A 111384-nucleotide genomic window follows, 5' to 3' on the forward strand; every position below is an offset into this window, starting at 1 on the left:
TGGGGAGCAGCGCCAACTATCGGCGGTCCATCGCTCCCGCGAATAACTGAGGTAGGAGCCAAGACCCCCCCCCCGCCGAAAGCTGAAAATTGCTCTTTCGTCGACCCTCCCCACAAGGGGGAGGGTAGAAAGTCACGGCCTAATAAACACCTTCCCGTTCGGCTTGGCCAGCTCCGCCGGGGCCTTCGCCATCGCCTCATCCAGCGGTAGCACCGCCGTCACGTCGGTTGACCAGCGCCCATCCGAAAAGCGCTTCTGTGCTTCCATGATCGCCGGGCCGCGCTTGTCGCGGAACTGGCGCATCCATTCGACCAGCCAGAAGCCTTCAATGTGCTTGTGTTGGAAGATCATCTGGCCGGGCTCACGGATGACAGTGGTGTCCGGATCGAGCCGTCCATAGATGATCCAGCGCGAGCGCTTCGGCATGGCGTCGAAGATCGCCGAGGCCAGCGGCCCGGTCACGGCATCGAGGAAGATGCGCGGCTGCTCGGCCTTGACCACATCGCGTAGTGCTGCCTTGAAATCCGGCGCCTTCTCGTTGAGCACATGGGCAGCCCCGATCTCCTTCAACAGCGGAATCTGCTCGTCGCGGCGTACGGTGACGATCGGCCGGAACCCAGCCTCCTTGGCGAGACCCGCGATCAGCTTGCAAAGCTGGCTGGCGCCGGCGGTCATGATGAAGGCTTTTTCGCCCGTCTCCTTGACGATGTCGAACATGGCGAGCGCCGTGAGCGGGTTGACGATCATCGCCGCGCCATCCTCGTCGCGGACCGTGTCGAGCAGCGGAATGCAGCCGGCAGCTTCGGCAACTGCATAGTCCGCCCACGCGCCCCAATTGGTGACGCCGGTGGTGAAGGCGATGCGCTTGCCGATCAGGCTTTTCGCATAGGGCTCGTCGCCGCTGGCAACGACCGTGCCGACACCCTCGAAGCCGGCCGGCTGGCCCTTGGCGCGCGGCTGACCGTACTGGCCCTTGATGAACATGACGTCGGACGGGTTGATCGAGGCGAGGCTGACCTTGATTAGAACCTGGCTCGGTCCGGGCGTCGGCACGCCGATGCTGCCAAGCTTGAGATACGGCTCCATCGCCTCCAGCGCACTGCCGGAGGGCGTCCTGGTGTAGCCGTCGCCGGTCAGCAGCAGTGCTTTCATGTCTGAGGGGATCGCCATGGCGGGGCTCCTTACAGTTTGAGGATGAGCTTGCCGGATGCGCCACGGCCAAGCACGCGCGTCACCACGGCGGCGGCATCGGCCAGCGGATAAGTGCCTTCGATGGCCGGCCGAACCTTGCCGGCGAGATGCCAGCCGACCAGCGCCTTCAGATTGTCGGCATGGACGAGCTGGTCGAGCGGCGCGAAATCGCGGGCGATAATGGCCTTCATCCGCTCAGACCTTTTCCTGCGTGTATTTCCTGAGTTCCGTACGCGCCACCTGCCGGCGGTGCACCGCGTCCGGCCCGTCGGCAAGGCGCAGGGTTCGCAGATGCGTCCATGAGCGTGCCAGCGGCGTGTCCTGGCTGATGCCTTGCGCCCCGAACATCTGCACGGCCTCGTCGGTGACCTTGAGCGCGACGCGCGGTGCGATGACCTTGATCTGGCTGATCCAGGGCGCGGCTGCGCGCGCATCGCCCTGGTCGATCATCCACGCCGCCTTGAGGCAGAGCAGCCGCGCCATCTCGATCTCCATGCGGCACTCGGCGATGATATCGAAATTGGCGCCGAGCTTGGCCAATGGCTGGCCGAAGGCCTCGCGGCGCACCGAGCGCTGGCACAGCAGCTCCAGCGCCATTTCGGCTTGGCCGATGGCGCGCATGCAATGGTGAATGCGGCCGGGGCCGAGCCGCCCCTGCGCGATCTCGAACCCCCTGCCCTCGCCGAGGATCAGGTTTCCGGCCGATACCCTGACATTGTCGAAGCGGAGGTGCATGTGGCCGTGCGGCGCGTCGTCATCGCCATAGACCTGCATCGGTCGAAGCTTGATCACGCCCTTGGTGTCGGACGGCACCAGGATCATCGAATGGCGGCGGTGCTGCGGCTCGGCTTCGCCGCCGGTGCGGACCATGACAATGTAGATGGCGCAGCGCGGGTCCCCGGCCCCCGACGCCCACCATTTCTCACCGTTGAGTGCATAGTCGTCGCCTCGCCGTTCGCAGCGCATGGCGATGTTGGTGGCGTCGGAGGAAGCGACGTCCGGCTCGGTCATCAGATAGGCCGAGCGGATCTTGCCCTCGAGCAGCGGCTCAAGCCATGCCTGCTTGTGGTCGTCCGAGCCGTAGCGCTCCAGCACCTCCATATTGCCGGTGTCGGGCGCCGAGCAGTTGAAGGTCTCGGCGCCGAGATGCGCCTTGCCCATCTCCTCGGCGAGGTAGGCGTATTCGACCGTCGAGAGACCATAGCCGCGCTCGGACCCGGTCAGCCAGAAATTCCACAGGCCGCGCTCCTTGGCCGTCTTCTTCAATCCCTCGAGGATCTCGGTCTGCCGCGCGGTGTAGACCCAGCGGTCGCCGCCCTTGCCGACCTCACTCAAAAAATCATGATCGAGCGGCATGATCTCATCGCGCACCATGGCGGCGACACGGGCGTGGATCGGCTTCAGCCGCTCGGTCATGCCGAGATTCATGTCCGCCATCGGTCTCCAACCCTTTCACGCATCTGGGCACTTTACCCGTGGCAAGGATGACCGTACTTCGGGTAGCCTTGTCAACGCGAGCCCCTTTCGCCCCGGACCGTGAGCAGAAAAGCGCGGAGGAATTCCGATGAGCTATCTGGAAGAACTGTTCTCAGTCGCCGGCAAGACAGCGCTGGTGACGGGAGCCGCGACCGGCATCGGCCGCATGGTGGCGACCGCTTTGGTCCAAGCCGGCGCCACCGTGATGATCGCTTCACGCAAGGGCGAGGATTGCATCAAGGTCGCCGCTGAGTTGAACGGGCTCGGCGGCTCCGGCAGTGCCGAAGGCTTTGCCGGTGACGTCTCGAGCGAAGCAGGCATTGCCGCGCTGGTCGGCGAGGTCAAGGCGCGCACCGAGAAGCTGCATATTCTGGTCAACAATGCCGGCATATCCTGGGGTGCCTCCCTGGAGGATTTTCCCTATAGCGGCTGGGCCAAGGTGTTCGCCGTCAACGTCACCGCCGTCTTCCATCTGACGCGCGAATTGCTGCCGCTGCTGGAAGCCGCCGCGAGCGATGCCGATCCGGCCCGCGTCATCAACCTGGGCTCGGTGATGGGCACGCAGCCGCTGGCCGACGACGCCTATTCCTACACCGCGTCCAAGGGCGCCGTTCACCACCTGACGCGCACGCTGGCGATCGAACTCGCGGCGCGGCGCATCACCGTCAACGCCTTCGCCCCCGGCCCCTTCCAGAGCCGGATGACCGCCTTTGCCACCGGCACCGAAGAAAAGGCCAGACATGTCGGCAGCCATGTCCCCATCGGCCGTATCGGCGTGGCGGATGACATCGGCGGCGCAACGCTCTATTTGTGCAGCCGTGCCGGTTCCTATGTCACCGGCGCCATCCTGCCGATCGACGGCGGGCAGTCGGTGCAGCATGGGCTGACATTGTTCAAGGAATGAGCCGCGGTCGGCGGCAAGGGGAGGACACCGCAGTGGAACCGATCAGTCTCGATGTGCTTCTGGCCAGCGTCGGCAAGGAAGTCGGCGTCTCGCCATGGCGCGAGGTCACACAGACCATGATCGACCAGTTCGCCGACGCCACCGACGACCACCAGTTCATCCATTGCGACCCCGAGCGGGCCAAAAACGAGACGCCGTTCGGCGGCACCATCGCGCATGGCTTCCTGTCGTTGTCGCTGCTCTCGGCGATGACCTTCGAGACCATGCCGCCGCTGGAAAAGGGCAAGATGGGCGTCAACCACGGTTTCGATTCGCTGCGCTTCCTGGCGCCGGTGAAGACCGGCGCGCGCATCCGCACCCGCTTCGTGCTGGCCGACGTCAAGGTCAGGCCGTCGGGCTGGGTGCAGACGGCGCATGACGTGACCATCGAGATCGAAGGCTCGAAGAAGCCGGCGCTGACGGCGCGCTGGCTGACGCTGACGCTGATCGAGCGTGAGCCGGAGACCGCATGAGCGGCGACGCCAACGCGCTGGACCGGACGGCACTAGCGCCCTATCTCGAGGCGCACATCCCGGGTTTTGCCAGGCTTCATTCCATCGAAAAATTCAAATCCGGCCAGTCGAACCCGACCTATCTGCTGACCGCGGCCAGCGGCCGCTATGTCCTGCGCGCCAAGCCGCCGGGCCAGTTGCTGAAATCGGCGCATCAGGTCGACCGCGAATTCACGGTCATGAAGGCGCTGGCCGGCACCGCCGTGCCGGTGCCGGCGATGCTGCATCTGTCGGCGGAGGCGACGCCGATCGGCCGCATGTTCTACGTCATGGATTTTCTCGACGGCCGCATCTTCTGGGATCCGGCAGTGCCGGAGGCCACTGGCAACGATGAGCGCGCCGCCCTCTACGATGCTATGAACGCCACGCTGGCGGCCCTGCACGATGTCGATGTCGAGGCGGTCGGGCTCGGCGATTTCGGCAAACCCGGCAATTACTTCGAACGCCAGCTGGCACGCTGGACCAGCCAGTACCGCGCCTCGGAGACCGGCACGGTCGCCGACATGGACCGGCTGATCGCCTGGCTGGAGACGCATACGCCGGCCGATGACGGCCGGATATCCCTCGTGCATGGCGACTACCGGCTGGACAACATGATCTTCGCAGCCAGTGAGCCGAAAGTGCTGGCGGTGCTCGACTGGGAACTGTCGACACTCGGCGATCCCTTCGCCGACATCGCCTATCAATGCATGCAATGGCGCCTGCCGCACGCCTCGGGCTTTCGCGGTCTTGGCGGCGTCGACCGCGCAGCCCTCGGCCTTCCTTCCGAGGACGCGTACGTCGCCGCCTATTGCCGGCGGCGCGGGCTGGGCGGCATCGACAATTGGAGCTTCTTCCTCGCCTTCTCCTTCTTCCGTTTGGCGGCCATCTGCCAGGGTGTCTACAAGCGGGCGCTCGACGGCAACGCCTCCAACCCCGAAAAGGCCAAGACCTATGGTCAAGCGGTGAAGCTGCTGTCGCACCTTGCCGCCAAGCTGATCGACCGAACCTGACTCGACAATGAGATATTGTGGTCGGCGCGATTTAATGACAGATCGGATCAGTTCCGTCCTCGACCGGGGAGCAAGCCCATACGGAGGTGGTGGCAACCGGCCTGGAAACAGGACGCAAACCGATCACCGTCTGTAGACAGAGCATGATGCCGAAAAGTGTGAAGCGGTTTTCGGACGACATCATGCTCTATCTGTTTGATTTAGAGCCGGATTCAGATTTCAGGTCAATTCGACCTGAAATCATCCGGCTCTAGCGCGCATCGCTGGAAATGAACTTCATGTGCCGGCTGACTTGCAGGGCGATGTAGACGACCAGCGAGCATCCGATCGGAAACACGATCTCAATGAGGCCGGTGGCGACAGCCTGCGGCAATGCCAGCGCAATGTCCTTGGCTGCGGCGGTCTCGATCGTCAGCGCCGTGATCCCGCCGCCGAACACCGCGCCGGCCAAGGCACCCGCCAGCATGAAATGCAGCGAGCGAGGTTCCTCCTTGGATGCCAGCGAAGCCAGCATCCAGCCCAGCAAGCCATACTCGATCGCCCGCAACATACCGAGCGTGGTGAGCGACAGGATCACGGGCTTTGCCGATACATCAAGCGCGCTCACCATCACCTTTTGCGTACCTTTGGCGATGCCCATGGCCAGCGGCCCCGAGATCATGGCGATAAGGCCGCCAAGCGAGGCTCGCACCTTGGTGATCGCCGTGCCGAGGCTGACGCCGGCGCAGACGAAGAATGACCAGGTCACGCCTTGCGCCAAGTCTATCAGAACCTGGGTTGGCGCCGGGTGCGAACCTGCCGCAAATCCGGCAGTCAAGATAAGCGCTTCCATGGCGAAGCCGATTGCGATCGCCAGCCATGCGACTATCACGACCCGCCTGAGCGCTAGCCTTGCGCCATGAGAAAGTGGATGTGCGCCCGGCAGCCCGGACGAAAGCTCTATCGCAGCCATAGAGGCCCCCCAAAACCGAAATTTCTTGCAGAGCCGCCAAATAGGCTTTGTTTGTAACAGTCCGATGTTGCCTGCGTGCGCCCAGGTTACACATGCTGTGACATAGATGCTGGCGACATGGACCAGAACGGGCACAACTATTCGAGAGAAAGCTTGAGGTCGCTTTTTGATGTCCCTGACAGCGCCCTTGCCCGTTTCCGTACAGCGTATATATTTAGTCATGCACAACCAACCAAAGGCACCGGATCTTGCCACTGAGCGTCCAGAAACGCCGCGAGAAACAAAAGGCCGAACTGCGTTCCGAACTGCTCGACGCAGCCCACAAGCTCGTCAAGGAAGAGGGCTATGAAGGCCTGACCATTCGCAAGTTGGCCAAGCGGGTCGGCTATGCTCCGATGTCGGTCTATTCCTACTTCGCCGACAAGCAAGACATCCTGTTTGCGCTGGCCGAGGATGCCTTCGAAACACTTGCCCGCCGCATCGAGGAGCATCCTTCCGACGATCCGATCGAGGCCTTGCGTGCGGTGATGACCGAATATGCTGCCTTCGGGCTCGGCAATCCCAACGAATACCGCACCGTGTTCATGACCGAAAAGACCAAGCTGCCGGAAGGCAGAAGCTATGAGGACATGGAAGAGGCCAACCCGGCGATGAAAGCGCTGATATCCAGGGTCGAGGCCTGCGTTGCTGCAGGCAAGCTGCAGGGCGATCCGCGCGCCATCGCCACCATGCTTTGGGCAGTCGGCCACGGCACCATCTCGCTTTTGATCACGTTCCCGTTCTACCCCTTCGGCGATCCGCAGGCTTTCGTGACGCGGATGTGCGATTTCACACTCGCCACGCTCAGCACTCAGAATGTGCCGCCGCTGACCGAGACCCCGGTCGACTGCTGAGCATCCCCGCCCCTCCAATTCAACGTCCGGCCTGACAGCTTCGGCTGTGTCAGTGCGCCGCAATTTTCGGCGTTCCAAAAGATTTTTCGTACGCGTACGTTTTCCGACTTGAAAACCCATCTCGGTGGGCGTATGTGTACGTTGTATCGTACATGTACGAAAAGAATTTAACCGATGGAGACAGACATGAACAAGACCCTTCTCGCTCTCGCCACCGTGCTGGCTCTCTCCGGCTCGGCTTTCGCCGCCAACAACACACACTCGACCAAGCAGGCCCCCGCCGCCACCTGCGTCGACACCACGACCAATGCCAAGCTCGATTGCGCCGTGACCGGCTCGGTCGAAAAGTCCGACGTCAAGGCCAAGAGCCCGCGTCTCGGCATCGAGATCAACCCATGGATCGTGCCGAGCACGTTCTAAGTTGATCGGGCTCGACCACAGCACAACGATTAATTTAAGGGCGGCAGGATAATCCCGGCCGCCCGTTTTTCCTCAGCGCCCCCATTTCCTCAGCGCAAGCCGGCTTTTCCTGAGTTCAAACCTGGCGTAGCCGAACGGGTTATTTCTTGCGCGGTTTGCGACCCGGCACCGTCTTGGCCTTGCCGGGTCTTGCCGGCGCGCCTGGGATGGCGGTCGAGGTGATCGACACCGGATCGCTGGCCGGAAACGTGTCCTCGAGGCCTTCCTCGAGTTCCTCTTCTTCGGCAGTCACCTCGTGATGCTGCTCATGTTCGAGTGAGCGCACGGCGGACGTCTTGCCAGCTGACTTCGGCGGCGCTTTCGACGGCATCGTATGTTCTCCCTGATGGGGGAAGCAGAACGGCTTGACCCGTCAAACGTTCCTACGCCGCCGCGCCGCTGGCTGCTTCCGACAGGAAAGTAAAGACATAGTCCGAGAAGGAACGCCAGCACTCGACCCGGAAAGCGTCGGCTGCCGTGCGCAACAGCAGGATTTCGCACTTGCCGAGAATGGTGCGCGACGCCGCGCCCACCGGAAAAGCCTCGAGCGACAAATCCTGCGGGCAGCCTGCATTGATCGCGGCGGCAGCCGCCGGGCCGGTGACGGCGAAGGCGACGTTGCGGTGCGAGATGCCGACCGCCGAATGCAATGCGGCAACCCCAGCACGATCGGCCAGCGGATCCTTGCCAGCCTCATCGATAACCAGCCACTCGTCAGGGCCAAGCCACAGCGCCGTGCGCCCTGTCTTCGACGCCGAAGTTTTCGGCTGCTTCGGCAAGGTCAGGCCGAGCGCCTTCGACAGCGCCGCGACGGAAGCCTCCGGCGCGCGCAGCGACATGCGCTCCGCCGGCGGCAGCACCTCGACCTTGACATCCGTTGCGGAAACGACGCGTTCAGCCAGGGCCGGGCGGCGCTCGACCGACGGCGCTGCAGCTGGGGCCGTCTTCTTTGCAGCAGCCTTAGCCATTGAGGCGCCCTCCCGTCTCGTCGAAGAACACCATGCCGGTAACCTCCACTTCGATCATCCCGTTCGGCATCGGCACATAGAGCGTGTCGCCCATCCGGTCGCGCCCGCCGGCAACCAGCGCCAGCGCGATCGAGCGACCGCAATTTTCCGACCAGTAGCTGGATGTGACGTGACCGATCATCTTCATCGGGATCGCCTGCTTCGGGTCGGCGACGATCTGCGCGCCTTCCTCAAGCACCACTTTCGGGTCCTTGGTCTTCAAGCCGACCAGCTGCTTGCGGCCCTTGGCGACCAGATCGGGCCGCGTCAGGCCGCGAATGCCGACGAAATCGGTCTTCTTCTTGCCGACCGCCCAGTCGAGCCCGGCATCGTTCGGCGTCACCGTACCGTCCGTGTCCTGCCCGACGATGATGTAGCCCTTTTCGGCGCGCAGCACGTGCATCGCCTCGGTGCCGTAGGCAGTCGCGCCATGCTTTTGGCCCTCGGCCCACAGCGCTTCCCAGACGGCCTGGCCGTGATCGGCCGGCACGTTGACTTCAAAACCGCGCTCGCCGGTGAACGACATGCGAAACAGCCTGGTCGGCACGCCGCAGATCTTGCCTTCGCGCACCGACATATGCGGCAGCGCCTCGTCCGACATGTCGACGCCTTCGACCAGCGGTGCAATGATGTCGCGCGACTTCGGCCCCTGCACGGCGATGACCGCCCATTGTTCGGTGATCGACGTCAGCCAGACATTGAGATGCGGGAACTCGGTCTGGAGATAGTCCTCCATGTGGTTCATGACGCGCGGCGCGCCGCCGGTTGTCGTCGTCACATGGAAACGATCCGGCGCCAGTCGGCCGACGACGCCGTCATCATAGATGAAGCCGTCCTCGCGCAGCATGATGCCATAGCGGCAGCGGCCGCGTTCCAGCTTCTCCCATGGATTGGTGTAGAGCAGTTCCATGAACCTGGCCGCATCCGGTCCGACCACTTCGATCTTGCCCAGCGTCGAGGCATCGAACAGGCCGGCATTGCTGCGCACAGCGACGCATTCGCGGTCGACCGCCTTGTGCATGTCCTCGCCGGGTTTGGGGAAATACCAGGCGCGCTTCCACTGGCCGACATCCTCGAACACCGCGCCTTGAGCTTCCGCCCAGGGATGGATCGCGGTCTTGCGTGTCGGGTCGAACAGCGGACCGCGCGAATGGCTGACGATCGCGCCGAAAGTGACAGGCGTATAGGGTGCGCGGAACGTGGTCAGCCCGACCTCGGGGATCGGCTTGCCCAGCGTCTCGGCGGCAATCGCCAGGCCGTGCATGTTGGAGGTCTTGCCCTGGTCGGTCGCCATGCCGTTGGTGGTGAAGCGCTTGACGTGCTCGATCGAGCGCATGCCTTCATGCACCGCCTGGCGGATGTCCTTGGCGGTGACGTCGTTCTGGAAATCGACGAAGGCCTTGACCGTCTTGTCCGGCCCGGCGCCGGGCGCCGCGCCCAGCATGCCGCGCGACCAGCTTTCCGACGCGTCGACCTTCGGCTTAACGCCCTTGGCCACTTTGCCGCCCGCATCCTTCGCCGCCTTGGCGCCGGCCGCATAGGCTTCGTCGATCGACGCCGAGAGCCCATCCGTACCGTTGCAGGCGCCGACCGAAACGCAGTCCTGCGCATAGATGCCCGGCACGAAGCGCTTGGTCTCGTCATTGAAGGCGACCTTGCCGCGCGACTGTGAGAACAAATGCACCGACGGCGTCCAGCCGGCCGACATCAGGATGGCGTCGACCGGAATGGTGCGCTCGCCGCCCCCATTCTTCGGCTGCACCGTCATCGAGGTCACGCGCAACTTGCCGCCGGCGCGGATCACCGCGCGGCCGAAATTGACCTCGATCCCGAGCGCCCTCGCCTCGTCGATCACAGGTCCGGTCGGATGGTCGCGCAGGTCAACGATCGCCGCCACGTTGACGCCGGCCTTCTTCAGGTCGATCGCGGCGGAGTAGGCCGAGTCATTGGCGGTGTAGACGCCGACATTTTTGCCGACCGCGACACCGTACTGGTTGAGATAAGTCCGCGCCGCCGAGGCCAGCATGATGCCGGGCCGGTCATTGTCGGTAAACACCATATGGCGTTCGATGGCGCCGGTCGCCAGCACCACGCGCTTGGCGCGTACCTGCCATAGGCGCTCGCGCGGCAAATCGTGGCCGGGGTTTTGCAGATGGTCGCTGACCCGCTCGACCAGGCCGACGAAATTCTGCGCGTAATAGCCGAACGCCGTCGTGCGCGAGAGCACACGGACATTGTCCATGGCGGCAAGCTTGGCTACCGCTGCTTGCGCCCAGCCAAAGCCGTCATGGCCGTCTATCCTGGCGCCGCTCTCGAAACGCAGGCTGCCGCCGAAGCCGGCCTGCTCGTCGACGAGGATGACACGCGCGCCGGTTTCGGCAGCGGCAAGCGCTGCCGCGATGCCGGCCGCACCGCCGCCCAGCACCAGCACGTCGCAATGCGCATAGCGCGAGGAATAATGGTCGGGATCTGGCTTGTCGGGCGAAACGCCGAGACCCGCCGCGGCGCGGATCTTCGGCTCGTAGAGACTCTTCCAGGCCGCCTTCGGCCACATGAAGGTCTTGTAGTAGAAACCGGCCGAAAACAGCGGCGATGCCAGATCGTTGACCGCGCCGACGTCGAAGGCGAGCGACGGCCAGCGGTTTTGCGAGTTGGCGACGAGCCCGTCATAGAGCTCCTGCACCGTGGCGCGGATGTTGGGCGCCTTGCGTGCCGCGTCGCGCTTGACCTCGACCAGCGCATTTGGCTCTTCCGCTCCGGCCGACAGGAAGCCGCGCGGACGGTGATACTTGAACGAACGTCCCACCAGATGCACGCCATTGGCAAGCAGCGCCGAGGCCAGCGTGTCGCCTTCGATGCCGGTGTAAGACTGGCCGTCGAAAGAGAACCGCGCGGTCTTGGCCTGGCTGAGACGGCCGGCGCTCGGAATGCGGAACGCGCCGCTCATTTGGAAGCCATTTCGTTGGAGTTTTTGGGCAGCTTGGACGGTTTCGGCTCGCCGGCTTTGTAAGTCATGACGAACTTGTCGGTGACGGTGTCGCGCACCGCGTTGAAGAAACGCGCGCAGCCATGGATGTGGCGCCAGCGCTCATAGATGATGCCCTTGGGGTTCGAGCGGATGAAGAAGAACTTTTCGAAGTCGTCGTCGCTCTCGCCCGCCATGTTGGCCGAACGCGCAATATGCGCCTCGCCGGCGTTACGGAACTCGAGCTCCGGGCGCTCTTCCTCGCAATAGGGGCAGCGGATGAGAAGCATTATCGTTCGTTCCTACAATTCGCCGTGGCCGACATGCGCGCCGGCCGGTTGGTTGCAAAGCCTCTGGCCCATCGCCGCAAAAGGCGCGACGAGCCGAATGCGCTCCTCTACACTTGCGGCGGGGCGAAACAGCTCGCGATACGCCATGTTGCCGATCGTGAGCTGAAACGGATCGGTCGTTACGATGACGCTGCGCGCATCGAATGTGTCGTCCTCGCCGAGATCGGAGGGCCTGTTCTCCATGAAGATGACCACCTTCTGGCCACCGCTCCACACGCATGCCAGAATGCCGGCGTCGATCGAAAACGGCCAATTGGCTTCGTTGCCGGCGCGGCTGATCGGCTGCGTCCGCACCTCGTCCGGTGACGGAAAATGGAACAGGTCCTGCTCCCCCGCCAGCACCAGCGGCACCGCTACAGCCAGTTCCACCATCATCAGTGCGCCACCGCCGCCGCTGCTGCCTCGTCGATGAGGCGCCCGGTGCGGAAGCGCTCGATGGTGAAGGGCGCGTTGATCGGATGCGGATCGTCCTTGGCAATCGTGTGGGCAAAGACATGGCCTGAGCCGGGCGTTGCCTTGAAGCCGCCCGTGCCCCAGCCGCAATTGACATAGAGGCCTGATACCGGCGTCTTGGCCAGGATCGGCGAACGGTCGGGCGTCACGTCGACGATGCCGCCCCACGAGCGCAGCATCTTCATGCGGGTGAAGATCGGGAACATCTCGCAGATGGCGTCCAGCGTATGCTGCAAAATGTGCAGGCCGCCGGTCTGCGAATAGGAGACATACTGGTCGGTACCGGCGCCGATCACCAGTTCGCCCTTGTCGGACTGCGAGATGTAGGCGTGCACCGTGTTCGACATCACCACGCAAGGCACCACCGGCTTAACCGGCTCCGACACCAGCGCCTGCAGCGGATAGCTTTCCAGCGGCATGCGCACGCCGGCCATGTTCATGATCACCGAGGAATGGCCTGCAGCCACCACACCGACCTTCTTGGCGCCGATGAAGCCGCGCGTCGTGTCGACGCCCATGACCGCGCCATTGGCCGCCCGCTTGACGCCGGTGACCTCGCAATTCTGGATGATGTGCACGCCGCGCGCCGAAGCGCCGCGCGCATAGCCCCAGGCCACCGCATCGTGACGCGCCGTGCCGCCTCGCCGCTGCAAGGCGGCGCCGACAACGGGATAGCGCGCCTGCCTGGAAATGTTGAGCGGCGGGCAGAATTCCTTCGCCTGCTCAGGCGTCAGCCATTCATTGTCGATGCCGTTGAGACGGTTGGCATGGACATGGCGCTTCAGCACCTGGATGTCGTGCACATTGTGCGCCAGCATCATGACGCCGCGCGCCGAATACATGACGTTGTAGTTGAGTTCCTGGGAGAGCCCATCCCACAGCTTCAGCGCATGGTCGTAAATGCCGGCGCTCTCGTCATAGAGATAGTTGGAGCGGATGATGGTGGTGTTGCGCCCGGTGTTGCCGCCGCCTAGCCAGCCCTTTTCCAGCACCGCGACATTGGTGATGCCGTGCACGGTGGCGAGATAGTAGGCGGTGGCCAGGCCATGACCGCCGGCGCCGACGATGATGACGTCATATTCCTTCTTCGGTTCCGGCGAGGACCATTGTTCCTCCCAGCCCTTGTGGCCGCGCATGGCCTCGCGGGCGATGGCGAATACCGAATATTTTTTCAACGTTCCAGCCTCGCAAATGGCGGTGGGGTATTTTACGCAGCCCCGGCGCGCGAGGTGTATCACTAGCGAAACGGCGCTTCCACCCTTGCGCTGTTTGCGACGGCGCTTGCCGTTTTGCGCCGCGGTGGAAAAGACCTGCCCGGGCTGGCAGGCATGGCTGCGTTCGGACACACTGGCGATCGCGAGACTCTGGAGGACGGATATGGGCAACGCCTGGTGGAATCTGACGTTGCGTTTCCTGCTGGAACTTGCCGCCTTGCTTGGCCTCGGCTTTGCCGGCTGGAGCCTCTCCGGCGGATGGTGGCGCTGGGTCCTCGCCTTGGCCTTGCCGTTCATTGCAGCTGCGCTGTGGGGAACCTTCGCGGTGCGCGGCGACCCGAGCCGGTCCGGACGCGCGCCGGTTCCTGTACCAGGCGCAGTCAGGCTGGTGCTTGAACTGGCCATCCTGTTTGGCGGTGCAGCCGGATTCTATGCCGCCGGTCACACAACCACGGGCGTTGTCATCACGCTGCTCATCGCCATCAGCTACGCATTTTCGCTCGATCGCCTCGGCTGGCTGCTGAAGCAATAGTCCGGCGCGCGGCGCTTGTGCCGCTGCGAAGCCATTCAGCAAGTCGAGCACGTATCGGGTGGCTAGCACCGTCCCGAACTGCGATCAACATCCCGGTTGCCGGCACAGCCGGCGCGATGAAAGGATGTAAAAAATGTTCGCACTCACCAATAAAATAGCGATCGTCACCGGCGCCAGTTCCGGCATCGGCCGCGCCACCGCAAAACTCTTCGCCGAAGAAGGCGCCAGGGTCGTCATCGCCGCCCGCCGCCAGGCCGAACTCGATGCGCTGGTCGTCGAAATCGAGGACGCCGACGGCACGGCAGTCGCGCTTGCCGGCGATGTCCGCGACGAAGCCTATGCAAAAGCCCTCGTCGATCTCGCCGTCGAAAAATTCGGCGGGCTCGATATCGCCTTCAACAATGTCGGCTCCGTCGGAACGATGGGTCCGATTTCGGAACTGTCGCTGGACGGATGGCGCGAGACGCTCGACGCCAATCTGACCAGCGCCTTTCTCGGCGCGAAATACCAGGTGCCGGCGATGGTCGAACGCGGCGGCGGATCGCTGATCTTCACCTCGACCTTCGTCGGTCACACAGTCGGCATGCCGGGCATGACCAGCTATGCCGCGAGCAAGGCCGGACTGATCGGCCTGACGCAGGTACTGGCCGCCGAATACGGCCCCAGGGGCGTGCGGGTCAACGCGCTGATGCCGGGTGGCACCGACACCCCGTCGGCAACATTCAAGACGCCGGAATCACGCGCTTTAGTGGAAAACCTGCATGCCTTGAAACGTGTCGCTGTGCCTGAAGAGATCGCCCGCGCTGCGCTCTTCCTGGCATCGGATGCGTCGAGCTTCACCACAGGATCGGCGCTGTTTGCCGATGGCGGCGTCTCGATCACCCGGACGTGAAGCATTTCGCGGGCCATCGCCCGCGCCGATCAGCCATAGAACCCGAAACCGGACTTGCTTTTTCCACGCGATTTGGCGATTCGGTTTCGGGTGAGGAGGACGGACATGCTGCTGATCAGGACCTATGTCGCCCAGAGCGCAATCGAAGGCGTCGGCGTGTTCGCCGCCGAGCCGATCAGGAAGGGCGCCTCGATATGGCGGCTCGATCCGGATTTCGACCGGCTGATCCCGATGGACAAATACGAGGCGGCGCCGCCGCACCTCAAGGAATTGCTCGACCGCTATGCCTATCCGAGCCCCGACCGTCCCGGCTTCATGGTCTATGAAGTCGATAATGGCCGCTTCATGAACCACGCCGAGCGGCCGAACACGGATTTTTCGCAATATGGCGGCGCCACCGCCACTCGAGATATATCAGCCGGCGAGGAAATTACCTGCGATTACGGCGAATTCTTCGAGGATTTCGCACGGCTCCATCTGGCCAACGCCTAGTTGGCGCCCTATCTCGGGGCTGCCGTGGCAAATAGGCGGTTGTCCTTCATTTCCAGTGTGGACAGCGCGGCCTGATTCTGCTATCAGCCGCCACAATTCGTGGTGTAAAGCGCCGCGGAGGCATGTGGCTATGGTCACTTGCCTGTTGATATCAAACCCGAAAGACAGGATTGCCCGTGCAGGTACTCGTCCGCGACAATAACGTTGATCAGGCGCTTCGCGCTCTCAAGAAGAAGATGCAGCGCGAAGGCATTTTCCGCGAAATGAAGATGCGCGGCCATTACGAGAAGCCTTCCGAGAAGCGCGCCCGTGAAAAGGCCGAAGCCGTTCGCCGCGCCCGCAAGCTGGCCCGCAAGCGCGCCCAGCGCGAAGGCCTGCTGCCGATGACGCCGCGCCCGGTTGCTGCCGGCGCCGCCGGTGGTCCTGGTGGTGCTCCGCGTCCGCCGCGGTTCTGACGCCAATTTTTCGTCCTTTTCGAAGGATACTCTGAGGTGGCGCGATGCGGAATCGCCGCCACCTTTTTGTTTGGAGCGCCGCCATTCTGTTGGAGGCCGTTCCCTTGAACGCGCAAACGGCGTTCTAGATTTTGTTACGACAATCTGTGACCCGGCCCGGAGGGGGACCTGGACGGCGCGGCTGAAGTGAGGACAGGGCAGACATGAACGCAATCGGCGTAGAGCGCAAAACCACAATGCGCGGTTTGGCCCTGGCGGCAGCCCTGATGTCCGGCCTGGTGCTGGCCGGTTGCCAGAGCGTTCCGACCGGCGAATTCAACAACATCGACAAGGCGCAAGGCTCGAGCGAGAACATCTCCTCGCTGTCGGCGGTGATCCAGCGCAATCCGCAGGATCCGGAAGGCTACAATGTGCGCGGCTCGGCCTATGGCCGTGGCGGCCAGTACCAGGCGGCGCTGAAGGATTTCGACACCGCCATCCAGCTCAACCCGAATTTCTACCAGGCCTATTCGAACCGGGCGCTGATCCAGCGCTTCCTCGGCAACCAGGCGGCCGCCCTTGCCGACTACAACCGCTCGATCCAGATCAATGCAAATTATGACGCCGCCTATATCGGCCGCGGCAACCTCTATCGCAAGGCCGGCCAGACCCAGCAGGCCTTCAACGATTTCCAGAAGGCGATCCAGCTCGACACCACGGATGCCCGCGCCTACCACAATCGCGGCCTGATCTATCAGAGCCAGGGCCAGCACAAGTTTGCCATCGAGGATTTCTCGACCGCCATCTCGCTGGCGCCGGACGCCGCCGAACCCTATAATGGCCGCGGCCTCTCCTATCTCGCCATGAATGACGAGGACAACGCCTTCTCCGACTTCAACATGGCCATCAAGCTCGACGGCAAGAACGCCGAAGCCTGGTCCAACCAGGCGCTGATCTACGAGCGCCGCGGCGACAAGGTCAAGGCCTCGAAGGCCTACCGCGAAGCCGTCCATCTCGACCCGACCTACCAGCCGGCCAAGGACGGCCTGTCGCGCACATCGGGCGCCACCGCTGGCTGAGATGCGGCCGCGCGCCGCCATCGGCGGCCTTTTATAACAACGTTCCATTCCTGATGCAGTGCGCCGCGTGAGCGGTTTCTCCCCGGGAAAGCGCAGAGCCCGTCCCCTAGGGATTGCGTATCCAGAAAACCCCACTATCACCCAATCTTAACCACCGGGGGCAAAGCGTTAACCCTTGCCTTGATCGCGCCAAGTTTTCAGCGGAACGCTCCGGGCCATTCAACCGTTGTTGAAGGCATTTTTCGAAAGGACTGACCCATGATCAAGAAAATCATCTGTGCCGCGGCACTTGCCACGACGCTGCTTGCCGTTCCCGCCAGCGCCGGCAAGCTTCAGCTCGGCACGCTCGATTGCACCATCGACGGCGGCGTCGGTTACGTCATCACGTCGAACAAGGGCGTCGACTGCACGTTCCGTCCTTATCACCATGGGCCGTCCGAGAAATACACGGGGATGATCTCCAAGCTCGGCGTCGATCTCGGCCAGACGCATCAGGGCCAGCTGGTGTGGGCGGTTCTGGCCGCCACCCGCGGCCATGACGAGGGCGACCTTGCCGGCCATTATTACGGCGTCAACGCCGAGGCGAGCGTGGTGACCGGCGGCGGCGCCAATCTGCTGGTCGGCGGGCTGGACGGCGCCTTTGTGCTGGAGCCGCTCAGCGTCCAGGCGCAGACCGGCGTCAATGTAGCGGTCGCCGTGACCTCCCTGGAGCTGATCCACTCGTTCAAATAAGCATCGGCAAATAAGGATCGACTGATCCCTCTACGCGCGGCGCGGAACAGGTTACTGTTTCGCGCCGCATGCTTTTTGGGGGATCCGCCGTGCTGAAACCAGCCATCGCCGCCGCTATCACCATCATCTGTACCGCCCAGGCCCAAGCGCAAGGCCAGGGTATCGAACTCGGTGTGCTCGATTGCGCCATCGGCGGCGGCACCGGCTTCATCTTCGGCTCCAGCAAGGATCTGAGCTGCACCTTCACGCCGGCCGACAAGAGCTTTTCGCCGGAAGCCTATTTCGGCGCCGTCAACAAATACGGGCTCGACATCGGCACCACCAAGCAGACCGTCATGCAATGGCTGGTGCTGACGCCGCTGAGGAACATCTATGCGCCCGGCGCGTTGGCCGGCGACTATATCGGCGCCAGCGCCGAAGTGACCGCGGCGGTCGGCGCCGGCGCCAATCTCCTGGTCGGCGGCTCCTCGCAGGCCTTCACTCTGCAGCCGCTCAGCCTGCAGACGCAGACCGGTATCAACATTGCCATCGGCGTCAGCCAGTTTCAGCTGCGCAGCATTGAGAACTGACCGGCGCATCAAGCGGAGAGGTTTCCGGCCAATCTCGACCGTCTGCACTTCGATAAAAAGCCACTTGAGCTCAACTGCGCTTGAGGTTTTACAACTCGCCTGACTGAAACAGCGCGCATGGCCCCGCCGGAAAGCCCCCATTGGCTTCTGGCGCCATGCGCCGGCATCGAGATATGCAAAGGCAGGGTAAAAGAATGACTGAAATCACCAGCAACAAGGTCGACTGGCGGGCATTGTGGGCAAGCGGCGACCTCGCGCGCTTCTGCTTCATCAGCCTCGGCATCCTGCTGCACGCCACCAACGAGACGATGGTGGCGACGGTCATGCCGGCCATGGTCGGGGACCTCGCCGGTGTGCAGTTCGTCGGCTGGTCGCTGGCCGTCTACGAGCTCGGCGCCATTGTCGCCGGCGCAGCGGCCGGGCGGCTGGTCAGCTATGTCGCTCTACGCTCCAACGTCACGGTCGCCGCCCTGCTCTATGCCGTGGGCGCACTGATCTGCGCCACCGCGCCGTCCATGCCGGTGTTTCTTGGCGGCCGTCTGGTCGAGGGTCTCGGCGGCGGTGCGCTGGTGTCGCTGGCCTTCGTCTCGGTCGAGCGGCTGTTTAACCGCAGCATCTGGCCACAGCTGTTCGGCATCATGTCGGCGATCTGGGGCGTCGCCGCCTTCAGCGGCCCGATGCTCGGCGCGATCATGGTCGAGCTCCTGTCCTGGCGCTGGGCCTTCGGCGTCTTCGTGCTGGGTGGCATCGCCATGGCATCGGCAAGCTTCATCGTCCTGAACACGCCGGAAGCGACGAAGCCGCAAGCCGCCGCCGGCACCTCGCCGCCCTTCCCCTTTGCAGCACTTGGCTGCCTCGCCATCGCCGTCGTGCTGATCGCCACCGCAGGCGTCGACGTCGCCTTGCTTCGATCGTCGCTGCTGCTGGTCCTCGGCCTCGCCGGCCTGGCGCTGTTCGTTTTCGTCGACGCCATGAAGCCGCAATCGCGACTGTTCCCGTCGGGCCTGTTCTCATGGCGCTCGCCGGTCGGCAGCGGCATGAGCATGGTTGCCGCCTTCTCGGTGGCGACAGTCTCTTTTTCCATCTACGGGCCGCTTCTGCTTACCACGCTGCACGGCATCCCGATCCTGACCACAGGCTACATCATCGCCGCCGAATCGATCGCCTGGTCAATCCTGTCGATCGCCGTCGCCAATGCGCCGCTGCAGCGCGAACGGCAGATCCTCGTCATCGGCGCGCTGATGATTGCAGCCGGCCTCGCCGGTTTCGCCTATGCCATCCCCGCCGGCTCGATCCCGGTGATCCTGCTCTGCGCTTTGTTGCAAGGCGGTGGCTTCGGCGTGTCATGGCCCTTCCTGACCCGCATCATCGTTGCCTCGGCCCGCGACGGCGAGCAGACGATCGCCTCGGCCGCCGTGCCGACCATGCAGCGCATCGGCTACGCCGTGGGCGCCGCCATGGCCGGCATCATCGCCAATGCCAGCGGCTTTTCGGACGGGCTGAACCGCGAGGCAGCAGCGCACGTCGCCGGCTGGCTGTACCTGGCCTTCGTGCCACTTGGCATTGTCGGTTGCCTGGCGGCGTTGAAGATGGCTTTGGCGGCACGCCGGCCGCAATTGGCGACAGGCTGAGGGCACGGCGGATCGAGAATTTGGCGACAGCATTCCGCCGGCGCTGTCGGCGTCAAATGCCCTCGGCCACAAGGCTGCCTGCAAGACCATGGCCTGCCCGATTGCGGAACCGGCGGCCGCTCAGGCTTGCAAACGCTCGGCGATGAGCGCGGCGAGCCGCGCCGCCACCTCGTCCTTGCCCATCTCAGGCCATTCCTCGACGCCGTCCTTCGAGACGATGCGCACCTTGTTGCGGTCGCCGCCCATGACGCCGGTGGGGCCGACGCCGCTTTCATGCGAGACATCGTTGGCGACAATGAAATCGGCGCCCTTCTTCTTCAGCTTGGCCTCGGCATTGGCAATCAGGTCCTGCGTCTCGGCGGCGAAGCCGACAACCAGCCCCGGGCGTTGCCCGTGATGACCGACGCTGGCGAGAATGTCGGGGTTTTCGACCATTTGCAGCGCCGGTGGGCCTTGGCCCGCCACCTTCTTGATCTTCTCGCCGGCCGTGCCAGCGGTGCGCCAGTCGGCGACGGCAGCTACGAAGACCGCGGCGTCCGCCGGCAACAACTGTTCGACGGCCGCTTTCATCTCGGCCGCGGTCTCCACATGCGTCGTCACAACGCCGGCCGGATCGGCAATGCCAACCGGACCGGAGACCAGGCGTACATCCGCGCCCAGTCTTGCCAGCGCTGCCGCAATCGCATGGCCCTGCTTGCCCGAAGAGCGGTTGGCGATGTAGCGCACCGGGTCGATTGGCTCATGCGTCGGCCCCGAGGTGACGATGATCCTGCGGCCGGCCAGCGGCTTCGGCCTGCTGTCGAGCAGTGCCTCGATCACTGCCACGATCTCCAGCGGCTCGGCCATGCGGCCCTCGCCCGCCTCGTTGCTTTCCGCCATCTCGCCCTTGGCCGGGCCGACGAAGGCGATGCCATCCTTGGCGAGCGTCGCCCGGTTGCGGCTCGTCGCGGCATGCGACCACATTTTCGGGTTCATCGCCGGCGCCATCAGCACCTTCTTGTCGGTGGCGAGCAGCACCGTCGAGGCCAGATCGTTGGCATGGCCGTTGGCGAGCTTGGCCATCAGATCGGCAGTGGCCGGCGCCACTACCAGAAGGTCGGCCTCGCGCGACAGGCGGATATGGCCGACATCGTGCTCGTCATTGCGGTCGAACAATTCGCTGAAGACATGGTCGGCCGAAAGCGCGCCGACCGAAAGCGTGGTGACGAACTCCTGCGCCGCCGATGTCATCACGACGCGCACCGCCGCACCGCGCTCGCGCAGCCGGCGGATCAGGTCCAGCGCCTTGTAGGCGGCGATGCCGCCGCCGATGATCAGCAGGATGCGCTTGCCGTCGAGGGTTTTGTGCGTTTTTGTGGATTGACCTCGCTCGGGCAGATCGATGTCAAAACCTCCATGAGGCTCAACCAAGCGGCGGATTGTTGCATAGAGGGTTTCGCTCTCGGGCATGCCGGCTTCCGCCGACAGCACGCTTTTGGCAAGCGCATCACGCGCCTCTTCCTCCATCGACACCCCGCGCGCCGCAGCGCGCTCACGCAATTTCTGCTTCACGTCGTCAGCTAGATTGCGGACAGTAATGGTGCCCATGACTTGCTCCGCGACATCAATAGCGCGACTGCAACGCTAGCACCACCGTTGCTAGCGTTGCAAGCGATCAAAGCAGCTTCCACGCGATGTAAACCAGCGTCAGCGCGATCACCCACAGCGCCAGCCGGCCCGAGCGGGTGTAACGGGCTTCGGCCTTGCCGATGGCGCGCGATGTCGCCTCGTCGAAGCGGAGGCCGTGCTCCGCCATAAAATCGATCTCGCGCGACAGCCGCTCGGTGCGGGCGGCAAGATCGGGCGCCTGGCGGGCCAGCGCCAGCAGCGCCTTGGCGCCGTCGCGCGCGTCCATCAGCAGGCCGCTCGGCCCGAGATTGCCGGCGATCCACTGGCCGACCACCGGCTCGGCCGTCTTCCACATGTTGAAGGCCGGGTCGAGCGTACGCGCGACGCCCTCCACCACCACCATGGTCTTCTGCAACAGGATCAGTTCCGACCGCGTGGCCATATCGAACAATTCGGTGACCTCGAACAGCAGCGTCAAAAGCTTGGCCATCGAAATGGTCTCGGCCGGCTGGCCGTGGATCGGCTCGCCGATGGCGCGGATCGCCTGCGCGAAAGCCGCGACATTGTGCTGGCGCGGCACGTAGCCGGCCTCGAAATGCACCTCGGCGACGCGCAGATAGTCGCGCGTGATGAAGCCGTAGAGGATTTCGGCGAGGAACCGGCGCTCCTTCTTGCCGAGCCGTCCGGCAATGCCGAGATCGACGGCGACAATATTGCCATTGGCCTCGACGAACAGATTGCCTGGATGCATGTCGGCATGGAAGAAGCCGTCCCGCAGCGTGTGACGCAGGAACGACTGGATCAGGTTGGTGGCGATCGCCTTCAGATCGTGCCCCGCCGCCGCGAGGCCGGCGATGTCGTTCATCTTGACGCCGTCGACCCATTCCATGGTCAGCACATCGCGCCCGGTGCGCTCCCAGTCGACCGACGGCACGCGAAAGCCCGGATCGTCCTTGGTGTTTTCGCCAAGTTCCGAAAGCGCTGCCGCCTCGAGCCTCAGATCCATCTCGATCTTGGTGGTTTGCGCCAGCGTCTCGGTCACCTCGACCGGCCGCAGTCGGCGCGACGACGGGATGTATTTCTCCTGCAGCCGGGCGGCGAGGAAATAGCTTTCGAGATCCTGAAAGAAGCGGCGGCGCACGCCAGGCCGGATCACCTTCACCGCCACCTTGGTATCGACACCGTCATGCATGGCCTGCGCGGGATGGACCTGGGCGATGGAGGCCGCCGCGACCGGCCCGCCGAACTGCGTATAGAGTTCGCCGATCTTGCGCCCGAGCGAGCCCTCGATCGCCGCCACCGCTTCCGCCTGCGAAAAAGTGTGCATCTTGTCCTGCAGCATGGCGAGGTCGAGCGCCATGTCGTTGCCGACGACATCGGGCCGCGTCGCCAGGAACTGGCCGAGCTTGACGTAGGAGGGTCCGAGCCGGACCACCGCCTTGGCCAGCCGGTCGCTGCGCTCATAAGCGAGCGCGCGGCGGCGGGTGAACAGCCGGGCCATGCGCCAGCCGAATTTCGGCAGGCCGCTGAGTTCGTCCCCCGGCAGTGCTGCGATCACGCCCTCGCGGACCAGCACCCAGCCGGCCCGCGCGAGCCGAAAGGCGGCGCCGACGCTGCTCATCGTCTACCCTGCTGCTGCAAACTGTCCGGCCTCAAAGCTTCCAGCCCGAATGAAGCGCTGCGATGCCGCCGGAATAGTTGCGGAACGACACGCGCTCGAAGCCGGCGCGGGTGATCATGGCAGCAAAGTTCTGCTGATTGGGAAATTTGCGGATCGATTCGACCAGGTAGGAATATGGCTCGCCCTCGCCCGTCACCATCTTGCCGATCTGCGGAATGGCGTTGAACGACCAGGCTTCGTAGACTTTGTCCAGCAGCGGCATCTCGACCTCGGAAAACTCCAGGCACAGGAACCGTCCGCCAGGCTTCAGCACGCGAAAGGCTTCCGTCAGCGCGACATCGATGCGCGGCACGTTGCGGATGCCGAATGCGATGGTGTAGGCGTCAAAGGTGCTATCGGTGAAAGGCAGTTCCTCGGCATTGGCCTCGACGAAATCGGTGTTGCCGGACAGGCCCTTTTTCTCCGCGCGGTCACGGCCGACACTGAGCATCGAGCCGTTGATGTCGAGCACCGTGGCATGCGCGTTGCCATGGCTGGCGTCGACGATGCGGAAGGCGATGTCGCCGGTGCCGCCCGCCACGTCGAGCACTTTCCAGCCCGGACGTTTCGGCGGATTGAGCCATGTCACCATGGCATCCTTCCACAGCCGGTGCAGCCCGGCCGACATCAGGTCGTTCATCAGGTCGTAGCGGTTCGCCACCTTGTGGAAAACCTCATTGACCAGAGGCTGCTTGTCGCCTGGCCCTACCTTCTTGAAACCATAGGAGGTTTCCATGCCGCCCGCGGCCGTGGTTCTCTCAACTGACATTATTTTGATCCGTCATAAAACCGGCGGGACCATAGCCGATCGATGGTGCGGGCGCTATTGTTTAAGGCGCGGTGTTCGGCCGCGCTTCCAGGTGGTGGGCTTTACGGCCTGGACTGATGAGACGGGATAACTGCATGCCTTTGAAAGCAGAACTGCACTGCCACATCGAGGGGGCAGCGGCGCCCGAACTCGTCATCCGTCAGGCGCAGAAATACGGCAAGGACACCTCGCTTTATATCCAGAACGGCTCCTTCGTCTGGCATGATTTCACCTCGTTCCTGGCGGCTTATGATTTTTCCGCCGACCTGTTCCGCACCGAGGAGGATTATGCCCGCCTCGCCGACCATTATCTGACCAGCCTTGCCCGCGACGGCGCCATCTATTCCGAAGTCTTCACCTCGCCCGACCATGCCGTCAGGGCCGGCCTGTCGCCCAAGGCCTATACCGATGCGCTCGGCGAAGGCATGCTGCGCGCCAAAGCCAAGACCGGCATCGAGGGCCGCATGATCGTCACCGGCGTACGCCATGTCGGCGTCGAGTCGATCGAGCAGGCGGCGCGCTTTGCGGCGCGCTGCGGAAATCCGCTGGTCACCGGCTTCGGCGTCGCCGGCGACGAGCGCATGGGCGAGATGGAGGATTATGTCAGGGCCTTCGAGATCGCCCGCGAAGCCGGCCTCGGCATCACCATCCATGCCGGCGAGCTGACCGGATGGGAGACGGTGCAGGCCGCACTCGACCACATCCGCCCCTCGCGCATCGGCCATGGCGTGCGCGCCATCGAAAATCCCGACCTGGTGCGCCGCATCGCCGATGAGGGCATCGTGCTCGAATGCTGCCCCGGCTCCAACATCGCGCTCAAAGTCTACGACAGTTTCGCCGATCACCCTTTGCCTGCCCTGCAGGCGGCCGGCTGCAAGGTGACGCTGAACTCCGACGACCCACCCTATTTCTGGACCTCGCTGAAGCGCGAATACGACATCGCCGCCGAGCATTTCTCCATGAATGAAAAAGCTTTGACCGCCGTCACCAGGACGGCGATCGAAGCGGCTTTCGTCGACAGGAAGACGAAAAGCGCGCTGCTTGCCCGGCTCGATGCGAAGAGGTGACTGGTGACTGGTGACTGGTGATTGGTTTGCCGGCGGTTCGGCCTGTCAACCGCAATGATCGATCCATCGGGACTCGCAAACCTGCTCACTATTCACTATTCACTATTCACCATTCACTGGAGCAACCCATGCAGGGCGTCACCGTCGTCGACCACCCGCTTGTCCAGCACAAGCTCACCATCATGCGCAAGAAGGAGACGTCGACCGCCGGTTTCCGGCGGCTGCTGCGCGAGATCTCGCTCCTGCTCGGCTACGAGGTCACCCGCAACCTCGAACTGACGACGACGACCATCGAAACGCCGATGGAAACCATGGAAGCGCCGACGCTGGAGGGCAAGAAGCTGGTCTTCGCCTCGGTGCTGCGCGCCGGCAATGGCCTGCTCGAAGGCCTGCTCGACCTGGTCCCGGCGGCCCGCGTCGCGCATGTCGGCCTCTACCGCGATCACGAAACGCTGGAGGCGGTGGAATATTTCTTCAAGGCGCCGAGCGATCTCGCCGACCGGCTGGTGATCGTCGTCGATCCGATGCTGGCGACCGCGAACTCGGCCATCGCGGCCATCGACAAGCTGAAGGAGCGCGGCGCCACCAACATCCGTTTCCTTTGCCTGCTGGCGGCGCCAGAAGGCATCGAGCGCTTCACCAAGGCGCATCCGGATGTTCCCGTGTTCACCGCTTCCATCGACCGCCAGCTCAACGAGAAGGGCTACATCATGCCCGGCCTCGGCGATGCCGGCGACCGCATGTACGGAACCAAATGACGGCGGCTGGCAAGGCCAGCTGACATCCAGTCGTTTACCGCCCGTTTACGCAAAGCCGCGGTTTCGGGTTGGCGTTAAAGCGGCACACACCATACGTGGGCAAGAATGGGCCTTCACGAAGGTCCATTCATGCTGCGCAAGCTTGTCATTCTGGGCGTGTTCGCCGGAACGTCGGCATCGATCCCGATCGTCTATCAGTCGAATCCGCAGATTCTCGACAACCTGTTGAAGTCGACCGTCGCCGGCAAGCCGTCCGCGCAGCCTCAGCCCGAACTGAACATGGCCTCGGTTCCCGGCAAGCCGGCCGCACCGCTGCCCACTGGGCGCAAAGTATTGGTGGCGGCTGACGAGCGCGGCCATTTCACCTCCGCCTTCAAGCTCAACGGCCGCCAGGTCGACGGCATGATCGACACCGGCGCCACTTTGGTCGCCATCAACACCTCGACGGCGCGCCGCATCGGCATCTCGCTCAACCCGTCGGATTTCAGCCATCAGGTCAACACCGCCAATGGCGCGATCAGGGCCGCTGTGGTCAACATCGACCGCCTGCAGATCGGCAAGATCAGCGTCGACAACATCCAGGCCGTGGTCCTCGACGACAAGGCGCTGCGCACCAACCTGATCGGCATGAGCTTTTTGCAGCGGCTGGCAAAATACCAGGTCGAAAACGGCACACTGTTGCTGGTGCAGTAGCGCCTTCCGCTACCCGCGCGGCAGCACGCGCCGGATGACAGTCTTGTCGGCGGCTGGTTTCGACGCCCCGATCGTATAGGCCGAAAGCACGGCGGCTGCGGCCGCTTCGGCCTCCGCTTGCGTGCGGGCGTGGACGAGCGCCAGCGGCTCGCCGGTCCGCACCTCGGCGCCGAGCGGCAGCAGCCTGGTGATGCCGACCGCATGGTCGATCCTGTCGTCCGGCCGCGTACGCCCGCCACCGAGCCCGACCACGGCAAGGCCGATATCGCGGGTGGCAATGCCGGTGGCAAAGCCGTTGCCTGCCGCCTTGACCGCAAACTCCACCGCCGCTTTCGGCAGGTATTTTTCCGGCTTCTCGACGAAATCGGCGGGACCGCCAAGGGCTGCGACCATACGTGCGAAGGCGGCCGCGGCGCGGCCCCCGGCCAGCGTCTCGGCCGCGCGCCTGAGACCGTCCTGATTGGACGACGCCAGCCCTGCCGATTGCAGCATCTCGGCGGCCAGCGCCAGCGTCACATCCTCCAGTCGCTTGTCGCGGAGCCTCCCGGTGAGGAAATCGACGGCGTTGCGCACCTCGACCGCGTTGCCGGCCGCCGACGCCAGCGGCTCGTTCATGCCGGTGACCAGCGCCGAGGCCTTCAGGCCGGCGCCGTTGGCGATCTCGACCAGGCTGTTGGCAAGTGCTGTCGCGTCGCGCGACTTCTCCATGAAGGCGCCATTGCCGACCTTGACGTCGAGCACCAGCGACTGCAGGCCGGCCGCCAGTTTCTTCGACAGGATAGAGGCAGTGATCAGCGGCACCGATTCCACCGTTCCGGTCACATCGCGGATCGCATAGAGGCGACGGTCGGCGGGCGCGAGATCGGCGGTCTGGCCGATGATGGCACAGCCGGTCTCGAGCACGGTCTTGCGGAAGCGCGCGATATCCGGCTGGCTGATATAGCCTGGGATGGCATCCATTTTGTCCAGCGTGCCGCCGGTATGCCCAAGGCCCCTGCCGGAGATCATCGGCACATAGGCGCCGCAAGCGGCGACGATCGGCGCCAGCATCAGCGAGACATTGTCGCCGACGCCGCCGGTCGAATGTTTGTCGGTGACCGGACCCGGCAGGTCCGACCAGTCGAGCACATCGCCGGAATCGCGCATGGCGAGCGTCAGCGCCACCGCCTCGTCGCGGTTCATGCCGTTGAAGAACACGGCCATGGCGAAGGCGCCGACCTGGCCGTCCGAGACGCTGCCCGAAGTCACGCCCGCGACGAAGGCCGAAATCTCCTGCGGGGACAGTTTCTGGCCGTCGCGCTTGCGGCGGATGATTTCCTGCGGAAGCATCAGGCAGCGCCCTTCGGCTCCGGCAACCCATCCTGGAACACATGCGCAAGGATCGTCGCCAGCCGTGCGCCGCCGATCGGCGCCATGTCCTTGGTCTCCTGGTGCGACAGTTCCGCCCCGGTCATCCCGGCGGCGAGATTGGTGATCACCGAACAGGCGGCTACGCGAAGCCCAAGGAAGCGGGCGAGAATGACCTCCGGCACGGTCGACATCCCTACCGCATTGGCGCCCATGACGCGGGCCATGCGGATTTCAGCAGGGGTTTCGAAACACGGACCGGAAAACCACATATAGACGCCCTTGTGCAGCGCCGTCCCTGTCGCCTTCGCCGACCGTTCGATCGCCGCGCGCAAGCCGGCATCATAGGCTTCGGTCAGGCCGACGAAGCGGCGGTCGCTCGGCTCGCCGATCAGCGGGTTGGAGCCGGAGAAATTGATGTGATCGGTGATCAGCATCACCGATCCTGGCAGCATGTCGGGATCGACCGAGCCGGCGGCATTGGTAAGGATCAGCTTGGTGATGCCGATGCCGGCAAGCACCTCCAGCGCCGGCCGCATTGCAGCAGCAACGCCGTGCTCGTAATAATGGGCGCGGCCGGACAGCATCAGCACCGGCGTGCCGGCGAAAAGCCCCGCGACCACCTCGCCGGCATGGCCAGTCACCCCGCTGCGGGGGAAACCCGGCAGGTCGGCATAAGAGATGCGCACGGCATTTTCGACCTGGTCGACAAGCCCGCCAAGGCCCGACCCCAGCACCATCGCCGTTGTCGGCGCCAACCCGTCCAGCCTTTCAACGAGGTGGTCCAGAGCTTCCTTCATATCAGCCAACTCTCACTTCAAAATGTCGCCACGAAACCCGTAGGGCAGCATGTCGCCCATGGTCACGGTCTCGACCACGCCGGTGTTGTCGCAAAGATAGAGCTTTGTGTCCGGCCGGCAGAATTCCGCCAGCCTTTGCCGGCAGCCGCCACAGGGCGAGCATTTGGCCATGCGCGAGGCAATGACGGCGACCTCGACGATCTTGCCGCCGCCGCCCATGATGTAATGGCCGAGCGCCGTGGTCTCGGCGCACCAGCCTTCCGGATAGGACGCGACCTCGATGTTGGCGCCGGTGAAGACACGGCCGTCTTCGGTGCGCAACGCCGCACCCACCGGAAACTTCGAATAGGGCGCGTAGGCCTTGGCCATGGCCTCCTGCGCGGCTTCGAACAGATCATGCGACATCTAGACGTTCTCTCCGACGATCGTGGTCAAAACCCGGCGCTTTGCGTTTTCCTGGCGCCTTTCGAGCACCAGCCGCATGTTCGACACAGTGCTCCTGGGCGCGCCCGGATCAACGTTCCTTGACATAAGGCACGCCGCCGGCGCGCGGCGGGATCGCCTTGCCGATGAAGCCGGCAAGCAGGATCACGGTCAGCACATAGGGCAGCGCCTGCATGAACTGCACCGGCACCTTGCCGATCAACGGCAATGGCGAACCCTGCAGGCGGATCGCCGCCGCGTCGAGGAAGCCGAACAGAAGACAGGCGAACATGGCGTTCACCGGTCGCCATTTGGCAAAGATCAGCGCCGCCAGCGCAATGTAGCCCTTGCCGGCGGTCATGTCCTTCACGAAGCCGCCATTCTGCACCATCGAGAGGTAGGCGCCGGCAATGCCGGTCAGCACGCCGGTGCAGATCAGCGCCCGGTAGCGCAGCCAGGCGACCGAGATGCCGGCGGTGTCGACGGCGGCCGGGTTCTCGCCGACGGCGCGCAGGCGCAGGCCGAAGCGGGTGCGAAACAACACCCACCAGGTGAACGGCACCATGGCGAAAGCGAGATAGACCAGGATCGAATGGCCAGAGAGCAGCTCGGAGTAGATTGGCCCGATGATCGGCACGTCGTGGATCGCGGCAGCACCAGGCAGAGTGATGGCCTCGAAACGCTCGCCCGGCTGCAGCGCCGGCGTGCGCCCGCCCTGCTGGAACCAGGCCTGGCCCAGAATGATTGTCGAGCCGGCGGCGACGAAGTTGATGGCCACACCGGAGACGATCTGGTTGCCGCGATGGGTGATCGAGGCGAAGCCGTGCACCAAGGCAAAGGCGACCGACATCACGATCGCCATGCCGAGACCGAGGAAGGCCGAATGGAAGACCGAAGCGGCGGCCGCACCTGCAAAGGCGCCGACCAGCATCTTGCCTTCCAGCCCGATGTCGAAAACGCCTGCGCGTTCCGAATAGAGGCCGGCAAGGCAAGCGAGCAGCAACGGCACCGACAGGCGTATGGTCGAGTCCAGGATCTGCACGATGGCGATGAAGACGTCCATCTCAGGCGCCCTTCCCTTTGACCGCTTCGATGCCGACCGACCTTGGACTGAACGAGGCGAACAGCGCCTGGACGTAGGGCCGGAACATGTGCTCCAGCGCACCGGCAAACAGGATGACCAGGCCTTGGATGATGACGATCATGTCGCGGGAAATCGCCGGCATTTCGAAGGCGAGTTCGGCGCCACCCTGGTAGAGCATGCCGAACAGGATCGCCGCCAGCACGATGCCGACCGGATGCAGACGGCCCATCAGCGCCACGGCAATGCCGACGAAGCCGGCGCCGGAGACGAAATCGATCGCCACATTGTGCTGGTCGCCCATCACCGGGTTGAGTGTCATCATGCCGGCCAGCGCGCCCGAAATCATCATCGCGATGATGATGATGCGGGTCTCCGAAATGCCGGCATAGCGCGCCGCTTTCGGGCTGTGGCCATAGGTGCGCATCTCGTAGCCGAGCTTGGTGCGCCAGATCAGCAGCCAGACCAGGAATGCCATGAGCAGCGCCAGCAGGAAGCAGATGTTGAACGGCGCCGAGCGGATCTTGGCGCCGAACAGTTCGATGATCCAGTTGAGTTTGGGCAGTTCGGCGCCGGCGAGGAAGTTGCGCGTCTGCGGCGCCTGCGACGCCGCCGGCTTCAACGGCCCGACCAGGAGGTAGACCATGATCGAGGCCGCGATGAAGTTGAACATGATGGTGGTGATGACGATGTGCGACCCGCGCTTGGCCTGCAGATAGGCCGGGATCAGCGCCCACAGCGCACCGACGGCGGCTCCGGCGACGATCGCCAGCGGAAAGGTCAGCCACCACGGCAGCACAGTGTCGAAGGCGAGGCAGACCACGCCCACGCCAAGGCCGGCAATATAGGCCTGGCCCTCGGTCCCGATGTTGAACAGGCCGCAATGCGCGGCCACCGCCACCGACAGGCCGGTGAAGATGAAGGTGGTGGCATAGAACAGCGTGAAGGCAATGCCGGTTCCCTTGCCGAAAGCGCCCTCGACCAGGATGACGGCGGCACGAAACGGGTTTTCGCCGACCAGCATGACGACGAAACCGGCAACGATGAAAGCCACTGACAGATTGATCAGCGGGATCAGCCCATAATCGGCCCAGGCCGGCAGTTTGGCGTAAGGCGTGCTCACTCTGCCGCCTCCTGGCGGTCGACGCCTGCCATCAGCAGGCCAAGCTCGCCTTCGGTCGCCTCGGGGCCACGTTCGCCGACGATGCGCCCGGCAAACATTACCAGGATGCGGTCCGACAGCGAACGGATCTCGTCGAGCTCGACCGACACCACCAGCACCGCCTTGCCCTGGTCGCGCATGGCAATCAGCCGCTTGTGGATGAATTCTATGGCGCCGACATCGACGCCGCGCGTCGGCTGGCCGACGATCAGAACACCGGGATCCTGCTCCATTTCTCGCGCCAGCACGATCTTCTGCTGGTTGCCGCCGGAGAAATTCGCCGTCTTCAGACGCGGATTGCCGGGACGGATGTCGTATTTCTCGATCTTGTCCTTGGCATCGGTCATGATGGCGTCGATGTTGAGGAACGGCCCTTTGAGGTAGCGCGGGTCGTCATGGTAGCCGAGGATCGAATTCTCGTTCTCCTCGAAGGCCAGCACCAGGCCGACATGATGGCGGTCCTCCGGCACATGGGCGAGCCCACGGTCGCGCAACTCGCCGGGATCGGCGGCCCCGGTCAGGTCGATCGGCTTGCCATCGAGCATCACCGAGCCGGAAACCGCGCGCCTGATGCCGGAAATCGCCTCGAGCAGTTCGGACTGGCCGTTGCCGGCGACACCGGCAATGCCGACGATCTCGCCGGCGCGGATATCGAAGGAGATGTCGTCGACCATGGTGACGCCGCGCTGGTCTTTAACCGTCAGGTTCTTGACCGCGAGCTTGACCGCGCCGGCCTCCGTCTCGCCCTTTTCGACCCGCAGCAGCACGCGCCGCCCGACCATCAGTTCGGCCAGTTCGCCGACTGTCGTCTTGCTGGTCTCGCGCGTCGCCACCATCGTGCCCTGGCGCATGACCGAGACATTGTCGGTGATGGCCATGATCTCGCGCAGCTTGTGGGTGATCAGCACCACCGTTTTCCCCTGGTCCTTTAATTGCCTGAGGATGCGGAACAGATGGTCGGCCTCGGCCGGCGTCAACACGCCCGTCGGCTCGTCGAGAATCAGGATTTCGGCGCCGCGATAAAGCGCCTTCAGGATTTCGACACGCTGCTGCAGGCCGACCGGCAATTCCTCGATGATGGCATCGGGATCGACTTCCAGCCCGTATTCGCGCTCGAGCCGCTCCAGTTCGGAGCGCGCCTTGGCGATGCTCTTTTTCAACAGCGCATCGCTTTCGGCGCCGAGGATGATGTTTTCCAGCACGGTGAAATTGTCGACCAGCATGAAGTGCTGGTGCACCATGCCGATGCCGAGCGCGATGGCGTCGTTGGAAGTCTTGATAGACGCCGGCTTGCCGCCGACGCGGATCTCGCCGCTGTCGGCCTGGTAGAAGCCGTAGAGGATCGACATCAGCGTCGACTTGCCGGCGCCGTTCTCGCCGACGATGCCGTGGATGGTGCCGCGTGCGATCTCCAGATTGATGTCGCGATTGGCGCGAACGGCGCCAAAACTCTTGTTGATGCCGATCAGTTCGATTGCGGCTTGCGCCATGCAGCCTGTCCCACTCTTATTTTTTTATCGCTTGGTCAAAACGCCTAGCATGATGCCCCACCCGTGCCAATTGGCGGCGCAGTGGCCACTCTCGACAAATCCCGGTGCGCTTGTCAATTTCGAACGTGGCCGCAGACCTTCACATTCACTAATATGCAAGGGTCAACAGTCGCATCATCATGCTGCAACTGCGTGCACCAAGACCTAGGGAGTTTCGAATGATCATGCCTGTCGACCGGCTGACGACGCTGGAAATCCGCGCCGCCGAGCAGGAAAAGACCATCGAGGAACTGTCGGGCCAGATCGCCGAACAGTGGACGGCGATCGAACGCATGCAGCGCAAGCTCGATGCGCTGACCGGGCGCTTCATGGCGCTGGAGGAACAGTCGGCCCCCGACGTGCCGATAACCAAACCGCCGCACTGGTAACAAGGAGAAGCCGATGGCCGGTGAAAGCGATCGCGTTGCGCGGGCGGGCGACTATGTGCTTGGCCTGATGAACGATCGCGACCGCGAACGTGCCGAGCGCGACCTGGAGATCGATCCCGCCTTCCGCGACACGGTGATGCGGCTGGCCGAGTGCATGCATGTCTTCGACCGCACGGGGCGGCCCTCGGGCGACGGCGATCGCTGGCGGCTGATTTCGCAACGCATCGCCGAACTGCCGCAGATGCGTGTGGTCGGCCACGACGAAGCGAAGCCGGTGATCGGCAGACTGGAGCGGAAGCCCTATGGCGTCGGCGTGCATTCGCTCGGTGGCCGACGCGGCGCCGTCATCGCCATCGCGCTGATCATGGTATTCGCGCTGGGTTATCTCGTCGGACAGCTATAGGCCGAGTTCGCGCGACATCAGCAGCATCGGGGAGCCGTCCTGCTCAAACGACTCGACCACTGCCCAACCGAGCCCGGCATAGAAGTCTCGCGCCACCCACGTATAGAGGTAGGTCCTCTCCACACCGATCGCGGTTGCATGCGCTTCGATGGCTGCAACCAGCGCGCGGCCGATCCCTTTGCCGCGGTGGTCGCTATCGACGACCAATCCCGCCAGCCAAGGCGTCAGCTCATGCGCGGGTTCAATTTCGTGGCGAACCAGCAGGCAGGTCCCGACCGGGACCTCCCCTATCCGCGCCACAAGCGCCGCCTCGAAGCCATCTCCATTGAGCAACTCGCGAAGCCCGGCGACGTCCTCATTCAGCGTTCTTGCGCTGCCCTCGAAAAAGGCGGCGATGCGCAGTCGCGCCACTGCATCAACATCGCGTTCGGTCATCGGTCCGATGGTCGGCTTCACTCTCGCCTCTCAAGTTGCGGCCCCCGTCAAAACCCAAAAACAAAACCGCCGGACTCTCGCCCGGCGGTTTCAACTCTAATGGATACAGATCAATACGGGCAGGCGTTGTCGGCGGTATAGTCGTGCACCTGGATCGTGCCGGCGATGATGTCGGCCTTGGCCTTTTCGACGGCAGCCTTCATCTCGTCGGTGACCAGCGCCTTGTTGTTGTCGTCCATGGCGTAGTCGACACCGCCTTCCTTGAGGCCGAGATTTTGCAGGCCGCCTTTGAAGGTGCCGTTCTTGCCGTCCATGAAGGCGGTGTAGACGGCCACGTCGACGCGCTTCAGCATCGAGGTCAGCACCTTGCCGGGCTGCAGGCCGTTCTGGTTGGAATCGACGCCGATGCCGAGCTTGCCGGCATCCGCCGCCGCCTGCAGCACGCCGACACCGGTGCCGCCGGCCGCGGCATAGACCACGTCGGAGCCCTGGTCGATCTGCGTCTTGGCGATCTCGCCGCCCTTGGCCGGATCGTTCCACGCCGCGGGCGTGTCGCCGGTCATGTTCTGGATGACGTCGGTCGCACCGGCTGCCTTGGCGCCGCCGACATAGCCGCATTCGAACTTGCGGATCAGCGGAATGTCCATGCCGCCGATGAAGGAGACCTTCTTGGACTTCGAGGCCATCGCCGCCAGGATGCCGACAAGATAGGAGCCTTCGTTTTCCTTGAACACAAGCGAGCGGACATTGGGCATATCGACGGCATCGTCGATGATGGCGAAGTTGAGATCGGGATATTCCTTCGCGACCACCTTCAGCGCATCCTCCCAGGCAAAGCCGGCCATGACGATCGGGTTGCGGCCGTCCTCGGCGAAGCGGCGCAGCGCCTGCTCGCGTTGCGAGGCGTTCGACACTTCGAACTCGACATAGGCGGTGCCGGTCTCGGTCTTGAACTTTTCGGCGCCGTGATAGGCAGCCTCGTTGAAGGATTTGTCGAATTTGCCGCCGAGATCGTAGAGGATGGCCGGCTGGACATCCGCGGCGAAAGCCGGAAGAACCATTGCGGTTGCGGCCAGGAGGCCGAGAACGATACGTTTCATGTGATCCACACCCTGTCGGTTATTTTTTTCCGTTACGCGCCGTCCGCCTGCCCGGTTCTCCGGCAGGCATGCGGCATCAGCCAGGAGTGTACTCCCCCCCGCTCAAGGCAATCTGGCACGGCCCGAAACAAAATTCACGCGGAATTTTGACCTTTTGGAAAAGCATGCCCCCCGTTGGAAAAACATGCCCAAGACGGTGACAGCTGTGGGCGATTGCCACATTGTCGTCGCAAGTCCGCTGGGACAACCCATCAGCCCGGCGCGAATTCTCCGCCGCGCCGCCGGCGCCGGTAGCCGATCGCATAGAGGATGAAGGCAAGCACCGCGAACACGGCAAACCCGGGCTGGGCAAGCACCCAGGCGATGCCGCCATCCCATATCATCGGATTGACCTTGGCGCGCACGAAGGTCTCGAAGGCCGCGCGGGTGTCGGGCGAAACCGCCAGCCAGCTCGAATTCAGCGGCGTCATGACCAATGCGGAAGCCGCCACCGAGCGCGTCGCGTCGAGCACGGCCATGATGACGGCGACCGAGAGTGCGACCATGGCCGCGAGGCGAAACAAAAAACGCAGCATCGAAATCTTCCCCGGTCCTCAAGTTCCTCCCGAGGACCTTCCGGTCAAAGGCGAGGAATAGAATGCGCACGCCCGGCGTGCAATCGCCATACGCGAATTTGAAGCCTATCGCCCGCCTATATGGCCACCTTTCGGCTCCGCCGATGGACGAGCCAGACGCCGAGGACGCCGCCGCCAATGGCCCCGACCACCAGCCCGGCAAGGCCGATGAACACCGCGAAGTAGCCGCAGCCGCCTTCGAAACAGCTGATGTCGGTGGCTTCGGCGATCCCCGCGCCGAGCGCGAAGCCGGCGACGGCGCCGACGACGGCGCCGAGGGTGATGCCGGCCAGCGCGGCGACGATCGAACTAAAGGCTGACGGTGCCTGCGCTTCCGGCCTTGCATAAAAGGCCTTGGCCTCGTCGCGGCGGCGCAGCAAGTAAATGCAAAAAAGGCCGATGACGATTTCGGTGGCGGCGATCGCAAGCTCCCTGGCGGAGACGGTGAAATCGGGCACGGTCAGCGCATAGACCTGCTCGGCCAGCCGCCAGGCGATGGTGGTGATCTGCCAGATGGTGAAATGACGCGGAAAGCGCGCGGAACGGCTGAAGGCGAGGCCGAGCAGATAAAGCCCCCACACGATGGTGACGATGTCGAAGGCCAGTCCGCCAAGCACGAAATAGAAGATCCTGTCCGGCACGCTGGAACTCTCCAACAGCCACCGCGCCGAGACCAGCCAGTAGACCGACCATGCCATGACGAAGAGGAGCCAGACCACGGGCACGAAGGACAGCCCGCTGTCCGGAGGCCCTGCGGGCGTCAGCCCGCCTGGAATGCCTCCGGCCGGCGTTCCGCTGGCCGGCTGTTCATTGCTCGAGGTCATGTCTGGACGTTGCCCCCGCAAAGCCTCCGCCGCACTCGACAGGTGGCGAGGGGCGAAGTCAAGCGCGGCCGGCCCTGCCGCCTTGCCCGTGCACACCATTCAGAACCGAAGCGCCTTAGAAGCGGAGCCGTTCAACGCCCCGCGAAACGATGCGTGGCCGGCAAAGCGAATAGACTGCCGTTATGGCTTGGCATTCGGCGCCGGATCGACTAGATGAGCCCCGCGTCTGTTTGAATGACGGGCGCCGGGAAGGGCATCCGCTGGTTGGCGGTGTCCATCAAGCGGGTCTTCCCGCAAATCCCAAAGGGATGCATCTCCCCAACCCGCGTGGCAAAACCGGCCGGCGCGAATGCAAGGACGGAGAGGTGGCCGAGTGGTTGAAGGCGCACGCCTGGAAAGTGTGTTTACGGGAGACCGTAACGCGGGTTCGAATCCCGCTCTCTCCGCCATTTATCGAGGAAAATCCAACAAAATCAACAAGTTATAAGGGTCGCTGCCACGATCCCACATTCCTACCCACATAGGAATATTTTCCTATTTATACACCTGACGTACCGGGAATAATTCCTATTGAATGAGTCGCGACAGGCCGGCACGGATTATGGTTCAGGTGAAGATGCCCACTATCGCCTGAACATGGCGCGTGAAATCGCTTAGCACGGTCGAGACTGGGCGTCCGCGAATGAACTCTGGTTCGGACAAGCTAAGATCGATCCCTACGGACAAATCGATGTAGGAACCCTTTCCGACTCTCGCGAAGGGTTGTCGTTTCTCGGTGATGGTGCTCGCACCCAGAAGCGCGAGGGATGTAATTCGCGCCTCTCCGAGGGCGAATCGTTTGATTCCGCTGGACGAGGCGATCAGCCTTTGATGCTTTCGAACGAGGTCGCAGGCGTGGAGGGAGAAGAGCAGTTGATTGCCACCGTCATAGGGTTTGAACGTGGCAATGGTCTCTCTGTCTGCATCCGAAAGATTGCGGAGTTTGCGTTTGATCCCGTCGTCCTCGAAGATGGCGAGCGATCGGGATATGGGAAAGTAAGTGTTTTGAGCACTCTTGCCGTTCCTAATCGCCAGAACACACGCTAGATTGTCTAGCGTGGCGCGTAATTCATGCACGATACTGCCGGCCTCTATGCGAAAGTCTGAAGGTATTTTCTTCACTAGCTGGACGTAAAAGGTGCCGTCTCCGCTATCCGCGTCCACTTCGTGCGATATGTGATAGGCGCCGGAACTTATGAACTGATCGATCTGCGCGCTAAGCGTCAAGCTGCGATTGCCGCACCACGTTATGCGATCTTGGGTTTCATCTAGGTCTGAAGCCATGCCAGAAACCCCCAAGGACAAAGACCTGGAAAAGGGCGACGAGGTTTTGCGTCGCCTGTTGAAGACGCCACCGAAGCCGCACGGCGATAAAGCTGCGAAGGAAAAAGCCGGAAGCAAGACGGGCTAAACGTTCTCAGAACGCGAAGGCAAAGTAGCCATTAACTGGCCATCCAACCGCCGCCGCCGCGATTGCCCCGTTGGGGCGTAATGAAGGTTCCTGTCTTCTCATCAAAACCGCAGGAATGACACCTCCAATGAGTGAGGCCATTAGCTTGACCGCGATTATGCAGCAGCGATTTGATGCCTTTGTTATAGCAATTGGCACATATCTTATGAGGCGGTTCGCCGTTCTCCATACCAGCCTTCAGACGGTACATAAGAATGCCGGGTGGCAGCTCCTCAAGCTGGTAGCGCTGTTTCTCAGCCTCCCATGTTTCGAAGCGTCTCACCTGTGCTTCAAGCTCGCCTACGCTGCCGGCCAACGTCGCATAAGCTGCTTGAGCCGTCATGATCCTTTCTTGCAAATCCATGACGGCGTTATTCCGAATGTTCGCGGCGTCCATCTCCTTAAGAGCCTTCGCCAAATCGAACATGGTCTTAAATGCGCTTATTCCCGCGAAGACTTCACCAACCATCGCCATTCTCCAAGAATCGAGAGATGACGACTTTACTTCTTTTTTCGCAAATGTAGGAGTCGGCGCGCTTTCTGCTTAGGCGTGACTGGCTTCACCAATTCGCCGATAGGCAAGGCGCTTGCCTTCATCGTTGCAAGCAACCGGTCATGGCGCTCGGGGTAGACACCAACTATGCCGCGCTTGAACCAGATAACATCCCCCAACCGCGTTTGAGGCATAGCCTCGCCACCTTCGGAGCGAACGCCGGGCTAGCGGCGTATTGGAGAGCAAGCTGTACAGGTCTGGTATGGCTTTAGTGCGCGGCACAAAGCCCATACATCCGACTCCCCGCGCAAGTGCCCCAGGTGGGACTCCGCCTGCAATCTCTACTCACTAGGAGTCGCGGAGGAAAGCAGAAATCCAAGAACCCAAATAAAAATGTAGTTCAAAGTATGGCTCCACGTTGTGCGACGTTGTGTCGCAGGGAAAATCTAGGGGACAAAAAAGGACAAACCGCCATTTCCGGGATTTTCCACGCGGAATTGTCTGGTATTATTGCGTTGTGTAATTGGCAATACTGCCGACTAGGAGAAAGCCCAATGAGTAACGAAAGTAATACTTTCATCCGCCGCCCAGATGTCGAAAGACTCACTGGGCTAAAGACCAGCTCTCTTTACGAACAGATGAAGGAGGGGAATTTTCCCAAGCCGATCAAGATCGGGGCGAAGGCAGTCGCGTGGCGGCTCGCGGACGTGACCGAATGGCAAGAACGCAAGATCGCCCAGCGCGATGCCGCAGCGGCATAAGGAGGAACGCACATGGCCGACGAAACATCTTTCAGCGCCCTCAAGAAGGGCATCGCCCCGGACCCGAAAGGTCCCGCACCCTCGGCGCCGCGTCGTGGACAATATTACGAGTCCTTTGTCGACTTCATGGCCGACAAGGAATTTTACAAGGGTGCCCACAAGAACGAGGTGCCTTATGGCGCAGAGCCTTGGCGCGGCGAGATGCAGGAAGGCAATAGGCGCGATCTGGGACTCCAGCGCGAAACACAGGCCAAGCAACAGCGGATTAAAGCCGCCGGCGCACCGCACGTCATCGTGGCGATAGCGGGCGAAGACACTGAAACGAGGGATTGGCTTATCGGGCTGATCAAGGGGAACGGCCATGCCGAAGGCTAGGCGGAAAAGCACACAGGTCGAGGCTCGGCGTATTCTCGCCGGGCTTCGTCTCGCCGATGGCGACTTGGCGAGCCAAGTGATGGCTGCGTCCGACAATGTGCCGGCTGTGATGATGGCGCTGATGTGGCTGGCGGCTGCCTGGGTCGAAGTGGAAGGGGCGTTCCGGCGGCTCTTTGTTGAGCACCATAAAGAGTGGCTGGCCGAGATCGAGCCCGCGAAGCTCGACCCAATGGCGGCGTTGCTGGAAGCTTGTCGTGCGATCGACGCGACGATGCGGATCATGGGCGTCGAGCCCAGCGCTGAACAGCAGGCCCTCGAAGCGCGCGCGAGGGCGTTGGCGGAGGCGGAACTTAGGCGGCGCGGCTTCTTTGACGAAAGCGTCCCGCTTGAGCCGGTCTAATTGGGTGAGGCCGAGAGATCTTCCTGCGCTCGCGACCTGAAGGAGTCGAGGAAATGGGAACGGTAATCAACCTCAATGAAGTGCGGGCGGCGCGGCAGCCGCCGCCAGACCCGCCGATTGATGAGGCGTTTGTGGCAGCGTGGCAGCCCATCTTCGAGGCGCTGGAACTCGTGGAAACCATTCAGTTGCCACGGACGGCGCGAGCGCGGGAACTGCTCCTGCGCGGATTGGCCGTGATGCTTGAAAGGGAACAGAGGAGATTGGGCCAATGCGCGAAGCGATGAAAACGGAGGATTTCGATTGGGAAGTGGTGGGGCCGCTCACGGAGGAGGATCTGGCGGCGCTGACGGCGGAGACCGAGGCGGAATGGAGGGCGTTTGAACGCGGGCAAGAACAGCCGACGGGGCGCGGCAACGGACCTCTGGTAAAGATGTTCGCGGAGCAACTGACCCGAAAGCAGCAGGCGTCCGCAGTCTCTGCCCCAGCCAAGACGGCGGATGCCACATCGGGACTTAGTCGCGTCCGAAATCCCAGCGGCATTGTGGCTTCACTGGACAATGCGGTGATGGCCATTCGGAAACTTGGAGTAATTTTTCGGTTCGATGAGTTCCGACAGAAGGTCATATGCGAGGGCCTGGAAGGGCGGCTCGGGGTGACGATGGATGACATCGTGCTGCACGTGCGTCGCGCGGTGATAGAGACGCTTGGTTTCGATCCTGAGTCCTCGCACACGCGGGACGCGATCCGCCTTCTGGCGCAAGAGAATTCCTTCAATCCGGTGCTCGATAGGATCGAGGCGCTTCCGTGGGACGGGGTGTCGAGGATCGATACTTGGTTGAGCGCGTATTTGGGCGCAGATGATAACGAACTTAATCGGGCCTTCGCGCGAGCGGTCTTGATTGCTGCCGTTCGAAGGGCGCGCCGCCCCGGTTGCAAATTTGACTGCGTGCTGGTGCTGGAAGGCCCGCAGGGGCGCGGTAAGTCGAGTGTTCTGAAGATCATGGCCGGGGGCGAAGATTTCTTCTCCGACGAAATCGCTATTGGTGTGAGTTACAAGGAGCAACAGGAGCTCCTGCAGGGTAAATGGATTGTCGAACTCCCCGAACTGGCGGGTCTGCGGAATGCCGACATCAGGGGAGTGAAACAGTTCGTTTCGAAGACTCATGATCGGGGGCGGCCAGCGTTCGGGCGCTCTGTGGAGGAGATGCCCCGCCGGTGCATTTTCATCGGCACGACCAATGACTCTCAGTATCTCCACGACGCGACCGGAAACCGGAGGTTCTGGCCAGTGGCAGTAGGCAAGATTGATCTGCAAGGCCTGGCTGAAGATATGCCCCAGCTTTGGGCCGAGGCTGCGGTGGCGGAACGGGAGGCCCCCGACCCGATTTCCATCCCAGAAAGGCTTTGGGCAGCGGCGGCGGAACGGCAGGCTGAAAGGGTGTCGGGCGACCCGTGGGAGGACGTGCTGCTGAGCGCCCTTCCCTCCCATGCGAAGATTGCGGAGGGCGAACTGCGGATTTCAACCCAGGCGGTCTTCGAGAAAGTCATGGGCATCGAGATGCGCCACGCGCGGATGGCCGACTACCGGCGCCTCGGCGATTGCATGCGGAAGCTTGGCTGGAGTGGCCCAAAGGTCCTCCGGCTCGATGGCGCTAATGTGAAGGGCTACTGGAGAGCGCCCCTGACGTTGAGCGAATGATATGGCGCTACCGGTGTTACCGGTCGCTACCGGTAGCACCATGGAGCCTTTCCCCGGATCACCATTCCAATTCACAACGGAATTAGACCGGTAGAACCGGTAGAAGCGGTAGAAGCCATTCAAAAACAAACATTTACGCCGCTACCGCCCCGCTACCGCATCTACCGCTTTGCCTGACTACCCAAACGAGGACGAAATGAAAGACGACGCCGAAATCAGCCCAGCATTGCGAAAGTTGCTCGACATAATGACTTCACCAGAAGTGCTGATCCCGCGCTCCATCGACGCGGCCAAGGCGATCATTGAGTATGAGGCCCCGCCCGAGGTTTTCGACCTGACCTACCAATTCTTGATGGGCGTGGCCCACGACTCAAAGCAAGACGTTGGCTTGCAGTTGAAAGCGCTCGAGCTGCTCCGCAAGGTGGAGGCGCGGCGGGTGTCCCCCGGAACGACAAAGGGCGCGGACCCTATGGAGGGGCTCGGCCTGCGGCTGGAGGCGGCGCGGTTGCGGGTGGAGGCGAAGCGGAAGGCGGTGAATTAGACAGCACCGCGCTAAGCGCGGATTGCATTTTAGACGAGACCAAGAAATGGAGCCGCGACTTGGCTCGAAATGGAATTAGATGTGCGTAAGGTGTATTGAGCGGTCCGTCGTTCGCTGAACTCCTTTAAGAGTGCGAAATGGACCTGAGCCCGTGGCACTATTTTCTGTCGCTTGAGCGCGATTTCGAGCGATCGATAAACTATGTCGAGCTCACAACTGTGAACGGCCAGACGTTCTCGAACGAATTTGCCAAGTTGCTCTTGCTAATTGGCAGTGAGGTAGACGTAGTAGCGAAGGCACTTTGCCGATCGCTAGATCCTAGCTCCAGCGCGTACAACATCATCCACTATAGAACGGAGATAACCGGCGCTTTAATAGGAATGCATGAAATCGAAATCGACATCCCTCGCTACCAAATGTCTTTTCGACCTTGGGGCGCTTGGGGGCAGGCTGAACCAACTTCCCCGGACTGGTGGAAGGCCTACAACGCGGTGAAGCATGATAGGGTCGACAATTTCCATCAAGCTAACTTGAACAATACGGTTCAAGCACTTGCAGGGCTTTTGGCTCTTCATCTGTATGTTCATCGCGATAACACGCATCTGCAGCCCTATCCAGAGCTACTCGCCTTCAATTTTCCGGAATTTCTTGTTACTTCAGGAAACGACAAAAAATTGCCAGGCTTACATAACGTTTTACCTATTCATTCCGGCAAATAATTCGTTTGACGAACCTGATCTCGACCAGCCGCTCGAGAGCGGTGAAGAAATGGGCGACATCAGAGATAAGGACGGAAATCGGGTCGGATTTTTTGACAGGAGGAGCGACTAACTCGAAAGCGGCACCCGCATGACATCAAGGCCACTTGGGGCGGGTCTCGTCCCATCGATCAAGTGAGGCATCGACCTCGCCACTGCTTTTAGCTTCGATCATTTCCCGCAGAACGCGAACGTATCGGTCAACGTGGGCCTCGTTGAAATATCGAAATAAGAACCTGCTTCCTTTCTTGAGCGTTATACCGAAATTGTCCTCGATTGCCTCTGATTTGCCGGTCAGGGCCAACAGGGACTGCCGCATAGGCTTGCCAGTTAGCTGTCGGTCTACATGCTTCGCCCATTCCCAAGCGACCAAATCGGCGGAATGAAAAAGGCCCTCCATATCCGCCTTGGTTGAAGTTTTTAGCTCCGCAAGCGAGTATCTATCGATAAGAATCCGACCGGCGATAGACTCGCCCTGAACGAACTTTGCGTAGCGGACCAATCCCTTCTGACCCTCATCACCGCTTTCGAGGACGTATGAGATGAACGGCTTCCGACTGATCATGGCAGCGCGCTCACCAAGTGCCCACATACACAGGTGGCACATCGCACCGTAGGGGGAGCGAAATGCATTGCGCATCTCTTCACTTTCCCTGCCGCCATTGGAATTGGTTGGGAACTGCTCAGAGATGAGACTCGAGTTGCAGGAGACCGAAACGATGTAGGACGCGTGCTGCCTAACTATGGCCACAGCGCCCTTCATTATCTCAGCCACTTCTTCTTTAGATATCCCCTTGAAATCGCCCTCTCTGGCGTTCAGGTCGGTCATATGAAAGGCCCTACCCTTCATAAGCCGATCCCACTTTCTGGAGGCTTTGAACGCATTGCTGGAGTGGTAGGCGACGCCGGCAATTGCAAACACGCCGGAAGTGGCTCGACTAGCATCTATGCAGGCGTGCAACACGACTTACCGACGGCCTAGAATTTTGACTTGCGTCGAGGTTCTACGATGGGGGAGCGACGTACGCTCGTAGCGGTGAAGACTTCAGCCGGGTTAGACCGCTGAGCAATCGCTGCGAGTTCTTCTGAAACGGACTGGACAGTTGGAGTTGCAGCGCCAAAGCTGAAATGGGCATCGTCAACCTTGAGGGCCTTCACTAACATCGCTCGCAGATCGTTCTGCGCCCGTGCTTGCTGCGATTGGGCAACCATTATCTGTGCCAAAGCCGCCTGTATGTTGTCCTTGTCCTCGGAACGCGGTCGATCGGCCTTCGAGTCCGTCTGCTGATCAACAGGAATTCTCCGATATTCTGCGTCCAGATCGGGCCACCATTTGTCGAACGCCCCACTCAACCGCGCGTCATCGATAGGCACTGGCGATGCAACGTTAATGTCTTTAACCAATTTCAGGATGCCGCTTCGGTCGAATTTGTTGTGCTGAAATTGATTCAATGGGCTCTGGACAAGGGCTAGCTCAGGCATATCACAGAGTAAAGGTGCAACTCTTCCCGGCAGTGTGTTCGAAAGCGCACCAGCCTCGAACAAGACCCAGGGGGCCTTAAAGTTCGTCTCGGTCAAAACTACGATGCCAAATCCGCGCTCGCTGAGATTGGACTGTAGCGCGTTAAGGCCCCGATCGCCCGAGGCAATGTCGTGTGACGACATGAAAACATCTGCGGCTTGCAGAACGTTGGGCAGCCACGCCTTAAGCGCTTGCGCTACCAGCCGACTTTGGTTGCCGGACCAACTGGCAAATATCTTCATTCTTCACCCCTCCGGCTTGTTTTGTAGCGCACTAGCAGCGCGGGTGAAATAGCCTGCCTGTTATGGCGAGGGTTTACCCCCGTCTTGGTGCTTGATCCGCTGTACAGTGCCAACGCTCACGCGATGCTTAGCCGCGAGGGCGCGAACGCTTCCTTCATCATGGGCGATTGCCTCCTCCGTCGCCTTAGCCACGCGAGGACGGCCAAGCCTCTTGCCCTTCGCCCGAGCCGTATTCAGCCCTGATTTGACGCGCTCGCTTATCATCGCGCGCTCGAACTCAGCGAACACGCCCATCATCTGAAACATGGCCTTGCCCGCCGGGGTTGTCGTGTCGATGCCCTGTTGGTGGAGGAAGAGATCAACGCGGAGGGCGTGGAGGTCGGAGAGGAAAGCTACGAGGCCCTGAAGTGAGCGGCCCAACCGGTCAACGCTCCACGCCATCACGATGTCGAAGCGGCGGCGGGCAGCGTCCTTGCACAGCGCTTCGAAGGCGGGGCGCTTGGCGCTTGCTCCACTAACGCCGTGGTCGCGGTAGACTTGGACAATTTCCCATCCGGTGCGGCCCGCAACTTCGCGCAATTCGCGCTCTTGTCGGTCGGTGGTCTGCTGGTCGGTCGATACGCGAAGATAGAGTGCGGCGCGCATGGCGTTCGCCCTTTCCATGATGTGGCATAGCGTTCAACCGGACGGCCAGCTTTCACGAGCCGCCCAGCTGAACATTCGCGATGCGCCGGTTAGATGGTTAGCTCGAACTCGGTCGCAGCCTTGGCGGCAAGCGATGCCTGATGGGCAGTCCTAGCCTGAGCGTCGAGGCGGTCGCGTTTAGCGTTGGGAAGCCCCGTGAAAAGCCCCATGAGGAACTTGTTCCGGTCCTTCGCGTCGGTCTGCTCATACCGAGCCTTGCTCTCGGGGCTGAGCGCGTTGCGAACCATCTGGCGGATGAACCGAACGTGCGGCTCTTCCGCAGGACCAGCCGTCCTGCCGATCGCGCCCTCGATCAGCCGCTTGCGCTTGGCATCGAAAGCGGCGCTGGCCGCCTCCTGACTCTTCGCGCCCGCGTATGCGTCCTGCAGAGATTGGAGCGCGAAGCCCATCAGGTATTCAACCGAGGCGTCAGGAAGGGCTTGGCCGTCCAACGTCCATTTGCCCTTTTCGACGGCCAAAGTGGCCTCGCCTAAATGGCCGAACTCGCGATGTGAAAACGTGCGCACTACTTGCATAGGTGTATCTCCTTCAATGGTGCGGCTGCGCCGCGTTAAGTGGCTGAATTTACTCGAAAAATATCCCTCTACTATGCGCGGCAGTCAAGCGCAATGTGCGAAAAACAAATGGTTTTTGAACGCAAAAATGACGGGCTCAAAAGCCCGGATTTCCGCCCTTTTGGCGCGGGCATTTCGGAGGGGTTTTTTGAACACGCATGGCGCGGGATCGGGAGGCCTGGGATATGGCTCAACGTGGCGTGTTGTGATCACGGCGGATGGCGGGTCGGGTGGCCATGCCGGCGTGGCCGGGGGCGGGCCGTGGACGCGCGTTCAACGCATTGGCGCACCGATTGACCGGGCCAACGTCGCCGCGCGTTGTGGACCATGTGCGGGGCGTACATCGATATGGCCTTTTGAGCACCCCACCCCCCTCATTTTCATTTGTCGCAGAGGGGCTTTCGCTGATGCCACCCCTGCCCATCCCCCCACCAGGTCCTTCGCAAATTTTGTGCAGTTTACGCAGTCGAAGCAGTTTGCTGATCTTGCGACTCGTCCACTAGGGTTCTGACGTAGTCGACCAACTCTATGAGATCACCCGCTACCGTTTGGGACGCCATTCTAAATTTTAGCAATTCCAAAGAGTGGAGCTTTTTTGAAAACTCAAAGCGCTGTTCGCTTACGTCCAAGCAAACGCGCTTGATGAGTTTTGCTGCATCAACCTGAGTTAGCCACTTCGGGTCATACAAATCCTGTGCGAAAGATTTTTCAGCTTTGAACGCTGGATCGCCGCCTAGCGATAATAGGGAGTCCTCAATCCCTTTGCTTAGGTGGCTGCCAGGCAGGTCAGGTACGTGCATTAACAATAATGCGGCGATGGCGTCCGGATCGATCAAGTAGCACTCGAAGTGCCGACGTGGAAGCAGACGTACATTTGCGCCGGCGCGTCGAAGCAAATCTGCCTTTTGGCGCGGAGAGAGGTCCTCGGAATCAAAACTAAATGTGACCGATGTGACTAGGCGCTGCGCAGCACCGCTTAGACGATTGTAAATGTCCAGTACCAGATCGCGTCGAGTGCCAGTCTTGCTAAAATCACCTGTTGCGATCAAGGGCACAAACATCGTTGAACGGGGCATTGGGCCTACGGCGGTGGTGTAAACATAAGGGAAGCAAAGTTCCTCGGTCGGCCCTTCCACCCATATGATCCGATCGACTGCAAAAACATCTGTCATCGAAACGCCAAGTTGGCCGGTAACCATCCGGAGATCTTCTAATCTCGCAAGGTCCACAGGAGAAATCGCTGATTCAAAACCAGACTTGCGAACAAAGTGAACTGTTGACGGAGTACTGGCGCTAAGCACTTCGCCAGAATGGGTGGATATGATGTACTGGTGTTGAGGATAGTTGGTTTGCAGAATACGCAGCAGCGTTTTCGCGGCAGCAGGATGCAAAAAGCTGCTAATTTCGTCGATGATAATCACGGCTTCTTTGAGAGTCATCGCCACCGCCAATATCGCGATTGCTTGTGCAACGCCGGTGCCTGACTCGTTCAATCCTACGCTCAATTCAGGATAAATCTGCTCGCCGATGGGCCAAACAAGTACTTCAAACTCATTTTGACGGGTCGGCCTGACACTAAGATTCCCGACGGTCGAAAAAATCTCGCGGATATGAGAGACCAACTTGAAAAATATCGCTGTGTTTTCTCCTTGTATTTTGCTCAAGAAACCCGGCAAATTTTCAGCTTTGCTACTCATTCGCTCATGATAGCCAAACGCTGATCGACCCAATCCAAACCGCTGAGCGTCGAACATGAATAAATAGTCACTCCATGCGGCGTTAATTAGACTGCTAGTACTATCTGGACCACTGTTTCCTGCAACATAAACAATATTTCCATTTTCCTTTTTAAACAAAACGCTCGTCTCTGATGATGCGGGCTTATATCTAAAAGGGCGATTCATCGGAGAAATTTTGTTGGACACTTTATGTACTAATAGCCTGATCTCTTTAGCTTCTAAAAATTCATCCATAGTGGCCTGCGCAGACGACACCTCAGAGGAAGGTAAGCTCCAATAGATGGCATCAGCGTGCCTCAGCCACGAACTTTTAATTTCGTCGCCGCTCAGCGAAATATCCAGAACGATGCTCGAAGAGCCCAGACGCTCAGGCCGGAATTCGGTCGGGCTGCGATGCGGCAAATTTTCGATTCCATAGAGGGACCGTAGTATTGCGCTTTTGCCAGCGTTGTTCTCTCCCACAACGATATTGATACCGGGTCCTAGAGCAACCAAACCTGTTTTCGAAAAGCTGCTGTAATTTGCAAGCTGGAAACCGTTGATCTTCATGCGGCGCTTCCCCCAATCAGCAGCACCCAACCATTTTAGAACTAGCGACACAAGCCGCATCGACCTCAGCTTAGACTTTACGTCTTGCGGCGCTCAAAGGAGGACTCTCGAACTATCGCAAACTCATGCGCTGACTTGAGCCTTTGTTGATGCCGTGCTGCAGTATCCTGCCCACGCCGTCATCAGCCTCCGGCGCTTCTCCAGCATGTCGCCGCGCTGGTATGCCGCCTCCGTCTTGTCTGAGAGAACGTGCGCCAACGCCGCCTCCGCGAGTTCGCGCGGGAAGTTCGAACGCTCGGCTGCCCAGTCGCGGAACGTCGAGCGGAAGCCGTGGACAGTTAGGCCCTCCATTCCTTCCATGCCCCGGAGGAGTTCCAGCATCGCCATATTGCTGAGCGGCTTTCCGGTTCGGGCGCCGGGGAAAAGGTAGGGGCTATCCGCCTCGCGTGGAACGTTCTTCAATATCTCGATCGCGCGATCCGAGAGCGGGACGCGGTGCGGGCGGTCGGCCTTCATGCGTGCGGCCGGGATCGTCCAGAGCTTGTTGGAGAAATCGACCTCCCCCACCTTCACCCCGATAGCCTCGCCCGTGCGCACAGCTGTCAAGACAGTAAACTCAAGGGCACGGGCCGAGATGCTTCCCATTGACCGGAGCTGAGACATGAATGCGGGAAGCTCTGAGTACGGCATCGCCGCGTGGTGCTCGACCTTGGCGACTTTCGACCGCGCCGGAAGCAGCTTATCGAGGTGGCCGCGCCACCGGGCTGGGTTGTCGCCGCTGCGGAAGTGCCGGGCCTTCGCCCAATCCAGCACCAATTCGACGCGACCTCTGACGCGGGTGGCGGTCTCGGTTTTTGTGGTCCAAATCGGCTCTAGGATTTGCATGACGTGCGCGGTGTCTACCTTCGCCACCGGCAAGTCACCGATCACCGGCCACGCATACGTTGCGAGCGTATTCCGCCACTGCTCCGCATGTTTCGCATTCTTCCAACCCGCCTTCTGCGCGGCAATGTAGCGCTCGGAAGCCTGCTTGAACGTGATCCGCTTGGCGTCGTCGGCACGTAGAGTGGCGGTACGCTCGCGGCGCTCCTCGATGGGGTCTTTGCCGTCTGACACGAGTTGCCTTGCCGCTCGCGCCCTCTCCCGCGCTTCCTTAAGGTTGAAAGTTTGAACGTCGCCAAGCCCCATGTACCGGGCCTTGCCGGCAAGCATGAAGCGGAAGAGCCAGGACTTAGTGACGTCGCCCTCCTGTGCATCCTTCGCGGTACTCTTCGCCACTTGCAGATAAAGGCCGCCGCCGTCACCGTAGGTGCCGGGCTTGGATTTCTTCGCCACCTCGACGGCGCTTAATTTGTTGATCGACCTGGCCATACGCCCGCCCAACACTATTGTTTTGTGATGGGCAAAACATACCTACAATCCAACCCACAAACAAGCATTGGATTTGGCCGGAATTAGGCAGAACTCTTCGGGTCGATTTTGGCTATTTTTCCGTTGTATTTGTTGCGTTTTCGGAACTCGGCGGAACCTGTCGTGAGTGCGGCGGACGGACGCTCTCTCCGCCATCGCCATTGATCGGAACCTTGCCCAGCCGGATATCTTGAGTCTCGTGGCGGCGGAGCATTTGTTTATCCCTCACAGCGATGTCGGGTCTCGTAACCCTAATTCGCCGTCACGCCTCACACAAAGAAAAACCCCGCCGAAGCGGGGTTCTCATTTCGGTTAAAAATCTCAGTAGGGAGAATTGCACTCCCGACGAGGGCCGTAGTTCGGCTGGTAGGTGTTGTCCGAGGCGCGGTAGCTGCGGTAGTGATCGTAGCACCACTGCACATGCGAATCGCCACCCCGGTAGACGCGATGGTTGTTGTTGAGCGCGCCGGTAATCAGGGCGCCGGCAATGAATGCTCCGGCGGGGAACCAGAAATCGCCGTGGCGGCGATAGCCGTGTCGGTAATGGCGCGAGCCGCGATGGCCGTTCCAGTAGGGGCCGTCATTGTTGTAGCGCGAGAAATTGCGATCGCCGCGATGCTTCATCCACGGCTTGTAGTCCACCGCCTGCACATCGGACGACGCCGAAGGCGCCTGCGGCGTGAACATTTGCGCTGCACCTGCAGGCACAGCGGCGGTGGCCGCGAACGAAACTGACAGCGTGGCCGCCAGCATACCCGATACAATCTTATTCATGATCTTCTATCTTTCCGTTGCCGTCCCTTATGGGCTTTAAACGGTTTAAGAGCGTTCCGGTTCCGCCCGCCTGCCACAACAAAACCCCACACTTGGCGGGGTTCTGTCGTTTGCGATGCGGAGCGGTTAGGCGGAGAGCTTCGCAACCATCTCCGGAGTCAGAATGCAATGCGCCCATGCCTCGTCATCAATCGGCTTTAGGCTGTCCGCCAAGATCTATCCCGATTGGGATCCACGTTCATGAAGGATCGCACGCCGCAAATCCCGCGGACCTTGCTGGTCCTAACCCCTCCCATAACCATAGACGGCAAGATTTGGTCTTTGTGGGTTATCATTGCGCCGAGTTCGAATTTCCACGCTCGCTTAGTGGAGAGCTACGTAGCGCCGAAGCGGAAGACGCGACTTGTCGACAAGGCGTAGATCCCATGGTTGGCGGGGAGCGTTGGGCGTGTCCTTGTGCCGGCGCAGGGATGATGATTTGCTGCGATTCAACAAAGCGGGGGAACGCCATGGCGGACACGGTTATGAAGGCTCCGGTTCTGGATGTAGTTTTAGCATCTGGGATCGACGCCGCCTTAGGCACGGTGTCGGTCACATTTGGATCAATCGACACAAAGAGATTCCAACTCGATTTCTCCGCACAATGTGTTCCTTTGGCAATTGCTGCCCTCTCGGTCGAGATGGGAAAGCTCGTCGCCACTCTTCCTGCCGAAATGACACCAAAACTGCAGGGCATTTCTATAACGAGCACTCAACTGGCCATGAAAGAGGACGGCACTGTAGCCATCTTTCTCCGATTGGAGAGTGGAGCGGAACTGCCGCTTGATTTTCGGTTGGACGACCTCACCCGCCTGCGCCAACAAATAGACGAAGCGCTTACGCTGGCGGATCGAAAGACCCACCACTGATATAAGCTTCGTCCCGCTCTACATCCGCGCCTTGTCATCTCGCTGGTTGCTGCCGGCGTCTGGCGATTCCGGCAGCGCGATATAGTGGGCATGGCTTCCTGCCCCTGCTGGCCGGGCTCGGCACAACCGGGCTTAATGAAACAAACTGCGACATAGCGCGTTGAGGCTCATTCGCGGAGGGAGCTTCAAAAATGGATCCGGTAACGGCTGCTGTGCTAGTTTTGCTTTCTTGCAGCCCCGGCCAGGGAGTCTGCGAACCACTCGGTACATCACCGGCCGTTTTCGGATCCCTTGACACATGCCAGTTGACGCTAGCGAGGAGGCTCGCGGACGCGCCCAACGGAGAGATTGTCGGTCGATGCCGTTTAATCGATCCGATGGCTACAGGTTCCGTTCCCGCGGGATACAGGACCATTGTCGTCACGCGGGGCACAGGGGCGGATTCGGTGAGCCGTCGCTATATCGTCCCGCACAAGGACTGAAGCCCGCGACATCGCCCGCACCTCTTGCGTAGGGGAAAGAGGCGCGGGGCCGACCGGCTGTTTTGCCTTGCGCAAACGCTTTCGGCTGGCAAGTTCATCAACCGGCTACCCGCAGCAGCAGTTCGGGCCGGGGTTAATCTCTACGACGGCCGCGTCTATGGGCCTGGCGGCGAAGGCTTCATCCGCCTGAATGTCGGCTGCCCGCGTCCCCTGTTGCGCCAAGGGCTGGAGCGCATGTCCAGCGCGCTGGCATCCCTGTGATCGAGCGCCAGGGTGCTTCGGATGCGAGCCTGGTACTTGATGCCGGCAGCCGGTAAGGAAACGTCCGAGAGCGACGAGCCGGGTGGCCCGCAAGTCCGGATTCCATAGCCGTGCCGGACACGACGCTCAAGCCAAGGTCGACATGTCCATCTCGGTCGCGGCTACCATTTCACAGCGAACCCGAGCTTGGCGCCCAGGGCGTGGCTATCGCCAAAATCCTTGAGGCTTGTCCGCGCTGTCCCTTCTCCGAAGACGGCGTAGCGGCCGTCCGCCCAGCTCAGCGAGCCACCAAGGCCGACACCGCCCCATAGCGCCTGATTTTCGCTGACCAGCTTCGTGCCAGAGACATCGACATCATTTCCGTCGAGGAAGTCGTAGTAAAGGTTGCCGAGCCCGTAAATGTGGGTGCGGCTTACTTGCCCGGCATCGTCCACCCACTGGTCTTCATAGTCCGCGGAGAGGCCGAGGCGGCCAACGAGGCTGTTGCTGCTGCCGGGCGACACGACGGCGCCAAACGGGTCCGTGAACGTGTCGAAGTCGACCGACGAATAGGCAAGCTGGGCTTGGGGCGTCAGCGACCAGTTGCCGTTGAGGGCGATCTTCTGTCCGGTCTCGATGCTCAGCCCGTAGCCGAAACCGTTGTTGCCGTCCGCAAGCGTGGTGCCCAGCGTGGCCGAGCGGATGTCACTGTCATACCATGTCGCCTCGGCCTGCGCGTCGACGTAGAAGCCACCGCTGCCGAACCAGGTGAGCGTGCTGCCGACGCCGTAGCCGGTGGCAGCGATCGACCCTGCCCCGAAGATCGAGGACACGTCCGACGACGCGGTTCCGTAGTGGGCCGTAATCCCTCCGATCAGGGTACCGGCGTCGCTTTCGTGCAGCAGGCCATCGACGCCGGCCTGCAGCTTCCAGGTGGTCACGTCATAGTTCGTGCCGGAGGTCGACGTCTCCGGCTTGATCTCGGCATGGGCAGCTTCGATGCGCGCCCATATCGCCTTGCCGTCGACCGAGCCCTGGCCTGGCAGGTCCGCACCTTGCGGCGTAGCACCCTCGCCCCACGACCGATTGCCAATGCGTTGCTGCATGGTGCCCAGTTCATTGAACGCCTGCAGCACCCCTTCATAGGCCTCGTACAGCGGCACGCCGGGCGAATAGAGCGGCTGCGGATCGGGATCGCCGTTGACCAGGGCCGAGCGCAGATACCAATCGCCATCGGCCGGTGTGCTGACGCCGTTCTTGTAGAGCCTGTATGCGTAGGCGCCGCCGACGACCGCTGCATCGCCTTCGAAGGTATAATTGCCGTCGAGCGAGAAGCTGCCGTTCGAGACGCCGCCGACGTCGACGACCTTGATGCCTCCGACCGTTTGGGCGCCCGACCCGCCGAAATTGACGACCTGAAGGGTACCCGTCCCTGACGTGTTGCCGGCGATCACCAGCATGTCTGTCGGCGAACCGTCACCACCGAGCGCAGCGTTGAGAACGACGGCGCCGCTATTGCCGACATAGTCGCCGCTTACGGTAAGTGTGTCGCCTGGGACGCCACCCGCGATGCGCACCGTTCCGGCGTTGCTCAGCCCCGCAATCGTCTGGGACGTGCCGGCAAGATCGAGCGTGGCGCCCGAGGCGACGGAAAACTGCGAGGAGGAACTGAACGCGTTCGCAGCGCCCGCGGCAAGCGTGCCGCCGCTGACCGTAGTGGCGCCGGTAAAGCCTGAGTTGTCCAACGCAAGCAGCAGCGTGCCTTGGCCGTCCTTGATGAACGTACCGGCGCCCGAGAGCACGCCGGCATAGCTGGCGGAGGCGACTTGGTCGAATGTGAAGGAGGCGCCGGCGCCGATCGCGACATCGCCACCGAAGCGCTCGGCTGCCGAGACGAGGCCGCCTTGATTGACGGTCCAGTCCAGCAGCGACGTGCCTGACAGCGTCAGCACGCCGGCGCCATCCTTCATCATTGCGCCGGTGCCGGAGATATCGCCGGCGAAGCTGGCGTCCGCCGCCTGGTCGAACACGACAGTGCCGGAATTGCCGATGTCGCCACGAATCGAGGTTGCATCGCCGACCAGCGTGCCAGCGCTGACCAACGTGTTGCCGCCATAGCTGTTCGTTCCCGTAAGCGTCAGCGTGCCGGCGCCGGTCTTGGCAAGGCTGCCAGCGCCAGAGATCGCACCGGACAAGGTCAGGTCGGCCACAGTGTCGAAGGTGCCGCCGGCCGACGAAAGCGTGACGTCGCGCGCCGAGCTGAACGCCGCTGTGTTGCGCAGCGTCCCGCCGGAGAGCGTCAGGCCGCCAGCGGCAACGCCGAGATTGTTGTCGGCTGAAACAGATAGCACGCCGCCCAGGACGGTGGTGCCGCCCGTGTAGGTGTTGGCGCCGGACAGCACCAGCGTGCCCGCATCGGTCTTGGTCAGGCTGCTGGTCCCGGTTAGCACGGAGGCGATGGTGGCGGTGTAACCTGCTCCGGCCACCGTGCCGTCGCCGACCCGAATGATGCTCTCGCCGCCAGCGCCATCAAGCGTGATGGCTTCGCCTTCGATGCGGTAGCCATCGGCGGCGAATTGCATGCCCGTAATCGCAAGCGCGCCGGCGCTGCCGTCGGCGATGACGGTGCCGCCGAGCGTCTGGAAGATGGCGAAGCCGGGCTGCGGCTTCATCGCGCCAGTTACCAGGCCGGTGCTCGTCGTCCAGTTCAGGCTTGTCGCCGTCCACGTGCCGTTGCCGCCGTCGACCAGATCGTTGTTGGCATTCCCGGCCGCGTCACCGTCCCAGAACAACAGGTCGTTACCGACACTGCTGATAAGATTGACCTGGTTGGCGACAGAAGTCTGCACCGTCAAATCGGCCGCCGTGACGCCGGCCGGCAGATTGCCGAGTTCGAGACCATTGTCGGTGAGGGCGCCGCCATAATTGATGAGCCGGTAGACGCCAGGGCCAAAGCCGCCTACATCGGTGATGTTGAGGCTGCCGTCCAGCGTCAGCGCTCCGGTCACCTCGATCAGGTCGTTGACACCGCCGCCGACAATTCCTGCCTGGCCGAGCTCGTAGTCGAGCATAGAACCGGAGCTCAGGCTGAGCGATCCGACCGTAAGCGTACCCGGACTGGAGCCGGGGGCCAGCACGCCGCCATCGGCGACGATCACCGCGCCGCCTATCGAGCCGGAGCCGCCCAGCGTGCCGCCGCTGTTGACCGTCGTTTCGGTATTCCCAAGCGAACCTTCGACGACGAGCTTGCCCCCGTCGACCGTGGTGCGGCCGGAATAGGTGCTGTCGCCGTTGAGCACCAGGGTGCCGGCGCCCTCCTTGTAGACGCCGCCCACGCCGCTCAGCTCGCCATTAGCGGTCAGCGTCGTACCCGCCGCCGCGCGGAAGTAGCCATAGGCGGAAGTGAGCTTGACATCGCGGCTCATGGCGAAGCTTGCTGTCGTGCCGAGTTCGCCGCCGTCGAGTGTCAGCAGGCCCGTAGCGGCACCCAGATTCTGGTCCGACGCGACCGAGATGCTTTTGCCGGTCCCGACCTTGGTGCCGCCGCTGTGGGTGTTGGCACCGGTCAGCGTCAGCGTGCCGAAGCCTTCGATGTCGACGCTGCCCGAGCCGGAGATATTTCCGCCGAAGGTGTGGGGGCCGAGGTCGAGAAACGAGACAGCGCCGTTGTCCAGGATGTCGCCACGGATCGCCACGGTGTTGCCGGCAAGCGTTCCTGCATTGACGATGTTGCCACCCGTATAGCTGTTGGACAAATTGCTGACGTTGAGCGTGCCGGCGCCGCTCTTGACCAGTGTGCCGGTGCCGGTCACCTGGCCTGACACGTCCAACTGCGTGCCTGCCACCGTGTCGAACCCGCCGGTCGAATTGATCAGGACATTGCGATTGGTGGCGAAGCTGGTGGTCGTGCGCAACGTGCCGCCGTCGAAGGTCAAGCCGCCCGAGAGGGCGCCCAGATTGTTGTCACTCGAAATTTGCAGGGTCCCGCCGGACAAGGTCCAAGGCGTGACGGCAGTTGTCGTCCCCGTTAGGGTCCAGGTGCTGTTTCCGGTTTTCTCGTAGAACCCAAACCCGTCATATTTGGCGCCAGCGCCGATCTGCGACACACCGAAACTGGCGCTGATATCGCCACCCAGCTTGAATGTATCCGCGGCGCTGAAAGCGACCACATTGCCTGTGATGGTGGAGCCGGCCTGAATCTCCAGCGAATTGACGCCGCCGGTGAACTGGATGGCTTTGCCGGCCGCCGGCGTTCCGCCACCGGTGCCGACGGCACCGCCGCTGATCGTACCCGCATTGATGACCGCGATGTTGGCGCCCTTGATCCCTGCGGCGCCATCGCCGCCTGCCAAGGAGCCCTGACCGCCACTGCCGCCAACGATCGTCGCACCTAGCTTGTTGATGACGGTTCCACCTGAAAGCAGCAGAACAGCGGCGCCACCGTCCCCACCGCCGCCGAGAACTGTTCTTCCACCGGCACCCCCGAGCAGATTCCCGCTGTTCTGGATTGTCCCGCCGCCCATCAGGACGATGGCAGCTGCGCCGCCGCCACCACCTGCTTGGACCCCAATTGTGGAAAGACTCGTGCCGCCGGTAACGCTGCCGCCCGCCTCTACAAACACGTTTGCGGACGAGAATATGCCGACGCCGCCACCACCGCTGCCGCTGTTGCCATTGGTCCCACCTCGGCCGCCAGTGCCACCACTCACCGATCCTGTGCCAGTGACTGTAACGTCGGCCGTGGCACTGACGCCCACACCGCCACCGCCACCGCCGCCGCTCCTGACGACGCCATTCGTGCCAGGGGAGCCCAAAGCGCCGGCCCCGCCGCTGATGCTGGTTGCAATGGTCCCGTCTGTCGAGATGACCAGACCCGTAGCACCAGTGGCACCGGCAACGCCATTTGGGTTGTTGGCTGTCCCACTTACCGCTCCCGATCCTCCTGGCGCCCCGTCACCCGTCGTGAGGTCAATGCCGCCACCACCGCCACCAGCGGTCGCGCCATTGGCGGCATTCTGACCCGTGGCACTCGCGAGCGCGCCGTCAACGCCACCTTGTCCAGCGCCTGCGCTGCTACCATTGCCGCCATCGGCCCGAGCCGGCGCGGCGCTCAGCGCAAGGGCAACAGTTAGGATCGTCAAGGCGGAAGTGCCGGAGCGAAGCGACACGACTTGCGGCAAGCGCGCGAGATGCAAAACCCAAAACCCATCACGCGCAATCCGCTCCGCCATGCCTAAGCTCCCTGATTCCTGAGTGCGCGAAGGCAGCATGAAAGCTATTCGCCCGCAAGAAGTTTATAGTCGTGAGAGCTACCAAGAAGCTAACGGTGATCAGTAAAATGAAGTCTGCGACTTTTGAGCGACAGAAAATAGTCAATATTAGATATAGCTTATTAAACAGAGACCTTACGGAATCGCGAGAACAATCTCGCTGCATGAATTTATGCGGAAACGTTCGGACCTCCTGGGCCCAGCCGATCCCATCGGGCGGAGGTGAGTTTCGCCTCTACGGGGCGATGAGGCGCTAGGCTGCCCCTTGGGCGACCCTCACTATCCTGCAAGAAGTGATTCTGTAATCGACTCCCACTCTGCGTCTAGCTTGCCAGTTGCCACAGGCTGCCCGGCGCGGCGGTACCAGTAGGCTGCATTAGAAAGGTCGCCTTCTTTGCGGTGCAGATAGGCATGAACCCATACAGAGGCCGGATCAGATTCGTTGGCCTGCACACACTCATGCGCCCGCTCCCAATCGCCCTGTCTATCCCACCATAGAGCGTGGAGCGCCATCCCAAGATTCGCCGGGGGCTCTACACCCTGAAGGGTCGCACGGAACTCGTCGATGTCCATAGTTACCTCGCCTCTGGCTACGCCGGTCCTGTCCCGTTCCGTGCAACGAAATGCGCCCTCTGCCGGTGATTTGCTCTGCCGACTTTAGCAATGGCTCTGGCGATCTTTAGCGGAAACGGGGTTTTCGCTCGGCAAAGGCCGCATCAAGGGCTTCCAATTGACGAATGCTCGTTGCAGGGCTGCTTCCTGCTTCTAAGCTTCATGGTCGGCAGAAGCTGCCACGGAAACCAAAGGCGCTTCCAGGCTCCATGTTATGCCATGCGGACCGTGTTCGAGAATTCCTTGCCCACTGACCGCTGCGGGCGCAACCCGCTTCAGCACAACGGTTCCAAAGCCACCTTGTCCGACAGTCTGAACCTGCGGACCATCGGATTCGGCCCAGGTGAGGTGAAAGAGCCTCGAAGCACCGGAACCGGTGATGCCCCATGTGACCGAAATCCGGCCCTTGTCCCCTGAGAGCACGCCGTATTTGGCCGAGTTGGTCGCCAGTTCGTGGAAGGCAATCCCGAGATACTGAACTGCGTTGGGACTGAGCACCAATGATGGGCCCGACATTTCGATCACATCCCCCCGCGGGAAAGGCTCGACCTGGGCCGCCAAGAGGTCGCTGATCGTGGCACCCTTCCAATCCGCCGAAACAAGCAGGTCGTGAGATCGCGACAACGCCATGATGCGCTCGCGCACCTGGGTTTCAAAGTGTTTTGGCGTCTCCGATCGCTTGTTGGTCTCCCGGATCATCGACAGGATGACCGAATACTGGTTTTTCACCCGGTGGTTGACCTCGCGCATCAGCATGCGGATGCGGTATTCATTCTCCTTCGCCGACGTGATGTCTCGCGCTATCTTCGATGCGCCGGTGATCTGCCCAGTTGCGTTACGCACGGGCGATATCGTCAGCGAAACCGGAACCAGGCTGCCATCCTTGCGCAGGCGGGTCGTTTCGAATGGTTCGACGCGCTCGCCGCGGCGAATGCGTTGGAGGATGCGGGGTTCCTCGTCCTGATGGTCTTCGGGGATCAGCATGGTCACCGACCGGCCAATCGCTTCGTCGGCGGTATAGCCGAAAAGCCGTTCGGCGCCGTGGTTCCAGCTTTTTATGATGGTGTTGAGATCCTTGCTGACGATAGCGTCAAATGAGGATTCCACGATCGCTGACAGGTGCTGCCTGGTTTCTTCGGCACGCTGGCGGTCCGTCAGGTCCAGCAGCATGTTGACGGCGCCAATCAGAGCGCCGTGCTCGTCCCGCAGCGGTGTCGGGTAGGGCAGGAACGGAAAAAACGATCCATCGGGACGCTGCGCAACAGCTTGCTGATTGCGGACCGGCCTGTTCTCCTTGAGCGCGATGGCCATCGGGCATTCATCGTGCGGCAATTCCTTGCCGTCGGCACTGAACAGCTTGAACGTCACACACCATTTATCCTTGCCGACCTCAGGCTCCCTGCCTGCCAGATCGGCCGCGGCGCGGTTGTAGTAGGTGATCGTCCCATCCTGATCGGTCGTGTAGATGGCGACGGGTAGGCCGTCGAGTATCTGGTGATAGGTACTGTCATGCTGCCTGAGCTCCGAGCGGGTGTGCACCAAGTCGGTTACATCGACCGTGAAGCACCGGGTGTTGATCAGCTTGCCGTCCCGGAAATGTCCGCTTGAGGTGACTTCGACGTGCTTGATCGATCCATCGCTGGCCCTCAATCGCGCCGGATATCTTACGATCTTCTCGCCATTGGCAAGGCGACCCAAAATGTCCTCTATGACGTCCCGGTCGGGATAGAACTCGGCGATGTGGCAACCGAGGTAGTCCTCTGCGGGATAGCCGAGAAGGTCGAGCTCAGCCTGGTTGGCATGCACGATTACGCCGTCTGCGTTCACCAGATGGAGGGCAACGGCGCCGTTTTCGAAGAAATCCTTGTAATCGAAATCCAGACCGTCATTGCTGGACACCCCCGGGTTTTCGAAGGCGACAACATTCGCCTGTGTTGCTTCATGCATCCCAAACACCTTGTCCAGTCCAACCAAATATAATGCGGCTTGGATCAGTTGGTTCCCATTGCTCGCGGTCTCGACCCGCTGCGTACGGGAACCGGACCCTAAAAGGGTCGTAGCCTCGACTCGTCTTCCATCTACAAACGTGCGATCATCCGCGCATGGGCAAACCCTTGGTCCTTGTCGTCGACGACGAAGCCTTGATAGCACTGGATATGGAGTCCACTCTTTCGGAGGCGGGCTTTGCCGTGGCATTGGCGGCGACATGTTCCCAGGCGAAACGTTTTCTTGCGGACCATACCCCCGCCGCAGCGATCCTGGACGTCAGGCTGTCGGACGGCGAGGCTGTTGACGCGGCAAAAACCTTGGCAGGGCGGGCGGTTCCTTTCATCGTCTATTCCGGCCTGGGGCTCGAGGAAACCCCCGAAGCGTTCTCGTCCGGCGTAAGAGTGATGAAACCCGCCGGACCTGCAGAGGTGGTCCGGGCTCTCAAAGCGATGACCGCCGGGCAGCAGAAGGCGACGGGATAGCCGTGCTCTGAGCACCTTCGGTCTAAACTAGCCAGGCGCTGCCGGAGCAGCTGCCGTGCCTCACGGAGCAGCGAATTGCGGCCGGTGCCGATCAGGCGAACAAGGTCGCGCGCTTGATCCTCGGTGATGCCGGTCTCTTTGGCAGTTGACAGCACCAGTGCTTCATTCCCTTCCACTTTCTTAGGGTTGTGCTCGTCCTTGCCCGTGCTGATCATGCCTTCTCCATCGGCTCAACGCCAGGATCTGAGACTCATTCTTCGACGCACGGTCAACCTCGCTGTGCCGCGTTTGAGCGACAGAGATAGCGGCTCAATTATTGCGTTGCCAGAAACGATCCTGGCAACAGCCAAGTGGCCGGGTCCGTTCGTACGATAAAGCGCCCCGCGCAGGGACGGCGCCAGCATGGGCCAGATCGACCAGACAGATTGACCGGTCCTATGCCTCTCCGAAATCGGTTTCGTTTCTTGACGTCGGTTGCCGCTCGTAGTCAACGGGCGGCGGCAGGAGCATGATTTCGGTCTCCTTGCGGCCGAACTCTCGGCCGATCTGGAACGCCGCGTAGATCGCGCCGAGGCGGATAAGGAATCTAAGCATGGGGGTTCTCCTTCGATGTTAGGAACCGCAAGGCCGCGAGATTGTTCCATGGTTTGCGAGTGGGGACGATCTTGCCGTCGCACCAGGCATTCCAGCGCCGGCGCGGCAATCTGAGACATGGCGGTGCGGCTAGGCTGTTGCGGCCGTTGCCTGGGCCGGGATCCGTTTTCGAGGGGCCGGACGGCGTCGATCGCGGCGTTTCGAAACGACTTTGAGGGGAACGGCCGGCGCTGGAGAAAGTGCGCCAAGCACAGCGTTGACCATGCCGTGCGCTACGAAATCGGCGCTGATGTCGGCGGCCAAAGCTTGCCTTTCTTGCCCGACATCGCCCTGCTCCGCGTCTGACCAGAACACAATCCCAATTCTCAAACCTGCCTTGGCGCGCTTCAGTCTCCGGACCAGAAAGCGGGCATGCTTGAGCGAATCCCGGTTCAGGAAACCGACCACGACGGTGTCGATCGCCTCTAGTTCGAGACGACGAATACCTGCCGGCTCCATATCGACAAAACTGGCCTTCGCCACCGTAGCACCTTGCACCTCCAGCACCTGAGCGAGCATGGCGGCAGCGGCATCGTCGAGTTCGCCGCGACCGCCGGCACAAAGCACCGACATGTCCTTGCCGTCGGGCAACTCGATCTCTTCCTCTTCGACGCCATCTGTTTCCCTGCTCGCGCTCCCTTCCGCGGTGGTTGCCGGCGCATCTTCCTCGCTTGCCTCTTCCTGTGCATCGTCGGCAAGATTTGCCACAAGAATTTGGGCGCTCGCCGCCACCTGCCTTCGCTGTTGATCGCCCATCACGCCACGCATGCGGTCCTGCTCGCCCAACAGGAGAGCAGGAATGGCGACAGTGTCGTAGAAATCGATCAGGTACTTCTCCTCGAGGATCTCCTCGGCATGGTCAGTGGCCTCGTCGGGATCGCCGGCCAGGAGCCGTTGATAGAGCCGGGCGTGAGATTCAAGGACGGGCTCGTTGCCAAACAGGACGTCGAGAAATTCGAACTGCGGAACATGTCGCCCGAGGACGACGAGGCAAACTGTCAGCGGCGTCGAAAGGACCAGGCCGAGCGGCCCCCACAACCATGTCCAGAAAATTGCCGCAACGATGATTGCCAAAGGAGAAAGTCCCGTGCGCGAGCCATAGAGCCACGGTTCGATGACGTTGCCGGTTACCAATTCCATGACGACAAACAGTGCGGCGGTCCACAGCACCAGCGACCAGCCGGGCGCAACCGCCAAGGCCAGAAACAAGGGCAGCAGCATGCCGATAACAGGGCCGATATAGGGAACGAAGCGCAGCGCCAGTGCCAGCAACCCCCACAGCAGCGCGTTGGGAATGCCGAGCACCCAAAGGCCAATTGCGATTGGTATCGCGTAGACGATATTGACCACCAATTGCATGATCAGATAGCGGCCAACCCGTTTGCCGGCATCCTGCAATGCCTGCGTTGTGCGATGGAGGTCGCCATAGCCGACAAGGCGGATAAACCGGTCGCGCAGATCCTCGCGCTCAAGCAACATGAAGATGACGACGATGATGATCAGGCCAGCTGATGCCAGCGGGCTGATCAACGGTCCGATGATGTTCTGCAATACCTCCAGAGGTCTCTCGCGGGCGACGATCTCGACGGGAACAGGCTCGCGCCGGGGCTTGTCGGCCGCAGGCGGCGCCACATCCTGCTTGTCGATCTCCTGACCGACACGCTCGATCACCCCGCTCAGCCTGGCAATTATGCCGCCACCAACGCCCGTCTCCTTGAGGGAACGTACCTTGGTCAGAATGTTTGTCTGGTAGACGGAAATGTTCTGAGCAAGCTCGCTTACCTGGGTCGCAACAATGAAGCTGAACAGGCCCAGGGCCGCGAATGCGCCAATCACGCTCAGAAGCACTGCGGGCAGCCGAGGCAAGCCGACACGCTTCAGTGCGGAGACCATCGGCACCAGCGCAAAGGTCAAAAGCAGCGCGATGGCAATGGGAAGGAACACCTCACGACCGAAATACAGCGCAGCTACTGTCGTGACGATGGTTGCCACGGTAGGCAGAGCTGTGCGCGGATGGGCATTGCCTGCCGCAAGAATCCGTCCTAGCCCCCGCTCGGACGATGAGATGTCGTTTCGACGATTGGCAGCCACGTGATTCCCCCCGTTTCCTAGCGATAGTTAGACCCATTCGCCTGCCGGGCAATGTTTAGCAGGGCCGAATACATACGTTTTGCGGTTTTGCGCCCTGGGCGCTGTGCTCCGACGGTTCAGTCGATATCGTCGGAGCCGCAAATCTGTGGTAAAGCCGCCGCCCAACCAACCAAAGGACGACATCTGTGAGCGAACCGACTGTGGCCGAAGCGACCGAAAGTATCTATGCCTCGCTGCGGGCGGACAATGCCGACATCGACGCCCATATCGCGACGCTCAAGGCAGCGCTGACACGAGAGGGCGCAAAACAGGCGGTGTTCGATCCGGCAAAATTGGCGCAGAACAACCGCTCGGGCCGTAAGTTGATGCAGGCTTATTTTCGCCAGCGCGGCGTGAGCGTGAGATTTTCGGACCAGTAGCGCGCGGCAGCTTGGGGGAACCGCGCCTCGACGGACGGTCCGTATCTCGCTCGCTCCGCCCTGCGGCGGACTTTCGTCAATCGTAGGCGAATGGCCGCATCGCCCTGCCCAGGTCGGTGTCGCCCCCTACCCCAGCAGCTCTTGACGGAAACCGGTGCCTCCTGTTTGAGGGTGACCAGGACGTTTGCTGCATGGGGAGATGGGCAAGGGTGGGCAAACAGTGAAGCGCGTTCTTCGGATGCTTGCCGCGGTCGTCATGGCGTCCGGGGCGACCGGCTGCACGAGCATTTCCTACTACGCGCAGTCGTTGCAGGGTCACGCGCAGATCATGGCCGCCCGCAAAAATATTGCAAAACTCATCCGTGATCCTTCGACGCCTGAAGCATTGCGCGCCAAATTGACGTCGGCCAGCGCCATAAGACGGTTTGCGACAGATGAGCTGGCACTGCCCGAAAACAACAGCTACCGCAGCTATGTCGACATCCATGGCGACGCCGTGACCTGGGCCGTTTTTGCCGCGCCGCAATTCTCGCTCGCGCCACGAACATGGTGCTTTCCGGTCTTCGGCTGCGTTCCATACCGGGGTTACTTCTCCCTGAAATCCGCCACTGAGAACGCTGTCGAACTTCAAAGACAGGGGCTGGACGTCTATGTCTCGGGCGTCACCGCCTATTCCACGCTTGGCTGGTCCAGTGATCCGCTGCTGAGCACCATGCTGCGTCAGGACGACACCTATCTCGCCAGCCTTGTTTTTCATGAGCTGGCGCATCAGCGCCTCTATGTGGATGGCGATTCCGCATTCAACGAGGCGTTCGCCGTTGCCGTCGAAACCAGCGGCGTCAGGAAATGGCTCCGCGCCGCCGGCGACCGGGCCGGATTGCGCCGCTACGAAGCCGATCGCAAGCGCAGCGCCGATTTTCTTGGACTGGTGGCGAAGACGCGCGACGAGTTAAGGCAGGTCTATGGTAGTCCCCGCACCCCGGAAAAGATGGCGGCCGCCAAGGCAGCAACCATCGACCGGTTGCGGATGCGCTATCGGCGGATGCGCGACAGGCACTGGGCGGGATACCGGGGATACGACGCCTGGTTCGCTGCCCCGATCAACAACGCCAAGCTCGCCGCAACTTCTGTCTACGGTGAACAGGTTCCGGCCTTTCTTCGCTTGTTCGACCTGTGTTCGGGCGACTATCCAAGGTTTTACGCTTCTGTCCGGCGGATCGCGGATTTGCCCAAATCGTCCCGCGCCGAAGCGCTCAAGGCTGCCGACACGTGCAATTGACTTGAACAAGCACAGGCAGGTCCTGATGATCACCCCAGCGACAGTTCCTTCGTCTGGTGTCTCAAAACGAGGCCGACCGCGCCCAGCAAGGCATCGTTCTCGGTGTGCCTGCCAACGATGATGCGCGTGCGCAGCGCGGGAGCGACATCCCGGGACTTGATCAGCGTGTGGCGTTCATAGGACGCGATCAGCGGCGTCAACAGAATGTCCCCTGCCAAAGCCATGTGGCCGCCGATGATGATAAGCGGCGGATTGAGCACCGAGCCGATCAGGCCGAGACCCCGGCCGGCGATCTCGGCGGTATCCTCGATCATCCGCAACGCCCTGACGTCGCCCTGCTCGGCCATGGCGATGACATCGTCCATGGTGACTTGCCGCCCAACGACACGCGAAATCTGTTCCAGCGGCCGGGTAAAACTCGCGTAGAGCTCCAGGCATCCGCGATTGCCGCAGCGGCAAAGGTCGCCGCCGGGATCGATGCTGATGTGCCCGAATTCGCCGGCGCCGCCTGCGACGCCCGTCACCAGCCGGCCATGCTGGACAATGGCGCCGCCGACACCCAGATCGATCTTGAACAGCACGAAATCGTCCTGGCCGACGGCCGCACCCCACATCAGCTCGGCAATGGCCGCGCAGTTGCTCTCGTTGTCGGCGAAGATCGGCTGTTCCAGGACGGGTCCGAACACATCTCGTATGTTGACGCTGGCCCATGTTGGAACCATGCTGGCGCGCAGCACCACTCCATCGCGGCTGACAGGGCCGGAGACGGAGACACCAACCCCCAGGAGCCCCGCTACCGGCAGACCGTTTTCCCTGTAGGATTGGGCAATCGCCGATTTGACCGCCTGGGCCGCCTGTTGCGGCTGGTAGTCCAGCGCCATTGGAATATTTTGTTCGGCAATGACGGAATGCGAGACATCGGCGACGATGAGCCGTATCTGCTGAAGAGCCAGGTGAATGCCGACGCAGGTGCCCGCTGTCGGATTGAGCGTCACCGCCGCGGCTGGCCTGCCGATGCCTCTGATGCCGTCGCGGCTGGTCGGGGCTTCGATCACCATTCCAGACTTTTTCAAGCCGTTAAGCGCGGTTGACACCGTCGAGCGCGCCAGACCGGTGGCGCGTGCGATCTGCAACGCGGAGAGTGCGCCGCGCTCGCTCAGGCAGCGCACGATCATGCTCTCCGGCGACGCGGAGGGTCTGTCGATCAGCCAGGTTCTAAGCGAAGGTTTTGTCATGGCTCAACATAAACATCGTTGACTGATAGCTCCAATATGTCATCTTGGAAAGAACTCGAGATTGACGCATCTCGCCGGCGGCGGCTTCAAACCGCGGCCATAAGCGGTCGAGACGAACCGTGCAACACGATATGGGAGTGAAACGATGAAGTCCGTCATGACCGCGCTTGCGGCCGCTGCTGCGTGCACATTTTTCGCCGGAACAGCCTTCGCCGAGCCCAAGACCAACCTTTTGCACCAATGGGCGACCGGATCGGACGCCCAGGCGATCGCCAAGCTCGGCGAGATGTTCACGGCCAAGGGCGGCAAATGGGAACAGACCTCGATTGCCGGCCACACCGCCAATACGCTGGCCAAGCTGCGCGCCGACGTGATCGCCGGCAATGCCCCGCCTGCCGTGCAGCTCAAGGGCCCTGAGATCGCCGAATGGAACGAGACCGGCATGACCGCCGATCTCGACGAGTTGGCGGCCTCGGAAGGGTGGGAGAAAGTGGTGGCGCCGGAATTGCTTCCGGTGATGAAGCCGACCGGCAAATGGGTCGCCGCGCCCATGAACATCCACCGCATCAACTGGCTCTGGGCCTCGCCCAAGGTCATGCAGGCGGCCGGCGTGGCGGAAATGCCGAAGACCTGGGCCGAGTTCAATGCCGCCTGCGACAAGATCGTCGCCACAGGCAAGATCTGCATCTCGCATTCGACCGCCGACTGGACGGATTCGACGGTGTTCGAGGTCGTGCTCTACGGCCAGGACATCGATCTCTACCGCAAGGCCTTCGTCGAAGGCGATGTCGAGTCCATGCGCAGCCCGGGGATGGTCAAGGCCTTCACGCAGATGCGCCTGATGACGAGCAGGTACATGGATCCGGGCATGGTCGGCCGCGACTGGGATTCGATGTCGGCGCTCGTCGGCAAGGGCGACGCGGCGTTCCACATCATGGGCGACTGGACGATCGGCCTTTTGACCGCCGCCGGCTTCAAGGAAGGCACCGACTATGTCTGCGCCCAGGCGCCGACCGATTGGGGCAAACCCGGCTTCATCCTCAACTCGGACTCGGTCGTGTTCTTCAAGCAGAAGGACCAGGATTACATCGACGGCCAGAAGCTGCTGGCCAGCCTGATCCTGTCGCCCGACTTCCAGACGGTCTTCAACCAGGCCAAGGGCTCGATCCCCGCACGCCTGGATATCGATCTGTCGAAGGGCTTCAATCCGTGCCAGCAGCTCTCGCAGAAGGATCTCCAGGCTTCGATCAAGGACGGCACACTGGTCCGCTCGATGGCCCACAACATGACCATCCCGCAGAAGATGCGCGGCGCGATCATGGACTCCATTACCGAGTTCGTGGCGACGCCGGACATGTCGCCGGAGGATGGCGCCAACGCGATGGCCGACGCGGCGGAAGCACAGAAATAGATGGCAATGGCCGGGCGCCATCCGCACCCGGGCATCCGCCATCCCGGTCCCGCGCTCCGCCAGTCCTGTGCTCTGCCAATCTCCGTGCTCTGAATGTCAAATCACGACCTGATCCTGTCGGTACCGGCGCCCGCCCGCCCCTGGCGCGAGCGGCTGGGCTCCGCGATGCCCTTGCTGGTGCTCGGCCCCTCTCTCGTGGCGAGCTTCGTCTACATCTTCGTGTTCACCGGCTGGACGCTCTATATCTCGCTGTCCAACTCCTCGCTGCTGCCGACCTACGGCTTCGTCGGCCTGGACAACTACGCGTCGCTGTGGGCGAACCGGCGCTGGAACATCGCCTACAACAACCTGTTTTTCTTCAGCGCTTTCTACATCGTCGGCTCGATGGCGGTGGGACTGCTGCTGGCGATCCTGATCGACCAGCGCGTGCGCGGCGAAGCGGCCTGGCGCACGATCTTCCTCTATCCGCTGGCCGTCTCCTTCATCGTCACCGGCACGGTCTGGAGCTGGCTCTACAATCCGACCGACGGCATCCAGGCCATGGTGCGCGGTTTCGGCTGGGCGAGCTTCAGTTTCGCACTCGCCAGCGACCGGCACTATGCGATCTACGCGGTGATCATCACCGGTGTCTGGCAGGCCTCGGGCTTTGCCATGGCGCTGTTCCTGGCCGGCCTGCGCTCGGTGGATCAGGACCTCGTCAAGGCCGCGCAGATCGACGGCGCATCGACGTTCCGCCTCTATCGCAAGGTGCTTCTGCCAACCATTGCGCCGATCTTCCTGGCGGTCGCCGTCATCCAGATCCAGTTCGCCATCAAGACCTTCGACCTCGTGGCGGCCCTGACCAAAGGCGGCCCGGGGATCTCGACCACCTTCCCCGCCATCTACGTCTATGACCTGATGTTCCAACGCGGCCAGATCGGCGAAGGTGCGGCCGCCGCCATCATGATGCTTGCCGCTGTTGCCGTGGTGCTGGTGCCCTATTCATTCTGGGTGGTCTGGCGCCGGCGCAAGGAAGCCGGCCATGGCTGACGTCTCCCTGGACCAGTCGCTCGACCGTCGCGCTGCCGCAGTCGCGTCGCGCCGGCATTTTCTCACCCGCTTCGCCATCTATGGGCTGCTGGTCGTCTTCGCGGCGATCTACCTGGTCCCGTTGCTGGTGGTGGTGCTGAATTCATTCCGCGACCAGCAGGAGATCGCGCGCAACGGGTTGATCTCGCTGCCGCGCAGCTTCCGCCTCGATGCCTGGGGCCAGGCCTGGAGCACCTATTGCATCGGCGGCACCTGCGAGGGCATGCAGCGCAACTTCTACAACTCCCTGAAGATGACGATCCCGGCCACGATCATCTCGACGGCGGTCGGCGCGATGAACGGTTACATCCTGTCGAAATGGCGCTTCAGAGGTTCGGAAGCTTTGTTCACCTGCATGCTGCTCGGCGTCTTCATTCCGGGCCAGATTTCGTTGATGCCGTGGGCGTTCATCCTCGGCAATCTCGGCCTCAGCAATTCGGTCTACGGGCTCGTCCTCATCCACGTCATCCAGGGCATTTCGTTCACCACTTTGTTTTGCCGCAACTACTACGTCAGCATCCCCGACGACCTGATCAAGGCGGCGCGCATCGACGGCGCCGGCTTCTGGCGCATCTTCCGCAAGATCATTCTGCCGCTCTCCTCACCGATCCTGATCGTCACGGTGATCTGGCAGTTCACCGGCATCTGGAACGAATATCTGTTCGGCGTCGTCTTCACCTCCGGGCAGCAACAGCCGATCACGGCAGCGCTCGTCGCGCTGACGGCAAGCGGCACCAATGTGCGCGCCTACGATGTCATGAGCGCCGCCGTGCTGATCGGCGCGCTGCCGCCGCTGCTGATCTATCTCTTCGGCGGCAAGTATTTTGTGCGCGGCCTGACGCAAGGTGCCATCAAATGAGGCGCGATCAAGTGAAGGGCATCGCATGTCGACATTGACCATCCGATCGCTGCGCAAGAACTACGGTGCGGTCGAGGTGCTGAAGGGCGTCGATCTCGAGGCGCAGGACGGCGAGTTCATCGCGCTGGTCGGACCCTCCGGCTGCGGCAAGTCCACTCTGCTGGCGATGATCGCCGGGCTCGAATCTGTTACCTCCGGCGAGATCCGCATCGACGGAAGGCTGGTCAATTCGGTGCCGCCGAAGGACCGCGACATCGCCATGGTGTTCCAGTCCTACGCGCTCTACCCGACGATGACGGTGCGCGAGAACATCACCTTCGGCATGGAAAGCCGCCGCGTCCCGAAGCCGCAGCAGGACGAGGCCGTCAGTCGAGTTGCTGCCTTCCTGCAGATCGAACCGCTGCTTGGCCGCAAGCCCGGACAGCTCTCGGGCGGCCAGCGCCAGCGCGTCGCCATGGGCCGGGCGCTCGTGCGTGATCCCAAACTGTTCCTGTTCGACGAGCCGCTTTCCAATCTCGATGCCAAGCTGCGGGTCGACATGCGCACCGAAATCAAGAAGCTGCATCACCGCGTCGGCAAGACCACGGTTTACGTCACCCACGACCAGGTCGAGGCGATGACGCTGGCGTCGCGCATCGCCGTGATGCATCAGGGCGAGGTCCAGCAATTCGACGATCCGGCCACGATCTACAACCGTCCGGCCAACATGTTCGTCGCCGGCTTCATGGGCTCGCCGGCGATGAATTTTTTGGCCGCGGAACTGAGCCAGGAAGGCGGTCGCGCCACTGTTGTGTTGCAGGCCGCCGATGGCAAGACGGCCAGCCTGCCGATCGTCCAGGCGCTCCCATCCGATACGCCGCGACAAATCATTCTCGGCATCCGGCCGGAGCACATCTACCGCTTCGATCCGGATCTTGCGCGCCGCAAGCCGGGCATCGCGCAGATCGATGCAGTGGTCGAACTGGTCGAGCCGACAGGCGCGGAGACCATGGCCGTCCTGCGCCTGGGCGGCAAGGAGATCACCGGCCGTTTCGACCCCGACGGCACGCCGCTTATGGGCGAGACGGTGACGCTCGGCATCGACATGGCGCGGGCGTGCCTGTTCGACCCGACGACCCAACGCCTGATCTGACCCGATCTGACCGAAGCTTGATCTGAAAAGAGTTCCGCCTTGTCCTTCGCCACCTATCCGAGCCTGTCCGAGCGTGTCGTGCTGATCACCGGCGGTGCGTCGGGCATCGGCGCCGACACGGTCCGCGCCTTCGCCGCCAATGGCGCGCGCGTCGCGTTTCTCGATCTGCAGCAGGAGGCCGGCGAGCAGCTTGCCCGCGACCTCGCCGCCGCGGCAGCGCACGCGCCCCTGTTCCTGCGCTGCGACGTGACCGATATCCCCGCCCTCCAAGCCGCGATCGGCACGGTGCGCGACCGCGTCGGGCCTGTCGCGGTGCTGGTCAACAACGCTGCCGACGACAATCGCCTCTCGGTCGCCGACGTGACGCAGGAATACTGGGACCACGCCCAGGATGTGAACCTCAGGCACCACTTCTTTGCCGCCCAGGCCGTGCATCCGCACATGCAGGAATTGGGCTTTGGTTCGATCGTCAATTTTTCCTCGATCGCCTGGCGTTTCGGCGCATCAGAGATGGCCCCCTATGCGGCGGCCAAGGCTGCGGTGGTCGGGCTGACCTTCGCGCTGGCGCGGGCGTTTGGCCCCGACAACATCCGCGTCAACGCCATCGAGCCGGGCGCCGTCATCACCGACCGGCAGCGGGAGCTTTGGTACAAGACCCAAGGTTCGGTCGACCAGGTCGTGCAGCGCCAGGTGATCCGCAAGGTTCTGCTCGGCGAGGAGATCGCGCGCACGGTGCTGTTCCTCGCCGCCGACGACAGCCGCATGATCACCAAGCAGTCGATCACCGTGGATGCCGGCCTGCGATGACCACACCTGACTCAAAGGATCGCTTCATGCTCGAGGTCGGCCTGAACCCCTACGGCCTGACCTATCATCTCGGCCTCCAGGGCCGCGGCACGCCACGCGCCAATCCGCAGCCTGCGGGGCTCGAAGGTTTCATCGCACTGGCGACCGAACTCGGCGCGCGCGTGCTGGAGATCTGGGTGCCATGGCTGAGCGAGCTTTCCGACGACGCGGTGATCGCGCTGCGCGAACGGCTCGCCGGCCTTGGCATCACGCCGGTCGTCAGCGGCGGCCTGCTGGTGGGCGAACCGCTCGACGATGCGTTTCGGGCCGCGCGCCTGCTCAAGGCCAAAATCATCCGGACGGCGCTGACGCCGGTTCTCTGCGGCGACCGCAACGCCGCCGGCGCAAAATGGAGCGAGTACGCCGGCATCATTCGGGGGCGATTGGTGGAATGGGGTCCCCGCGCGAATACCGAAGGGTATGTCCTTGCGATCGAAAACCACCAGGACTTTACCAGCCGGGAACTCGTCGATTTCTGCGCCCTCGGTGGTGACAGTGTGGGCGTCACCTTCGACACCGGCAACACGTTCCCGGTCGGCGAAGCGCCGCTCGATTTTACGAAGGTGATCGCCCCCTATGTCCGCCATGTCCACCTCAAGGATTACCGCGTGCAGTTCACGACCGAAGGTTACCGGCTGATCCGCTGCGCCATCGGCGACGGTGCGGTGCCGTTTGCCAAGCTGTTCGCCATTCTTGGCCAGCACCACGATCGCATGACCGCCGTTCTCGAACCGGGCGCCTTAGAGGCCCGGCATGTCCGCTATCTCAGCGACGACTGGTGGCGCGGCTATCCGCAGAAGACGGCACGCGAATTTGCCGCCTGCCTGGCGGCCGCGCAGCGCAACCGGCTGCCCGACGATGCCGACTACCGCACGCCTTGGGAGCGCGAAGCCGACGTCTCACTGGTTTCCTATGAGCTCGACATGATCCGGCGCAGCGCCGCCAACATGCGCAAACTGATGGAGAATATCCGATGACGGCACGTGAACTCGATGGATTGACCGCCTTCGTAACCGGCTCCGGCCGTGGCCTCGGCCGCGTGATGGCCGAGCGCCTGGCCGAACTCGGCGCCAATGTCGCGATCCACGACATGGACGAGGAAGCGCCGGCGAAGTACGGCGAGTTCGCCAATCTCGGCGAAGTGGTCGAGCGCCTGAAGCGGCACGGCACGAAGGTCACGTCGGTGACCGGCAACATTGGCGACCAGAAGGCGGTGGCCGAGATGAAGCGCAGGATCGAGGCCGATCTCGGCGACGTCCATGTGCTGGTCAATTGCGCTGGCGGCGACATCGGCGCCAAGGGCGGCAAGCCGAACCCGAACAACGCCCTCGACATCGAACTGGACGACATCCGCGTGCTCACCGAGAACAATCTGGTCGGCACGATGCTGGTCTGCCAGGCCTTCGTGCCGCCGATGAAGCAGCGCGGCGGCGGCTCCGTCATCAACATCGCCTCCGCGGCGGCACATCTCGGCTGCTCGCCCGAGGTCGTTTACTCCACCTTGAAGGCCGCGGTCGTGCATTACACGCGCTGTCTCGCCAAGGAACTGATCGACGACGGCGTGCGCATCAACGCGGTCAGCCCAGGCGCCACGAAGACGGCACGCTTCCAGGCGACCCGCACGGTCGATCCGGAGCGCATGGATTCGAGCAAGAAGTCGCTGAACCGCTATGCCGAGCCGGAGGAGATTGCCGAGGCGGTGGCCTTTCTAGCCGGCCCCCGCGCACGATTTATCAATGGGCAGGTGCTCCGCGTCGATGGCGGGTTTACGATCTTTCCGGGGTGATGGCGGGGTGCCTCGGATTTCAATTTCGGGGCCGAAAGCGGAAGGTCCGTTTTCGGGATTCCTGGGTTAAATTGCCCCCTCACGCCTCGAGCTTTTCGCAGCGTCAAAACGGCTGTGGAGGGATTGGCAGGCTATACCGCTGACGAAGCGCACATGTGACGCACCAGAGGTCCACTAAGCAATGGTGAACGTCATTTCTGAAGTCGCAAGCAACTCGGCCGCCCTACTCCATTGAGGTCAGCCATGCCTTCGCGGAGCCGACGCAATCTCTGCTGGAGCCTGCATGCTTCTTCAGGCGCGAGCGCTGTGTCTCAGTGCGGCATGAATCCTTTTCTCAGCCAAGCCAATATCTTGCTCCCATTGAGGACCCTGCGGACACGCCCGGCGGCCCAGCCAGCCTGCATGGTGGCGCCGGTGTGGCAACTGCAGACGATCTCATGCAACTGCCAATCGGAGAGTTCGAAGAAGCGTCTGGCTTCCCCGTAGGTATCCGATTGCATGCCCGATGCACGCAGCAGTGGATCGTCAAAGGCGACACTGATTGCCGATCCGACCGCGCGCGCTTCTCCGCGGACAGAGGGATGCAGATGCTCAGTCCCGGTGAGAGCCACAAGGGAGCGCGTCGGATTTCGATAGAGCAGTTCCGCCCACCGCTCTATCCGTAGCGTCCTTGTAGCCAGCAGAGCCGGCGATAGTGGACTGATGTCCGCGACTGACTGGAGTTGATCGAGTGTCTGGTGCTTCATGACTGCCTCCTGTTGGTCGTTCCAATCCCAAGGCCTTTGCTGCAGGATTGGCTCACACGCTAAGCCGCCTCGTAAAGGAGCGGCGGCCGATCAGGTGTTGCCACCAATCGCCCACAGGCACCACGCGGCGGCATCTGCAGCGACCCCAACTGCATTCCTTCGCCAATGTTCCAGCGGGATGAAAAAACTGTGCGGCCGGCCGACCCGACGGACCCGGCTGGCGCACGCAGGATCCTGAACTGCTGGACGATGATGACGCAGGCCTGGAAAGGCGGCTAGGTTGGACCTTGCTTTTCAGGCTTGACCATGATGTTTCACTACCCGCTCGGTCATCGCGGGAAGGCCAGGAGCAGAGCCGCTGGCAACGGTGAGTTGCGGACGAGGGCGGGCGGTGGAGGACGACGCCCTTGGGCCGCCAGGTCACTGAAGGACCAACCGAAGCGGCGCTTCGGGCGTAAAAGCGATGTCCTTGTAGGTCTGCAATGTCTGCTTATGGAGTAACGGCGGCAAGGCCTCTTTGACCGGCATGGGGCGCATTGCTGACCGGCAGATTTTCGGCCGACAGCAGACCCTCTGCTGCTTGGGTACCCAGCACGCAAGCTGACATGTGAGACCTCGGTGCGAAGGCCGGGACCAGGCCCACTGCGAACGTACGTGTTGGTTCGCATGTTGGCGCTGAAGCGCCTTATCGTTCAGCCTCGCGGCACATAGATCATATGAACCGTATCGTCATCGATCAATGTGCTCGACACCAGTTGCAGCGCAGGCCTTGCCTCGTGGAAGAAAGGCTTGCCCTTGCCGAGCACGAACGGCCTCACGTGCAGGTGATATTCCTCGATCAGGCCCAGCCCGGTCATAAGACCGGCCAGTTCCGGACCGGAAACGCTCAGGATACCCTCCGTGCGGGCCGCGATCTCGCGAATCTGCGTTTCAATATCGCCGGAGATGAGGGTGGCGTTGGGGCCGACCCGTGAAAGTGTGCGCGAAACGACCCATTTGGGCAGCTTGCGCCAGAGTGTCGCGAACTGGCGAAGCGAAGCATCCCATTCCGCGCGATCATCGTCCCAATAGCGCATGACCTCGTACATCCGGCGGCCATACACAGCGCCGGCATGGTTGCGAATCGTCTCGATCCAGTACTCGAAGTGCTTCTGGCTTGGTGCGCCCATGACCAGATTTCCGGCAAGGTCATCGACATAGCCATCGATGGAAACGTTCATTCCCAAGATAAGTTTGGCCATAAGCAGCGCCTTCACATAGTCGGTTCACGGATTAACCGCTTGTAATTTGCAAGCAGTGAGACGCTATAGCAACTGATTGCAAATCGCAAGCAGCATGGAAAGAAGCGTTCGTGCCGCAAACGCGCCCTGCCTTGTCCCATCAACCCTGGACTTGAACAGCAGGGTGATCCGTCCGGCTACCGCCATCTACGCCTGCCTTCCCGAATCAAGCTGCACCCCAAGTCGCTCGTTCCGTCTCCACCGCACCACGGCGCGATAGCTGGTATGATCGACTGGCACGTGAAGCACGAAACGGTCGGGGATTGCGATATCGGCCTTGACCCGTAGCTCCGCGCCGTGGGCGTGCTGGTTGCAAACCAGACAATTGATACTGGCGTCGCCAACGCGGATTGTCGCTTCCTTCAGAACAAGATCACGGATATGCGACCGTCGCTCTATCGGTGGGTCAGCCGGCATTGCCTTATCCCTCTGATTTGACGACCTGAAACTCTTCTGAACCCGGGATGGAAAGCGCACTACCGGCCCAGCGGTTGCCTCGAAAGACTGACGAGCTCGGCTTCGTCGACCACGCCGGCCATATAGTTCGCGATAATCCGGGATGCGATGGCGTCGCGTGCTTCGGGCGACTGACCGTCGCGCTTAAGCTGCTCGAATACACGGCCCAACAGCTCGAGTTCGGATGGCTGCAAAACGCCGGCCTCGGTGGCTTTGCGTCGAATGGGCATTTGTGATCCTCCACTACGGTCAACAACATACGACCGCGGCAGGGAAACTCAACTCACCTGTCGAGGGCGCCGCGCGGGCGGCGCCGACCACAAATCCCGTTTACCCGAGCGGGGAGTTTTTCACTCAAAGCCACAGTGATCTGGCGTCCATACAAAGCCCGCCAGCAAAGCCGGCGGGCGCAATATTCATAAGATACGCCGCTAGAACCAGCTTCGGTCGCGTTCCTGGCTTTGCCCGAGCAGCATGCCGATCAACAACCCGGCAATGCCGCCAAGCACGAAAGCGCTGCTGATGGTGCCGGGATTTTGCTGGACGGCTTCGGACACCGTCTGCGCCTGCGATCTCAGCTGCTGCGTTGCCCGTGCCGCGCGCTCGGTCGCGCTGCCATACCAGCCGCCGGCTTCGCCGACGGCATCTTCTGCACGGTCGGCAAGCGTCCGGTTGATCTTGCTGATCTCGCGCTTCAGCGATGCAACCTGCTTCTCCAGGGCCTCCTGGGCCTCTCGGGCGGACATCTTCGGGGTGTCCTTCGGGGTGTCCTTCGGGGTTTCCTTCGCGGTATCCTTCGGGGTGTCGTTGTCGGCCATGGCTGTTCCTCTCGTTGAGGCAGGGGGAACGGCCAACGGACAAGGATGGTTCCGCCGCCTGCGCTCACAGTCATTCACCCGGCCGGCCGCCAACTTTGGGAACACTCTCCCGATCCAACGGTTGTGGCTGATGGAGGGCACGCATTTGTCGAATCGATCGAGCCATGCTGAAACGCTGCGGACGGTCTCCGACCTGCTCCACCGCGCCCGCCGTGTCATTCGCGACGGCGGCCATGCGGCGGCGATGTTCGAAATAGACACGCTGCTGCAGGTCGCACAAACAGAGGTTGCGCGCCGCCTCGAACGCAACGATCGCTGAACCTCGATAGGCCACCGCGGGCGGTGTTCACTTGCGGGCGGCGAAGGCCTCGTTTCCCTTTGCGATGGACTTGCAAGGCGCCCATCGAGCGGGTCGCCGTCCGCGCCACGCGTCGACATCGCAAAGGCGCAAAAGCCGAGGATGAGGGGCCATCATCGCGGCATCGACCCTCCCGGTTATAACGCTTGGGCGGCGGAACAAAGCTTGGCCGCACTGGTTAGGCTCACAGCACGATGTGTGCCCCAACGAGGATCTCTGTCCATGAAAACACGTGTTCTTCTAGCTTCGCTGGCCACCGCCACAGCCATGGTCTTCGCCCTGCCCGCCTTCGCCGCCGACAGTGCTCAGGACTTTGTCGACAAGGCCGCCATCGGCGGCATGTTCGAGGTGGATTCGAGCAAGATCGCCGAGGGCAAGGCGCAGGATCAAGGCGTCAAGGATTTCGCCAAGAAGATGATCGACGATCACGGCGCCGCCAACGCCAAGCTTGCGACCATCGCCGGCGAACAGAAGCTGAAAGTGCCGACGGAGCTGGACGCCAAGCACAAGGCCGATCTGGAGGCTCTGCAGAATGCCAACGATGCCGTCGACAAGCCCTATGTCCAGATGCAGCGCGATGCGCATTCGGAGGCGGTCACGCTGTTCGAGAGCTATGCCAAGGACGGCGACAACGCGCAGTTGAAGACCTTCGCCTCCGAGACCTTGCCGACGCTCAAAATGCATCAGGAAATGGTCGAGAAGATCGCTTCCGCCGACAATGCATCGTCGACCACCAGCTCCACCACCCCGGCCGTGAGCACGACCGACACCACCAATCCGGCCGCCCCGGTCCCGGGTGCCAACAGCTTCACCGAGGATCAGGCGAAGAGCCGCATTCAGGATGCCGGCTTCTCCGGCGTGTCCAAGCTGACCAAAGACGACCAGGGCATCTGGCGCGGTCAGGCCACCAAGGATGGCAAGACCACGACCGTGGCGCTCGATTATCAGGGCAACGTCGTTGCCGGCGCGAACTGAACCCTCTGAACCAGAACGAGGAGATCAAGACCATGAAAACCGTAACCGGACTTTTCGACAACTACGATGATGCCTCCGACGCCGTCGGCGAACTGGAGGCAATCGGCGTGCCGCAGGCCGACATCAGCATCGTCGCCAACAATTCGGATGACTGGTACGACGACGGCGACACTTCCAACGCCGCCGAGGATGCAGCCGGCGGCGCCGGTCTCGGAGCCGTCATTGGCGGCGCCGGCGGGCTTCTGACAGGGCTCGGCATCATGGCCATTCCGGGCGTCGGTCCTGTCGTGGCCGCAGGATGGCTGGCCGCCACCGCGGTCGGCGCCGTTGGCGGCGCGGTCGTCGGTGGCGCTGCCGGCGGCATCGTCGGGGCGCTGACCGAGTCAGGCGTCCCCGAAAGGGATGCGCATGTCTATGCCGAGGGCGTTCGCCGCGGTGGCACGATGGTGACCGCCAGGGTCAGTGACGAACTCGCCGACGAGGCCGAGCGTATTCTTGGCGAGTCCAACTCGGTCGATCTGCAAGACCGCCGACGCGCCTACGAAGCCGATGGCTGGACCGGCTTCGATGCCAATGCCGACCCCTACACCGACATCGAGGCCGAGCGCGACAAAACGCGCAACGCCAGCCCACTTTGATCATCGAGCCCCGCCCCCGGAATGCGGCGGGGCCAAGGGGGCTGTCGGCGCGCTGCAAGCGACGTTCAGATTCGGCCATAAGGGGCGGGTTCTCATCGGACCTGCCCCTTTTCGCTGTTGCCTTGGCTTGACCGGCTCTTGCCGTGTTAACGTCGAACCAACGAAACCAGCCCCAGGAAAGCATGAGCCCGTCCCCGCAACTGATTGCCGAATGGCCGCTGTCGCCTTCAGCGACACTCGGGTCCGCCGTGCGCTCCAAGGGGATCGAACGTGAAGTCAGAGCCCGGCTGCCATGGGCAGTCAGGAAGCACGTCAAGGCCGAGACGGGCCGCATCGCATTGCGAATGTCGAAATCCGAAGCGAAAGCGTTCAAGGCCGCCTCTGCCAGCATCTCCAAAACACTGGAGGGAGTGGAGGCGCTGCCTGTGCTTCCACGCGAGGTCGAGGATATCCTTACGATCTCTTCGCGCGAGCGCCACAAATGGCTCAAGGACGGTCGGCTGCAAAGCACCGGCACACGCACGGTCAAGATGCGTGGGCGATCAAAGTCTGTCACCTTCCACGTTTTCGACGCGCACCACATCGAAGACGTCCTGGACCGCGATCTGGCAACCGTGTGGAGAGAGCAGGATGTCCAGGCGGTCGCCGAGAACAGGCGGCGCGGCGCGGGCAAGGCCGCGCTGACGCGCGCGGGAAAGGGCACCGGGCAGGCTCGCACTGCGAGGAACGCCCGGGACACGGATGGCCCGCCGCCCGGACTGAAGGGCTGGGATGCGTTCGAGGACGAAGGCCTGCTGCGATAATGATGCTGGCGCTTGCCCTTGTCCTTTGTGCGGGGGGAGCCTCAGCCTCAGCGCATCAATCCCGCTGCCCTGAGCGCGTCCTCGATGACCTTGGTAATCCCGCCCGCCGGACCGCCTGGCGGATTGACAGGCTCCGGGGCCGGATCGACACGGACAGCTCGCGGTTTTTCCTTCGGCGAGAAAGGCTGCAATGCAGTGCCTGAAGCGGCCTCGGCTTTCGCCGCGCGTCGTACGTCTGGCTTCGTCAGCCCCCAGAAACGGGCGATGTGGCGCGTCGAGGAAATCCCGACATCCAGCATGAACGGCCCTGCTTTGCCGAGAGCATTGGCGCCGCTCGCCTGCAATGGCGTGCCATGGCCCATGCCGGCAATGCTGTATGCCTCGACCACGTCGCGGCCTTTGCCATCGCACCAGACTTTTCGGCTCTGACCGTCGACCTTTTCCGTGCGTGTCGGCGCTTGAGCGAGGCCGTGCACGCCCTGCCATTGCGCCAGCACCGCGTCGGCATTGGAAGGCACCACGGTCGTATCGGCCGAGCCCTGCCAGACCGAAATCCTCGGCCACGGCCCCTTGTGCGGCGAAGCTTCCCGCAACAGACGCTGCAGGTCGCTTCTGGACGGTCCGCCATGGCCACGCATGCGGTCGAAGGCTTCGGGGATGGTCGAGGCGCTGCCATAGGCAAGCCCGGCAATGATCGCGCCACCGGCAAACACGTCCGGGTAGGTCGCCAGCATCACCGCCGCCATGGCGCCGCCAGCGGAAAGGCCGGTGACGAATATCCGCTTGCGGTCGAGACCGTGAGTGACCACCGCCGCCTCGATCATCTGGCGGATGGACAGCGCCTCGCCGCTGTCGCGGCTTATATCGCCTGGCACGAACCAGTTGAAGCAAAGATTGGCGTTGTTGGCGCGCTGCTGCTCGGGGAAAAGCACGGCAAAACCCTGATCGGCAGCAAGTTCGGTCCAGCCGGAACCATGGTCGTAGCCGGCGGCAGTCTGGGTACAGCCATGCAGCACCACGACCAGCGCCGCCTGCTTCGGCAGGTTTTCAGGAAGATAAAGCCGCGCACGCAAGGCGCCCGGATTGGACCCGAACCCTGTCATCTCGGACAGGTGATCGTCCTTGCTCTGTCCTGCACCGGCTGGCCGGCGGCGCATCGCGCTCAGCCGGGCGATCGTATCGGATATGTCTCGCAAATTGGTATCCTTGCGCGCCGGAATGGGCAGACTCGTGCACACAACGCACACGCAGCAATATCGTTGCTGCACTGCACAATAACAAGCGGCGCGACCGATTAAATGACCCGGTGGATCACAGGATCCGCTGCACAGCTTGTAACGACGAGCGCAATTTGCGCCCGGCCGACCTCTTGTCAGTCAGCCGGTCGAGGCCGGCAGGCGCTGGCTCACCAGCGCTGATGCACGTAGGGCTTGATGTGCTCATCGTAGACCGCCTTCACCTTGGCCATCAACTCGGAGGATAACGGCGCAAGCTCAGCCGCTTCCGCATTGGAAACCGCCTGCGCCGGATTGCGGGCGCCGGGGATGACAACCGTCACCGCGTTGAACATCAGGATCCAGCGCAGCGCGAATTTCGCCATGGTGGTGTCGCCTGACACCAGCGGCCGCACCTTCTCGACCGCCGCCAGCCCGACGTCAAAGGGCACGCCCGAAAACGTCTCGCCGACATCGAAGGCTTCGCCATTGCGGTTGAACAGGCGATGGTCGGTGGTCTCGAACTTGGTGTCCGCCCTGAACTTGCCGGACAACAGGCCGCTGGCCAGCGGCACGCGGGCGATGACGGCGACATCGTTCTTTTTCGCCTGGTCGAAGAACAGCTCGGCCGGGCGCTGGCGGAAGGCGTTGAAGATGATCTGCACGCTGACGACGCCGGGATATTGCATCGCCTTCAGCGCCTCTTCGACACGCTCGACGCTGACGCCGTAATTGCGGATCTTGCCCTGCTCCACCAAACGGTCGAGACGCTCGAACACCTCCGGGTGGTAGTAAAGATCGGTCGGCGGGCAATGCAGCTGCACCAGGTCGAGCGTGTCGGTCTCGAGGTATTTCAGGCTGCGGTCGATCCAGCCGTTGAGGTTCTCGACGCTGTAGCCTTCGACGGTCTGCTTCGGCAGCCGCCGTCCGGCCTTTGTGGCGATGAACGGGCGCGCGCCACCGCGTTCCTTAATCACCCGTGCGATCAGCTTTTCCGAACGGCCGTCGCCATAGACGTCGGCGGTGTCGAGGAAGCTGACGCCGGCATCGAGCGCGGCATGCAGGGCTGCGACCGCATCGTCATCATTGACCTCGCCCCAGGCGGCGCCGATCGCCCACGCGCCGAAGCCGATCTCGCTGACTGATCTGCCGGTACGGCCAAATTTCCGTGAATGCATCTCGCTGTTCCTGATTTGCGGCTTCGCCGGCAATGCCGGCTCCATGATTGCGATTTTTCCGGGAGCCTCATACCGCATGGCAACGCGATTGACATCCCTCTTCCCTGGATTTACCAGATTACAGGGTTGTATGACAACGGGGTAAGACTGCAACAGTGGGAGCCGGGAGGAACATTTCGCTGATGCACGAACTCTATCTCGGCGGGGTCGCCGGATGAGCAGTCCGTCAACCGTGGTTGGCCCCCTAATCGTGAACAGCCTTGTTGCGCAGATCCTCGAAGCGGGCATAGCTTTTGGTCAGATGGCTGCGCATGGCGCGCCGCGCGGCATTGACGTCCCTGGCTTCGATTGCCCCGAGAATGGCGCGATGCTCGCGCTGCATGCGGTCGAGATATTTTTCCCGCTCAGCCTCCGTCATCCGGTCGAGCCGCGTCCAATGGCGCGGGACCATGGCGCTGCCGAACGTGTCGAACAACCGGGTGAAATTCGGGTTCTGCGTCGCAGCGAGAATGGCGCGGTGGAAGCCGAAATCCTCTTCCGAGCCGGAGCCGCCGGCACGCACCGCCGCTTCCAGCGCAGCGAGCCGCGCGCTCATCTGCTGGAGCGCCGCCGCGGTGCGCCGCTCGGCGGCAAGGCCGGTCGCTTCGACCTCGATGCCCATGCGCAGTTCGAGCACGCGCAGCACCTCGTCGATCGATTCGAGATCGTCGGGCAGCACGGAAAACGTCTTCGGCGGCGGATCCTTGGCGACGAAGGCGCCGAGCCCCTGGCGCGTGGTAATCAGCCCGCGCGCACGCAGCGCCGCCAGCGCCTCGCGCACCACGGTGCGGCTGACGCCTGTGGCAGCAACAATCTCCTGCTCGGTCGGCAGCCGCTGCCCCGGCGCAAGGTCACCGGATTCGATCTGCGCAATCAGCGTGTTGACCAGACCCGTCCGCAGGTTGGGCGCCTGCGGTATGGCGTCGAAAGTCATGGGCTCCGCCATCGGTGGCACTCCGGTTCGATTCTTGTTCAAAGAATTGCATCGACGGGTGCCCGCCGCAAGGTGACGAAAGTTCGGCCCGCTGGCACGAGCCATGGGAGGATTGCATGAAAGAACGCATCGGCTTCATCGGCCTGGGCAGCATGGGCGCCGGCATGGCCGACAATCTGCTGCGCAAAGGCTGGCCGCTGACGGTGCATGTCCACCGCAGCCGCACCGCAGCCGACCGGCTGATTGCGGCCGGTGCCACTGAAGCGGCCAGCCCGCGCGACCTCGCCGCTGCCTGCGACATCGTCATCCTGTGCGTCACCGGCTCGCGCGAGGTCGAGGCACTGGTCAAGGGCCCGGACGGACTGGCCTCGGCCAAGACGCCGCTGCTGATCATCGACTGCTCGACCTCCAACCCGTCATCGACGACAGCGCTTGCCGCCGACCTCGCGGAGCAGGGCATGACGCTGATCGACGCGCCGCTGGCGCGCACGCCCAAGGAAGCCGCCGAAGGCAAACTCGACGTCATGGTCGGCGGTGCGGCCGAAGTGGTCGCCCGCGCACGCCCGGTGCTCGAAGCCTTTGCCGCGCGCGTCGTTCCCACCGGCCCGACCGGCAGCGGCCACACCATGAAGCTGCTCAACAATTTCGTCTCGATGGGCTATTCCGCCATCTATTCCGAAGCGCTGACGCTGGGCGCCAAAGCCGGCCTGACGCCGCAGGTCTTCAACAGCGTCATCTCCGGCAGCCGCATGGATTGCGGCTTCTACCAGGCCTTCTTCGATTTCATCCTCAACCGCAACGAAAACGCCCAACGCTTCGCAATCGTCAACGCGCTGAAAGACATGACCTACCTCGCCTCCTTCGCGCAATCAGCCGGCGTGGCCAACCCGATCGGCGCTGCGGTGCGCAATGGCTTTGCCACGGCGGTCACCACCGGCCACGGCGAGAAATTCGTGCCGGCGCTGTCGGATATTGTTGCGGGGTTGAACGGGGTGTCGCTGGTGGAGGCGACATCACCGGGCCAATAGAAAACGGGTGGATTCGGGCGCAAGCCAACGGTCCCTACATCCTGTAGCCCTTGGCGTGAAATCCGAGCGGCTCAACGGAGCCGCCCGGAAGCTTAAAGCATATGAAGGCGAAAGGGGTTTGAAACCGCGATTGACAAATTGCAAGGCGTCGAACGCGGAACTAGCGATGGAGGACGTAATTCTGGCGAATGTCCCTAACCAACGGCTCGATCTCATTTAGGGTATAGAATCGGACATGGTGGCGGTCCATTTGCTCCGCAATCATGTTTACGAATTCCGCATCCTGTGCCTGCGCATCGTCCCCGACCACCACTAAGCGAGCAGGTCGATCAAGGGCGGTTTCTTGGTAAAGAAGTTCGCCTTCTATCATATGCGGGCTGACGCGGTTGAGCGCCTTATCCGGGTCACCCGCAAGCGACACGGCGTCAATCAGATTGAAGGCTCCATTCTGATAGGCAAAGGGAACCTCGATCTTTACGCCTCCGGAAAGATGGACGGGGTCAGGCTTCACGAGGAAGTCTTCGACGCCATTAGAACGAAAAGCTTGCGCCAGTTTTGTCGACAGCCTTTGGCCGCGCGGCGAGCTGGGTACCTCACCAACCAGCTTTTCGAACAGTTCGCTGACAAGCTTCTCGGGGTCTTTAACCAACACAGATCGAACCGGGGACAGGCGAACCTTCCCAGACCTGAGCCCTATAAATTTCTCGATCTTTTCCCTGTCCCAGCCGTTACCAAATTCATACCGCAATCGACCTTCCATCGATTCTTTCAGGTGCTGAAAATGGTTACCGAGATGGATTTTGAACGCCTGCTCGGCGCGGCGCGGGCTATGGCTAAACTTCACAAAAACCGAAGCATGAGCGAACACAATGACGCCAATGTTCACAAACTCAGCCCGCTCCGGGAACTCTGAGTATTGAACGAGCGAAAAATAGCCTTGTGACTCTCGGATCATTTTACCAACCCCGGGATTTCCGGTTCATCCACCAATCGCCCTGAGATCGTGTTCACCACATATTGGCCGCGCTCACAAATCAAATCGACCAGCGAGAGCGCGGCGTTGGGGCCAAAGCCCCATTGTGCAGGAATAGAATTAACGACTTCAACCACGAAATCGCGCTTTAATTGAGACAGCTTCTCGACGGCGCGCTTGACTGACTTCGCGTCGATATATGGATCGAAGGCCGGAAACTTACCATATACATTTGGGTCTAGGACCCATGCCTCAGGGGCCGGCCCCATAGGAAAATCAACGTCATTCCCAATAAAACAGCTTGAATGATCGATGGGCACAAGATCGTATTTACGACGCCCCTCAGCCTTCACATAAAGTAGGTTGTCGGCGTTGTCTTGTCCATCAAAAAACCGGTCCCAATTGCGGACCCACGTATCGAAAACAACCAGCAACGCCACGTCACCAGGCTCTCGGAGACGAGACAAAAAAGTGTCTCCTCCGTCGTGTGGGGTTCCATCAACGGCGCGTGAAAAGAACATGGGCGGCACCATGCGCGCCCCATTCCTTTCCATAGTCAGGTCTATTTGACAGTCGTGGACTATGGCAAACGGCGGCACCTTGAGGCCAAGCCAAGAAGCCAATTCTCCAGACACCAATTCCGACACAAGTATCGCAGAACCCATCGGATTTCCCATCGATTTGAGAAATCCCTCGCCTGAATCTGTGTCCACCCGGATCGGGCTGGTGCTTGAACCAAACGACTCTATTTCCCGACGCACCTCCGCCGGCTGACATACCGCCCCACATGCAAGAGCCATGATGCTCCACCCATCCCAATTCGGATTGCATACATCGCATCCCGAACGGAATCGAGTCTTGGGTACACGAAGTATAACATACTGCTTTGTTTTGGTTAGTTTGTTGATAGGTCAGGCATTGGCCAGTCGCGTCTATGATAGCTGCTTCGGCGCGTTGCGTATGGCGAGTAGCTTCTTATCCTCAGTCTCACCTGTCGCCAGTGCGGGTGCTTATCGGTCATGATAATGCGTGAGGATGCATGGACCGTTTGCCTGAGAAGGTTCGCGGTTTCAGTGAGCATCCATCATGGCCGTCGATGTGTTCGAAATGAGCGCGCATCCCATTGTTGCTTTCGCGGTGTGCACGGACAGCGCCATGGCACTCTGGGCAACGCTTCGGAATTTTGGGATTTAGACCAAGCGCTTGGTCGATCGTGAGGTACGACCAACCATCGACTACCTTCATTTCGCAGGCATCCATTTCCATCCGACGAATATGGCATTCAACGCCGGACATTCAAAGGCGGAAATTCGACCGTCAGCCCGCCCGCGCACAGCCTTCCGCAATCTCGAATGCGCAGCGGAGACGCTGCCCCTCGCGCCCGTGATGCCGACTCCGCAGCCGCATCGCTCTCGAGCAGACCTGGCGCACCTCCAAGCACCCGCCTAGCGAACAGCCATCCATCCGTGTCAAACCGCAATATCGGTCGAGCGCGAAATGCCCTGACGCGCCTATCTGGTGTCGCCACGCAGGACGAGACGTTTGATGACGCCACTTGAAAACTACCATGCCCGGATGCGGCGGGTGCTGGATCATATCGACCAGCATCTCGACGACGATCTGGGCCTGGAAGCGTTGAGCGGCGTTGCGGCGTTCTCGAAATTCCATTTTCACCGGCAGTTCACGTCCACCTTCGGGGTGTCCGTGCATCGCTATGTCCAGCTCGCCCGCCTGAAACGCGCTTCGTACCGGTTGGCCGAGAGCGACGCCCACAGCGTCACCGACATAGCGATGGATGCCGGCTACGACGCACCGGATGCCTTCGCCCGCGCTTTTCGGCAGCGGTTCGGACAATCGCCTTCGTCGTTCCGGAAGTCTCCCGACTGGGGGGCGTGGCTCATGGCCTTCGGGCCGCTCGACAAAGCAAGGACCACGCTCATGCAGATAATTCTTGAACCCGGCGACGTGATGATCCGGGATGTGCCGCCCACGCCGGTGGCGATCCTGGAGCATCGCGGCGATCGGGCGACGCTTCCTGACACCATCCAGCGCTTCATCGCCTGGCGAAAGGCGGCCGGCCTCTCGCCCGAGACAAGCTCGACCTTCAACATCTTCCGTTCCGAAAGGGAGCCGGCGAACCCGGCCGACTACAGCATGGACATCTGCGCCGGAACCGAGCTGCCGGTAGAGGATGGGCCGATCGAGGGCGCGCAGATGAAGGCCGGCGTGATCCCCGGCGGACGCTGCGCGGTGCTGCGCTACCCCGGCAACACCAACAATCTCGAGCCGGCAGCGCTCTACCTCTACCGCGAATGGCTTCCGGCCAGCGGCGAGGAGGCGCGCGACTTTCCGATCTATTGCCAGCGACACTTTTCGTCGAATGGACCGGTGCGCGAGGTGGTGCTTGAGCTGTTTCTGCCGCTGAAATAGCGCGGTGGGGTGGCGGCCTATCTCCGGCCCTGAGCTGGTTGAGCCGACGACCGAGTGAAATCTGATATGGCGCTCCCCACTCCGTCTCGGCTTCGCCGAGCCACCTCTACCCCCACATTCGTGGGGGAGAGGAAACCCAAGCTTTTGAAGGGCTGCGATCTCGGAGATTGGCATTTCCTCATCCCCCATGAAATGGGGGGTCCGAAGGACGGGCGAGACCCGTGGCTCGCCCCGGCAAGGTGGCTCGGCGAAGCCGAGACGGAGTGGGGGTCAGCGCCGCCATAGGCGATTGGCCCAGCGCGCGGACAAGGCGAGGCTATCCCTAAGCCTGCCCGCGCACAGCCTTCCGCAACCGCGAATGCCGTACCGGAGACGCTGCCTCGGGCCCCGGCGCTTTCTCCGCAGCTTCCCCCTCATGCAACCCCACCCGCAGCGCCGCGCCCGCCAGATGGTCGCGCATCGCGGCTTGCGCCCCTTCGGCGTCGCCGGCACGGATCGCTCTCAGGATGCGCTCATGTTCGCCGAGCGTGATGCGGGCCATGTCGTCCGACTTTTGCTGGTTGCCGGCGGCGAGAATGCTTTCGCGCACCCGCTCGGACACGAAGACCAGGAACTGGCCCATGTAGGAATTCCGCGTCGCCTCGGCGACGGTGCGGTGGAATTCGAGGTCGCTGCGCAGCCAGGCGACGCTGCCATAGGGGGCGGCGCGCATGCCGGACAGCGCATCGCCCATGGCTTTGAGATCGGCGTCGCTGCGCCGTTTTGCGGCAAGGGCCGCCGCCTGCACTTCGAGGATGCCACGCAGTTCGAACAGATTGCGAAACGAGTCGGCGCGCTGCAGCGTCTCATGGTCGATGGTCAGCACCGTCGGGTTGTTGCTCTCGACCACGAAGGCGCCGCGCCCCTGCTGCGACCAGATTCGGCCTTCCGAGCGCAGCCGCGCGATCGCCTCGCGCACCACGTTGCGGCTGACCCCGAAAGTGGTTGCCAGCGCCGCCTCGGTCGGCAGCTGGTCACCCGGCTTCAGCCGGCCTTGCGCGATCTCGCGCGAGATGGAACTGGCCACCAGAGTGGAGAGGTGTGGGCCGCGATTGACCTTGTCGAGTTTCAGCGTCATCGCTCACCTATAGTCGACGGCGGGTGCGGACGCCAGAATGCGGCCGTTGCTGAGAATGTGGCGCGGGTCGAATGCGTCCTTGATGCCGGCGGCGAGGTTGAGCGTCACCGGATCGATGCGTTCGAGGAACGCCTTCTGCTTGACCCGGCCGATGCCGTGCTCGGCGCTGATAGAGCCGCCATAGCGATCGACGACGGTGAAGATCTCGGCTTCCGCCTGCTCGAACAGATGTTCCATCGCCTCGGTGCCCATGCCTTCCGGCGGCACGACGTTGAGGTGGATGTTGCCGTCGCCGACATGGCCGTAGGTGACGGCCAGCGCGTCGGGCCGGGCTTTCTCCAAGGCGGCCAGCGCATCGGTGACGAAATCGGCAAGCCTGGAGATCGGCACCGACACATCGGTGCGCAGGTAGCGGCCTCCCCTGCCCTGCCGCTCGACCATGATCTCGCGATAAAGCCACAGCCGCTCGGCTTGCGCCCGCGTCGAAGCGATGACGCCGTCCTCGACGATGTCCTCGACGCTGCCGAGAAACCCCAGCAGCATGTTGGAGAGGTCGATCAGCCCGCCGGAGGACACCTCGATCAGCACATAGACGGGATAGGGCTGGCTGAGCGGATCGGGAAAATCCTGGCCTTCGCGCATGGTGATCTCGATGCCGCCGCGCAGGATCAGTTCGAAGGCGGTGAGCAAATCGCTGCAATCGCGCCGCGCCCTTGCATAGAGTGCCATCGCGTCCTCGACGGAGCGCAGGCCAAGCAGCGCGGTTTCGATCTGCGTCGGCTTGGGGAATAGTTTCAGCGCCGCCGCGGTGACGATGCCCAGCGTGCCCTCCGAGCCGATGAAGATCTGCTTCAGATCATAGCCGCGATTGTCCTTGCGCAGCACTTTCAGCCCGTTCCAGATGCGGCCGTCGGCCAGCACCACTTCGAGGCCAAGCACCAGATCCCGCGTCATCCCGTAGCGCAGGACGTTGAAGCCGCCGGCATTGGTGGCGACATTGCCGCCGATGCGGCAGCTGCCCTGCGCGCCGAAGGTGATCGGCAGCAGGCAGTCGCTCGCTTCAGCCTCGCGCTTGGCATCCTCGAGGATGCAGCCAGCCTCGACCACCATGGCAAAGTCGATCGGGCTGATCGAACGGATACGGTTCATGCGCTCCAGCGAGATGACGATCTCGCCGCCATCCGCCGCCACTGCGGCGCCCACGAGCCCGGTCAGGCCGCCTTGCGGCACCACCGGAATGCGCTCGGCATGGCAGAACCGCATCAGCGCCGACATCTCCTCCACCGAAGAGGGCCGCGCCACGGCCAGCGGCCGGCCGAAATGATCGCCCGACCAATCGCGGCTGTAGCGCGCCAGATCCACTTCCTCGGTCAGCAGCCCGCCATTCGGCAGCAGGCCGGCCAGGGCTGCGATCTGCGATGCGGAGGTTGGCAGGACGGCATTCATGGATTGGCTCTAGGCCCCTCGGCAAAACGACTGGACAAATACCGACGTTGTCGTGTTATCATACAACCCTGATTGAGAACATCAAGCGAGGCTTGCCGCCAAGCGTGCGATGTGGATGATCAGACCCGCAAATCACAGAATTCGGAGGACTTCCCCAATGAGCGACGCCCCGGGCTTTCGCTATATGCACACCATGATCAGGGTGCTCGACCTTGACAAGTCGATCGCCTTCTACACCGAGGTGCTCGGCATGACCCTGCTGCGCCGCGACGACTACCCCGGCGGCAAGTTCACCAACGCCTTTGTCGGCTACGGCCCCGAGGACAAGGAAGCCGTCGTCGAGCTGACGCTGAACTGGGGCCGCGAGGAGCCCTACGAGATCGGCACCGGCTTCGGCCATCTGGCGCTCGGCGTCAACGACATCTACGCCGTCTGCGCCGAACTGGAAAAGCGCGGCGCCAAGATCCCGCGCAAGCCCGGCCCGATGCAGCACGGCACCACCCACATCGCTTTCGTCGAAGACCCCGACGGCTACAAGATCGAGCTGATCGGCCTCGACACAATGTGATCCGATCGGGCCGGACCGCATCGGCCTCGCGCCGATGCGGTCCCGTCCTGTCCGCGCTTGCCTGGGAGGCGGGATCACTTGATGACCGCGATCTTGCTGCGGTCGATGGTAATGGCGACGGCAGCGATCAGCACCGCGCCGAACACCATATTTTCCAGGAAAATGTTGACGCCGACAAAGGTCATGCCGATGCGCACGATCGAGATGATCAGCGCGCCGACCGCCGTGCGGGCAACGCCGCCGAGCCCGCCGGTGATCGCCGTGCCGCCGACTATGACGGCGGCGATGGCCGGCAGCAGCAGCTGGTTGGCCAGCACCGGCGAACCGCTCGACAGCCTGGCTGCCAGCACGATGCCGGCGATGGCCGCGAGCATACCCGACGCGGCAAAGGCGATGATCTTGGTGCGGTCGACATTGATGCCCGCGGCCCACGCCGCCGGCTCGCCGGCGCCGACCGCGATCGCCTGGCGGCCGAAGCGCGTGTAGCGCAGCGCCAGAAAGGCGGCGATGCCGATCACCGCCGAAATCAGCACCACCACGGGAATGCCAGCGACAGTGGCGTTGATCCAGGCGGTGTTTTCGCGACCAGCCTCCTCGATGGTGATGGCGCGGCCATTGGAGACCCAGAGCGCCAAGCCGGTGACGACGCCGCCGGTGGCGAGCGTCGCGACGAAGGACGGCACGCGCAGCTTGACGTGGACGACGCCGCTCAACACGCCGAAGGCGAGCCCCGACAGGATCGCCACCGGGAAGGCGGCAAGGCCGAGCGAAGGCAGCAATTGCGCCAGGATGACGCTGGCCAGCGATGCCACCGCCTGGATCGACAAATCAATGCCGCCAAGCAGGATGGCGAAGGTGACGCCGGTCGCCAGGATGAACAGCACGGCGGTGTTGGCAAACAAAAGCGCCACGGTTTCGCCGGTGAGGAAGCCGGGCGCGGCGATCTCGATGATCAGCAGCAGGCCGACCAGCAGGATCAGCGGAATGGCGCCTTGCGTCCACTTGCCTTCGAAAACCTGCCTGATGGAGAACGCCTCATTCATCGGTTCACACCATTGCCCTGAGAAGATCGACCTGGTTCGGCTTGTTGCCCGGACTGGCATCGAAGCGCGCGGTGATTGCACCGTCGCGCATCACCAGCACCTGGTGCGACAGGCCGATCGTTTCCTCCAGCGTGTCGGAAATCAAAAGAATCGCCACGCCTTGCGCGGAGAGGTCGCGCACCAGCTCGTAGACCTCTTCCTTGGCGCCGACATCAAGCCCGCGCGTCGGATGGTCGAGCACCAGGATGCGCGAGCCCGCCGTCATCCAGCGCGCCAGCACCACCTTCTGCTGGTTGCCGCCGCTGAGTTTGCGGCAGGCGGCATCGGGACCGGGCGCCTTGATGCGCAGCCGCTTGATCCAGTCGGCGGCAAGCCGGCGCTCCTTGCCATAATCGATGGCGCCATGGCGCATGACGCTGGAGAGATCGGCCAGCGAAATGTTCTCCGCGATCGACAGGAACATCACCAGCCCTTCGAGCCGGCGCTCGCGCGGGACATAGCCGATGCCCTTGCGCACAGCCGGCTCCGGCGAGGAGAAGCGCACGGCATCGCCGGCGATTTTCATCTCGCCGGCATCATGCTGGACGAAGCCGCCAACGGTGCGCGTCACCTCCTCGCGGCCGGAGCCGACGACGCCGGCAATGCCGACAATCTCGCCGGCCCGGATCGAGAGATCGACGCCGTGATAGTAACCGTTGGCGCCAAGCCCCTTGGCCTCGACCATCACGATATCGCGCGGCGCGAGCTGGCGGGCCTCGCGGTAATATTCGGCCTGCAAGCCGCGCCCGACCATGATCTCGTGCAGCTCCGGCGCGGTGACTTCAGCTGCGCGGTGCTCGGCGACGACCGCGCCGTCCTTCATCGTGTAGACACGGTCGGAGATGTTGAGCACCTCGTCGAGGCGGTGCGAGACGAACACAAAACTGGCGCGGGATTTAAGCGAGCGCACCCGCGCGAACAGCACCTCGATATCAGCGGCGTTGAGCACCGAGGTCGGCTCGTCGAGCAGGATGAGCAACTGCCGCTCGACCACTTCCTCCAAGGTCAGCGCCTTGGCGAGCTCGACCATCTGGCGTGCGGCGAAGGTGAGTTCGGAGGTGCGCGCGGTGACGTCGATGTCGATGCCGATCTTGGCCAGTTGCCGCCGCGCCGCCGCGTTCATGGCGCGCCAATTGACGAGGCCGAAGCGGGTGAAGCGGTCCTCTTCGCCGAGATAGATGTTTTCGGCAACCGTCAGGTTCAGCACCAGCGACTGCTCCTGGAACACCATGCCGATGCCATGCCTGGCCGCATCACGGGCGTTGCGCATGCGCAGCTGTTCGCCATCCAGCGTGAGCGAGCCGCCATCCGGCCGGTAGCCGCCGGCCAGCACCCGCATCAGCGTCGACTTGCCGGCGCCGTTCTCGCCGATCAGCCCGACCACCTCGTTGGGCTGCACTTCGATGGAGACGTCGCGCAGCGCCTGGACGCCGGGGAAATTCTTGATGATGTTGGACGCCTGCAGCATGGCGCTCACTTGACGATTTTCAGGCGGACGCGGTCGAGCGACAGCGCCACCGCGGCGATGATCATCAGCCCCTGCACCGTCTGCTGGATGTAGGGCGAGATGCCGAGCAGGATCATGCCATTGGCAAGCACGGTGACGATCAGCACACCGATCAGCGTGTTGACGACGCCGCCCTCGCCGCCGGTCAAAGCGGTGCCGCCGACGACCACTGCGGTGACCGCTGCAAACAGCCTGCCGTCGCCGATGACGGCGTGCGACTGGCCGAGCTGTGCCGCGGCCAGCACGCCGGCAATGCCGAAGAAGAACCCTGCCAGCGCAAAAGCGGTGATGCGCACGCGCACGACATTGACGCCGGAGAGCTTGGCGACATCCTCATCACCGCCGATCGCCAATATGTGGCGGCCGAGCTTGGTGTGATACTGGATGACAGTGGCGAGCAGGAAGGCGCCGAACGCGACCCAGACCGCCACCGGCAGGCCGAGGAAACGGTGCAAGGCCAGGTCGCGGATCGAGGCGTCGTTCAGCTTGATGGCCGTGCCGCCCAGCATATAGACCGACAGGCCGAGGCCGATGAACCACATGCCGAGCGTGCCCATGAAGGACGGGATGCGCAGCATGGTCTGGACGAGACCGCTGACGAAGCCCATGGCGGTGCCGGCGGCGATGGCAGCGAGCACCGCCCACCACCCATAGTCGTTGCCGTTGCCGTCATTGGCGGCGAGCAGCACAAGCACCATTGCCGCCACCGAAAGCGTGCCTTCGACTGCAAGGTCGATGCTGCCCATCAGGATGATGAAGGTCAGCCCCATCGCCAGCGTCAGCGGCACGGCGGCGGAATTCGCAAGCCGCACCAGATTGCGCAGCTCGATGAAATTGGGGTTGGCAATGGCGATGAGTACGCAGAGTACAATCAGCACCGCCAGCGGCGCCAGGCTGCGCCAGCGCCTGCCGCCCAGGAATGTCGCGATACGGCCGGGGAACGATGTCATAGGCGTCGTCCGCTCGATGTCCGAAACGGACTTCAGGGGTTCTGTATGGATTGTCAAGAAACCGCTTCCCGTCTGCTGGTGACAGCCGTCGCGACAAGGGGATCGCGACGGCTGCGGGAGGAAGCGGGCCGCCAGGGAGTTGCAGCCCACTCCGATGGATCAGGTGCGGATTGCTCCGGTGACCCGGCCCCACAGATCGTTCCAGTCGATCTCGGGCTTCGCATCGACATTGGTCTTGTAATATTCCTCGACATTGTCGTGCGAGATCAGCACCGCCTTGCCGTAGAACTCACGGTGCTCCGCGGGCTCCTTGGTCGGGTCGAACTTGCCGATCTTGGCGTTGTAGCCGATGGCCAGACCCATGCCGCCCTGCCAGAACGGATCCGAAGTGACGGTGCAGGCGAACTCGCCGGTGCGCACCGCATCGACCGCCGTCTTGATGCCGTCGACGCCAACGATCGGCACCTTGCCGGCGAGATTTTCGGCACGCAGCGCTTCCAGAGCGCCCGAGCCCATATCGTCATTGGCCGCCCAGATGCCCTTGATGTCGTCGCCGAAGCGGGTGAGCAGATTGCCCATCAGGTCGAAGGCTTCGGTCGACTTCCAGTTGGCGACCTGGAAGTCGAGCAGCTTGATGTCCGGGTTGGCGGCGAGCGCCGCATCGAGGCCCTTCTTGCGTTCGATCGCCGCCGTGGTCGAGATCAGGCCGCCGAGTGCGACGATGCCGCCCTTGCCGCCAATGGTCTTGAACAGGATCTCGGCGATGGTCTTGCCGCTGTCGATGCCGTCGAACTCGATATGCGAGACATAGTTCGGGTTGAAATCCTTCGGGTGCAGATCCCCAGGCTTGTTCCACTGGGTCACCACATAGGCGCCGGCCTTGGCGCAGGCCTCGACGATCGGGCGCGCATCGGGCGTGTCGTTGGGATCGGAATTCAGCACCATGTTGCCGCCGGTCTTGGCCAGCATCGCCTTGATGTCGGCAATGCCCTTCTCGCTGTTGCCTTCCGAAACCAGCGTGACGTGTTCCAGCCCGGCCCATTTGGCATACGCTTCCGCGCCGGTCTTCCACACCGCGTGATAGGGGTTGGACAGCGAGCGGATCGACGTCACCAGCGTCGGCTTTTCCTGCGCGCGCAGCACGCTCGGCATCGCGAGTGCCGCCACGCCGGCGGTGGCGCCCATCATCAGCGTGCGCCGGTTGACCGCAAAATTCTTCGTGTCGTTCATACCTCGAAACCTCCCGATTGAATTCTGTTCCGCCCGGCATCTTGCGCAGGGAGCGCGGCCGGGACCTCGTGGTGAGGATCGTCAAGCTCCTCCACTTGTACGACAACCCTTCAACACGATAACCATACCCTTTCTCTTGACGTGGCACAAGCGACTTGAGATCGTCGCGCGCAAGAGGAAGGGGCGGTGATTTTCATCGCCCGCCGGAGCATGATCCCTAGAAGTGGGAACCGGTTTTCTCGGACAAATCGGGAAACCGTTTTGTCCGGAGATCATGCTCCAACAAAGAGAACCCGGGAGTGGAAATGACGGATTACATCATTGTCGGCGGCGGTTCGGCTGGCTGCATTCTGGCCGCCCGGCTGAGCGAGGACCCGGACGTGTCCGTCGTGCTGCTCGAGGCCGGTCCGCCCGACACCGACCGCTACATCCATTTGCCGGTCGGCTTCTTCAAGATGACGTCGGGGCCGCTGATCTGGGGTTATCACACCGCGCCCGGCAAGGAGATCGACGGCCGCACCATGGTCTATCCGCAGGCCCGCGTGCTGGGCGGCGGCTCCTCGATCAACGCCCAGGTGTTCACCCGCGGTTGCCCTGAGGATTATGACGGCTGGGCGACTGAGAATGGCTGTGCCGGCTGGAGCTATGCCGACGTGCTGCCCTACTTCGTCCGCTCCGAGGGCAACGACACTTTTGCCGATGCGCAGCACGGCACTGACGGCCCGCTCGGCGTCTCCAGCGGCGCGCCGCATCCGCTGACCCGCATCTTCGTCAAGGCGGCGCAGCAGGCGGGCCTTCCTTTCCGCGCCGACTTCAACGCCGGTAAGCAGGCGGGCGCCGGCTTCTACCAGACGACGACGCGCCGGGGGAAACGCTCGAGCACGGCGGTCGCCTATCTGAAGCCGGCGCTCGGCCGCAAGAATCTGACGCTACGCACCGACGCCTCCGTCAGCCGCATCGTGGTCGAGAACGGCCGCGCCATCGGTGTCGAGATCATCGTCAATGGCCGCACCGAACTGCTCCGCGCCGAGCGCGAAGTCATCGTCGCCGCCGGCGCCATCGGCTCGCCGAAATTGCTGATGCTGTCCGGCATCGGCCCGGCCGTGCATCTCGGCGAGCACGGCATCAAGGTGGTCCACGATTCCAAAAACGTCGGCCAGAATCTGCACGATCACATGGACGTCGATGTCGTCGCCGAGCTCAACGGACCGCACGGCATCGACCGTTACAAGAAGAAGCGCTGGCAAGCGGTCGCCGGTCTTGAATATGCGCTGTTCGGCAAGGGGCCGGTGGCCTCCAACATCGTCGAGGCCGGCGGCTTCTGGTGGGGCGACCGCGCGGAGAAGACGCCGGACATCCAGTTCCATTTCCTGCCCGGCGCCGGCGTTGAGGAAGGCATCGGCTCGGTTCCCGGCGGCAATGGCTGCACGCTGAACTCCTACCATGTGCGCCCGCGTTCGCGCGGCAGCGTCACGCTCAAGTCCGCGGACCTGCGCGATGCGCCCATCATCGACCCCAACCCGTTCGCCGAGCGCTATGATCTCGAACGCGCCATCGACGGCATCGAGATCAGCCGCGAAATCCTGTCGCAGCCAGCCTTCGCCAGATACATCAGCCGCGAGCATCTGCCCGGCAAGGCGATGCAGGGGCGCTCAGCACTCGAAGCCTTCGCCCGAGAACATGGCCGCAGCGCCTATCACCCAGTCGGCACCTGCCGGATGGGCGGCGATGCCGACAGCGTCGTCGATCCCGAGTTGCGCGTGCGCGGTCTGCAAGGCCTGCGTGTCTGCGACAGCTCGGTCATGCCAAGCATCGTGTCCTCCAACACCAACGCGGCCGTGGTCATGATTGCGGAGAAGGCTGCGGATCTGATTGCGGGGCGAACGCTGCCGGTGGCGTAAGCAGGACAATCGCATGTGGTGGCGCCACGCGATTGCCCTGCCTTGAGCACCTGTCGCTGAGCGCATAGCACTCGAACCGCACTAAAAACGACAGCCTCCCGCAGCGCCTTCAACCGACGCTTGCGCAACCCACCAAACGACCGGAAACCCCCGGTTGCGGGCTCGTTGCCGACGCCTGCGCGGGGATGTGAAAGCGCTTTTGCGCCAGTTCCGCGATCACACCATATGAACCGATCCAAGCTCTGCTAGCTTGTGGGCGTGGGACTTGTCCCGCTTTGGCCGGTGCTTCAGGCAACCCCATCCCAACCCCCCGCCCCCTGCGGTACCGGCCATCCCCCTCCCCCTTTTGGCAGGCTTCTCGACCTGCCATCCTCAGCCGTCCCTGCCAACTTCGAGGTCGACGACGAGGCCTGATGCGTGGCATGCAAATCAAGACCATCGGCAGCGTATCGAGGGATTTCACATCGGCTGTCTGGACGACGTCCTGGAGAGCGACAGATCGGGGTCGAGCCGCCTCAGCTCCCGGTTGATGGCCGCCAGGCGCTCCGGTTCGCCTTCCGTGTTGCAGACATTGAGAGTAACGACGCGTAAGCGCATCAGCGAACCACCGCCGCGATGCGTTCCAACGTGGTGCGCGAAACGGCTCGGCCATCGGCGCGGTTCGGCTTGCCAAATGCCGCCATGCCGCCCATACACGGCTTGAACAACCGCCCCGAGGGTCCGCGCCCATTTTGCCAAAGGATACTCTCCGATGTCTGTGACGCCGTCGCCGTGGTCAAAACCGTGACGGCTTCCCTCGCAAGCCTGGGCTGGACGGATTTCTTCGGCGACCAGCTTGAAGCCGATGAGGCAGACCTCGTGCCGACGCGCATCGCCTCGGTGCACCGCGACCGCCTGGCCGGCCTGTCCCGGGCAGGGCCAGTGGATCTGACGCTGCCGGCCAATGCCAACACCGGCGACTACGCCGTCGGCGACTGGGTGCTGGTCGAGCAGCATACACATCTGCTGCGCCGCCGGCTGACCCGCAAGACGGTGCTGGAGCGCCGTACCCAGGGCGGCAGGATCCCGCAGCTGGCCGCGGCCAATGTCGACACGCTGTTCATCGTGACGTCCTGCAATGCCGATTTCAACATCGCCCGGCTCGAGCGCTATCTGGCGCTGGCCAACCAGGCCGGAACGACGCCGGTGATCCTGCTGACCAAGGCCGACACCGCTGACGATGCCGAGAGATACCAAAGCCAGGCTGCCGCCCTTCAGCGTGGTTTGCCCGTAGTGACGCTGAACCCGCGCGTCGCCGATGCCGCAGCGGCGCTTGCTCCCTGGTGTGGCGCAGGGCAGACGGTGGCGCTGGTCGGCTCCTCCGGCGTCGGCAAATCGACGCTGGTCAACACGCTGGCCGGAGCGGCGCAGCAATCGCCGCAACAGACTGCGGGCATTCGCGAGCACGATGCCAAGGGTCGCCACACCACCACGGCGCGGTCGCTGCACCCCATTGCCGGTGGCGGCTGGGTAATCGACACGCCGGGCATGCGCACGCTGCATGTCAGCGACGTCGCATCCGGCATCGACACGCTGTTTGCCGAAATCACCGAGCTCGCACCGCTGTGCAAGTTCCGCGACTGCACCCATGTCCACGAACCGGGCTGCGCGGTGCAGGCTGCGTTGAAGGCGGGTACGCTCGACCCTGAGCGCCTTGCCCGCTGGCGCAAGCTGTCGGAGGAAAACCAGGGCAACACGCCGGTTCAGAGCGGCCCGCGCGGCAACAAATCTCCTACCGCGCGCCCGAAGCGGCGTTGAACATCCGGAAAATTCCAGCGAGAGAAATTGGAGGCCTGGCCATGTGCCGGGCCTCCGTGCTTTCACTCTCCCCGCATCGTCGCCTGGAATGTCGGCAGGTGCTTCTGCTGCGCCTCCAGCATGCGCTCGCGGTAGACGCCGTAGATGACGTCGGTGTCGTGCAGCGTCACGCCGGCAATGGTCGGCGAGGCGAAGACCGGCAGTTCGATGCCGCGCTTGGCGAGCTGCTCGGCCGTGCGCGCGATCAGCTCATGCGCCAGGATCATGGCAAGCACCGTCGATGAGCCCGACACCGGCCGGCTCCAGCCCTCGACCGGCACGATGGCGTCCTCGATCGGCGAACAGGTGTCGATGACGAGGTCGGCGGCATCCGCCAGCCGCTTGCCGGACGAGTGCGTCGCCGGTTTGTCCAGATTGTTCTTGCTGGTGACGGCGACGACGAACATGCCGCGCTTCCTGGCGTAGAGCGCGGTGTCGATGCCCGACGAGTTGCGGCCGCTATGGCCGAAGATTATGATGGAATCACCCTTGTTGAGCGGCTGGTGGTCGAGGAATTTCTCGGCGTATTTTTCCGTCCGCTCCAGCCACAACAGCTCGCGCACGCCGCCGGCGCCGAGCACATTGTGCCACATCACGCGCGGGTCGGTCAGCGGGTTGAAACCGACATAGCTGCCATAGCGCGGAAACACTTCCTGCACCGGCAGCACCGAATGGCCGGAGCCATAGAGATGCACCAGCCCGCCGCCCTCGAGGGAGTCGGCAAAGCGGCTGGCGGCCTGGCCAAAGGCCTCTTCATTGGCTTTCGCAGCCTGGTCGATGAGGGCGGCGAGACGGTGGATGTAGAGATCGGACACGTGGGTACTCCTGTTTGCTGTGTCGGTCTGGAATGGATCAGCTTCTCGGGTTCAGCGGCACGCGTCCGGCGCGCAGCGTCGAGCGGATTTCGTAGCGGTCGCCGCGCATGATCGAGACGGTGAATTCGAACGGGCCGCGCTCGTCGGTGGTGATGCGTTCGACGACGAAGGCCGGGCTGCCGACAGCGAGGTCGAGCAGTTCGGCGTCCGCCGCGCCGACCGCGCCGACCCGGTAGTTCTCCCGCGCGGCCACCGGCACGATGCCGTAATGGCGCTCCAGCGCCTCGTAGAGCGAGCCCTGCAGCAGGCCGGCATCGAGGAAGCCCGGCACGCGCACCGCCGACAGCTGCGCCGTCTGGATGCCGATCGGCTCGTTGTTGCCGAGCCGCAGCCTGCGAATGCGCACCACCGGATCGCCCTCCTCGATCTCCAGCGCGCCGGCAGCCGCCGCATTGGCGGTGGTCAGGCTGCAGTCGAGCAGGCGCGAGCCCGCGACCACGCCCATATTGCCCATCTCCTGGGTAAAGCTGGTCAGCTCGCGCGTGCCGGCGACCAGCGTGGTCGAGCGCACGAACGTGCCGCGGCCATGTTCGCGCCTGAGCAGTCCTGCCTCCTCGAGATTGCGCAAGGCGTGGCGCAGCGTGATGCGGCTGACGCCGAACAGGGCGCACAGCCTGTCCTCCGCCGGGATCTGGTCGCCCGTTGCCCATTCGCCGCTCTTGACGATGGCTCGGATCGCCTCTTCGACCTGGTACCAGAGCGGCTCCGGCCGTCTGCGGTCCGGTTGCTGAAAGCTTGCTTCGCTCATCGCACCTGCCTCCACCCTTGCCCAACGGCGCCGGCCAGCGCCGCGCCGACCAGACCGGCGCGGGGACCGAACTTTCCAGCCTTGACGTCGATGCCGCGCAGATGTGGCGGCAGTTGACGTCGCAGCGCCGCAAGCAGCGGCGGCCGGATCACATCCAGCGCCTCCGCCAAACCACCCGAAATCAGCACCGCTTGCGGATCGAGCAGCGCGACAGCGCCTGCCAGCGCGGTGCCGAGCTGTCGCGCCGGCAGTTCAAGCAAGGTGAGTGCAGCCAGCTCGCCGGCCTGGGCAGCGGCGATCAGTTGGCGGCCGTCGGCAAGGCCGATCTGGCCGGCAAGGGCATCGAGCGCCCGGCCCGACGCAACGCGCTCCAGCCAGCCGCTGCGCTCTTCACCATGATCCCTCACGTCGGCGCAGGCCCAGCCGAACGAGCAGGCGCCGCCATGCGCGCCGGCAACGATGCGGCCATTGGCCAGCACCGCCGAACCGATACCGGTGCCGATGGCGAGCAGGATCGCATCCGGCATGTTTTTCGCACTGCCTTCGACAGCCTCTCCCAGCAGCGCGATCTGTGCGTCATTGCCGAGCGCTACGCGCACTTTGGGAAACAGCGGCTGGATATCGACGCCGTCGAGGAACGGCAAGTTGGGGATCCAGCGGCAGATTGAGCCCTCGACCAGACCCGGCACCGCGATGCCAAGCGCTGAGACCGACCCGGCCTCAGTGCACAGCGCGTCGATGCGCGCAATGAAGGCATCAAGGGTTGCCGGCGCCGGCTCGCTGCCCAGCGCCTCCAACGCACCGACATCGCCCGTAGATACGGCAGCGCGCAGATTGGTGGCGCCGAGATCGATGGCGAGTACCCGCGTCATCGACCCGACCCTTTGCCGAAGGGGAGCGAGAACAGACCGCTGCCGGCATTCCACGAATGCGACGCCGCCGCGAAGGCCTGCGCATGGCGCGTGCCGCGCAGGCAGCCGCGCAGCCGGTATAGCGAACTGTAATAGTCGACATAGGGGAAGCTGCTCAGGCCGCGCGCCAGCTCATACTCCATGACCGCGTCGCGCCAGGCCTCGAACCCGTCGCTGACATCGACGAGATGCTCGGGCCGGAAGCCGTCATCGTCCTCCCAGTTCTCGCCGAACAGCAGCAGTTGCGGCGTGTGCGCCGGATGGTCGCTGGCAACGGTCGGCAGTCCGGCGAAGAAGATACCGGTCTTCGTCAAATGGGCGGCGGCGCGATGGTCCTTGTGCCAACTGCCATGCCAATGGGTGATGACGATCTCGGGTTTCAGCTCGCGAATGATGTCGCCCACTTCGAGCGCCGTCTGATCGTCTGTGGGCAGGAAGCCGTCGCGCAGGCCAAAGCCACGCATGGTGACGCCGAGCCGCTCCGCCGCGCTGCCCGCTTCCTCTTCCTTCTGCACGCAATAATGCGCGGGAACCAGGTACGGATGGCCCTGCTCACCCATGGTCAGATGCAGGAAGGTCACCGTGGCGCCGCGCTTGACGGCAGCGGCCGCCAGCGGCCCGGCCATCACCTCGGCATCGAAGGCGTGCGCGCCGACCACCAGGATGGATTTCGCCGCATAAATTCTGTCTTCGATCATTTCATGCCTCCTCCGGTGCCCACGCCTTCGCGAATCTGGCGCGCCAGCAGACAATACATGATCAGGATGGGCGCCATGGATATCGCCAGCGAGGCGAACACCAGGCCCCAGTCGGTGCGGAACTGGCCGACGAAGATGCTGATCGCCAGCGGCACCGTCTTGTAGCGGTCGTCGAAGATGAAGATCAGCGGGAAGAAGAAATCGTTCCACACCGCGATCGCGGTGAAGATGGCCACGATCGACACCGCCGGCTTGACCATCGGCAGGATGATCTGGAACAGGATGCGGACCTCGCCGGCGCCGTCCATGCGCGCGGCCTCGTCCAACTCGGAGGGCAAGACGCGCATGAAATTGGCGAAGATGAAGACGGCGAAGGGAATGCGGATCGCCGAATAGACCAGGATCAGCCCGGTCAGCGAATCCAGCAGGCCGAGATTGCGCATCAGCGTGAACAGTTCGACCGAGGCCAACCGGATGGGCAGCATGATGCCGGACAGGAACAGGCCGAGCATGATGGCATTCCAGCCAAGCTTGTAGCGGCTGAGCGGATAGGCGGCCATCGCCGAGACGACGATGGTGAGGATGACGGCGCCGCCCGTGACGATCAGGCTGTTGATGAAATTCTGGCCGAGATCGGCGCGCGTCCAGGCGTTGATGAAATTGTCGAAGGCAAAGCTTTGCGGCAGGCCGAGCCTGTTGTCGTAGATCTCGGCCGTGGTCTTGAAACAGGAGACGATGAGGATGTAGAGCGGCAACAGCACAGCCGCCGTCCATGCGATCAGCACCGTCCAGCCGGGCAGCCGCGCCAGCTGCCGTGAGATGTCTGGCCTCTGCGCAATCGCCAGCGCGCTCATAGCTGCACCGTGCGGCGGTCGAAGAAGCGCAGCATCATGAGCGTGCCGATGCTGAGGATCAAAAACAGCACGGTGCCGAGCGCCAGCGCCAGACCAATATCGGTGATGCCGACAGCGCCTTCCGCGCCGAAGGCCAGCCGGTAGAAGTAGGTCACCAGCGTGTCGGTCGAATAGCTCGGATTGCCCTGCACGCCCTGCATGACATAGACGATGTCGAACTGGTTGAAGGTGTTGATGAACGACAGCGTCGTCAGCGTGCCCAGCGCCGGCATCAGCAGCGGCAGCGCGATCGAGAACAGCATGCGCGCATTGCCGGCGCCGTCAAGTTTTGCCGCCTCGAAAATCTGGCCGGAAATCTGCCGCAGACCTGCCGTGTAGATCAGCACCGGCAGGCCCATCCAGTTCCAGGCATCGACGGCGATCAGCATGGCGAGCGCGGTGTGGCTGTTGCCGAGCACGGTCAGGCTGCCCTGGTGCAGGCCAAGCCCGTTCAGCGCCCATTCGACGACGCCGCCCGGTGCCAAAAGCAACCGCCACAGCGCGCCGACGATGACCGGGCTCAGCACCGCCGGAAAGAAGAACACCGACTGGAAGAACGCAGCACCCCTGTCGCGCAGGAACAGCAGCCAGGCGAACAAAAGCCCGATTCCGTTCTGGAATAGCATGATGCCGAAGAACCAGGCGGTGTTGTGCCACAGCGCGCCGTAGAGCCGCGCGCCGCTGGGGAAAACGAACAGCCTTGAGAAATTCGACAGGCCGGCGAACTCGACCACGCGCAGCCCCTTCCAGACGAAGAAGCTGCCCCAGAGCGACATCCCCAGGGGATAGAGGACGAACAGCGCATAGACCGCCAGCGCCGGCAGGATGAACAGCACGGCCATGCGCTGCTGCGTGCGGCGAAGGCTGCTGGTGCGGCGAAGGGTGCTCATGCGCTTTTCTGGTCCGTGAGTGACCGGCCGCTTTTGCGACCGGCCGCGCCTACTGCTTCGGCTTGAACCAGGTGGCGACCGCGGCCTGCATGTCGGCCGCCAGCTTCTCCGGCGCGATGTTGCCTTCGACCATGTCGATGATCTCCGACTGCAGCACCGAAGACGCCGTCGGCGACTGCCAGCGGAAGCCGACCAGCGTCAGATAGGGCGTCGAATTCTTCGCCATCTCCATCATCGAGGCCAGCACTGGATCCTTCACCGTCACATCCGTGCGGGCCGGCGGCCAGCCGAGCTCGTCGGCGAACATCTGCGCGAACTCTGCCGAAGCCATGAAGCCCAGCACCTTGGTCGCGGCTTCCTTGTTCTGGCTCTCGGAGACTAGGCCATAGGAGCCGTCGGAGAAGGCCGAGGTGTAGAGTTTTGCCCCGGCATCGTCCGCGGGGAACGGGAAGATCGAGAACTTCAGCTTCGGGTTCTGCGCCTTGAAGCTGCCGTTCTCGAACGAACCGCCGAGGAACATCGCCGCCTTGCCGCCGATGAACTGCTGCGTGGCGGTGGTGTAGTCGATGCCGGCGAAGCCGTCGGGGAAATACGGCTTCAGCTCGGCGAAGCGCTTCAGCCCCGCCACATAGAGCGGATCCTGGAAGGTCGCCTTGCCGCTCATCATCTCGTCGTAGAAATCAGGACCATAGATGGTCGGGCCGACCACGCCGACGGCGATCTCCAGCTCCCAGGCCGAGCCGTTGGCGCCGCCGGTGGCGATCGGCGTGATGCCGGCCGCCTTCAGCTTCTCGCAGACAGCGGTGAAATCCTTGTAGGTCTTGGGGATCTCGATGCCCTGGGCGGTGAAAATATCCTGGTTGTAGAAGACGCCCATCATCGGCACCGAATAGGGCACGCCATAGAGCTTGCCGTCGCTGCGGCCGCGCGCGCCGCCAAGCGCCGCGTCCTCCATATTCTTCAGCTCCGGCACGCTGTCGTCCAGCGCGTCGAGATAGCCGGCCTCGACGAAGGGCTGCAATTCGCCATAGGCCTTGAGCTGCGCGATGTCGGGCCCGCGCCCGCCGCGCAGCGCCGTGCTCAGCCGGTTCTGGTAGTCGGCATCCGGCGTGAACTGAATGGCGACCTTGATGCCGGGATTCTTCGCCTCGAAGGCATCGAAGATGCGGCGCATCGCCGCCTCGTCCTCGGTGCGCCAGCTCCACAGCGTCACCGTGCTGTCGGCGGCTCGCGCCGGCAATGAGGCAAAGACGCCGGCGCAGGCGGCGGCAAGGCCGCCGATCAGCCTAAGCGCTGCGCGCCGGTGAAGTGAAAGCATGCTCATTGCCAGTCTCCCATTGTTCTCTGTCCTTGGCGTCCCGCGGCATTTCCTGCCGTGAGAGAGTCATTGGCTCGGGAAAAGTCATTATAACGACATAGCGGTATTCGCAAGAGGTCTGCTGCGCCTCAGGAATGGCGGCGTTGGCCCCCTCACGACATTGCAGTACCTGCATCCGTTTGTTACCCAACGATAAATATCCACATTCCAGCGCCGCAAAGAAATCTGTGACCGTACCATGTGAGACTTTTTCGCCAGCAAGCCCTTGCGTCGCCGCGCTGACTTGTCATAACCTCATGTGAACCGATAGGGAGGATGAGGAATGTCGTTTGCCTGGACGTCGAAACTGGCACTGGCCGCAGGCCTCGCCATCCTGCCCGCCACGGCCTGGGCGCAATCGGTCAACATCTCCTATCTCACCCACTGGTCGCCGGAGACGGTCGCGCTGCTGGAAGCGGCGGCCAAGGATTATGCCAAGACCAATCCGGATGTCAGCGTCACCGTGCGCGCCGTCCCCTTCGGCGACCTCCTGACCACGCTGCGCTCGCAAGGCGGCGGCGCGGACGGTCCGACGATCGGCGGCATCTACGATCTCTGGTTGCCGGAACTGGCGCGCGACAAGCTGGTCGCGCCCGCTCCCGATGCGGTGGCCAGCGAGGTCAAGGCCGCCTGGCCGGCGGGCGTCACCAGCGCCGCCTCGGTCGGCGGCACGCTCTACGGCATCCCCAACGAAATCGACGTCTATGCGCTGAACTATAACAAGGCGCTGTTCAAGCAGGCCGGCATCGCGGCGCCACCCAAGACCTGGGACGAGTTCAAGGACGCGGCCAAGAAGCTGACCAACAAGGATGCGGGACGGCAAGGGTTCGGCATGATCAATTCCTGGGCCGCCGGCGTCGTCCACCCCTTCGCCTCGCTGCTGGTCTCCAATGGCGGCGACCTGGTCAAGGACGGCAAGCCGGTGCTGGACAGCCCGCAGGCCACCGAGACTTTCCAGCTCTATGAAGACCTGATCAAGTCGGGCGCCAGCGTGCCTTCGATGGCGACAGCCGACGCCAACACCACCGGCCCCTTCCTCGACAATTTCGTCTCCGGCAAGACCGGCATGATCATCATGGCCAATTGGTGGGAGAGCGCGCTGAAGGCCGGCATGGGCGACAAGTTCGCCGACATTGCAACGGCGCCGATTCCCGTCGGCCCGAGCGGCGACAAGCCGCATTCGATATCCTACTCCTGGATGACCGTGGTCAACGCCAATGCAGGTGCCGCCGAGCAGAAGGCGGCGTGGGACTTCCTCGCCTGGCTGAACAATCCAAAGTCCGGCAAGAACGGCGCTTCCGCGATGTCGGATATCCTGTTGTCGATGGGCATCCTGCCCTCACGCCTCTCCGACATCGAGGCGCACAAGGACAAGCTCGGCTCGGAATTCCTCTCCGGCTATGTCAGCGTGCTCACCGATGCCAAGCCGTTCCCTGTCGTGCCCGGCGGCCAGGAATTCTCGGAATCGCTGCAGCAGACGCTCGAGGCGTTGCAGTATGGCCAGGTCTCAGCCAAGGATGCGCAGGCGACGGCGCAGGCCGACGCCATTTCGATCCTGGAGCGCGCCGCCAAATAATGATTCAGAGGTACCGTGCCTCGGCGGGCATCATGCTGGCGCCCGCCGTGACGCTGATCGGCATCTTCGTCCTGTTGCCGATGCTGCTCACCGTCTGGCTGTCGTTCCAGGACTGGTCGACGCAGACACCGTTTTCCAGCGCCGGCTTCGTCGGCCTCGACAATTTCCGCGAGATTTTTGGGGTCTCCTCGGTCGGCCGCGATTTCAAGGCCGCGCTCGTCAACACAGCCGTCTACACCGCGCTCTCCGTCGTCCTCATCCTGCCTCTGTCGGTGGCCTTCGGCCTGATGGTTTACCAGCGCGACGTCGCCGGCGACACGGCGCTGCGCACGGTGCTGTTTGCCACCTACATGGTGCCGATGATCGCTGTCGCGCTGGTGTGGTCGAAACTCTATTCGCCGAGCGAAGGCCCTCTCAACCAGATGCTCGGCCTTATCGGCATCGGCCCGCAGCCTTTCCTGTCGTCGCCGCGCACGGCGCTGATCTCGATCGTCTTCCTCAATGTCTGGCAGCAGGTCGGCTATTTCACCGTGCTGGCGATCGCCGGACTGACGCAAATCCCCGGCAGCCTGTATGAAGCAGCAAAGCTCGACGGCGCCAACCGTTTCGAGCAGTTCCGCTTCATCACCCTGCCGCTGATACGGCGCACGCTGCTGTTCAGCGCCGTCATCGCCATCATCAACGCTGTGCAGGTGTTCGAGCCGGTTGCCCTGATCACGCAGGGCGGGCCGGTCGGCTCGACCAATGTGCTCACCTACCACATCCGCCGCGTCGGCATCGAGCGTGCGCAGGGTGGACTGGGTTCGGCCATGGCGGTCATGCTGATGCTGTCGCTGATTGTCGTCGTCTGCGCGCTGTTTGCCTTCGCCAACCGGAAGAACGACGAATGAGCGCGGGATCGTCGAGCCGGCTGTCGCGCCGGCGCCCGTCCGGCCACAAGGCGCTGCTGGCGACGCTGATGCTGCTGGTCGCCGTTGCCTCGGCCTTCCCGCTGGTGTGGATGGTGCTGTCGAGCCTCAAGACGCCGGCCGAGAGCATGCAGGTGCCGCCGGTATGGATCCCCCTTACGCCGAGCCTCGACGCCTATGAGAAGGTGTCGGGCGTGGTCAATGTCGGCCGCTCGATGTGGAATTCTCTGGTCATCGCCTCGATCACCACCGCCGGCATCCTGCTGACCAGCATGATGGCCGGCTACGCATTCGCCAAATACCACTTCCCCGCCAAGTCGCTGCTGTTTTCTGTGCTGATCGCCACCATGTTCCTGCCGCCGATCGTGACGTTGATCCCGCTCTATCGCCTGGTCGGCTCGATCGGCCTCAACGCCAGCCTCGCCGGCATCATCGTGCCCAATCTCGCCAACGCCTTCGGCATCTTCCTGATGCGCCAGTTCATCTCCGGCGTGCCCGACGACCTGATCGACGCCGCGCGCATGGACGGCGCCTCGGAGTTCTTGATCCTCTACAAGATCGTGGCGCCGAGCGTCGCTCCCGCAATCGCGGCTCTGGCCCTCTTCGCCTTCGTCTACCACTGGAACAGCTATCTCTGGCCGCTGACCGTGCTGCAGGGCAATGCCGACGCCTATCCGATCGTCATCAGCCTGAGCCGCCTGCTCAGCTACAACAGAGGTGCGGTCAACACCGGCCTGGTGATGGCCGGCGCGACGCTGGCCGTGCTGCCGCCGCTTATCCTGTTCGTCTTCCTGCAGCGCTTCTTCGTCGATTCCATCGTCGGCTCGGCCATCAAGGGATAGCTCGCCTCACCCGAACCGTGCCGCCGTCCAAGCCCCACCCGCAGCATTCGACTCCACCGCCGCCGCCACAAACTTCACCCCGCGCGCGCCATCGACGACATCGGGCACCTGTGCCGCGCGCGCCGGATCAACCGACCCGCCCGAACGGTGCGCGCGAATGATGTCGGCGGCGTCGCGGTAGAAATTGGCGAAGGCCTCGATATATCCCTCCGGATGCGCCGCCGGCATGCGCGACACGCGCTGGCTCTCAGTGGTCGAGCCATGGCCGCCGCGCACCAGCGTGCGGGTCTCCTCGCCGTAGATGGAGAAGCGCAGTTCTTCCGGCCGGCCGCCCGACCATTCGAGCCCGGCTTTGTCGCCATAGATGCGCACCGAGAGATCATTGTAGTGGCCGGGCGAGGTCTGGCTGGCGAGGATCGTGCCGCGCGCCCCGCCCGTCCAGTGCACCAGCACATGCGCATTGTCGTCGAGCCGGCGTCTGGGGACGGCGGTGAACAGATCGGCCGACACCGCCTCGGCCTCACAGCCGGAGATATAGCTTGCCAGGTTGAAGGCATGCACGCCGATATCGGCCAGCACCGCCGACTGCCCGGCGCGCGCCGGATCGGTGCGCCACTCCGCCTGCTTCTGGCCCTCGGCGTCGATCGGCTTGGTCAGCCAGTCCTGGATGTAGGCGCCATGCACGGACACGATGCGGCCAAGCGCGCCCGCCGCCACCATCTCGCGCGCCTGGCGGACCATGGCGTAGCCGGTGTTGTTGAGCGTGACGACGAAGCGTCGCTTTTTCTCCCGCGCCAGCGCCACCAATGCTTCTGCGTCGGCCAGCGTCGTCGACAGCGGCTTGTCGCAGATCACGTCGATGCCGGCCTCGAGAAAGGCCGTGGCGATCGGCGCGTGCAGATGGTTGGGCGTGACGATGACCACCGCCTCGATGCCGTCCGGCCGCGCCGCTTCGGCTCGTGCCATGGCGCGATAATCGGCATAGCTGCGCTCGGGCGCGATGCCGATCACGGCGGCCGATGCGGCGGCGTTTTCCGGGTCCGACGACAGCGCGCCGGCGACCAGCACGATCTGGTCGTCGAGGCGCATGGCGAGCCGATGCACCGCGCCGATGAAAGCGTTGCGGCCGCCGCCGACCATGCCGACCCGCAGCCGCTTGCCCGCCGATCCGTCCGATGTTGCGTAGACCATGTTTCCTCCTGGGAAGACAGTTTTGCCGTCGTCGAGTTCTGTCCCGCCCCCCTCTGTCCTACCGGACATCTCCCCCACGAGGGGGGAGATCAGGCACCACAGCGGCCTTCGCCAATCTCAGACGTCGCAAGAGGGCGCCGAAGGCGAAACTGCCAATCTCCCCACCCGTGGGGGAGATGTCCGGCAGGACAGAGGGGGGCGCCGTAGAGCGCTGCTTTTGACCGCTCGCATCAGTCACACTTTCGAACATGATTTCCAATTTTCATATTGTAAAACGATCGTATCGCGCTAGCCTGAAATCATGACTGGGGCAAGCAAGGCATCCGGACGGTCCAGCACCGACGAGGCGGCGACGCGCAAGCGCGGGCGCTCCCTGGCAGCACTCGGCTATATCCAGCCGCAGACCTACGAGGAGCTGCGCGCCGTGCTGTCGTCGGGCACGGTGCATTTCCCCAAGCGGCTGCGCCAGGTGGCAATCTTCCTGTGGCAGCATCCGAGCGACGTCGCGCTCGGCACCATCGCGCAGGTTGCGGCACAGGCCGGCGTGCAGCCCTCGACTCTGGTGCGCTTTGCCCAGATCTTCGGCTATTCCGGCTTTTCCGATTTCCAGGGCCTGTTCAAGGAGCACATCAAGGGCTCATGGCCGGAAGGGCGCGGCGAGCCGCGCACTGAGACCGAGCCGAATCTGCATTTCCTGCACGGCATGGTCGGCGCATCGCAGGCCTCGCTTGGCCGCATCGAGGCCGGCTTCGATGTCGAGAGTTTCGACAAGATGGTGGCGCTGCTGGCAGCGGCCGAGTTGATCTATGTCATCGGCTCCAAGCGCGCCTTTCCCGTCACCGCCTATCTCTCGCTGACGCTCTCGCAGCAGGGCGTGCGCAACGTGCTGGTCGACAATGTCGGCTCCTCCGCACTCGACCAGATCGGCTGCATCGGCGGCCGGGATGCCGTGCTCGCTGTCTCCTTCAGCCCCTACAATTCGATCACGCCCGATCTCGTCGCGGTGGCGCATGAGCGCAAGGCGCGTATCGTCACCGTCACCGACAGCACCTTCAGCCCGCTGACCCCGCTCTCGGACAGCTGGCTGGAAGTGGTGGAATCCGACTTTGCCGGCTTCCGCTCACTGGCGGCCTCGCTCGCCGTTGGGATGGCGCTGGTCCATGGCGTGGCGACGCTGCGCGGCGAATGAGGCGTCACTGGTCCAATTGACTATCGGGAATTGCCGTTCCATATTTCTCAAAATAGAAACTTTATTCCCGGGAGGAGGAATGGAGATCCGGCTTGACGGCAAGGTGGCTCTGGTCACCGGGTCGACGCAAGGCATTGGCCGCGCCATTGCCGAGACGCTGGCACGTTCCGGTGCCGCCGGGCTGTTGGTCACCGGGCGCGAGAGGGCGCGTGGCGAGGCCGTGGCGGCCGAGCTTTCGCAATTGGGCACGCCGACCATCTTCGTCGCCGCCGACCTTGCCGATCCTGACGCCCCCACCCTTCTGGCGCAGGCCTGCATCGAGCGCTTCGGCCGCATCGATGCGCTGGTCAACGCCGCCGGCCTGACCGATCGCGCCTCTTTCCTCGACGCCAGCCTCGACGATTGGGCGGCGCTGTTTGCCGTCAATGCGCGCGCGCCGTTCTTCCTGATGCAGGCGGCGATTGCCGACATGAAGCAGCGCGGCCAAGGTGGCGCCATTCTCAACATTCTGTCGATCAATGCCCATTGCGGCTCGCCGGAGCTTGCCGTCTATTCCGCCACCAAGGGCGCGCTGGCG

115 protein-coding genes and 1 tRNA gene (1 of these 116 only partly in view) are annotated in these 111384 nt (G+C 62.7%); 52 read left to right on the forward strand and 64 right to left on the reverse strand.

All coding sequences use genetic code 11. The annotated features are described in order from the left end of the window. Positions 1-132 precede the first annotated feature (132 nt). Genes NKJ58_RS15050 through NKJ58_RS15060 form a run of 3 tightly spaced genes read right to left on the reverse strand, consistent with a single transcriptional unit; the run spans position 133 to position 2628 of the window. Entirely contained in the window at positions 133-1170 is a 1038-nt protein-coding gene (locus tag NKJ58_RS15050) for a zinc-binding dehydrogenase (RefSeq protein ID WP_023691846.1), read from the reverse strand. Between the two features lie 11 nt (positions 1171-1181). Continuing rightward, on the reverse strand, positions 1182-1466 hold the full coding sequence (locus NKJ58_RS15055; protein ID WP_196813644.1) for a zinc-binding dehydrogenase: 285 nt from the start codon (positions 1464-1466) through the stop codon (positions 1182-1184). Next, positions 1387-2628 (reverse strand): acyl-CoA dehydrogenase family protein, encoded by a 1242-nt coding sequence (locus tag NKJ58_RS15060; protein WP_023733516.1) that lies wholly within the window; start codon positions 2626-2628, stop codon positions 1387-1389. Before NKJ58_RS15060 ends, NKJ58_RS15055 begins: the two co-directional genes overlap by 80 nt. A 127-nt stretch (positions 2629-2755) precedes the next feature. Here NKJ58_RS15060 and NKJ58_RS15065 point away from each other — a divergent pair, with 127 nt between their 5' ends. Genes NKJ58_RS15065 through NKJ58_RS15075 form a run of 3 tightly spaced genes read left to right on the forward strand, consistent with a single transcriptional unit; the run spans position 2756 to position 5114 of the window. Next, entirely contained in the window at positions 2756-3571 is an 816-nt protein-coding gene (locus NKJ58_RS15065; RefSeq protein ID WP_023671153.1) for an SDR family oxidoreductase, read from the forward strand. After that, complete coding sequence (locus NKJ58_RS15070) at positions 3568-4083, forward strand: MaoC family dehydratase (protein ID WP_280790513.1); 516 nt, start codon at positions 3568-3570, stop codon at positions 4081-4083. Before NKJ58_RS15065 ends, NKJ58_RS15070 begins: the two co-directional genes overlap by 4 nt. Next, positions 4080-5114 carry a phosphotransferase gene (locus NKJ58_RS15075; RefSeq protein ID WP_023733517.1) on the forward strand — a complete coding sequence of 345 codons (1035 nt, stop codon included), beginning with the start codon at positions 4080-4082 and terminating at the stop codon, positions 5112-5114. The genes NKJ58_RS15070 and NKJ58_RS15075 overlap by 4 nt, the downstream gene beginning before the upstream one ends. A 250-nt stretch (positions 5115-5364) precedes the next feature. On the opposite strand, the gene NKJ58_RS15080 is transcribed toward NKJ58_RS15075, so the two are convergent. Next, positions 5365-6201, reverse strand: coding sequence for a hypothetical protein (locus tag NKJ58_RS15080; RefSeq protein ID WP_352853387.1), 837 nt, complete (start codon positions 6199-6201; stop codon positions 5365-5367). A gap of 113 nt (positions 6202-6314) precedes the next feature. On the opposite strand from NKJ58_RS15080, the gene NKJ58_RS15085 reads away from it, so the two are divergent. Both NKJ58_RS15085 and NKJ58_RS15090 read left to right on the forward strand, forming a co-directional pair. Beyond that, on the forward strand, positions 6315-6959 hold the full coding sequence (locus tag NKJ58_RS15085; protein WP_023671149.1) for a TetR/AcrR family transcriptional regulator: 645 nt from the start codon (positions 6315-6317) through the stop codon (positions 6957-6959). A gap of 186 nt (positions 6960-7145) precedes the next feature. After that, positions 7146-7379 carry a DUF680 domain-containing protein gene (locus tag NKJ58_RS15090; RefSeq protein ID WP_023671148.1) on the forward strand — a complete coding sequence of 78 codons (234 nt, stop codon included), beginning with the start codon at positions 7146-7148 and terminating at the stop codon, positions 7377-7379. Between the two features lie 139 nt (positions 7380-7518). On the opposite strand, the gene NKJ58_RS15095 is transcribed toward NKJ58_RS15090, so the two are convergent. The 6 genes from NKJ58_RS15095 to NKJ58_RS15120 are packed head-to-tail and all read right to left on the reverse strand — an operon-like array spanning position 7519 to position 13368. Next, a complete protein-coding gene (locus tag NKJ58_RS15095) occupies positions 7519-7749 on the reverse strand; it encodes a hypothetical protein (protein WP_023691851.1) in 231 nt (76 codons plus the stop codon). Between the two features lie 52 nt (positions 7750-7801). Then, complete coding sequence (locus NKJ58_RS15100; protein WP_352853389.1) at positions 7802-8386, reverse strand: sarcosine oxidase subunit gamma; 585 nt, start codon at positions 8384-8386, stop codon at positions 7802-7804. Next, on the reverse strand, positions 8379-11372 hold the full coding sequence (locus NKJ58_RS15105) for a sarcosine oxidase subunit alpha (protein WP_352810645.1): 2994 nt from the start codon (positions 11370-11372) through the stop codon (positions 8379-8381). Before NKJ58_RS15105 ends, NKJ58_RS15100 begins: the two co-directional genes overlap by 8 nt. Then, positions 11369-11680 (reverse strand): sarcosine oxidase subunit delta, encoded by a 312-nt coding sequence (locus NKJ58_RS15110; RefSeq protein ID WP_023683197.1) that lies wholly within the window; start codon positions 11678-11680, stop codon positions 11369-11371. Before NKJ58_RS15110 ends, NKJ58_RS15105 begins: the two co-directional genes overlap by 4 nt. A 12-nt stretch (positions 11681-11692) precedes the next feature. Next, positions 11693-12115, reverse strand: a complete 423-nt coding sequence (locus NKJ58_RS15115; protein ID WP_023686459.1) for a hypothetical protein — start codon at positions 12113-12115, stop codon at positions 11693-11695. Continuing rightward, positions 12115-13368 (reverse strand): sarcosine oxidase subunit beta, encoded by a 1254-nt coding sequence (locus NKJ58_RS15120; protein WP_023686460.1) that lies wholly within the window; start codon positions 13366-13368, stop codon positions 12115-12117. Before NKJ58_RS15120 ends, NKJ58_RS15115 begins: the two co-directional genes overlap by 1 nt. Before the next feature lie 202 nt (positions 13369-13570). Between NKJ58_RS15120 and NKJ58_RS15125 the strand changes: the two genes are divergently transcribed. The 8 genes from NKJ58_RS15125 to NKJ58_RS15160 all read left to right on the forward strand — a co-directional run bounded on the left by NKJ58_RS15125 (position 13571) and on the right by NKJ58_RS15160 (position 19768). After that, entirely contained in the window at positions 13571-13939 is a 369-nt protein-coding gene (locus tag NKJ58_RS15125; protein ID WP_023683195.1) for a YrdB family protein, read from the forward strand. A 133-nt stretch (positions 13940-14072) separates the two neighbouring features. After that, on the forward strand, positions 14073-14831 hold the full coding sequence (locus NKJ58_RS15130) for an SDR family oxidoreductase (protein ID WP_352560350.1): 759 nt from the start codon (positions 14073-14075) through the stop codon (positions 14829-14831). Between the two features lie 105 nt (positions 14832-14936). Next, on the forward strand, positions 14937-15323 hold the full coding sequence (locus NKJ58_RS15135) for an SET domain-containing protein (RefSeq protein WP_023740928.1): 387 nt from the start codon (positions 14937-14939) through the stop codon (positions 15321-15323). 176 nt (positions 15324-15499) lie between these two features. Next, positions 15500-15778, forward strand: coding sequence for a 30S ribosomal protein S21 (gene rpsU / locus NKJ58_RS15140; RefSeq protein WP_023671138.1), 279 nt, complete (start codon positions 15500-15502; stop codon positions 15776-15778). A gap of 203 nt (positions 15779-15981) precedes the next feature. After that, the gene (locus tag NKJ58_RS15145) at positions 15982-16836 is read left to right on the forward strand and encodes a tetratricopeptide repeat protein (protein WP_023686462.1); all 855 of its coding nucleotides are present in this window, start codon (positions 15982-15984) and stop codon (positions 16834-16836) included. Positions 16837-17094: 258 nt separating this feature from the next. Beyond that, the gene (locus tag NKJ58_RS15150; protein WP_023671136.1) at positions 17095-17568 is read left to right on the forward strand and encodes a DUF992 domain-containing protein; all 474 of its coding nucleotides are present in this window, start codon (positions 17095-17097) and stop codon (positions 17566-17568) included. An 89-nt stretch (positions 17569-17657) separates the two neighbouring features. Further along, positions 17658-18137, forward strand: coding sequence for a DUF992 domain-containing protein (locus tag NKJ58_RS15155; protein WP_023671135.1), 480 nt, complete (start codon positions 17658-17660; stop codon positions 18135-18137). Between the two features lie 194 nt (positions 18138-18331). After that, positions 18332-19768 (forward strand): MFS transporter, encoded by a 1437-nt coding sequence (locus NKJ58_RS15160; RefSeq protein WP_023740927.1) that lies wholly within the window; start codon positions 18332-18334, stop codon positions 19766-19768. Positions 19769-19888: 120 nt separating this feature from the next. Here the strand turns inward: NKJ58_RS15160 and coaBC are convergent, their stop codons facing one another. The 3 genes from coaBC to ubiE all read right to left on the reverse strand — a co-directional run bounded on the left by coaBC (position 19889) and on the right by ubiE (position 23805). Beyond that, complete coding sequence (gene coaBC / locus NKJ58_RS15165) at positions 19889-21355, reverse strand: bifunctional phosphopantothenoylcysteine decarboxylase/phosphopantothenate--cysteine ligase CoaBC (RefSeq protein WP_023744160.1); 1467 nt, start codon at positions 21353-21355, stop codon at positions 19889-19891. A gap of 67 nt (positions 21356-21422) precedes the next feature. Beyond that, the gene (gene ubiB, locus NKJ58_RS15170; RefSeq protein WP_023755055.1) at positions 21423-22997 is read right to left on the reverse strand and encodes a 2-polyprenylphenol 6-hydroxylase; all 1575 of its coding nucleotides are present in this window, start codon (positions 22995-22997) and stop codon (positions 21423-21425) included. Between the two features lie 31 nt (positions 22998-23028). Beyond that, positions 23029-23805 (reverse strand): bifunctional demethylmenaquinone methyltransferase/2-methoxy-6-polyprenyl-1,4-benzoquinol methylase UbiE, encoded by a 777-nt coding sequence (ubiE, locus tag NKJ58_RS15175; protein ID WP_023833596.1) that lies wholly within the window; start codon positions 23803-23805, stop codon positions 23029-23031. A 134-nt stretch (positions 23806-23939) separates the two neighbouring features. Here ubiE and NKJ58_RS15180 point away from each other — a divergent pair, with 134 nt between their 5' ends. From NKJ58_RS15180 to NKJ58_RS15190, 3 genes are all read left to right on the forward strand, one after another. Further along, positions 23940-24911: an adenosine deaminase gene (locus tag NKJ58_RS15180; protein WP_023704052.1), complete on the forward strand. Its 972-nt coding sequence runs from the start codon at positions 23940-23942 to the stop codon at positions 24909-24911. A gap of 128 nt (positions 24912-25039) precedes the next feature. Then, positions 25040-25669, forward strand: a complete 630-nt coding sequence (gene upp / locus NKJ58_RS15185; RefSeq protein WP_023671129.1) for a uracil phosphoribosyltransferase — start codon at positions 25040-25042, stop codon at positions 25667-25669. Positions 25670-25798: 129 nt separating this feature from the next. Next, the gene (locus NKJ58_RS15190; protein ID WP_352518403.1) at positions 25799-26362 is read left to right on the forward strand and encodes a TIGR02281 family clan AA aspartic protease; all 564 of its coding nucleotides are present in this window, start codon (positions 25799-25801) and stop codon (positions 26360-26362) included. A gap of 9 nt (positions 26363-26371) precedes the next feature. On the opposite strand, the gene deoA is transcribed toward NKJ58_RS15190, so the two are convergent. The 6 genes from deoA to NKJ58_RS15220 all read right to left on the reverse strand — a co-directional run bounded on the left by deoA (position 26372) and on the right by NKJ58_RS15220 (position 32665). Then, entirely contained in the window at positions 26372-27691 is a 1320-nt protein-coding gene (gene deoA / locus NKJ58_RS15195; RefSeq protein WP_023740922.1) for a thymidine phosphorylase, read from the reverse strand. Then, entirely contained in the window at positions 27691-28509 is an 819-nt protein-coding gene (locus tag NKJ58_RS15200; protein ID WP_352853394.1) for a purine-nucleoside phosphorylase, read from the reverse strand. The genes deoA and NKJ58_RS15200 overlap by 1 nt, the downstream gene beginning before the upstream one ends. Before the next feature lie 12 nt (positions 28510-28521). Beyond that, the gene (cdd, locus tag NKJ58_RS15205; protein WP_023714063.1) at positions 28522-28914 is read right to left on the reverse strand and encodes a cytidine deaminase; all 393 of its coding nucleotides are present in this window, start codon (positions 28912-28914) and stop codon (positions 28522-28524) included. A gap of 109 nt (positions 28915-29023) precedes the next feature. Next, positions 29024-29995, reverse strand: a complete 972-nt coding sequence (locus NKJ58_RS15210) for an ABC transporter permease (protein ID WP_023683182.1) — start codon at positions 29993-29995, stop codon at positions 29024-29026. A gap of 1 nt (position 29996) precedes the next feature. Beyond that, positions 29997-31136: an ABC transporter permease gene (locus NKJ58_RS15215; protein ID WP_023686470.1), complete on the reverse strand. Its 1140-nt coding sequence runs from the start codon at positions 31134-31136 to the stop codon at positions 29997-29999. Beyond that, positions 31133-32665: an ABC transporter ATP-binding protein gene (locus NKJ58_RS15220; RefSeq protein WP_023691861.1), complete on the reverse strand. Its 1533-nt coding sequence runs from the start codon at positions 32663-32665 to the stop codon at positions 31133-31135. The genes NKJ58_RS15215 and NKJ58_RS15220 overlap by 4 nt, the downstream gene beginning before the upstream one ends. A gap of 221 nt (positions 32666-32886) precedes the next feature. On the opposite strand from NKJ58_RS15220, the gene NKJ58_RS15225 reads away from it, so the two are divergent. Together NKJ58_RS15225 and NKJ58_RS15230 are read left to right on the forward strand one after the other, a co-directional pair. Continuing rightward, positions 32887-33093 (forward strand): SlyX family protein, encoded by a 207-nt coding sequence (locus tag NKJ58_RS15225; RefSeq protein WP_196813821.1) that lies wholly within the window; start codon positions 32887-32889, stop codon positions 33091-33093. 13 nt (positions 33094-33106) lie between these two features. Continuing rightward, positions 33107-33496 (forward strand): hypothetical protein, encoded by a 390-nt coding sequence (locus NKJ58_RS15230; RefSeq protein WP_023683179.1) that lies wholly within the window; start codon positions 33107-33109, stop codon positions 33494-33496. On the opposite strand, the gene NKJ58_RS15235 is transcribed toward NKJ58_RS15230, so the two are convergent. The 4 genes from NKJ58_RS15235 to NKJ58_RS15250 all read right to left on the reverse strand — a co-directional run bounded on the left by NKJ58_RS15235 (position 33491) and on the right by NKJ58_RS15250 (position 36469). Continuing rightward, on the reverse strand, positions 33491-33952 hold the full coding sequence (locus NKJ58_RS15235; RefSeq protein WP_023683178.1) for a GNAT family N-acetyltransferase: 462 nt from the start codon (positions 33950-33952) through the stop codon (positions 33491-33493). The genes NKJ58_RS15230 and NKJ58_RS15235 overlap by 6 nt on opposite strands. Positions 33953-34041: 89 nt before the next feature. Continuing rightward, positions 34042-35031 carry a BMP family lipoprotein gene (locus NKJ58_RS15240; protein WP_023683177.1) on the reverse strand — a complete coding sequence of 330 codons (990 nt, stop codon included), beginning with the start codon at positions 35029-35031 and terminating at the stop codon, positions 34042-34044. Between the two features lie 251 nt (positions 35032-35282). Beyond that, on the reverse strand, positions 35283-35606 hold the full coding sequence (locus tag NKJ58_RS15245) for a hypothetical protein (RefSeq protein ID WP_023691865.1): 324 nt from the start codon (positions 35604-35606) through the stop codon (positions 35283-35285). Between the two features lie 116 nt (positions 35607-35722). Further along, positions 35723-36469, reverse strand: a complete 747-nt coding sequence (locus NKJ58_RS15250) for a DUF2569 family protein (RefSeq protein ID WP_352518407.1) — start codon at positions 36467-36469, stop codon at positions 35723-35725. Positions 36470-36828: 359 nt separating this feature from the next. Here NKJ58_RS15250 and NKJ58_RS15255 point away from each other — a divergent pair. Continuing rightward, positions 36829-36918: transfer RNA gene (locus NKJ58_RS15255), tRNA-Ser, on the forward strand. Between the two features lie 157 nt (positions 36919-37075). On the opposite strand, the gene NKJ58_RS15260 is transcribed toward NKJ58_RS15255, so the two are convergent. After that, positions 37076-37792: a hypothetical protein gene (locus NKJ58_RS15260; protein ID WP_023700984.1), complete on the reverse strand. Its 717-nt coding sequence runs from the start codon at positions 37790-37792 to the stop codon at positions 37076-37078. Here NKJ58_RS15260 and NKJ58_RS15265 point away from each other — a divergent pair. Continuing rightward, positions 37791-37919: a hypothetical protein gene (locus NKJ58_RS15265; protein WP_352853397.1), complete on the forward strand. Its 129-nt coding sequence runs from the start codon at positions 37791-37793 to the stop codon at positions 37917-37919. The two genes, NKJ58_RS15260 and NKJ58_RS15265, sit on opposite strands and share 2 nt — an antisense overlap. Positions 37920-37950: 31 nt before the next feature. Here the strand turns inward: NKJ58_RS15265 and NKJ58_RS15270 are convergent, their stop codons facing one another. Continuing rightward, a complete protein-coding gene (locus NKJ58_RS15270) occupies positions 37951-38427 on the reverse strand; it encodes a hypothetical protein (protein WP_156951466.1) in 477 nt (158 codons plus the stop codon). A 578-nt stretch (positions 38428-39005) separates the two neighbouring features. Between NKJ58_RS15270 and NKJ58_RS15275 the strand changes: the two genes are divergently transcribed. The 7 genes from NKJ58_RS15275 to NKJ58_RS15305 all read left to right on the forward strand — a co-directional run bounded on the left by NKJ58_RS15275 (position 39006) and on the right by NKJ58_RS15305 (position 42946). Continuing rightward, entirely contained in the window at positions 39006-39212 is a 207-nt protein-coding gene (locus NKJ58_RS15275; protein WP_023700980.1) for a helix-turn-helix transcriptional regulator, read from the forward strand. Between the two features lie 12 nt (positions 39213-39224). Then, entirely contained in the window at positions 39225-39587 is a 363-nt protein-coding gene (locus NKJ58_RS15280) for a hypothetical protein (protein WP_352853399.1), read from the forward strand. After that, complete coding sequence (locus NKJ58_RS15285; RefSeq protein WP_023700978.1) at positions 39574-39987, forward strand: hypothetical protein; 414 nt, start codon at positions 39574-39576, stop codon at positions 39985-39987. Before NKJ58_RS15280 ends, NKJ58_RS15285 begins: the two co-directional genes overlap by 14 nt. Positions 39988-40040: 53 nt before the next feature. Continuing rightward, a complete protein-coding gene (locus tag NKJ58_RS15290) occupies positions 40041-40271 on the forward strand; it encodes a hypothetical protein (protein ID WP_352853401.1) in 231 nt (76 codons plus the stop codon). Then, entirely contained in the window at positions 40256-41686 is a 1431-nt protein-coding gene (locus tag NKJ58_RS15295) for a virulence-associated E family protein (protein ID WP_352853403.1), read from the forward strand. The genes NKJ58_RS15290 and NKJ58_RS15295 overlap by 16 nt, the downstream gene beginning before the upstream one ends. A 196-nt stretch (positions 41687-41882) precedes the next feature. Continuing rightward, positions 41883-42227 (forward strand): hypothetical protein, encoded by a 345-nt coding sequence (locus tag NKJ58_RS15300; protein ID WP_352853405.1) that lies wholly within the window; start codon positions 41883-41885, stop codon positions 42225-42227. 137 nt (positions 42228-42364) lie between these two features. After that, positions 42365-42946 (forward strand): hypothetical protein, encoded by a 582-nt coding sequence (locus tag NKJ58_RS15305; protein WP_352853407.1) that lies wholly within the window; start codon positions 42365-42367, stop codon positions 42944-42946. A gap of 136 nt (positions 42947-43082) precedes the next feature. On the opposite strand, the gene NKJ58_RS15310 is transcribed toward NKJ58_RS15305, so the two are convergent. The 7 genes from NKJ58_RS15310 to NKJ58_RS15340 form a co-directional block, all read right to left on the reverse strand. Further along, on the reverse strand, positions 43083-43814 hold the full coding sequence (locus tag NKJ58_RS15310) for a hypothetical protein (RefSeq protein ID WP_352853409.1): 732 nt from the start codon (positions 43812-43814) through the stop codon (positions 43083-43085). Positions 43815-43963: 149 nt separating this feature from the next. Further along, positions 43964-44749 (reverse strand): toll/interleukin-1 receptor domain-containing protein, encoded by a 786-nt coding sequence (locus NKJ58_RS15315; protein WP_352853411.1) that lies wholly within the window; start codon positions 44747-44749, stop codon positions 43964-43966. A gap of 60 nt (positions 44750-44809) precedes the next feature. Next, positions 44810-45394, reverse strand: a complete 585-nt coding sequence (locus tag NKJ58_RS15320) for a recombinase family protein (RefSeq protein WP_352853413.1) — start codon at positions 45392-45394, stop codon at positions 44810-44812. An 89-nt stretch (positions 45395-45483) separates the two neighbouring features. Next, positions 45484-45969: a hypothetical protein gene (locus NKJ58_RS15325; RefSeq protein WP_352768986.1), complete on the reverse strand. Its 486-nt coding sequence runs from the start codon at positions 45967-45969 to the stop codon at positions 45484-45486. A 497-nt stretch (positions 45970-46466) separates the two neighbouring features. After that, positions 46467-48296, reverse strand: a complete 1830-nt coding sequence (locus NKJ58_RS15330; RefSeq protein WP_352853415.1) for an ATP-dependent nuclease — start codon at positions 48294-48296, stop codon at positions 46467-46469. 123 nt (positions 48297-48419) lie between these two features. Continuing rightward, positions 48420-49667, reverse strand: coding sequence for a tyrosine-type recombinase/integrase (locus NKJ58_RS15335; protein WP_352853416.1), 1248 nt, complete (start codon positions 49665-49667; stop codon positions 48420-48422). Positions 49668-50027: 360 nt separating this feature from the next. Continuing rightward, positions 50028-50480 (reverse strand): BA14K family protein, encoded by a 453-nt coding sequence (locus NKJ58_RS15340; protein ID WP_023683173.1) that lies wholly within the window; start codon positions 50478-50480, stop codon positions 50028-50030. Between the two features lie 509 nt (positions 50481-50989). On the opposite strand from NKJ58_RS15340, the gene NKJ58_RS15345 reads away from it, so the two are divergent. After that, positions 50990-51388 (forward strand): hypothetical protein, encoded by a 399-nt coding sequence (locus NKJ58_RS15345; RefSeq protein WP_023683172.1) that lies wholly within the window; start codon positions 50990-50992, stop codon positions 51386-51388. Between the two features lie 904 nt (positions 51389-52292). On the opposite strand, the gene NKJ58_RS15350 is transcribed toward NKJ58_RS15345, so the two are convergent. The 3 genes from NKJ58_RS15350 to NKJ58_RS15360 form a co-directional block, all read right to left on the reverse strand. Continuing rightward, a complete protein-coding gene (locus tag NKJ58_RS15350) occupies positions 52293-57251 on the reverse strand; it encodes an autotransporter outer membrane beta-barrel domain-containing protein (protein ID WP_352853418.1) in 4959 nt (1652 codons plus the stop codon). A 408-nt stretch (positions 57252-57659) separates the two neighbouring features. Further along, positions 57660-57953 carry a hypothetical protein gene (locus NKJ58_RS15355; protein WP_023704064.1) on the reverse strand — a complete coding sequence of 98 codons (294 nt, stop codon included), beginning with the start codon at positions 57951-57953 and terminating at the stop codon, positions 57660-57662. A 192-nt stretch (positions 57954-58145) separates the two neighbouring features. After that, positions 58146-59939, reverse strand: a complete 1794-nt coding sequence (locus NKJ58_RS15360; RefSeq protein WP_023683170.1) for a PAS domain S-box protein — start codon at positions 59937-59939, stop codon at positions 58146-58148. A 155-nt stretch (positions 59940-60094) separates the two neighbouring features. Here NKJ58_RS15360 and NKJ58_RS15365 point away from each other — a divergent pair, with 155 nt between their 5' ends. Next, a complete protein-coding gene (locus tag NKJ58_RS15365) occupies positions 60095-60463 on the forward strand; it encodes a response regulator (RefSeq protein ID WP_023671108.1) in 369 nt (122 codons plus the stop codon). Between the two features lie 435 nt (positions 60464-60898). Here NKJ58_RS15365 and NKJ58_RS15370 read toward each other — a convergent pair whose 3' ends face one another. Both NKJ58_RS15370 and NKJ58_RS15375 read right to left on the reverse strand, forming a co-directional pair. Beyond that, the gene (locus NKJ58_RS15370) at positions 60899-61057 is read right to left on the reverse strand and encodes a hypothetical protein (protein WP_023671107.1); all 159 of its coding nucleotides are present in this window, start codon (positions 61055-61057) and stop codon (positions 60899-60901) included. A 129-nt stretch (positions 61058-61186) separates the two neighbouring features. Continuing rightward, entirely contained in the window at positions 61187-63187 is a 2001-nt protein-coding gene (locus NKJ58_RS15375) for an AI-2E family transporter (protein WP_023686481.1), read from the reverse strand. Between the two features lie 185 nt (positions 63188-63372). Here NKJ58_RS15375 and NKJ58_RS15380 point away from each other — a divergent pair, with 185 nt between their 5' ends. Together NKJ58_RS15380 and NKJ58_RS15385 are read left to right on the forward strand one after the other, a co-directional pair. Continuing rightward, positions 63373-63606 carry a hypothetical protein gene (locus tag NKJ58_RS15380; RefSeq protein WP_023671105.1) on the forward strand — a complete coding sequence of 78 codons (234 nt, stop codon included), beginning with the start codon at positions 63373-63375 and terminating at the stop codon, positions 63604-63606. Between the two features lie 238 nt (positions 63607-63844). Continuing rightward, positions 63845-64885 carry an aminopeptidase gene (locus tag NKJ58_RS15385; protein WP_502900878.1) on the forward strand — a complete coding sequence of 347 codons (1041 nt, stop codon included), beginning with the start codon at positions 63845-63847 and terminating at the stop codon, positions 64883-64885. A 29-nt stretch (positions 64886-64914) separates the two neighbouring features. Here the strand turns inward: NKJ58_RS15385 and NKJ58_RS15390 are convergent, their stop codons facing one another. Beyond that, positions 64915-66120 carry an ROK family transcriptional regulator gene (locus NKJ58_RS15390; RefSeq protein WP_023817222.1) on the reverse strand — a complete coding sequence of 402 codons (1206 nt, stop codon included), beginning with the start codon at positions 66118-66120 and terminating at the stop codon, positions 64915-64917. Between the two features lie 145 nt (positions 66121-66265). On the opposite strand from NKJ58_RS15390, the gene NKJ58_RS15395 reads away from it, so the two are divergent. The 7 genes from NKJ58_RS15395 to NKJ58_RS15425 all read left to right on the forward strand — a co-directional run bounded on the left by NKJ58_RS15395 (position 66266) and on the right by NKJ58_RS15425 (position 73222). Next, positions 66266-67531 carry an ABC transporter substrate-binding protein gene (locus NKJ58_RS15395; RefSeq protein WP_023817221.1) on the forward strand — a complete coding sequence of 422 codons (1266 nt, stop codon included), beginning with the start codon at positions 66266-66268 and terminating at the stop codon, positions 67529-67531. 93 nt (positions 67532-67624) lie between these two features. Beyond that, positions 67625-68560 (forward strand): carbohydrate ABC transporter permease, encoded by a 936-nt coding sequence (locus tag NKJ58_RS15400; protein WP_023817220.1) that lies wholly within the window; start codon positions 67625-67627, stop codon positions 68558-68560. Continuing rightward, positions 68553-69458, forward strand: a complete 906-nt coding sequence (locus NKJ58_RS15405; RefSeq protein WP_023671100.1) for a carbohydrate ABC transporter permease — start codon at positions 68553-68555, stop codon at positions 69456-69458. Before NKJ58_RS15400 ends, NKJ58_RS15405 begins: the two co-directional genes overlap by 8 nt. A 25-nt stretch (positions 69459-69483) precedes the next feature. Continuing rightward, positions 69484-70590, forward strand: coding sequence for an ABC transporter ATP-binding protein (locus NKJ58_RS15410; RefSeq protein ID WP_023817219.1), 1107 nt, complete (start codon positions 69484-69486; stop codon positions 70588-70590). 39 nt (positions 70591-70629) lie between these two features. Next, positions 70630-71397 carry an SDR family NAD(P)-dependent oxidoreductase gene (locus NKJ58_RS15415; RefSeq protein ID WP_352518411.1) on the forward strand — a complete coding sequence of 256 codons (768 nt, stop codon included), beginning with the start codon at positions 70630-70632 and terminating at the stop codon, positions 71395-71397. 26 nt (positions 71398-71423) lie between these two features. After that, positions 71424-72413 carry a sugar phosphate isomerase/epimerase family protein gene (locus NKJ58_RS15420; RefSeq protein ID WP_023710875.1) on the forward strand — a complete coding sequence of 330 codons (990 nt, stop codon included), beginning with the start codon at positions 71424-71426 and terminating at the stop codon, positions 72411-72413. Beyond that, positions 72410-73222 (forward strand): SDR family NAD(P)-dependent oxidoreductase, encoded by an 813-nt coding sequence (locus tag NKJ58_RS15425; protein ID WP_352853422.1) that lies wholly within the window; start codon positions 72410-72412, stop codon positions 73220-73222. The genes NKJ58_RS15420 and NKJ58_RS15425 overlap by 4 nt, the downstream gene beginning before the upstream one ends. Positions 73223-73533: 311 nt before the next feature. On the opposite strand, the gene NKJ58_RS15430 is transcribed toward NKJ58_RS15425, so the two are convergent. The 5 genes from NKJ58_RS15430 to NKJ58_RS15450 all read right to left on the reverse strand — a co-directional run bounded on the left by NKJ58_RS15430 (position 73534) and on the right by NKJ58_RS15450 (position 76522). Next, a complete protein-coding gene (locus NKJ58_RS15430; RefSeq protein WP_352853424.1) occupies positions 73534-73968 on the reverse strand; it encodes a hypothetical protein in 435 nt (144 codons plus the stop codon). A gap of 692 nt (positions 73969-74660) precedes the next feature. Continuing rightward, positions 74661-75209 (reverse strand): dihydrofolate reductase family protein, encoded by a 549-nt coding sequence (locus tag NKJ58_RS15435; RefSeq protein WP_352853477.1) that lies wholly within the window; start codon positions 75207-75209, stop codon positions 74661-74663. A 186-nt stretch (positions 75210-75395) separates the two neighbouring features. Then, positions 75396-75665 (reverse strand): PilZ domain-containing protein, encoded by a 270-nt coding sequence (locus tag NKJ58_RS15440; protein ID WP_023726509.1) that lies wholly within the window; start codon positions 75663-75665, stop codon positions 75396-75398. Positions 75666-75724: 59 nt separating this feature from the next. Continuing rightward, the gene (locus NKJ58_RS15445) at positions 75725-75934 is read right to left on the reverse strand and encodes a hypothetical protein (RefSeq protein ID WP_023671091.1); all 210 of its coding nucleotides are present in this window, start codon (positions 75932-75934) and stop codon (positions 75725-75727) included. Between the two features lie 201 nt (positions 75935-76135). Then, the gene (locus tag NKJ58_RS15450) at positions 76136-76522 is read right to left on the reverse strand and encodes a hypothetical protein (protein WP_352463699.1); all 387 of its coding nucleotides are present in this window, start codon (positions 76520-76522) and stop codon (positions 76136-76138) included. Between NKJ58_RS15450 and NKJ58_RS15455 the strand changes: the two genes are divergently transcribed. From NKJ58_RS15455 to NKJ58_RS15470, 4 genes are all read left to right on the forward strand, one after another. Beyond that, positions 76521-76841: a hypothetical protein gene (locus tag NKJ58_RS15455; protein ID WP_156935525.1), complete on the forward strand. Its 321-nt coding sequence runs from the start codon at positions 76521-76523 to the stop codon at positions 76839-76841. The two genes, NKJ58_RS15450 and NKJ58_RS15455, sit on opposite strands and share 2 nt — an antisense overlap. A 261-nt stretch (positions 76842-77102) precedes the next feature. Continuing rightward, complete coding sequence (locus NKJ58_RS15460; protein WP_352853425.1) at positions 77103-77855, forward strand: DUF4142 domain-containing protein; 753 nt, start codon at positions 77103-77105, stop codon at positions 77853-77855. A 32-nt stretch (positions 77856-77887) separates the two neighbouring features. Next, the gene (locus NKJ58_RS15465; protein ID WP_023698781.1) at positions 77888-78493 is read left to right on the forward strand and encodes a general stress protein; all 606 of its coding nucleotides are present in this window, start codon (positions 77888-77890) and stop codon (positions 78491-78493) included. Between the two features lie 182 nt (positions 78494-78675). Next, a complete protein-coding gene (locus NKJ58_RS15470) occupies positions 78676-79296 on the forward strand; it encodes a hypothetical protein (protein WP_352853426.1) in 621 nt (206 codons plus the stop codon). Between the two features lie 47 nt (positions 79297-79343). Here NKJ58_RS15470 and NKJ58_RS15475 read toward each other — a convergent pair whose 3' ends face one another. The 3 genes from NKJ58_RS15475 to NKJ58_RS15485 all read right to left on the reverse strand — a co-directional run bounded on the left by NKJ58_RS15475 (position 79344) and on the right by NKJ58_RS15485 (position 82673). Next, positions 79344-80492 (reverse strand): extracellular catalytic domain type 1 short-chain-length polyhydroxyalkanoate depolymerase, encoded by a 1149-nt coding sequence (locus NKJ58_RS15475; protein WP_352518413.1) that lies wholly within the window; start codon positions 80490-80492, stop codon positions 79344-79346. Between the two features lie 209 nt (positions 80493-80701). After that, positions 80702-81688, reverse strand: a complete 987-nt coding sequence (locus tag NKJ58_RS15480; RefSeq protein ID WP_023714078.1) for an aldo/keto reductase — start codon at positions 81686-81688, stop codon at positions 80702-80704. A gap of 244 nt (positions 81689-81932) precedes the next feature. Beyond that, positions 81933-82673: a FadR/GntR family transcriptional regulator gene (locus NKJ58_RS15485; protein WP_352853429.1), complete on the reverse strand. Its 741-nt coding sequence runs from the start codon at positions 82671-82673 to the stop codon at positions 81933-81935. Between the two features lie 2 nt (positions 82674-82675). Here NKJ58_RS15485 and NKJ58_RS15490 point away from each other — a divergent pair, with 2 nt between their 5' ends. Then, positions 82676-83689: an NAD(P)-dependent oxidoreductase gene (locus tag NKJ58_RS15490; RefSeq protein ID WP_280790512.1), complete on the forward strand. Its 1014-nt coding sequence runs from the start codon at positions 82676-82678 to the stop codon at positions 83687-83689. A gap of 160 nt (positions 83690-83849) precedes the next feature. Here NKJ58_RS15490 and NKJ58_RS15495 read toward each other — a convergent pair whose 3' ends face one another. The 3 genes from NKJ58_RS15495 to NKJ58_RS31495 form a co-directional block, all read right to left on the reverse strand. Then, entirely contained in the window at positions 83850-84644 is a 795-nt protein-coding gene (locus NKJ58_RS15495; protein ID WP_023735078.1) for a DUF3037 domain-containing protein, read from the reverse strand. Then, the gene (locus NKJ58_RS15500) at positions 84641-85462 is read right to left on the reverse strand and encodes a HipA family kinase (RefSeq protein WP_156931487.1); all 822 of its coding nucleotides are present in this window, start codon (positions 85460-85462) and stop codon (positions 84641-84643) included. Before NKJ58_RS15500 ends, NKJ58_RS15495 begins: the two co-directional genes overlap by 4 nt. 217 nt (positions 85463-85679) lie before the next feature. After that, positions 85680-85958, reverse strand: coding sequence for a hypothetical protein (locus NKJ58_RS31495; protein ID WP_488492020.1), 279 nt, complete (start codon positions 85956-85958; stop codon positions 85680-85682). A 249-nt stretch (positions 85959-86207) separates the two neighbouring features. On the opposite strand from NKJ58_RS31495, the gene NKJ58_RS15505 reads away from it, so the two are divergent. After that, complete coding sequence (locus NKJ58_RS15505; RefSeq protein ID WP_031192922.1) at positions 86208-87092, forward strand: AraC family transcriptional regulator; 885 nt, start codon at positions 86208-86210, stop codon at positions 87090-87092. A 322-nt stretch (positions 87093-87414) separates the two neighbouring features. On the opposite strand, the gene NKJ58_RS15510 is transcribed toward NKJ58_RS15505, so the two are convergent. Together NKJ58_RS15510 and NKJ58_RS15515 are read right to left on the reverse strand one after the other, a co-directional pair. Continuing rightward, positions 87415-88209 carry a FadR/GntR family transcriptional regulator gene (locus NKJ58_RS15510; RefSeq protein ID WP_023714083.1) on the reverse strand — a complete coding sequence of 265 codons (795 nt, stop codon included), beginning with the start codon at positions 88207-88209 and terminating at the stop codon, positions 87415-87417. A gap of 3 nt (positions 88210-88212) precedes the next feature. Further along, positions 88213-89655 carry an FAD-binding oxidoreductase gene (locus NKJ58_RS15515; protein ID WP_023714084.1) on the reverse strand — a complete coding sequence of 481 codons (1443 nt, stop codon included), beginning with the start codon at positions 89653-89655 and terminating at the stop codon, positions 88213-88215. Positions 89656-89812: 157 nt separating this feature from the next. Between NKJ58_RS15515 and gloA the strand changes: the two genes are divergently transcribed. After that, a complete protein-coding gene (gene gloA, locus NKJ58_RS15520) occupies positions 89813-90223 on the forward strand; it encodes a lactoylglutathione lyase (RefSeq protein WP_019856614.1) in 411 nt (136 codons plus the stop codon). Between the two features lie 74 nt (positions 90224-90297). Here the strand turns inward: gloA and NKJ58_RS15525 are convergent, their stop codons facing one another. The 4 genes from NKJ58_RS15525 to NKJ58_RS15540 form a co-directional block, all read right to left on the reverse strand. After that, positions 90298-91266: an ABC transporter permease gene (locus NKJ58_RS15525; protein WP_023751370.1), complete on the reverse strand. Its 969-nt coding sequence runs from the start codon at positions 91264-91266 to the stop codon at positions 90298-90300. A 4-nt stretch (positions 91267-91270) separates the two neighbouring features. Continuing rightward, complete coding sequence (locus NKJ58_RS15530; protein ID WP_023751371.1) at positions 91271-92773, reverse strand: sugar ABC transporter ATP-binding protein; 1503 nt, start codon at positions 92771-92773, stop codon at positions 91271-91273. Between the two features lie 5 nt (positions 92774-92778). Beyond that, the gene (locus NKJ58_RS15535; protein ID WP_023700938.1) at positions 92779-93762 is read right to left on the reverse strand and encodes an ABC transporter permease; all 984 of its coding nucleotides are present in this window, start codon (positions 93760-93762) and stop codon (positions 92779-92781) included. 159 nt (positions 93763-93921) lie between these two features. After that, positions 93922-94992 (reverse strand): sugar ABC transporter substrate-binding protein, encoded by a 1071-nt coding sequence (locus NKJ58_RS15540; protein WP_023728492.1) that lies wholly within the window; start codon positions 94990-94992, stop codon positions 93922-93924. A 305-nt stretch (positions 94993-95297) separates the two neighbouring features. Between NKJ58_RS15540 and NKJ58_RS15545 the strand changes: the two genes are divergently transcribed. After that, positions 95298-96893, forward strand: coding sequence for a GMC family oxidoreductase (locus tag NKJ58_RS15545; RefSeq protein WP_023747074.1), 1596 nt, complete (start codon positions 95298-95300; stop codon positions 96891-96893). A gap of 459 nt (positions 96894-97352) precedes the next feature. On the opposite strand, the gene NKJ58_RS15550 is transcribed toward NKJ58_RS15545, so the two are convergent. Continuing rightward, positions 97353-97490, reverse strand: a complete 138-nt coding sequence (locus tag NKJ58_RS15550) for an endonuclease/exonuclease/phosphatase family protein (protein WP_023691904.1) — start codon at positions 97488-97490, stop codon at positions 97353-97355. A 174-nt stretch (positions 97491-97664) separates the two neighbouring features. Between NKJ58_RS15550 and rsgA the strand changes: the two genes are divergently transcribed. Beyond that, the gene (gene rsgA, locus NKJ58_RS15555) at positions 97665-98690 is read left to right on the forward strand and encodes a ribosome small subunit-dependent GTPase A (protein ID WP_502896331.1); all 1026 of its coding nucleotides are present in this window, start codon (positions 97665-97667) and stop codon (positions 98688-98690) included. A 62-nt stretch (positions 98691-98752) separates the two neighbouring features. Here rsgA and NKJ58_RS15560 read toward each other — a convergent pair whose 3' ends face one another. Genes NKJ58_RS15560 through NKJ58_RS15590 form a run of 7 tightly spaced genes read right to left on the reverse strand, consistent with a single transcriptional unit; the run spans position 98753 to position 105068 of the window. After that, positions 98753-99544, reverse strand: coding sequence for a sugar isomerase domain-containing protein (locus NKJ58_RS15560; protein ID WP_023691906.1), 792 nt, complete (start codon positions 99542-99544; stop codon positions 98753-98755). Positions 99545-99581: 37 nt separating this feature from the next. Next, positions 99582-100352, reverse strand: coding sequence for a GntR family transcriptional regulator (locus tag NKJ58_RS15565; RefSeq protein WP_023683130.1), 771 nt, complete (start codon positions 100350-100352; stop codon positions 99582-99584). After that, a complete protein-coding gene (locus NKJ58_RS15570) occupies positions 100349-101224 on the reverse strand; it encodes an ROK family protein (protein WP_023691907.1) in 876 nt (291 codons plus the stop codon). Before NKJ58_RS15570 ends, NKJ58_RS15565 begins: the two co-directional genes overlap by 4 nt. Further along, positions 101221-101961 (reverse strand): PIG-L deacetylase family protein, encoded by a 741-nt coding sequence (locus tag NKJ58_RS15575; protein ID WP_031195993.1) that lies wholly within the window; start codon positions 101959-101961, stop codon positions 101221-101223. The genes NKJ58_RS15570 and NKJ58_RS15575 overlap by 4 nt, the downstream gene beginning before the upstream one ends. Then, positions 101958-102815: a carbohydrate ABC transporter permease gene (locus tag NKJ58_RS15580; RefSeq protein ID WP_352518423.1), complete on the reverse strand. Its 858-nt coding sequence runs from the start codon at positions 102813-102815 to the stop codon at positions 101958-101960. The genes NKJ58_RS15575 and NKJ58_RS15580 overlap by 4 nt, the downstream gene beginning before the upstream one ends. Next, positions 102812-103744 carry a carbohydrate ABC transporter permease gene (locus tag NKJ58_RS15585; RefSeq protein ID WP_352518424.1) on the reverse strand — a complete coding sequence of 311 codons (933 nt, stop codon included), beginning with the start codon at positions 103742-103744 and terminating at the stop codon, positions 102812-102814. The genes NKJ58_RS15580 and NKJ58_RS15585 overlap by 4 nt, the downstream gene beginning before the upstream one ends. A 49-nt stretch (positions 103745-103793) precedes the next feature. After that, entirely contained in the window at positions 103794-105068 is a 1275-nt protein-coding gene (locus NKJ58_RS15590; protein WP_352853431.1) for an extracellular solute-binding protein, read from the reverse strand. 316 nt (positions 105069-105384) lie between these two features. Between NKJ58_RS15590 and NKJ58_RS15595 the strand changes: the two genes are divergently transcribed. From NKJ58_RS15595 to NKJ58_RS15605, 3 genes are read left to right on the forward strand one after another with little or no spacing between them, the layout of a single operon-like run. Then, positions 105385-106677: an ABC transporter substrate-binding protein gene (locus NKJ58_RS15595; RefSeq protein WP_352518426.1), complete on the forward strand. Its 1293-nt coding sequence runs from the start codon at positions 105385-105387 to the stop codon at positions 106675-106677. Continuing rightward, positions 106677-107567, forward strand: coding sequence for a carbohydrate ABC transporter permease (locus tag NKJ58_RS15600; protein ID WP_023824600.1), 891 nt, complete (start codon positions 106677-106679; stop codon positions 107565-107567). Before NKJ58_RS15595 ends, NKJ58_RS15600 begins: the two co-directional genes overlap by 1 nt. Further along, complete coding sequence (locus NKJ58_RS15605) at positions 107564-108427, forward strand: carbohydrate ABC transporter permease (RefSeq protein ID WP_031199640.1); 864 nt, start codon at positions 107564-107566, stop codon at positions 108425-108427. The genes NKJ58_RS15600 and NKJ58_RS15605 overlap by 4 nt, the downstream gene beginning before the upstream one ends. A gap of 6 nt (positions 108428-108433) precedes the next feature. On the opposite strand, the gene NKJ58_RS15610 is transcribed toward NKJ58_RS15605, so the two are convergent. Then, positions 108434-109618 (reverse strand): Gfo/Idh/MocA family protein, encoded by a 1185-nt coding sequence (locus NKJ58_RS15610; protein WP_023737575.1) that lies wholly within the window; start codon positions 109616-109618, stop codon positions 108434-108436. 301 nt (positions 109619-109919) lie between these two features. On the opposite strand from NKJ58_RS15610, the gene NKJ58_RS15615 reads away from it, so the two are divergent. Both NKJ58_RS15615 and NKJ58_RS15620 read left to right on the forward strand, forming a co-directional pair. After that, positions 109920-110807 (forward strand): MurR/RpiR family transcriptional regulator, encoded by an 888-nt coding sequence (locus NKJ58_RS15615; RefSeq protein WP_023744115.1) that lies wholly within the window; start codon positions 109920-109922, stop codon positions 110805-110807. A 79-nt stretch (positions 110808-110886) separates the two neighbouring features. Then, on the forward strand, positions 110887-111384 hold the 5' portion of the coding sequence (locus tag NKJ58_RS15620; protein WP_023744114.1) for an SDR family oxidoreductase. The gene runs 285 nt beyond the window's last position; only the first 498 of its 783 coding nucleotides appear in the window; its start codon is at positions 110887-110889; the stop codon falls past the right edge of the window.

Source organism: Mesorhizobium sp. M0139 (assembly GCF_040322455.1).
Taxonomy (GTDB): domain Bacteria; phylum Pseudomonadota; class Alphaproteobacteria; order Rhizobiales; family Rhizobiaceae; genus Mesorhizobium.

Bases quoted from the DNA above. Each gene is read 5' to 3' on its own strand.
- NKJ58_RS15050 (WP_023691846.1), bottom strand. From the start codon at position 1,170: ATGGCGATCCCCTCAGACATGAAAGCACTGCTGCTGACCGGCGACGGC.
- NKJ58_RS15060 (WP_023733516.1), bottom strand. From the start codon at position 2,628: ATGGCGGACATGAATCTCGGCATGACCGAGCGGCTGAAGCCGATCCAC.
- NKJ58_RS15065 (WP_023671153.1), top strand. From the start codon at position 2,756: ATGAGCTATCTGGAAGAACTGTTCTCAGTCGCCGGCAAGACAGCGCTG.
- NKJ58_RS15070 (WP_280790513.1), top strand. From the start codon at position 3,568: ATGAGCCGCGGTCGGCGGCAAGGGGAGGACACCGCAGTGGAACCGATC.
- NKJ58_RS15075 (WP_023733517.1), top strand. From the start codon at position 4,080: ATGAGCGGCGACGCCAACGCGCTGGACCGGACGGCACTAGCGCCCTAT.
- NKJ58_RS15090 (WP_023671148.1), top strand. From the start codon at position 7,146: ATGAACAAGACCCTTCTCGCTCTCGCCACCGTGCTGGCTCTCTCCGGC.
- NKJ58_RS15095 (WP_023691851.1), bottom strand. From the start codon at position 7,749: ATGCCGTCGAAAGCGCCGCCGAAGTCAGCTGGCAAGACGTCCGCCGTG.
- NKJ58_RS15100 (WP_352853389.1), bottom strand. From the start codon at position 8,386: ATGGCTAAGGCTGCTGCAAAGAAGACGGCCCCAGCTGCAGCGCCGTCG.
- NKJ58_RS15105 (WP_352810645.1), bottom strand. From the start codon at position 11,372: ATGAGCGGCGCGTTCCGCATTCCGAGCGCCGGCCGTCTCAGCCAGGCC.
- NKJ58_RS15110 (WP_023683197.1), bottom strand. From the start codon at position 11,680: ATGCTTCTCATCCGCTGCCCCTATTGCGAGGAAGAGCGCCCGGAGCTC.
- NKJ58_RS15115 (WP_023686459.1), bottom strand. From the start codon at position 12,115: ATGATGGTGGAACTGGCTGTAGCGGTGCCGCTGGTGCTGGCGGGGGAG.
- NKJ58_RS15125 (WP_023683195.1), top strand. From the start codon at position 13,571: ATGGGCAACGCCTGGTGGAATCTGACGTTGCGTTTCCTGCTGGAACTT.
- NKJ58_RS15130 (WP_352560350.1), top strand. From the start codon at position 14,073: ATGTTCGCACTCACCAATAAAATAGCGATCGTCACCGGCGCCAGTTCC.
- NKJ58_RS15135 (WP_023740928.1), top strand. From the start codon at position 14,937: ATGCTGCTGATCAGGACCTATGTCGCCCAGAGCGCAATCGAAGGCGTC.
- NKJ58_RS15145 (WP_023686462.1), top strand. From the start codon at position 15,982: ATGAACGCAATCGGCGTAGAGCGCAAAACCACAATGCGCGGTTTGGCC.
- NKJ58_RS15150 (WP_023671136.1), top strand. From the start codon at position 17,095: ATGATCAAGAAAATCATCTGTGCCGCGGCACTTGCCACGACGCTGCTT.
- NKJ58_RS15160 (WP_023740927.1), top strand. From the start codon at position 18,332: ATGACTGAAATCACCAGCAACAAGGTCGACTGGCGGGCATTGTGGGCA.
- coaBC (WP_023744160.1), bottom strand. From the start codon at position 21,355: ATGGGCACCATTACTGTCCGCAATCTAGCTGACGACGTGAAGCAGAAA.
- ubiB (WP_023755055.1), bottom strand. From the start codon at position 22,997: ATGAGCAGCGTCGGCGCCGCCTTTCGGCTCGCGCGGGCCGGCTGGGTG.
- ubiE (WP_023833596.1), bottom strand. From the start codon at position 23,805: ATGTCAGTTGAGAGAACCACGGCCGCGGGCGGCATGGAAACCTCCTAT.
- NKJ58_RS15180 (WP_023704052.1), top strand. From the start codon at position 23,940: ATGCCTTTGAAAGCAGAACTGCACTGCCACATCGAGGGGGCAGCGGCG.
- upp (WP_023671129.1), top strand. From the start codon at position 25,040: ATGCAGGGCGTCACCGTCGTCGACCACCCGCTTGTCCAGCACAAGCTC.
- NKJ58_RS15190 (WP_352518403.1), top strand. From the start codon at position 25,799: ATGCTGCGCAAGCTTGTCATTCTGGGCGTGTTCGCCGGAACGTCGGCA.
- deoA (WP_023740922.1), bottom strand. From the start codon at position 27,691: ATGCTTCCGCAGGAAATCATCCGCCGCAAGCGCGACGGCCAGAAACTG.
- NKJ58_RS15200 (WP_352853394.1), bottom strand. From the start codon at position 28,509: ATGAAGGAAGCTCTGGACCACCTCGTTGAAAGGCTGGACGGGTTGGCG.
- cdd (WP_023714063.1), bottom strand. From the start codon at position 28,914: ATGTCGCATGATCTGTTCGAAGCCGCGCAGGAGGCCATGGCCAAGGCC.
- NKJ58_RS15210 (WP_023683182.1), bottom strand. From the start codon at position 29,995: ATGGACGTCTTCATCGCCATCGTGCAGATCCTGGACTCGACCATACGC.
- NKJ58_RS15220 (WP_023691861.1), bottom strand. From the start codon at position 32,665: ATGGCGCAAGCCGCAATCGAACTGATCGGCATCAACAAGAGTTTTGGC.
- NKJ58_RS15230 (WP_023683179.1), top strand. From the start codon at position 33,107: ATGGCCGGTGAAAGCGATCGCGTTGCGCGGGCGGGCGACTATGTGCTT.
- NKJ58_RS15240 (WP_023683177.1), bottom strand. From the start codon at position 35,031: ATGAAACGTATCGTTCTCGGCCTCCTGGCCGCAACCGCAATGGTTCTT.
- NKJ58_RS15245 (WP_023691865.1), bottom strand. From the start codon at position 35,606: ATGCTGCGTTTTTTGTTTCGCCTCGCGGCCATGGTCGCACTCTCGGTC.
- NKJ58_RS15250 (WP_352518407.1), bottom strand. From the start codon at position 36,469: ATGACCTCGAGCAATGAACAGCCGGCCAGCGGAACGCCGGCCGGAGGC.
- NKJ58_RS15265 (WP_352853397.1), top strand. From the start codon at position 37,791: ATGCCAGAAACCCCCAAGGACAAAGACCTGGAAAAGGGCGACGAGGTT.
- NKJ58_RS15260 (WP_023700984.1), bottom strand. From the start codon at position 37,792: ATGGCTTCAGACCTAGATGAAACCCAAGATCGCATAACGTGGTGCGGC.
- NKJ58_RS15270 (WP_156951466.1), bottom strand. From the start codon at position 38,427: ATGGTTGGTGAAGTCTTCGCGGGAATAAGCGCATTTAAGACCATGTTC.
- NKJ58_RS15275 (WP_023700980.1), top strand. From the start codon at position 39,006: ATGAGTAACGAAAGTAATACTTTCATCCGCCGCCCAGATGTCGAAAGA.
- NKJ58_RS15280 (WP_352853399.1), top strand. From the start codon at position 39,225: ATGGCCGACGAAACATCTTTCAGCGCCCTCAAGAAGGGCATCGCCCCG.
- NKJ58_RS15285 (WP_023700978.1), top strand. From the start codon at position 39,574: ATGCCGAAGGCTAGGCGGAAAAGCACACAGGTCGAGGCTCGGCGTATT.
- NKJ58_RS15290 (WP_352853401.1), top strand. From the start codon at position 40,041: ATGGGAACGGTAATCAACCTCAATGAAGTGCGGGCGGCGCGGCAGCCG.
- NKJ58_RS15295 (WP_352853403.1), top strand. From the start codon at position 40,256: ATGCGCGAAGCGATGAAAACGGAGGATTTCGATTGGGAAGTGGTGGGG.
- NKJ58_RS15300 (WP_352853405.1), top strand. From the start codon at position 41,883: ATGAAAGACGACGCCGAAATCAGCCCAGCATTGCGAAAGTTGCTCGAC.
- NKJ58_RS15305 (WP_352853407.1), top strand. From the start codon at position 42,365: ATGGACCTGAGCCCGTGGCACTATTTTCTGTCGCTTGAGCGCGATTTC.
- NKJ58_RS15310 (WP_352853409.1), bottom strand. From the start codon at position 43,814: ATGACCGACCTGAACGCCAGAGAGGGCGATTTCAAGGGGATATCTAAA.
- NKJ58_RS15315 (WP_352853411.1), bottom strand. From the start codon at position 44,749: ATGAAGATATTTGCCAGTTGGTCCGGCAACCAAAGTCGGCTGGTAGCG.
- NKJ58_RS15320 (WP_352853413.1), bottom strand. From the start codon at position 45,394: ATGCGCGCCGCACTCTATCTTCGCGTATCGACCGACCAGCAGACCACC.
- NKJ58_RS15325 (WP_352768986.1), bottom strand. From the start codon at position 45,969: ATGCAAGTAGTGCGCACGTTTTCACATCGCGAGTTCGGCCATTTAGGC.
- NKJ58_RS15330 (WP_352853415.1), bottom strand. From the start codon at position 48,296: ATGAAGATCAACGGTTTCCAGCTTGCAAATTACAGCAGCTTTTCGAAA.
- NKJ58_RS15335 (WP_352853416.1), bottom strand. From the start codon at position 49,667: ATGGCCAGGTCGATCAACAAATTAAGCGCCGTCGAGGTGGCGAAGAAA.
- NKJ58_RS15340 (WP_023683173.1), bottom strand. From the start codon at position 50,480: ATGAATAAGATTGTATCGGGTATGCTGGCGGCCACGCTGTCAGTTTCG.
- NKJ58_RS15345 (WP_023683172.1), top strand. From the start codon at position 50,990: ATGGCGGACACGGTTATGAAGGCTCCGGTTCTGGATGTAGTTTTAGCA.
- NKJ58_RS15355 (WP_023704064.1), bottom strand. From the start codon at position 57,953: ATGGACATCGACGAGTTCCGTGCGACCCTTCAGGGTGTAGAGCCCCCG.
- NKJ58_RS15360 (WP_023683170.1), bottom strand. From the start codon at position 59,939: ATGCATGAAGCAACACAGGCGAATGTTGTCGCCTTCGAAAACCCGGGG.
- NKJ58_RS15365 (WP_023671108.1), top strand. From the start codon at position 60,095: ATGGGCAAACCCTTGGTCCTTGTCGTCGACGACGAAGCCTTGATAGCA.
- NKJ58_RS15370 (WP_023671107.1), bottom strand. From the start codon at position 61,057: ATGCTTAGATTCCTTATCCGCCTCGGCGCGATCTACGCGGCGTTCCAG.
- NKJ58_RS15385 (WP_502900878.1), top strand. From the start codon at position 63,845: ATGCTTGCCGCGGTCGTCATGGCGTCCGGGGCGACCGGCTGCACGAGC.
- NKJ58_RS15390 (WP_023817222.1), bottom strand. From the start codon at position 66,120: ATGACAAAACCTTCGCTTAGAACCTGGCTGATCGACAGACCCTCCGCG.
- NKJ58_RS15395 (WP_023817221.1), top strand. From the start codon at position 66,266: ATGAAGTCCGTCATGACCGCGCTTGCGGCCGCTGCTGCGTGCACATTT.
- NKJ58_RS15400 (WP_023817220.1), top strand. From the start codon at position 67,625: ATGTCAAATCACGACCTGATCCTGTCGGTACCGGCGCCCGCCCGCCCC.
- NKJ58_RS15405 (WP_023671100.1), top strand. From the start codon at position 68,553: ATGGCTGACGTCTCCCTGGACCAGTCGCTCGACCGTCGCGCTGCCGCA.
- NKJ58_RS15410 (WP_023817219.1), top strand. From the start codon at position 69,484: ATGTCGACATTGACCATCCGATCGCTGCGCAAGAACTACGGTGCGGTC.
- NKJ58_RS15420 (WP_023710875.1), top strand. From the start codon at position 71,424: ATGCTCGAGGTCGGCCTGAACCCCTACGGCCTGACCTATCATCTCGGC.
- NKJ58_RS15425 (WP_352853422.1), top strand. From the start codon at position 72,410: ATGACGGCACGTGAACTCGATGGATTGACCGCCTTCGTAACCGGCTCC.
- NKJ58_RS15430 (WP_352853424.1), bottom strand. From the start codon at position 73,968: ATGAAGCACCAGACACTCGATCAACTCCAGTCAGTCGCGGACATCAGT.
- NKJ58_RS15435 (WP_352853477.1), bottom strand. From the start codon at position 75,209: ATGGCCAAACTTATCTTGGGAATGAACGTTTCCATCGATGGCTATGTC.
- NKJ58_RS15440 (WP_023726509.1), bottom strand. From the start codon at position 75,665: ATGCCGGCTGACCCACCGATAGAGCGACGGTCGCATATCCGTGATCTT.
- NKJ58_RS15445 (WP_023671091.1), bottom strand. From the start codon at position 75,934: ATGCCCATTCGACGCAAAGCCACCGAGGCCGGCGTTTTGCAGCCATCC.
- NKJ58_RS15455 (WP_156935525.1), top strand. From the start codon at position 76,521: ATGGCTGTTCCTCTCGTTGAGGCAGGGGGAACGGCCAACGGACAAGGA.
- NKJ58_RS15450 (WP_352463699.1), bottom strand. From the start codon at position 76,522: ATGGCCGACAACGACACCCCGAAGGATACCGCGAAGGAAACCCCGAAG.
- NKJ58_RS15460 (WP_352853425.1), top strand. From the start codon at position 77,103: ATGAAAACACGTGTTCTTCTAGCTTCGCTGGCCACCGCCACAGCCATG.
- NKJ58_RS15465 (WP_023698781.1), top strand. From the start codon at position 77,888: ATGAAAACCGTAACCGGACTTTTCGACAACTACGATGATGCCTCCGAC.
- NKJ58_RS15470 (WP_352853426.1), top strand. From the start codon at position 78,676: ATGAGCCCGTCCCCGCAACTGATTGCCGAATGGCCGCTGTCGCCTTCA.
- NKJ58_RS15480 (WP_023714078.1), bottom strand. From the start codon at position 81,688: ATGCATTCACGGAAATTTGGCCGTACCGGCAGATCAGTCAGCGAGATC.
- NKJ58_RS15485 (WP_352853429.1), bottom strand. From the start codon at position 82,673: ATGGCGGAGCCCATGACTTTCGACGCCATACCGCAGGCGCCCAACCTG.
- NKJ58_RS15495 (WP_023735078.1), bottom strand. From the start codon at position 84,644: ATGATCCGAGAGTCACAAGGCTATTTTTCGCTCGTTCAATACTCAGAG.
- NKJ58_RS15500 (WP_156931487.1), bottom strand. From the start codon at position 85,462: ATGGCTCTTGCATGTGGGGCGGTATGTCAGCCGGCGGAGGTGCGTCGG.
- NKJ58_RS31495 (WP_488492020.1), bottom strand. From the start codon at position 85,958: ATGTCCGGCGTTGAATGCCATATTCGTCGGATGGAAATGGATGCCTGC.
- NKJ58_RS15505 (WP_031192922.1), top strand. From the start codon at position 86,208: ATGACGCCACTTGAAAACTACCATGCCCGGATGCGGCGGGTGCTGGAT.
- NKJ58_RS15510 (WP_023714083.1), bottom strand. From the start codon at position 88,209: ATGACGCTGAAACTCGACAAGGTCAATCGCGGCCCACACCTCTCCACT.
- NKJ58_RS15515 (WP_023714084.1), bottom strand. From the start codon at position 89,655: ATGAATGCCGTCCTGCCAACCTCCGCATCGCAGATCGCAGCCCTGGCC.
- gloA (WP_019856614.1), top strand. From the start codon at position 89,813: ATGAGCGACGCCCCGGGCTTTCGCTATATGCACACCATGATCAGGGTG.
- NKJ58_RS15525 (WP_023751370.1), bottom strand. From the start codon at position 91,266: ATGAATGAGGCGTTCTCCATCAGGCAGGTTTTCGAAGGCAAGTGGACG.
- NKJ58_RS15530 (WP_023751371.1), bottom strand. From the start codon at position 92,773: ATGCTGCAGGCGTCCAACATCATCAAGAATTTCCCCGGCGTCCAGGCG.
- NKJ58_RS15535 (WP_023700938.1), bottom strand. From the start codon at position 93,762: ATGACATCGTTCCCCGGCCGTATCGCGACATTCCTGGGCGGCAGGCGC.
- NKJ58_RS15540 (WP_023728492.1), bottom strand. From the start codon at position 94,992: ATGAACGACACGAAGAATTTTGCGGTCAACCGGCGCACGCTGATGATG.
- NKJ58_RS15545 (WP_023747074.1), top strand. From the start codon at position 95,298: ATGACGGATTACATCATTGTCGGCGGCGGTTCGGCTGGCTGCATTCTG.
- NKJ58_RS15550 (WP_023691904.1), bottom strand. From the start codon at position 97,490: ATGCGCTTACGCGTCGTTACTCTCAATGTCTGCAACACGGAAGGCGAA.
- NKJ58_RS15565 (WP_023683130.1), bottom strand. From the start codon at position 100,352: ATGAGCGAAGCAAGCTTTCAGCAACCGGACCGCAGACGGCCGGAGCCG.
- NKJ58_RS15570 (WP_023691907.1), bottom strand. From the start codon at position 101,224: ATGACGCGGGTACTCGCCATCGATCTCGGCGCCACCAATCTGCGCGCT.
- NKJ58_RS15575 (WP_031195993.1), bottom strand. From the start codon at position 101,961: ATGATCGAAGACAGAATTTATGCGGCGAAATCCATCCTGGTGGTCGGC.
- NKJ58_RS15580 (WP_352518423.1), bottom strand. From the start codon at position 102,815: ATGAGCGCGCTGGCGATTGCGCAGAGGCCAGACATCTCACGGCAGCTG.
- NKJ58_RS15585 (WP_352518424.1), bottom strand. From the start codon at position 103,744: ATGAGCACCCTTCGCCGCACCAGCAGCCTTCGCCGCACGCAGCAGCGC.
- NKJ58_RS15590 (WP_352853431.1), bottom strand. From the start codon at position 105,068: ATGAGCATGCTTTCACTTCACCGGCGCGCAGCGCTTAGGCTGATCGGC.
- NKJ58_RS15595 (WP_352518426.1), top strand. From the start codon at position 105,385: ATGTCGTTTGCCTGGACGTCGAAACTGGCACTGGCCGCAGGCCTCGCC.
- NKJ58_RS15600 (WP_023824600.1), top strand. From the start codon at position 106,677: ATGATTCAGAGGTACCGTGCCTCGGCGGGCATCATGCTGGCGCCCGCC.
- NKJ58_RS15605 (WP_031199640.1), top strand. From the start codon at position 107,564: ATGAGCGCGGGATCGTCGAGCCGGCTGTCGCGCCGGCGCCCGTCCGGC.
- NKJ58_RS15610 (WP_023737575.1), bottom strand. From the start codon at position 109,618: ATGGTCTACGCAACATCGGACGGATCGGCGGGCAAGCGGCTGCGGGTC.
- NKJ58_RS15615 (WP_023744115.1), top strand. From the start codon at position 109,920: ATGACTGGGGCAAGCAAGGCATCCGGACGGTCCAGCACCGACGAGGCG.